This is a genomic window from Halorubrum sp. SP3 (assembly GCF_005435195.1).
In the GTDB taxonomy this organism is placed as follows: Archaea; Halobacteriota; Halobacteria; order Halobacteriales; family Haloferacaceae; genus Halorubrum; species Halorubrum sodomense.
On sequence record NZ_SGTU01000011.1, the window covers coordinates 1 to 100541 of the forward strand.

Here is a 100541-nt window from a genome sequence, read left to right on the forward strand (position 1 = left end):
TCAACGTAGTGTTGACACACCATTGCATTGGTCTGTGTGGTGTCCGGGCCAGCCAGCGACTTGGATGACACCGAACGACCACGGCTCACATCAGATCACCGCTTACGCCGGGGCGCAGGGGGCGTGATCCTCATCTCTCGCGGACCTGAACGTACCGGTCGACGGGTCATAAACCCATCGGAACGGTACGGGTCCAGCGAAACCGGGCCGGGTTGAACGGCCCGAGTCCGCGATGCGTTCTTCGCATTTCTTCGAATGCCTGGGTTGTACTTAACCCCGTCGAACTACCGGCGCCACGTCATGCGATTTCATGCCGGAAGAGGCGGGATAACTGACCGGATCGATCCGGAACGGAGAGGGATCTGTCGGAGACGGCGTCTGTGGGTCGACACGGTGATCATGTCCGGGGCGTTCCGGTCACTCGGCGTCGAAAACGAGAGATCGGGATCGGAGCGCCCGGAGAGCTACTCCTCGTCGATGTACTCGATACCCTGCTTCGAGACGTTGGCCTTGGTGATGTCGTCGAGGTCGTTGAGCCAGAACTCGTCGTCCGCCTCGTCGACTTCGGGGGCGCTGTCCTTCCAGGCCCACCCCTCGTACTCGTGGACCTTCTGGGTCCCCTTCTCTCGGAGGCGGAGCGTCGTTCGCTGCGCCTCCTCCTCAGAGGGCGCCGGTTCGAGGGTTCGAGCCGCTTTGAGCGCCGCCTGACGCGGCATGTTTCCCGAGAACTCGCTCGGTTCCGATCCGTCTTCCTCTCGAAGGGCAAAGTTTCGCTTACCGTCTTCACGTACCATGGTTTTGCCTCCGTGTGACACCAGCACACAGTGTGTAATAAATATATCGGGGAAATGAAAGCTGTGAGCCACAATTTTTATATACTACCTCGGCGGCGGCTGGCGGTTTGGGGCCCAGCGCGGGAGGGAGACGGTCGATCGACGGCGATTCGCAGGAGCGTTCGGCGCGCGCGACAGGCCAGTTCGGGGTTCGGGGGGGGATTTTCGAGGCACGCGCGCGACTCGCCGGAGCCCGAGTACGCGTAAACAACACTTATGTGTCTGCTATGGCGAAGGGCGACAAGCACACCCGCGATGGTCCGCAAAAAGAAGCTCAGCCCCAGTGGCGCCAAGGACGACGACGGGGAGTACCACAACGTCCACGTGAACCTCCACGAAGACGAACTCGCCGTCGCCGGCATGGAGATCGGCGACGAGGTGTTCGTCCGGGTCCGAGACGGGAAGATAATCATTCAGAAGGCGGACGCCAACCCCGACCAGCTCGAACACGACTTCTGACGCGGACCGCGGGAGTTCGATACGGTTTTACCGCCGAGCGACCGCCACGCGGACCGCTGTCGGCGGATTAATTGTCGCTCGTGACGAGGGTCAGACGATGGGCGCGTACGACCTGTTGAAACCGGCGCTGTTCCGGCTTCCGCCGGAGACCGCACACGGACTGATTCATCGACTGCTCGGCGGCGTTCAGGGGACGCCCGTCGGCTCCGCGCTCGCTGATCGATACGTCGTCGACGACGAGCGGCTCACGGTCGACGCGGTCGGGTCGTCCTTCCCGAATCCGGTCGGTATCGCCGCCGGGTTCGACAAGAACGCGCGCGTCCCGCGGGCGCTGGCGTCGCTCGGCTTCGGCCACGTCGAGGTGGGCGGCGTCACCGCCGAGCGACAGCCCGGAAACCCGCGCCCGCGACTGTTCCGACTGCCCGAAGACGAGGCGCTCGTCAACCGGATGGGGTTCAACAACGAGGGGGCCGACAGGGTCGGTGAGCGCCTCGACCGCGACCCCCTCCCGGAGGTGCCCGTCGGGATCAACATCGGGAAGTCGAAGTCGACGCCCCTCGACGAGGCCCCGGACGACTACCTGTACACGTACGAGCGCGTCGCGGACGCGGGCGACTACTTCGTCGTCAACGTCTCCAGCCCGAACACCCCGGGGCTCCGCGAGCTACAGAACCGCGAGGCCTTGGAGCGAATCCTCGGGACGCTCGACGACGCCGGCGCGGATCCGCTGCTCGTGAAACTCTCCCCCGACCTCCCGGAGCCGGCCGTCGAGGACGCGCTGGGAGTCGTCGACGACCTCGGCCTCGACGGAGTCATCGCCACCAACACGACGACGTCGCGGCCGGACTCGCTTCGGAGCCACAATCGGGCCGAACGCGGCGGCCTCTCGGGGAAGCCGATCGAGTCGCTCGCCACGGAGCGGGTCCGGTTCGTGGCGGAGCGCACCGACGTGCCGGTGATCGGCGTGGGCGGGGTCTCCGACGCCGCGGGCGCCTACGAGAAGATACGGGCGGGCGCCTCGCTGGTCCAGGTGTACACCGGACTCGTCTACGAGGGGCCGGGACTCGCGCGCGACGTCAACGAGGGACTCGTCGAACTGCTCGAACGCGACGGGTTCGACTCCGTCGAGGACGCCGTCGGCGCGGACCTGTGACCGAGGGAGAAACCGAAGAGAAGGGAGGGGGATCCTACGCGTCGTTGCGGACGATGACGACGACGTCGTCCGCCTGAAGCAGCTCGCCCTCGCCCCGGTACTGCCGCTCTTCCTCGACCGCGAACTCGTCGTCGACGAGCGTGACGCCCGCGACGTGAAGCTCGTCGCCGTCGATCTCGTACTCCCCCTGCGCTAAGGCGGCCTCGATGTCACCGACCTGGTCGCCGTACTTCGGCCCCACGGTGGCGTAGTCGAGGTCGATGCCCGTGATCACCGTCTCGACGGGCGCGTCGCCGTCGGGGTGGACCGCGAGGTCGTCGACGTGCATCACGCCGGTGATGTCGTCCTCGAAGCCGCGCACGTCGGCGTACACCTCCACCGCGTCGAGCGCGGCGGTGAGCGGGAGCTGGTTCTCGCTCTTGTACTTCCGGAGCGCGCCCACGACGGCCGTGGCGGCAGTCCCCGCGTCGCGGTCGGCCTCGATCCCCAGCGGCTCGGGCCAGTCGGCGAGGTGGATCGAGTCGCCCGCGCCGTCTGCGAGGGCGGTCCCGGCGGTCGCGTCGGCGTCCGCGGCGGTCGCATCGGAACCCGCGGCGGCCACGTCCGCGACGGCGTCCGCGTACATGTCGTGCCACAGCTCCTCGGTGACGTGCGCGAGGAGGGGCGCGAACAGCTTCAGGAACCGGCGGTGCGCGGTCCGGAGCGCGTACGCCGCGGCGTCGTCCTCGCGCTGTTTCGCGATCTCGAGGTAGTCGTCGCAGAACGTGTTCCAGAAGAAGCTCCGGAGCTCGTCGCGCGCCTTCGAGAACGCGCGGTCGTCGAGCAGCTCGGTGAGCCGCTCGACCTCGGCGTCGAGCTCGGCGAGCAGCCAGCGGTCGAGCTCGCGGAGCCCGTCGTCGGGCTCCTCGGGGAACGGCTCCGGCGCGAGCGACTCGACGAGCTTCGAGGCGTTCCACAGCTTCCGGATCAGCTTCTCGCCCGCGCGGAGGTCCTTCTCCTTGAACGGGAAGTCGTCGCCGACGGCGGTGCCGGCCGCCCAGTAGCGCGTGGCGTCGACCGGGAACTCATCGAGGACTTCCTCCGGCTCGACGACGTTGCCGACGGACTTCGACATCTTCTCGCGGTTCTCGTCGAGGACGTGCCCGTTGATCATCGTCTCCTCGAACGGGACCTCCCCGGTGTGCTCGTAGCACTTGACGAGGGTGTGGAACAGCCAGAAGCTGATGATGTCGTGGCCCTGCGGCCGGAGGTCGAACCGGTACAGCTCGGGGCGCTCCATCGCGAACTCCTCCGCTTCCTCGTCCCAGTCCCAGCCGGCGTTGATGAGCGGGGTGAGACTGGAGGTGGCCCACGTGTCGAGCACGTCGTCCTCCGGCTCGAACGCCTCGTGTCCGCACTCGGGACACGCGTCGACCGGCGGGTCGTCCGAGAGCGGGTCGACCGGCAGGTCCGCCTTCTCCGCGATGATCTCCTCGCCGCAGTCCTCGCAGTACCACACGGGGAACGGGATGCCCGAGGAGCGCTGGCGGGAGATGAGCCAGTCCCACTGGAGCCCCTCGACCCAGTGTTCGTACCGGGTGAACATCTTCTCGGGGGACCACTCCATCTCCCGGCCGACCTCGAGGTACTCGTCCGTCTTGTCGAGCATCTCGACGTACCACTGCTCGGTGACGAGGAACTCGACGCTCGTCCCGCAGCGCTCGTGGACGTTGACGGTGTGGGTGATGTCGCGGCGGTCTAACAGCGCGCCCGCCTCGTCGAGGTCCTCGACGATCGCCTCGCCGGCCTCCGAGGAGTGTAGTCCCTCGTACCCCTCGGCGACGTCGGTCATGTGCCCGGACTCGTCGATGGCGACCCGGAGGTCTAAGTCGTGGACCTGGTACCACTCGATGTCGTTCTGGTCGCCGAACGTACAGCACATCACGACCCCGGAGCCCGTCTCCATGTCGACGCGTTCGTCGGCGATGATCGGGACTTCGTGGCCGAACAGCGGGACCTCGGCGGACTCCCCGACGAGGCCCTGATTCTCGTCGTCGTCCGGGTGGACGAACACGGCGACGCAGGCCGGGAGGAGCTCGGGGCGCGTCGTCGAGATGGTGAACTCCTCGTCGCTGCCGGACACGCCGAAGGCGATGTCGTTGAAGTGGCTGCCCTGCTCGTCGTCCTCGGTCTCGACCTGCGAGATGGCGGTCTCGCACTCGGGACACCAGATCGCGGGGGCCTTCTCGCGGTACTCGCGGCCCTGATCGTAGAGGTCGACGAACGACAGCTGGGAGACGCGCTGGACGCGCGGCTCGATGGTCTGGTACGTGTGGTTCCAGTCGACGGAGACCCCGAGCGACTGGACGTTCTCGGTGAACTGCTCCTCGTACCCCGCGCAGACCTCCCGGCACTTCGCCTGGAACTCGCGCCGCTCGAACTCCTGGTGGCGAATGTCGAGTTCGTCCTCGGTGAGCCGTTCGGAGGCGATGCCGTTGTCGTCGTAGCCGAACGGGAAGAACGTCGAGCCGCCGTTCATCCGCTCGAAGCGGGCGACGAAGTCCTGGAGGGTGAACCCGTACAGGTGGCCCATGTGGAGGCTCCCCGATACCGTCGGCGGCGGGGTGTCGATGGAGAAGACGGTGTTCGGATCGGTCGGATCGTCGTCGTCGTAGGCGTACGTCTCCTCGTCGACCCACCGCCGCTGCCAGCGCGGCTCGACGGCGTCGGGGTCGTACTCACCACTGGGCATTTCACGCACACGTTCCGCCGGTTCCCCCTTAACGGACTCGGTTGTGTGGGGCGGCTTTGCGCGGTCAGGCGCGGCGAGGTGCGGTGAGGTGCGTGGAAAGCCGGTCAGACCGTGTCGTCGAGGTCGTGTTCGGCCGCCATCTTCGACGCCTCGGACGCGAACCGCTCGACCTCGTCCGCCGGGCTCTCGCCCAGCGCGCTCTCCTCGACCTCGCGGCCCGCGGTGATCCCGTCGCCCGTGACGAGCCGCTGCTCGGCCAGCTCCTTCGTGTGCATCCGCTCGCCGTCCTCCGTGGCGTAGGTGAGCCGCACGAGCCCCTTCGAGTCGAACTGCCGGTCGACGAGCCAGACGGTGGGCATGGGCGAGGATCGGTCCCTGCGAGATTTAAAAAGGGCGGTCGACGCGCGCGAGACCGGTAGTACGTCTCGCGATTGACTGACAAACCGAATGCGGTGGCGCGTGCCTGCGAGCGGCCGGAGCGAAGCGGAGGCCGTGAGTCGCACGCGCGAGGGACGCGGTGAGTGAGGGGCGACCGGAGGGAGCCCCGAGCGAGCCGCGAGGCTGGGGAGGCGTGAGGTGCGGTGTGGGGCGGGACTCAAAGGGGCGGTTCTCCGGTGGCCTGTCAGCGAATCCAAATCGACCGGACTTTCGCCCCTCTCGTCGCCACCGCTTTGTATCGGCTCGCCGAACCGGTGGTCATGTACGTCGAGTTCGACCGCGACACCTGCGTCGGGATGTTCCAGTGCGTCGCCGAGTGGGACGCCTTCGAGAAGGACCTGAACGACGGGAAGGCCGACCTGAAGGGGAGCACCGAGGAGGAGGAGGACCTGTTCGTCGTCGAGGTGCCCGACGGCGAGGAGTTCGACGCGAAGTTCGCGGCGCGCGTCTGCCCGGTCGACGCCATCGAAGTGTACGACGACGACGGCGAACAGGTGGTGTAGAGGGTTCGAGATCCGAGAGGTTGCTGTGTGTCGAGGGAGAACACTTCCAAAGCCCCAGCCACGACGGCTCGCGCGGCTCGGTGTCGTTCGAAAGGCGCTCCGCGCCTTTCGTGATGTCGTCAGAACGCGGAGCGTTCTGACTGCTAGCCAGAAATCTCCGATTTCTGGCGATGACGAGACGCCTTCGGCGTCTCGAACCACGCTCCTCGGTCGCTCGGTCGCTGACGCTCCCTCGCTGCGGTGCTTCCGTCGCCGTGCTTCGCCCTCGCGGCTGCCCCTTTGAGTCCCGCCCCGCGCCGCTCCGCACAGCACCTCACCCCTCCCCAGCCTCGCGGCTCACGCTTCGCGGCTTCGCCGCTCGCGTTCGCCGCGTCCCTCGCACGCGCTGCTTCGCGGCCTCCGCTTCGCTCCGGCCGCTCGCAGGCGCGCGCCGGGGTGAATGATTGAGGAAGCGTGTCGCCCTTACTCGGCTCTATTTACAAGTGATCGCCCACGTCCTCGGCGAAGTACGTGACGATCAGGTCCGCGCCCGCGCGCTTGAGCGCGGTGAGCGACTCAAGCGCGGTCGCCTCCAAGTCGAGCCACCCCTTCTCCGCGGCGGCGTGGAGCATCGCGTACTCGCCCGAGACGTTGTACGCGGCGATGGGGCGGTCGAACTCCCGCCGGAGGTCGCCGACGACGTCGAGGTACGGCAGCCCGGGCTTCACCATCAACACGTCGGCCCCCTGCTCGGCGTCGAGCCGCGCCTCCCGGAGCGCCTCGCGGCGGTTCGCGGGATCCATCTGGTAGTGTCGGCGGTCACCGAACGCGGGCGCGCCGTCGGCCGCGTCGCGGAACGGGCCGTAGAAGGCGGACTCGTACTTCGCGGCGTAGCTCAGGACGGCGACGTCCTCGTGGCCCGCGGCGTCGAGCGCCTCGCGGATCGCTCTCACCTGTCCGTCGGTCATCGACGAGGGAGCGACCACGTCCGCGCCCGCGTCGGCCTGCGAGACGGCGGTGCGCGCGAGGAGGTCGAGCGTCTCGTCGTTCTTGACGGTGAGCGTCGGGTCCGACTCGGCGGTCTCCTCGATCACGCCGCAGTGACCGTGGTCGGTGTACTCGCAGAGGCAGACGTCGCCGATCACGGTGACGTCCGTCTCGGCGGAGAGACGGCGTGTCGCGCGCTGGACGACGCCGTCGTCGGCGTACGCGCGGCTCCCGGACGCGTCCTTCGACTCCGGGACGCCGAAGAGGATCACGGCCTCGACGCCGGTCTCGCGGATCTCCGCGACGCGGTCGACCGCCTCGTCGACCGGGACGCGCTCGTGGCCGGGCATCGTCTCGATGGGCACGCGCTCGTCGGTCGTCGCGTCGACGAAGACGGGCGCGACCAGGTCCGACGCCGAGAGGTCGGTCTCGGCGACGAGCGGGCGAACGCCGTCGGTTCGAAGGCGGCGCGGCCGGTCCGTGAGGTCCATACCGACCGGTTGGTCCCGCGCGGCCTTTTAGCGTTCGTCTCGGCTCCGGTCGGCTCGGACTCGGCCGGCTCGGCGGTTGCTCGACGGTGAGAGGGGTCGCTCGACGGGGAGGGGATCCGGGCGCCGCGGCTACTCGGACGACTCGATGTCGATCCGGTCGCGGAGCGCCGCGAGCTCGTCCGACTCCGCGAGCTCCTCGACGCGCTGTTTGAAGTGGGACTCGCAGAGGCCGACGACCACGCCGCGCTGCTCCGCTTCGTACGTGGCCTCCCGGTCGCAGTAGTGACACCGCATACGCGCCACTCCGTTCGGGGCGGGCTTAATCCTGTTCGTCGGAGGCGGCCGGGGCGGGAGGGTCTCCGGCCGCGAGCTCCTCGACCGAGACCGGCTCGGGCAGTCGCTCGCGGACGGGGTCGAACGCAGAGACCGTCAGGCCGGCGACGCCGAGCGTCCGCTCGTGCGCGTCGGTCCCGCCGGTTCTGAGCAGATCGTTCTCAGCGGCGAGGCGGTCGATCCGCGCGTCGTCGACCGCGCGGTCGTACGGGTAGAAGCGCTCGACCGCCTCGACCGCGTCGCGGTCGCGGGCGACGCCGAGCGCCTCGTCGACGCGGTCGTACCGGAACGGGTGCGCGAGCCCGACGAGGGCGCAGGCGTCCGCGAGCAGGTCGAGCCCCTCGTCGAGCGGCGTCACGTCGCGGGCGACGTAGCAGGGACCGTCGTTCCCGATCAGCTCGTCGAACGCCTCGGCGTAGTCGTAGGGCGCGTCGGACGCGTCGATGGCCCGGGCGATGTGCGGTCGTCCCAGTCCGGCGCGGGGCTCGACGTCGAGGTCGACGCCGAGACGGTCCTCGACCGACTCGAGGATCGCGGCGCCGCGCTCCCGGCGGTCGCGCTGGAGGCGGTCGATCTCCGCGTCGAGCGCGTCGGTGTGCTCGACGCCGTACCCGAGGAGGTCCAGGCGCTCGAAGCCGGCGTCGACGCGGAGTTCGATCCCGCGGGCGATCCGGACGCCGTCGCGCTCGACGACCGGCGCGTCGAGACCGGGGTGGATCCGGTCGTGGTCGGTGACGGCGACCCAGTCCACGCCCGCCTCGCGGGCGGCCGCGGGCACCTCGTCGAGGGTCAGGGTCCCGTCCGAGACGGTCGTGTGCGCGTGAAGGTCGGCGACGACGGGATCGCCGGGGGCGTCGGAATCGACGGAATCGACGGAATCGACGGGCATGAAGGCGAATAGCCGCGCCCGACACTAAGCGGCGGCGGTCCCGACCGCGGCCGGGAAAGATCGAATATAAGGCAGTATAAGGTATTCCCTCCGACTAAGGTCGTACATGGACAATCATTAAGAACCGTCGGCGGTTTCCGTCCGTTGATGCGCTTGAACGGCGTCGACGACCGACTCGAACGGCACCAGTACCCGACCACCTCTGAGGAAATCATCGCGGCTCACGGCAACGCGACCGTAGAGCTCGCGAACGGGTCCGAGCGGCTCGGCGACGTCTTGGAGCGGTTCGGCGATCAGACGTTCGAGGACGCGGAGGACGTGTTCACCACGATCCGCGCCGGCGTCTGTCACCGCGGCGTCGGTCGCCGGTTCTACTCGGACCGCGACCCGACCACCGACGCGGAGGAGGGGCCCTCGCCGGTCTCGTTCTGACGCGCCGAACCGACCGGAGTCCGTACCCCCGTTTTCGAAGGCCGATCGCGGAGCGTCCCGTCCCGCAGAGCGACGCGGCTACGGGTCGAGGTCGACGGCCCCGGAGAGGTCGAGCGGGACCGACCCCTGCTGATACCCTTCTATCGAGCCGCCGGGGTCGGCGCGGTAGACGACCGCTGGCTTGTGACGGACCGCGGGCTCGGCCTCGCGCACGGCCGCCCACTCGTCGGCCGGGAACGACGAGCAGTCGACGAACAGCGTGACGCCGCCCGCGTGGGCCGCGAGCTGCCCGCTCGTCTTCGTCTCGACGGTGTCGCGGACGGCGGCGACGGGGTCGCTCGCGGAGCGCCCGGCGGTCGGCTGCGGGCGCGTCACCTCGACGAGCCGGCCGGCGCCCGTCTCGGGGTCCGTCGCGCGGAAGTCGAGCGAGTGGCCCGTCGTCACCTCGATCTCCGGGGTGACTTCGTAGCTCGCCTCGGTGAGGATCCGGGCCGCGGTGAACTCGGCTATCGCCGCGCTCATCCGGACGAGGTCCCGCGAGGCGGAGGTGCCGAGCTTCCCGGCCATGACCTCGCGGTAGTCGTCGAGCGTCCCCGGCCGGAGGGTCTCCTCGACGAATCCGGTCCCCGACTCGCGGGTCGCGTCCGGGAACCCTGCCGCGTGCTCGCGGAAGAACGCACGGCTCGTCTCCGCGCCGTCCTTCGAGCAGAACACGGGCAGGAAGTACCACGAGACGTGCGGGTAGTCGGCAAGCCACGGCTCGTCGTCGTGGAGCCCGGCGAGCAGCTCCCGCTGGGCCCACCGCGAGACCGGGTACGGGACCTCGTCGAAGCCGTACTTGTCCGTCCGCCAGAGTTCGCTCGGCGTCTCCGTGTTACCGAGCCAGTACCCCGTCGGCCCTCCGTCGGCGTCGGGCGGGGGGTCCGCGTCGTCGCCGGTCCAGCAGAACAGCGCGAACGACCCGTCGTCCATGTCGAACCGGCGCGCCTCGTAATCGGGGGGCGGCGCGAACCACGGGGCGCCGGCGGTCGCTCCGAGGCTCTCGTCGAGCGGTCGGCCGATCTGCGAACGGACTCGGTCCGGACCCCACCGACCGGGCGAACGCCTGAAACGGAGCGGTTGTGCCACGGACGTGTGGTATCACGCCCCGAGGTTAATCGATTCCGGTGGGCGGACCCGGACGTTCACGGTTTATGATGCTTTTGGCGACAGGTATATTACAGGAAACGGCCAAGTGTGACTGTACCATGTCAATGGGTGCCTATGATGAGGCGGAACACGAGCGTCGCGAGAAGAAGACCAGCGAAGTCGACGCCGACTTCGACGCGGAGCGGCCCGAGTACTCCGGGTCCCTGACCTACGATTCGGGCGACTCGACGGAGGCACTCCTCAACAAGTTCGAAGAGCTTCAAGAGAAGTGACGCGGCCGCTGGGGCGCCGCGCCTTCTGATTCCGTTCTCGAACGCCGCTAGCGACGACTCGACTCTCGATAGCGATCGATAGCGATCGGTCGAACGCCGCCGGTCCCGACGCTCGCGAGCGACGTCGTGACGCTCACGAGAGGAGGATGGCCGCCGTACAGACGACCGCGACCGCGACGACGTGACCCACCACCGCGCCGAGCAGCACCGGTTCGGTGAGCAGGAACGGCACGAGCGCGAGTTGGACGGCCGAGAAGCCGATATTCTCGGCGTCGAGTCGACGGACCGTCGACCGCTCGTCGGCCGGGAGGTCGACGTGGACCGCGCGCCACAGCGCGACGACGGCGCTCCACCACGAGGTGCCGATACGGTACGTGAGATCCCAGAGGACGAGCAGCGTGAGGTAGACGACCGGAATCGGCGGATCCGGGCCGAAGAGCCGATCGATGAGTGTGCCGTCCCACGCGAACAGGTACGTCACCAGCGCGATGAACGCCAGCACGCCCAACACGATCTCGATGCTCGACCCGAACAGCAGCCGCTTGTGTTCGGGGGGCGTCCCGAGCAGCCGGTTTTTCGCGCCCAGTCGGTGCATCTCGACGCTCCCGACGGCGGCGACGACGACGGCGACCGTCCCGGCGGCGACGGCGTTCCAGGTCCCGTAGTACCAGCCGAGCGTCACCACCCCCAGTTCGAAGAGGGCAAACTGGATCGCGACCGCCAGCGTCCGGGAGATCCCCAGGCCGGGGATCCCGCCGACGAGGCTCTCGTACACCCACGTCTCGCCGTAGTTGCGGCTCACGAGGAGACCCCGGGGAGCGCGCTCAGTCGGGATCGCTCGGAACCTCGCGACTCGGTCAGCGCCCGCGCGACCGCGAGTTCGAAGGGGGTCCGCTCCACGGCGACGAACTCGCGGATCCGATCGTCTTCGACGATCACGGTGTTGCGGAGCCCCTCGACCAGCGAGCGGGCGAGGTACGGGTTCACGTCGGTGACGAGTCGAAGCCACCGGGCGGACAGCCCCGGGCTCAACACCGGCACCCTGACGATCCGGAGCCCGCCCCCGAGCTGTCGCCTGGCCCGGCGGAGGATCTCGGCGTACGTCAACACCTCCGGCCCGCCGATCTCGAAGGTCTCGCCCGCGGTCTCGGGGACGTCGAGGACGCCGGCGAGGTACGCTATCACGTCCGCGACCGCGATCGGCTGACACAGCGTGTCGACCCACTTCGGGGTGACCATTACCGGGAGCCGTCGCGCGAGCCCGGCGATCACCTCGAAGCTGGCGCTGCCGGCGCCGATGATGATCGCGGCCCGGAGCGTCGTGAGCGCCGGGTCGCCCTCGGCGAGGATCCGCTCCACCTCGCGGCGCGACCGGAGGTGCTCGGAGAGCTCCTCGCGGTCCTCCCCGAGCCCGCCGAGGTAGACGATCCGGTCGATCCCCGCCTCGGACGCGGCCGCGGCGAAGTTGGTCGCGCAGTTCCGGTCGCGCTCCTCGTACCCCGGGCCGCCGTCCATCGAGTGGACGAGGTAGTACGCGGCGTCGACCGCCTCGCCGTCGAGTTCGAAGGCGGGCGGGAGCGTCTCCGGTTCCAGGAGGTCGCCCTCGACGACCGAGACGCCCTCGGGCGCGTCGTAGCCGTCGGCGTCGCGGACGAGCGCGACCACGTCGTGGCCGCGCGCCAGAAGCGTCGGGACCAGTCGGCTCCCGACGAATCCGGTCGCGCCGGTGACGAGCACTCGCATACCGTCTCGTGGGGCGGAACGACCATAAGCCCCGGCCCGCGCGGAGGGCGGTCGGAGCCACACGCGTCGGGAGGCGAGACGCGAGGCGGAACCCCCTGTGGACCGGACCGCGGACCGATCGCTAGAAGTGCCCCCGGGTTCCTCGTCCGGTATGCGCGCAGGAGAGTTCGAACCGGTCCGGGGCGTCGAGGACCTGTACGTCCACGACACCGGCATGTTCGACACCGACGAGTACGGCGCCGTCTACGTGTACGACGCCGAGCGACCGATCGTGATAGACACCGGGACGGGGGCGAACCGGGAGGTCCTCTTCGAGAGCATCGAGGCGATCGGGATCGACCGCGAGGAGCTCGCGTGGATCCTGCCGACTCACGCCCACCTCGACCACGCCGGGGGGGCGGGTTACCTCGCGGCGCGGTACCCGAACGCGGCGGTCCGGGTGCCCGAGAAGGGCGTCCGGCACCTCGTCGACCCGGGGGCGCTCGTCGCCGGCACCAAGTCGGCGGTCGGAGACCAGTGGGAGTACTACGCGGAGCCGAAACCGATCCCCGACGATCGGATCGAAGGGGTGAGCGGGGGCGACCGGATCGACCTCGGCGACCGCGAGCTCGTCGTTCACGACGCGCCCGGTCACGCGCCCCACCACGCGATCTATCACGACCCCGACGCCGGCGTCGTGTTCGCCGCCGACGCCGCGGGCATCTACGTCCCCGAGGTCGACGCGGTGACCCCGACGACGCCGCCGCCGCAGTTCGACTTCGAGGAGTGCCTCGACGACATCCGACTGATCGAGGAGCTCGACCCCGACACGCTCTGTTTCGGCCACTTCGGCCCGCGGGACTGCGACGCGGACCTGATCGGCGAGGCGAAGCGGGCGTACGTCGAGTGGGTCGAGCGCGTCCGCGAGAAGCGCGCCGAACTCGGTGACGACGAGGCGGTCGTCGACCACTTCGAGGCGGCGAGCCGCGACGTCGACTACTGGAACCCCGAGCGCGCCAGGGCGAACACGAGCCTGAATGCGCGCGGCGTGTTGACGTATCTCGATCGGATCGACGGCGAGGAGTGACTCGCCGGGGAGACGCGGCGAGACGTGACTCGCCGGGGAGACGCGACGGAGATTCGACTACCGGCGAGACGCGACGCGGACCCGCCGAGAGAAACGCCCTAAACCCCGCCGTCCGTAGGCCAGACCAGATGGGCATCTTCGACACGATCCGGGCCGTGCTCGGGACGAGCGCCGAGACCGACGCGACCCGCGACGCGGACCCCGAGGACCTCTTCGGGATGTCGACCGCGTACATGACGATGGAGGCTGACCTCCGGTACGACCACTGCGGGGAGGCCGCGCTCTGCTTCTCCGGGATGGACAGCACCCGCTTCGACGAGGCGGTCGAGACCGTCGAGGCCATTCTGGACGCCGGCGAGATAGAGACCGGAACCGGCTTTCACCGCCACGAGGACGACCACGGCTACCAGTGGTTCGTCTTAGAGGACGACGACCCGGAAGACCTGGTGACGAGCGTCCACTTCGCCGCCGACCAGTTCATCGAGGAGGGGTTCGGGTCGCGGCTGCTCGCGGCCGTGTTCGGCTTCGAGAACGACGACGGTCCGGCCTACTGGATCTACTCGTTCCGGCGCGGCGCGTACTACCCGTTCGCGCCGCGGGGGACGAACGACCGGAACCAGCGGATAGAGTTCAAACTCCAGTCGGTCCTCGACGGGGAACTCGGCTTAGAGGACGACGAGTCCTACTGGTACCCCCTCTGGCCCGACGCGCCCGGGAACCACCCGTGGGAGTGAGCGCCGATTCGACGGCGGTGACCAGATGAGCGACGAGCGCGACCCGAGCCCCGAGCCGGACCCCGTGGGCGGAACTGACGCAAGAGGGCGAAACACCCCGAAGAAGCGACTGCTGCGCGGGATCGCCGTCCAGGCCACGGTCGTCGCCGCGGCGGTCCACCTGCTGTGGGCGTGGCCGCGGCTGGGATCGCCGCCGGACGCGCGTCCCTACTTCTTCCTCGCGGGGAGCGCGCTCGCGGCCGCGGTCGCCGTCGCGACCCTCCGGGGCGGGGAGTACCGGCGGCTGTACGCGCTCGGCGCGGGGACGCTCGGGGCGTTCCTCGGCGGGTTCCTCGCGTGGCACGGGGGCGACGCGGCCGCGGCGCTGGCGGCGGAGCCGCTGGCGGTCGTCGCGGTGATCGTCGAGGTCGTCGGCGTCGGCGCCTACCTCGCGCTCTACCGCCTCGCGCCGCCGACGAGCGTCGCCGTCGAGCGGCGGCGAGGGGAGGAGCCGGACGAGAGGGAAAAGAAGGAAGCCGAGGAGGGGAAACGGAAGGAAGCCGAGGAGGAGCCGTCGTGACCGGCGCGTATCGGACGGTGGCCGAGCGCGCGACCGCGCGGTTCGAGGTCCGCGGCTCGGAGTTCCTCGGGCACGTCGCCCCCGTCGACACGGTCGACGCGGCGGAGTCGTTCGTCGCGGACGTCCGCGAGGAGTACGGCGACGCGACCCACAACGTGCCCGCGTACCGGGTGCCCGCGGGCGAGCCCTCGGAGCGCGCACCGGGCTCGGAGCCGATGCTCAGGGAGTACTCGTCGGACGACGGCGAGCCGACCGGCTCCGCGGGCAAGCCCGCGCTGAACGTCCTCCAGCAGCGCGAGGTCCGGAACGTCGCCGCGGTGGTGACGCGGTACTACGGCGGGACGAATCTCGGGGTCGGCGGGCTCGCGCGCGCCTACTCGCGAGCGGTGAAGGAAGGGGTCGACGGCGCCGGCGTGATCGAGGAGCGGCCCCACCGCACTCTCGTCGTCGAGACCGAGTACGACGACTCCGGGACGGTCAGGGGCGTGATCGAGTCGACCGGCGTCGAGTTCGACGCCGACTACGGCGAGCGCGTCCGGTTCGACCTTCGGGTGCCGGTCGCGGAGGTCGACCCGCTTCGCGAGCGCCTCAACGACGCGACGAGCGGGCGGGTAGAGATCGACCGGTAGCGGTCGCGGGCGGCTCGGAACGCGGCCCGGCGGACGCGCCGCCCTACGAGAACTTACGGACCGTCATGTCGAGGGTGTCGAGGTCGAGGATGGGCGCGTAGCCGGCGTCGGGGTCGATGTTGACGGACTTCTGGAAGTCGGTCTGTGCCTGCCAGCAGCCGGAGTTGACCGCGAGGACGTTGTGGTACTTCCCCCAGCCGAGCTTGTGGACGTGGCCGGTGTGGAACACGTCGGGCACGTCCTCCATGACGAGGTAGTCGCGCTCCTCGGGCGCGACCCGCGTGTGGCCCCCGAACTGCGGCGCGACGTGGCGCTTCTTCAACAGCTGGTACATCGCCTTGTGCGGCTCGTCGTAGCTCGCCTTCTCCTCGGGAAGCTCCGCGATCACCTCGTCGAGCGAGACGCCGTGGTACATTAACACCTCGACGCCCTCGACCGAGACGGTGGCCGGGTTCGAGACGATCTGCGCGTCGTGGACGTCCAAGATCTCTCGGATCTCGTCGTCGAACCCGGGCTGCGGCTCCGCGAGGCGGACCGCGTCGTGGTTGCCCGGGATCATCACGATATCGGTGTCGGCCGGCACCTCCTTGAGGTGTTCCGCGAAGACCTCGTACTGCTCGTAGATGTCGACGATCTCGAGCTCCTCGTCCTGGTCGGGATAGACGCCGACGCCCTCGACCATGTCGCCCGCGAGCAGCAGGTACTCGACCGGGTCGGCCTCGGGCGTGTGGAGCCAGTCGGTGAAGCTGTGCCACGCGTCGGCCAGGAACTCGTCGCTGCCGACGTGGACGTCGGATATCAGCGCGGCCTGGACGTGGCGGTCGGCCCCGCCCGGGCGGTGAGTGCGGGGAACGTCAGGGAAGTGGAGCGAGTCCGCGAAGAGGATGCCGGCGTCGTCCGCGAGCGTCCCCTCGACCGCGACGCACTCGTCTAACAGGATCTCGTCGACGACGTCGGCCAGGCCCTTGTCCTTCATCACGAGGGCGGGGAACGTCCCGGTCGTGTCCTCTAACTCGATCAGCCAGTGGCCGGACTTCGTAGAGCGCACGTCGTTGACGAGGCCGATCATCGCGGCGTCGCTGCCGCCCGGCATGTCCGCGATCGCCTCCGCGGGCCGGTGGTTGACGCGGCCGCGGAGGATCTTCGAGAGCCGCTCGTAGCGGTCGCGGAACGTCGTGACGAAGTCGGCGTACTCGCCGGTCCCCGTGCTCCGGCCGGTCATGTCGTTGCCGACCTCCAGGTCGCGCAGGTCGGGGTCGCGGGAGCGCTCGGAATCGTCGGTTACGGGATCGGCGGGCGGGGAGTCGGCGGCCGCGGCGTCGGCGGGCGGGGAGTCGGCGGCCGCGGCGTCGATAGCGTTGTTCGTCGCGCCCCCCGGGGCGGCCTCGGTCTCCGGGGATTCGGTGTCCGCAGACCCCCTTGTTTCAACTGGAGATCTTCCGTTTCTGTCGGTGGACGCGGTCGATTCGCCGGTCCCGTCGATCGCATCGCGGACGTGGTCGGCGGTGATCCGGAGAGCGTCGTCCGGGGCGCGGTCGACGGCGGCCGCGACGGCGGCGCTCGGGTCGGCCGCGCCCGCGAGGAGGGTGACCGCCTCGCGCTCGGCGTTGTAGCCGCGCTCGGCGAGGGCTTTCGCGATCCGCGCGTTCGACTCCAGCGGCACGATACCCGAAAGGAGGGTCGCGGGCAAAACCGTTCCGGAGGCGTCGGAGGGGCGAACGCGCGGGGCCGCGAGCGAGGGCGAATCCGCGCGACCCGGAAGCTTATGAACGGAACCCTCCAAAGGCGACGTAATGGACGAAGGGGATCGGCCGACAGACACCGACGGGTCGGCCGGTCGAGACGAGCGGACCGAAGATCACTCGGGGGCGACATCCGATGGGTCGGATGACGGGGTTCCCGACGAATCCGACCGCGCGGTCTCCGGTGGCTCGGGCGACGGTCCCGAGACCGGGCGCGAAGTCGACCTCGGGGACGAGCCCGAATCATCCGGGGGAGCCGTTGTTTCCGGCGAATCCGACATCGGGAGCGAAGCGCAGGGCGCACCGGAATCGGTGGGAGGTCCCGCGTTCGAGACGGAAGAGACGACGACCGCCGACGAGTCGCTTCTACACCGGTTCCGTCACGACCGGGAGGGCGCGCTGATGTGGATCCGGGAGATGTTAGCGAGCGTCGGTGTCGTCCTCCTGATCGGACTGTTGCTGTTCGGCGTCAGCGGCGTGTGGCCGCCAATGGTCGCCGTCGAGTCGGGGAGCATGGAGCCGAACATGCGGGTCGGCGACCTGGTGTTCGTCACCGAGCCCGGCAGGCTCGCGCCGGATGCGGCCGAAAACGGCGTCGGCGTCGTCACCTACCAGGTGGGCCAGGAGGTCGACTACCGCACGTTCGGCTCCTACGGGTCGGTGATGATATACGCGCCTCCGGGGCGGACCGGGTCCCCGATCATCCACCGATCCATGTTCCACGTTACCGAGGGCGAGAACTGGTACGACCGCGCCGACGAGCGCTACCACGACGCCATCGGCTGCGGATCGCTCGCTAACTGTCCGGCGCCGCACGACGGGTACATCACGCTCGGGGACAACAACGGGGCCTACGACCAGGCCAGCGGTCTCTCGCCGCCGGTCAAAGCGGAATGGATCAAGGGGGTGGCCCGCCTCCGGGTCCCGTATCTCGGATACATCCGGCTGATCGCGACGGGGCAGGTAGAGCTGAACGAGGCGATAACGCGGACGGTCGGGAGCGCCCTCCCGGCGGTGAGACCTGGCCTCACGTCGTCGAGCCCCGCGGCGTAGCGCTCGGTGCGTCGACCGGTGTCAGTTGTCGAACCGGGCCTGAACGAACGGCTGCGCGTTCTCGATGTCGCCGAGCCGCGAGTCCGACAGGAGCACCGCCTCGGTCTCTTCGACCGGCACGGAGAGGCCCATCTCCTTCGTCCGACCGTAGCGTCCCTTCGAGACGACGACGGCGTTGACGATGCCGAGCATGTCGAGTTCGCTGATGAGATCGGTGACGCGCCGCTGGGTCAGGACGTCGGCGTCGATCTCCTCGCAGAGCCGCTTGTAGATGTTGAACACCTCTCCGGTGTTGATGTTGTGGACGCCGTTCTTTTCGAGGAGGATGACGGCGAACAGGACGATCTTGCTCTGGGTGGGGAGGGTGCGGACGACCTCGACGACGCGGTCGAGTTCGATCTTGTCCTGGGCCTGTCGGACGTGTTTCTCCGCGACGATCTCGGCCTGCGAGCGCTCCGCGAGCTCGCCCGCGGTGCGGAGGAGGTCGAGCGCGCGTCGCGCGTCGCCGTGTTCCTGCGCGGCGAAGGCGGCGCAGAGCGGGATCACGTCGTCGGTGAGCGCGTCGGGTTTGAACGCGGTGTCGGCGCGGTGCTGGAGGATGTCGCGGAGCTGGTTCGCGTCGTACGGCGGGAAGACGATCTCCTCCTCGCCGAGGCTCGATTTGACGCGGGGGTCGAGGAAGTCGGTGAACTTCAGGTCGTTGGAGATCCCCATGATCGAGATCCGAGAGCGGTCGAGCTCGGAGTTCATCCGCGAGAGGTTATACAGCGTGTCGTCGCCGCTCTTCTCGACGAGCTTGTCGATCTCGTCGAGCATGATCACGACCACGCGCTCGTGGTAGTCGACCGCCTCGAAGAACGTGGAGTAAACGCGGTCGGTGGGCCACCCGGTCATCGGGACCTCCTCCATCTCGTCGGCGTCGTCTTCGAGGGTTTCGATCCGGTCGTCGAGCTCGTCGACAGAGTCGAACTCCGTGGCGGCGAGGGCGGCGGTGGCGTCGCCGATCGGATTTCCTTCGGCGTCCGTCGCGTCCTCGCGGAGGCCTTCGAGCCGCTCTAAGCGGTCGGCGATCACCGCCTGGTTCTCCTCGATGAACGTGTTCGCGAGCTGGGCGAGGACGCGGTACTGGGTGTCGGTCACCTCGCAGTTGATGTACTCGACCTCGCAGGGAACGTCGTACTTCTGGGAGGTGGACTCGAGCTCTTGGGAAACGAACTTCGCCGAGGCGGTCTTGCCGGTCCCCGTCTTCCCGTAGATGAGGATGTTCGACGGGGTCTCGCCGCGGAGCGCGGAGACGAGGATGGTCGCCATCCGGTTGATCTGGTCGTTGCGGTGCGGGAGCTCGTGCGGGGTGTACGAGGGACGGAGGACCTCCTTGTTCTCGAAGATCGGTTCACCGGAGAGGAGGTCGTCGAACAGGCCCTGACTGTCCTCGTCGTCGTCGAGGACGACGCCGTCGAAGTCGACGTCGGGCGACGACCGGTCGCGACCGCCGTTGTCGAGCCCCGCCGTTTCGGGTCGAGCGTCGCTCGAGGAGTCCGATTGGTCCAGATTGTCGTCTGATTGGTTCAGGTCGGTGCCCGATTGACCGAGTTCCGATCCCGCGTCGGTGTTGCGGTCACCGAGGTCGCGGTCGGATCCCGTCGGATCGTCGGGGTGGAAATCTTCGAGGTCAGGGTCGTCGGTGTCGGAGTTACCGACACCGGAGTCGCCTGGGTCGGAGTCGCTGCTGTGATCCGTCTCGTCGTCGTCCGGATCGGTGCCGCCGTCGGCCCGCGGTGTGTGATCTCCTTCGTCCATGTGAACCCCTCTGTTTCAGGTGGAGACGGTCGAGCAGGACGCTTGAGAGGCCGTCTCCGGTCGGAAATACGCGTTCGCGGTCAGATTCGAGACCGACCACGTCCAGTTGATACAGTCGAACCAGATGAAGAGACGGTACAAAAGTGTTCCTCTCTGGAGTTGAAACGTCCCTCTCTCACGAGATGTCGAGGCAGTCGAGAGGCGGTTCGGGTCTACCGAGGGGGCGGTCGAACGGGTCGAGAGGGCGTAGAACTAGAAACGACGAGCGACGAGATCCCGTTCCTCTTTGACTAAGATCACTTGATATAGCGACTTTTAACCCCTGACACGGCTGATTCGAAGATCTTGCGATCGCGTCGTGACCGTTGGTATCCCGACTGCGAGGTCCGCCGATCGGTTTCGACTCCCCGGCTCGGGCCCACAGTCTCCGAGTCCGGCGAGGCGGTTCGATCGGGTACACCCCCACACCCCTTCGTTTCGGGTGGAACGGCAGACGGGTGGGTGGGGGTCCTGAGCTGTGAGTTGTATACCGGTGGTTTTATTACAAATACAATATAATAGTACCCTCGACAAACCCTCTAATATTATATTCGTTGTGGCATAATTATTTTATTACTAATCTTTCCTTGAATTATCTGGGGGCGCCTAGATCCACCGCGAATACCTATCGACCACCCCGTCGCTCTTCGCGGTTCCACTCGAAACGAAGGGGTGGGGGGAGGGCTCCCGATCGGCTTTCGGGAGATCGACGGCCGATCCCTCCTGGCTTCCTGACAACGTCTGACTACTGCGCCTCCGTCCATCGAAGTGGGTCCAACGAATATCACGGTCGACGCCGATAGTTTTACCAATCGGTAAACAAACCGTACACACACCTATGAGACGATTCCGTATCTCGGACGAGGTGGCTCGATGACCGATACCGGCGACACCGACACTGGCGACACCAACACTAGCGACACCGGAGCCGACGACACTGGGGCCAACGACACTGGCGACACCGGAGCCGACAACACTAGGGCCGACGGTCCCACCGGCGGCGGACGGATCCTCGACGGCGTCACCGTTCTCGACCTCTCGACGTTCGTCACCGGTGGCTTCTGCTCGGCGATGCTCGCGAATCAGGGGGCGGAGGTCGTCAAGATCGAACAGCCCGGCTACGGCGACGCCGTCCGCCACTCCGGCCCGCCGTTCATCAAGGGGGAGTCGCCGTACTACTGGACCCTGAGCTACGGGAAGAAGAGCCTCGAACTCGACCTGAAGAACGACGACGCGAAGGAGGCGCTGTACGAACTCGTCGAGGAGGCGGACATCTTCATCCAGAACTTCCGCCCGGGCACCGCAGAGCGACTCGACGTCGACTACGACACGCTCACCGAGCACAACGAGGACCTGATCTACCTCGCGATCTCGGCGTTCGGACAGACCGGACCGTGGCGCGAGCGGTCCGGGTACGACCTCCTCATCCAGGGGATGAGCGGGATCATGAGCGTCACCGGCGAGGCGGACCGCCAGCCGGTGAAGGTCGGCCTCCCGATGACGGACCTGATCACGGCGATGTGGGCGGCCTTCGGCGCGACGACGGCCCTCTACCGCAGAGAGCGGACCGGCGAGGGCGAGTACATCGACCTCGGGATGCTCGAGGCCACCCTCCCGTGGCTCACGAAGCAGGCCGGGATGGTGTTCGCCGGCGAGGAGACGAAGCGGATGGGGACGAAAGACCCCGTCCTCGCGCCGTACCAGACGTTCGAGACGAAAGACGGGTTCATCAACATCTGTATCCTCAACGAGAAGCTCTGGGGCGAGCTCTGCGAGGCGCTCGACCGGCCGGACCTCCCCGAGGACGACCGCTTCGAGCAGAACGCGGACCGCGTGGAACACCTCGACGAGCTCGAAGCCGAGATCGAGGCCACCCTCGCGGACAAGACGACCGACGAGTGGATCGAGGTCATCGCCGAGGACGCGGGCGTCCCCGCCGGCCCGGTATACAGCGTCGAGGAGGCGCTGAACAGTCCCCAGATCGAGGCCCGCGGCACCATCACCGAGATCGAACACCCCGAACTCGGCGACGTGCCCGTGATCGAACACCCGCTCAAGTTCCGCAACGCCGAGAGCGGCTTCGAACTCCCCCCGCCGCTTTTAGGCGAACACAACCGCGAGGTGTTCCGCGAACGCGGCTACTCCGAGGCCGAGATCGACCGCCTCGCGGAGCTGGGCGTGTTCGGCGACGACGCGGACGACGGCGAGACTCCCGACGACGCAGACAGCGGCGAGACTCCCGACGACGCGGACAGCGGCGAGACTCCCGACGACGCGGACGAGCATGACGACTGAGGTCCGCGTCGGCGGCGTCGGCATGACGCCCTTCGAGAGCGACTCGGGGCGTTCGCTCACCGACCTGGCGGCAACGGCCGCCGAGCGCGCCCTCGACGACGCCGCGGTCGACCTCAACGACGTCGACGCGCTCCACTTCGGCAACGCGCTCGCCGAGGCGCTCGACGAGAGCGCGGGGCTCGCGAACGCGCTCGCGGCCGCCCTCGGCCTCGACGGCGCGTCCGCGGACCGGATCGAGAACACGAGCGCGACCGGCGCGAGCGCCTTCCACCGGGGCGTCGACCGCATTGAAAGGGGCGAGGCCGACGCCGCGCTCGTCGTCGGCGCCGAGAAGATGTCCGCGGGCGACACGCGGAGCGTCACCGAAGCGATCAGCCGCCTCGTCCACCGCCGCGAGTACGCGCAGGGGATCACGCTCCCCTCCTTCGGCGGGCTCGCCGCCGGCGCCTACCTGGACCGCCACGACGCGCCCCGCGAGGCGCTCGCCGCGGTCGCCGCGAAGAACCACGCCAACGCGGTCGACAACCCCGTCGCGCAGTTCCGCAAGTCGATCGACGTCGAGGACGCCCTCGACTCCCCGGTCGTCGCCGCACCGCTCCGGCTGTACGACTGCTGTCCGATGTCGGACGGCGCCGCCGCGGTCGTCCTGACCCGAGCGGGCGACGCCGACGCTGACGCCGCCACCGCCGACACCGGTCACCCGCCCGCGCCCCGCGTCGCCGGCGTCGCAAGCGCGACGGGCACCCACGCCGTCGCCGAGCGACCGGACCCGCTCTCGATCGACTCCGTTCGGACCGCCGGCGAGCGCGTCTTCGACCGCGCCGGGATCCGTCCCGACGACGTCGACGTCGCCTGTATCCACGACGCGTTCACCGTCCTCGAACTGATCGAACTGGAGGAGCTGGGCTTCTACGACGCCGGCACCGCGTGGGAGGCGACGCTCGACGGCGACACCGCCCTCGACGGCGACCTCCCTGTCAACCCCGGCGGCGGGCTCAAGGCCCGCGGCCATCCGCTCGGGGCGACGGGCCTCTCGCAGATCGTCGAACTCGTGTGGCAGCTGCGGGGCGACCTCCCCGCGGGCCGCCGCGTCGACGGCGCGGAGACGGCGTTCGCGATCAACGTCGCCGGGTTCGGGAACAACAGCGTCTGTACGGTGTTGCGCGCGTGACGGATCCGGACAGCGAAGTCCCGGAGAACGGCGCCCCCGCGGACCGCGACCTCCCCGCGGACGACCTCCTCGCGGACCGGGAGCTCCCCGCGGACCGCGCCTTCGTCTGCGACGACTGCGGTCGCCGCTGGTACTACGACCGGCGCCGCTGCCCGGACTGCGGCCGCTCGTCGGCGGACGCCTCGACGGTTCGACTCGAAACCGGGGCGGTCATGGCGACGACGACCGTCGAGACCACGCCGTCCGACGTCCGCGCGCCGAACCACCTCGCGCTGGCCCGGTTCGACGAGGTTCAGCTGATCGCACAGGCCGCCGACGGCGACCTGGCCCCCGGGGACACCGTTCGGTTCGACGGTTCCCACCGACTTCGCGACGGACGCGAGCGAACCGATCCGCGGCTCGTCGCGGTCGACGACTCCTGACGCCGGGTCAGACTTCGGCGGGAAACGCCGGGTCAGACTTCGGCGGGAAACGCCGGCGGAAAAAGGCGACCCCTCGGCTACTCCGTCCGTTCCAGCGACTCGAAGATGAACTCGTCCATCGCCTTCCGGGCCTCCTCGGGCGCGTCCTCGTGACCGAGCGAGATCCGGCGCCCGCGCGCGGCGTGGATGACGTCGGTCACCAGCTGGCCCATCCGCTCCGCGTCGACGTCGCGGAAGACGCCCTCCTCGATCCCCTCCTCGACGACCTCGACGATGCTGCCGCGGATGCGCTCGTAGTGCTCGTTAAACACCTCGCGGTGGTCGCCGTCGTTTTGCGCCTGCGTGTACAGCTCGTGGTACACCTTCATCCGGTCCCAGTGGCTGAACTCCTCGAACTCGGGGCCGAACAGGCACTGGTCGACGCGGGCGCGGAGCTCGGTCCGCGGGTCCGCGTCCCCGTCGACGACCACGCTCCCCTCGTACTGGTCGATGATGTGTTCGAGGAACGAGGACATCAGGTCGTACTTCCCGTCGAAGTGATAGTGGATCACCTGCCGCGTGAGGTCCATCTCCTCCCCGATGTCGCGCATCCGGAGGTCCTTGTACCCGTGCTTGCTCAGCGCGCGGAACGTCGCCTCCATGATGACCTCCTTCGTGTCCTTCGAGGACACCGTCTCCCCGCCGGACTCGTCGGCGGGGTCCTCTCCGGGAGGGCTCCCCTCGGAGGGCCGCTCCCGGGAGGCGTCGTCGCCGCCGTCGGTCGGGGACTCGACGGATTCGCCCGCCGATCCGCCCTGTGATTCGCTCATACCCACACTCTACGGGTGAGGTACATAATACGATTGGCTCTCACTGCGTTTACCGTCCGGTAAAGTTTTAACCTCTTGGTCAAACCCTATTATCGAACATGACACAGACGATCGTTCGAAACGGGACCGTGGTCTCGCTCGACCCGGACGTGGGGGAGTTCGAGGAGGCCGACGTCCTGATCGAGGACGGCGAAATCGTCGAGGTAGGCACCGGACTTGCGGCGTCGAACGCGGAGGAGATCGACGCTTCCGGGAAGATCGTCGTCCCCGGCTTCGTCGACTCGCACATCCACCTCGCGCAGACGCAGGTACGCGGTATCGCCGGCGACTGGTCGCTCATGGGCGAGTACTTCGACCATATGCTCGGTAACATCACCGGGCTCTATCAGCCCGAGGACATGTACCTCGGCGGTCTCTACGGCGCCTTCGAGAAGCTCTACACCGGGACGACGACGGCGCTCGACTGGTCGTACCCCAACACGCTCGAACACGGCGAACGCGCCGTCGACGCGCTGAAGGACACCGGACTGCGCGCGGTGTACACCTACGGTCCGCCGGGCGACGACGCGGCGAAGTGGTGGTACGAGAGCGACGTGGGCCTCCCCGAGGAGAACATCCGTAGCCTCCACGAGGAGAAGATCCGCGACGACGACCTGCTCACCCTCGCGCTCGGGCTCCGCGGCCCCGACTTCTGCGTCCCCGAGACCGCTCGCGCGGACCTGGAGCTGGCGCGCGACCTCGGCGTCCTCTCGACGATCCACATGGGCGCCGCGCTGTGGCCGTCCTCCGAGTACGGCGACGACTACCAGGGCTTCGGCGCCATCGAGGACATGCTCGGCCCCGACGTCAACGTCGCCCACGGGAACCACTTCACCCAGGAGGACATCGACCACGCCGTCGAGCAGGGGGTCTCCTTCTCGTCGACGCCGGAGGTCGAGATGCAGATGGGCCACGGCATCCCCGTCACCGGAAAGGTGCTCGAGGCCGGCGGCCGCCCGGCGTGGGGCGTCGACGTCTGCTCGAACGTCAGCGGCGACATGGGGAGCCAGATGCGCATCGGGATGCAGCTCCAGCGCATGTTCGACAACCAGGCGGTGTTAGAGGGCGACGAGGAGGTCACCGAGGTGAGCATCTCCGCGCGCGATACCCTCGAAATGGCCACCATCGAGGGCGCGAAGGCGCTCGGCCTCGACGACGAGATCGGGACGATCACGCCCGGCAAGCGCGCCGACCTCGTCCTGTTCGACGCCGACGACTTCATGACCGCCCCCAGCCACAACCCGGTCCAGACCGTCGTGTTCCAGACCGATCCCTCGCACATCGACACCGTCCTCGTCGACGGCGAGGTCGTCAAGCGCGACGGCGAGCTGACGAACCCGAAGGTTGACGAGGAGTTCGACCGGTTCGTCGCCTCCGGCGAGCGCCTCCTCGACGAGGCCGGGATCGACCTGTAACACCGGCCGACGCGCCCCCTTCACCGACCGAACTAACCTCTCGACTCACTACTCACCTCACATGCGAATCGGACAATACCGAACGACGGACGAACAGACACCGTGGCCCGGCGTCGCGACCGACGACGGCGTCGTCGACCTCGCCGAGGCCGGCGCCGCCGCCGGCGTCCACGTGCCCGACCGAACCAGCGACCTCCTCGCCGACTGGGAGTGGCGCCGCAAGGCCGACCTCGCGGTCGAACACGCCGCGGAGACGGGCGTCGGCGTCCGCGACCCTACCGACCTCGAGCGCGCCGCCCCCGTCGACGACCCGCGGAAGGTCGTCTGCGTCGGACTGAACTACCGCGACCACGCCGAGGAGGGCGACAACGAGATCCCGGACGAGCCCGTCCTCTTCTCGAAGTTCCCCACCTCGGTCGTCGGCCCAGACGACGCGGTCCGATGGGACCCCGAGTACACCGAGAAGGTGGACTACGAGGCCGAGCTCGTCGCCGTCATCGGCGAGCGCGCCCGCCGCGTCGACCCCGAGGACGCCCTCGACCACGTCGCCGGCTTCACCGTCGGCAACGACGTCTCCGCGCGCGACCTCCAGCACGGCGACGGCCAGTGGGTCCGCGGGAAGAGCCTCGACACCTTCGCCCCGACCGGCCCCGACCTCGTCACGACCGACGAGATCGACGACCCGCACGACCTCGAGATATTCGCCGAGGTCAACGGCGAACGGCTTCAGGAGTCGTCGACCGAGAACCTGATCTTCGGCGTCGACGAGCTGATAGCCTTCTGTAGCCGGGCGTTCACGCTCGAACCCGGCGACCTGGTGTTCACCGGCACGCCCCCCGGCGTCGGCGTCTACCGCGAGCCCCCGGTGCTGCTCGGCGACGGCGATTCGGTCACTATCGGCGTCGAGGGCGTCGGCGAACTGACGAACGAGTTCGAGACGGAGTAGGACCGCCCTGTTGTCGAATATTTATAAGAGATTACCAGCGTCGCGACTTCCGTTGAAATACTACACTCTAGACGCATTCTCGCCGGAAACGGTTGGTCACCAAACGCTGATTTTTGATCCAGTGCGGGAGTACGTGTAGTACGTCGTGAGTGGGATCATTTATAAACCAGAGTGCGGTATTGCTGTCGGCTGTTTATAAATGACTAACGCTGCTGAGATGGCGGTCTCCAAAGCCCCAGTCGCGACGGCTCGCGCGCCTTGCTGCGCTCCTCAGTCGCTCGTTTCACTCGCTCCTTGCGGTGCTTGCTGCGGCGTGCTTCGCCCTCGCGACTGTCCCTTTGAGTCCCGGCCCGCACCGCTCAGTACCGCAGCCTCACGCCTCCCCAGCCTCGCGGTTCGCGCTCTCCGAGCGCTCACCGCGTCCCTCGCGGGCTGGCTCGCGGCCTCCGCTTCGCTCCGGCCGCTCGCAGGCGCGCCACCGCCGGCTATTTCTAAGTGTTTGTCGCCGCCGATAGCGTCTTTTTAAATATCGAATCGCTGCTACCGATCTGCGATACCCACTCCCGTTCTCGCTCGTCGCTGTGTTCGTACAGACCGGAACGACTCGCAATATACCACTTTTTGAGGATAATATGCCTGAAAAATCGGACTCTAACCGTGGCAGTCCGTCCTAATCGACTCATTTCATCGGCAGAGTTTTCAGACCGTTTCTTAATAAGAATAGTATGCCTAATAAGAAAGAAACAATCTCGATCGAACTGCGATATCCGTTTCCGGAGGATCGGGTGTTTCGATACCAAGCGATGGAGGACGTTCTTGCGGTCCTCATCGATCAGCCATACGCGGCGTACTCGATGAGCGAACTCGCGAGTCTCACGGGAGCGAATCAGGGGACGATCTCGAAGGCGGTGAAGCTGCTTTCCGGGCTTGATGTCGTCGAAACGGCACAGGACGGTCGGACCCGGCAGGTCCGGATCAACCGCGAGCGGCTCACGAAACCGGATCCGATTCTCTCGATCCCGCAGAGCGAGTTTCACCACCCGGTCCGGGCCTTCCTCCAACGAGCTCAAGAGGAGCTGGACGAGGTAGTCGGTGTCGTCCTATTCGGCAGCGTCGCTCGGGGGGAAGCGGATAGGACCAGCGACATCGACCTACTGGTGGTCGTCGACGGGGACCGAACGGCCGCTCGTCGGACCATCCAGTCGATCGTCAGCGACCTCGAGGACCGACGGTTCGAAGGGAACCGCTACACCTACCAGCCGCTCGTCGAATCGACGGACAGCGTCAGCCGAATCGGCGACGAGCTTCGTCCCCAGTTCGACGACGGCATCACGTTGGTCGATTCCGACCGCCTCTCAGAGCTCCGAACTGAGGTGTACAGCGATGAATGACGATATCCGGGATCGATTGGCGGAGGCCGAGCGGAGCTTCGAGGGCAGTCCCGGAACGATCGAAGAGGGTCTGGACGTCGACGACGCGGAGCTGGTCCAACTTCGCCGTGCCTGCCGGCTGTTGGAGGTCGGATCGAACCTCCTCGACCGAGGGTACTACACGGTCGTAATCGAGTCGGCGTTCGTCGCCATCGAGCGCACGATTCAGTTCCGGCTGATCCACGACGGAGCGATGTCGCCCTCGGAGGTCATCAGCAGCCACCGGCGGCTCTACCAACGCGGGGCCGAGATCGGTCTCTACGACGACGCCTTCGGGGACGACCTCGCCGAGCTGTGGAACCGGAACCGAACGGAGACCTACTACAGGCTTGGAATAGCAACGAAGGAACAGGCCGAGGCAATGCCCGGGCTGGCCGGGGGTATCCACCGACACCTCGTCGACGTGACTCGGGTGTCACACGAGTGTCTCTGTCGGGGGTAGCTCCCTCGAACCGCAGTCCTCGTCGCTCTCTTCGTTCGCGACCCGCTCGCACGGTCGTCTCACGGCCGGCTCCCGGGCACACACGGAGGCGTGTCGCGCCTCTTAAAGACGACTCAGAGCCGCCGGCGATGCCACCATACCGTGAACTCATTTAAATAGCCTACTCCGCCAGCCCGAACACGTCTCGCGGGTTCTCGTACACGACGGTCCGGATGTCCTCGACGTCGATACCGTACCGGTACAGCTCGAATATCGCCCGTTTCACCGCGTACGGGTCCGTGCGCAGCACGTTCGCGGTGTCGGTGTCGATCATAATTCGCTCCGGCCCGTACTCGTCGATCGCGTTCGCCACGTCGGCGGCGTCGACGCCCACGAGCCACGAGTGGCCGATGGTGTAGCTCAGGTAGCAGTCCGTCTCGGTCATCAGGTACTCGGTGTTGTTCGCGTCCGCGTGCGAGGCGACCACGCGCTCCTCGTCGAGGCCGGCGTCGGCGGCCGCCCCCACGTCGCGCTTCACGGCCTCCAGCGCCGGGTTCTCGCCGTCGAGGACCGGGTCGGTGCCGAGGCCCGCGTTCTTCTCGTACCCGGGGGTCACGCCGAGGTCGTCGCGGTACTCCCGCTTCGCGTCGGGCGTCGTGTTCGGTGTGTGGAGCAGGACGGGGAGGTCGTGGTCGGCGGCCAGCTCCATCTGCGCCCCGACGACCGCCTGCTGCTCGTCGACGTCCCAGCGCTCGACGTGCTGGCTCGGGACGACGCCGGTCTCCCCGACTGCGACGACCTCGTCGAGCGCGCAGTAGTCGTCCATCGCCGCGAGCAGCTCGTCGGGGTTCTCGATCCGGACGCCGGTGTGGACGCCGAGCCCCAGCTTCGCCTCGAAGAAGTGGTTGCGCTCGATCGCCCGCCGGCGGTTGATCGCGTCGTCCCAGAGGAAGCGGATGTCGCTCGCCTCCACGGGCTTGTAGGGGGTCCAGTGGTATCCCGACGACACCATCACCATCGACCGGCAGCCCGAGAGGGCGTACCGCTCGCGGTCCTCCCACGAGAGCGTGTGCGCGTGGTTGTGCGGGTCGATCCACGGAATGTTCAGCAGTTCGGTCGGGAGGTCCGGGTCCGAGCCGTCGAGGAACGCGGCGTCCGTCGGGCGAACGGTGGCGTGTGGCGCGGTCATGCCTCCACCGTCGTCCCCCGGCCACTTAGCGTTTTACAGATTGGTAAAACTTTATTATGCGTCCGACTGACTTCCGAATATGACACTGTTGATCGGGACAGACTCGGGGCTGTACCGAACGGACGACGTCCCCTTCGAGCGCGACGAGCTCGACCCCGTCCTCGACTGCGGGGTCGTCACCGCGGTGAAGTCGTGGGACCACACCGAGGGCGTGTTCGTCGCCTCCTCGACGGGCGCGTACCGCTCGCTCGACGGCGGGGAGACGTGGACCGACCTGGAGGTCCCCCTCGGCGACCGCTTCTGGCACGCCGGACAGAGCGAGGTGTGGTCGATCCTCGCGACCGCGGACGGCGCGCTGTACGCCGGCACGAACGACCCCTACGTCTTCCGCTCGGTCGACGGCGGCGAGACGTGGACCGAGCAGAAGGGGTTCCGCGAGCTCCCCTCCCGCGGCCACTGGGAGTCGCCGATCGACCCGCACTACGCCCGGCTCCGCGCGCTGGAGGCGGTCCCCGGCCGCCCGGAGCACCTGGTCGCCGGGGTCGAAGCGGGCGGGATCCACGTCAGCCGCGACGGCGGCCGCACGTGGTCCGACCACCGGGACGCCATCGTCGACGACGTCCACCAGGTTCTCCCCATCTCGGAGGACGTCTGGCTGGCGGCGACCGGCTACCTCGACCACGACTTAGAGAACCTCGGCCTCGGCCACGCGGTCGGCGAGGGCGGGCTGTGGCGGACGACCGACGCGGGCGAGTCGTGGGACCGGCTCGACGTCGGCAGCGACTTCTCGTACATCCGCCGGGTGTTCGTCCACGACGGTCGGGTGATCTTCTGCGGCGGCGAGGAGGCGCCCCCGGCGTGGGTGAACGACGACCACGAGGTCGCGCTGTTCGAGTCGACGAACTTCGGCCGCGACTTCGAGCGCGTCGACTTCCCCGGCGAGCCCCACGAGATAATCGAGACGTGGGCGGTCCACGACGGCGACGTGGTCTGCGGCTCCGGCCTCTTCGACGTGCCCGACGAGCGCGACGACGTGGCGGGCCGGATCATGCGGCGTCTCGACGGCGAGGGCGACGAGGGGCCGACCTACGAGACGGTCGGTCGCGTCGACGCGAACGTCAGCCGGATCGAGGTGGTCTGAATGGCGGACGAAGCGGAATCGCCGGCCGGACCCGACGACGCCGACCGCGACGCGCCGTCGCTGCTCGGCCGCTCGCTGTACGGCGGCGTCCTCGCGTACATGGCCGTCGACGGCTTCAAGAACAACGACAAGCGGGTCTCGGTCGCCGAGGAGAAGGGCGTCCCGATGCCGGACGTCCTCGTCCCGTTCGTCACCGGGATGCTGCTGGTCGCCGACCTCGGGATCGTCCTCTGGCGCCTCCCGCGGGCGGCCGCGGGCGCGCTCGTCGTCTTCTTCCTCGGGACGACGCCCGCCATCCACGACTTCTGGACGATGGAGGGGAAAGAGCGCCACGGCAACAAGATCAACTTCCTGAAGAACCTCGCGCTTCTCGGCGGGGCTATCGTCTTCCTCGACGCCGCGAGCGAGAGCGACGAGGGAGTCCGAGAGGGCGACGGGGAGTAGTCCCGGTCCCCGAATTTCCGGTTCCTCCGGCGCCGACGCTCCGGATCGGAGATGTCTGACGCAGTTGTTAAGTGAGAGCGGCGAGGAGCCTACCGTAATTCCCCGAACGGGCGTCGAGCGCTCGGATCGAACGGCGCCGCGAAACGACCGCGGTGTTCGGGAAAACCACACGGATTGGAGGTCAGGATGGGACTGCTCACGAACCTCAGAGACAGCATATCGCGGGTCACGGACGGCCTGTTCGCGGCCGACGAGCCCAAGCGGATCGGGATCTACGGACCGCCGAACGCCGGTAAAACGACCCTCGCAAACCGGATCGCACGCGACTGGACGGGTGACGCCGTCGGCCCCGAGAGCCACATCCCCCACGAGACTCGCCGGGCCCGCCGGAAGGAGGGCGTGGAGATCGAACGCAACGGGCGCAAGGTCACCATCGACATCGTCGACACCCCCGGGGTGACGACGAAGGTCGACTACAAGGAGTTCTTGGACCACGACATGGAGAAGGACGACGCCGTCCGCCGGTCGCGCGAGGCGACCGAGGGCGTCGCGGAGGCGATGCATTGGCTCCGCGAGGACGTCGACGGCGTCATCTACGTGCTCGACTCGACGACGGATCCCTTCACCCAGGTGAACACGATGCTGATCGGGATCATCGAGTCGCAGGACCTCCCGGCGCTGATCCTCGCGAACAAGACGGACCTGGAGGGGTCGGACGTCCAGCAGATCGCGAACGCCTTCCCGCAACACGAGACGATCCCGCTGTCCGCGCTGGAGGGCGACAACATGGACGAAGTGTACACCAAAATCGCGGAGTACTTCGGCTGATGCCCGGCCCGAAAGCCAACGTCGACGCCGCGGACGACCCCGACGATCCCGACGACTCCGGCGACGGCGTCCGGATCGACATGATAAGCGGCGCTCGGATGCAGGGGCTCACGACCATGGAGAAGATCCGGCTCATCCTCGACGGCGTCCGCGACGGCAATATCGTCATCCTCGAGGAGGGGCTCTCCCCGGACGAGGAGTCGCGCCTCATCGAGGTGACGATGACCGAGATCAGTCCGGACGACTTCACCGGCATCGAGATCGAGACGTACCCGAAGGCCGAGGCGGGCGACCAGAGCTTCCTCGACAAGCTGATGGGCCGCGAGTCGACGCAGAAGCTCACGGTGATCGGCCCGGCGAACCGCATCGAGACGCTACACAAAGACGAGAACCTCATCAGCACGCTCGTCTCCCGCAAGTAGATGCCCCACCAGTGTACCTCCTGCGGGCGGACGTTCCCCGACGGCTCCAAGGAGATGCTGTCGGGGTGTCCCGACTGCGGCGGGAACAAGTTCCAGTTCAAGCCCGCCGGCGCGACGGACGAGACCGCGTCCGCCGGAAACGACGCCGGCTCCGGCGGCGACGAGGGAGGTCCGGTCGCCGGCAACGAACCCGACCGGTCGCCCTCGACCTCGGACGATCGGCCGACGCCGGACGACGGCGCCGCAGACCCGAACTCGAGCGACCCCGCGGACGCGACGCCGTCCGAGGCGGCAGCGGCCGACGCGTCGGGGCGGGTCGACCCGTCGTCCGCGAGCGAGGCGTCCGAGAGCGTCGACCCGCCGTCTCCGAGCGACGGCACGGAGCAGATCGCTGACCGGAGCGACGAGGACACCGCGCAGGCGAGCGCGCGTTCCGAGGTGGTCTCGTCGGACGAACTCGACCGCGCGAGCCGCGAGGTCGACCCGGCCGACACCGCGGAGCCGCCGGCGGAGGGGGAACCCCAACCCGGCATCGACGCCCTCCGAGACGAGCTCAACGAGCAGTTCGAGAGCATTCGGATCGTCAGCCCGGGGCAGTACGAGCTCAACCTGATGGAGCTGTACGACAGACAGGAGTACATCATCTCCCTCCAGGAGGACGGCCGGTACGTAATCGAGATGCCCGACGCGTGGGGCATCGAGGACGAGTAGTCCGTCCCCTCGTCCCGACCGACCACGGCGTCCCGCGCTCCTCGCCACCCGGCCCTGTTGTCGGTGATCGATAGTCCGGTTTTCGTGGCCGCTCGGCGGCCGTTTCGGGCGATCCGGCGCTTCGGGCGACCCTTGTCGAAGAAGATACTGTTATCCGGCTTCCTCCGCTACGGGGTCGCATGTTTACCGATCGCTTCCCCCGATCCGGCCGGCGTTCCGGCCTCGATCCGGACCGCGCTGTCCCGACCGCCCCGCGTCGACCTGATGGTGACCGCTCTGATGGAGACCGATCTGAGGGGGACCGACCCGCCGGAGACCGACTCTCACGGGCTCCTGACGAGGTAGCCATATGCGCGTAGTCGCGAAGTTCGGCGGCACGAGCCTCGGCAGCGGCGACCGGATCGAGCGCGCGGCCGACTCGGTGGCGAGCGCGGTCGCGGCCGGCCACGAGATCGCGGTCGTCGCGAGCGCGATGGGGTCGACCACCGACGACCTCCTCGACGACATCACCTTCGAGACGGACGACGCCGACCGCGCCGAGATCGTCTCGATGGGCGAGCGGACCAGCGTCCGAATGCTGAAGGCCGCGCTCTCGGTTCGCGACGTCGACGCCGTCTTCCTCGAGCCCGGGCATCCCGACTGGCCCGTGGTCACGGACGAACTGGGCGAGGTCGACGTCGAGGAGACGAAGAAGCGCGCGCGGAAGATCGCCGCCGAGATGGACGGCGTCGTCCCGATCATCACCGGGTTCCTCGCCGAGGACCACGACGGAAACGTCACCACGCTCGGGCGCGGCGGGTCGGACACGACCGCGGTCATGCTCGGCAACTACATGGACGCCGACGAGGTCGTGATCGTCACTGACGTGGAGGGCGTGATGACCGGCGACCCGCGGGTGGTCGAGGGCGCGCGTAACGTCGGCCAGATAACCGTCGACGAGCTGCGGAACCTCTCCTTCCGCGGTGCCGAGGTGGTCGCGCCCTCCGCGCTCTCGTACAAGCACGAGGGGCTCGCGGTTCGGGTCGTCCACTACCAGCACGGCGACCTCCTCCGCGGCGGCACCCGGATCGAAGGCCAGTTCGAGAGCCTGATCGACATGCGCGAGGAGCCGCTGGCGTGTCTCACCATCGCGGGCCGAGCGATCCGGAACCGCCCCGGGATCCTCTCCGAGCTGTCGAACGCGCTCCGCGCCGAGGAGATCAACATCGACGCGGTCGCCTCGGGGATGGACTCGGTCACCTTCTACGTCGACGTCGACGTCGCCGAGACCGCCGAGGCGCTGCTCCACGAGGCGGTCGTCACCGACGAGGCGCTCTCCTCCGTCACCGTCGCCGATCCCATCGCCGTGATCCGCGTCACGGGCGGCGAACTCCCCAACCAGTCGGGCGTCATCCAGGACATCATCGCGCCCATCGCCGAGGCCGGCATCAACATCATCGACCTGATCACGAGCGCGACCTCCGTCGCGGTGTTCGTCGACTGGAACGACCGCGAGGAGGCGCTCGAAATCGTTCAACAGCGGTTCGACTGATCCGAACGGCCTCGTCCGACGCTCGGACCCCCGGATTCGCCGTCGTCGAAACCTTCCAGCTCCCGTGACAAAAGGCCGCTCAGGACGGCCGTCGTCGCCGCCGAGTCGGGGTTACCGCCTCGCTGTCCTCAGCCCAACGGACGGAGTTCGCTCCGGGACTCACCACCGGTGGCCGCCGATGTCCACGATCGAATGACACCGGGCGCACTCGGAGACGACGAGGGGGTCCGACGAGGACTGGTTCGTCACGTCGTCGTCCGGACCGGTCGGGCCGCCGCACCGCTTACAGACCATCGTACGATTCGCTTCCATCAGGGTCGCTCAGACGCGCCCGGCGGAGATAACTCATGCCATTTGGCATCAACCGGCTCGCCAGTCGAGCGGTCCGTCCGGATTCGACTCCGGCGCCGACGCTGTGAGAGGCGCACGCGCCATATCCGATATATCCGCGAAACACAGCCCTAACGGCGCATTTCGACGAACCCATGAACCGGATTTTCAGGCCGCTCCGGGCCTCAGCCTTCCGGCTCGAACCGGTACCGCGTCGTCGACGCGCCGTCGATCCGCGGCCCCGAGCCGACCGCCTCGAACCCGATCGACTCGGACGCGTCGGCCGCGGTCCCGTCGGTCGGCAGGACGGCCTCGACGGTCATTCCCTCCCGGGTCGCGAACCGCACCGGCTCCTCGAACAGGCGGCGGACCGCGTCCGGGTCGCCCTCGACGTTCGTCACGTGAACGGCCCCGTCGCGCACGTCGAACGAGACGAACCCGCTGACCGCGTCGACGGGAGTGTCTTCGCCGTCGTCGTCCGAATCGCCTTCGGGCGCGACTCCGCCCGTCGTCGCGACGCGCACCGATCGGTCGTGGATCATGTTCCGGACGACGCCTTCCGGGCGACCCGTCATCGACGCTAGGGCCGCGGCGTCGGCCTCGACCGCGTCACGGACTCGCATACCGTTGGACTCTCGCCCGCCGATATAAAATCGCCGCACGCTCGCCGCGGACCGGATGATTTTAACGACCGGCGGACGCAGGAACTCGCATGAACAAATCGACCCAGATCGTCGTCGGCACGGTCGGCGTCTCGGCCGTCCTCTCGGTCCTCATCATCCTCTCGTACGTCTTCGCCTGATGTTCTCGCCCCGGCCGCTCGACGACGACCTCGCGGCGGTCCGCGACCGGTACGCACCGGAGTCGCCCGTCCTCGACGTGGACTCCGACTTCGAGACGCTCCCGCCGGCCGCCGCGGAGGACCTAGGTCTCTTCGTCGACGGGCTCGACCCCGCCTCGTACCCCGCCGAGTGGCTCCCCGAGGCGGTGCCGGACCTGCTCCGGAAGCACGCCGGACCCGCGTTCACCGTCGGGCTCCCGGGCGACGGGACGGTCGTCCGGACGACGCAGACCGACCCGCCCGCCGTGCTCGTCAAGCGGCGCGCGGAGGGGACGCCCGACGACTTCCTCGCCTTCCTCGTCGCGGAACGGCTGGTTCAGATCGGCCGCGAGCCGGGGCCCGGCACCGTGGGCGGCGAGAACTCGGGCGGGAGTGACGCGCCCGGCCTCCCGGAGTCGTTCCTCCCGTTCTTCGGCGATCGCTACCGCGACCTCGACGCGGCGATCCGCCGCCCGGACCCGGAGACGGGAGCCTCGACCACGGGCTTCGGCCCGACCGACGCCTTCCAGGTCGCGAACGCGCTGTTCGACGCGTGGGTCGGCCTCCGCGTCCGCGACGCGTTCGCGTCGTGGGAGGGCGAGTACCCCCGGCTGTTTGACGCGTGGATCGACGCGGGCGAGCGGCTCTCCGGCCGGCTCGGCGACCTCTCCGGCGAGGTCGCCCGCGGGGAGACCGACTTCGCGGCCGCGACGGAGTACGCCTGCTCGGCGGTGAAACACGACCTCGACCTCCCGGCGCCGTACGGCGCGCTCGACACGACCGCCTACCGGGATCGCGGGGCGGACTACGCCGTCGCGTGGGCGGAGAAGACGTTCGCAGCGCTCGTCGACGACGAGGAGTGAAACGGCGACCGCGGTCGAAATCGCGCTTCTCAGCCGTCGAAGGTGACGTTCCCCTCCCCGTCGAGCCCGATGACGCCGTCGAACAGCTCGCGGAACCGGTCGAGCGTCGCGACCTCGTGGACCTCCTCCGAGAGGTGGAAGATGCCGACCGCGTCGTGCTCGTCGAGGAGGGAGAGGATCTCGGCGGCGGCCTCGTACACCGCGTCGTCGTCGGCGTAGTAGGCCATCTCGGTGAGCGAGTCGACCGAGACGCGGCGCTTCCCCTCGTTTTCGGTGAGGAACCGCTCGACGCGGTCGACGACGCCGTCGAGGTCGTCGGGCGCGGAGACGTAGTACACGTCGTCGCTGGAGCGCCGCGAGTACCCGCGCTCGACGGAGAGCGTGTCGAGGATGGTCGCCTTCGTCTCGTCGACGTCGTAGTACTCCAGCTTCTGTTCGACCTCTCGGGCGGTGGTTCGCGTCGAGACGACGAGGAACGCGTCGGTGTCGGTCTTGAGGAAGTCGGTGTCGATCCGGTCCGTCTCGCCGATGCTCGGGTGGACGAGCAGGAGTCCGGTCCCGCCCGGTATCGTCTCCGGCCCGTTCTCGACGGCGAGGGAGTAGTCCATGGGATCGGAACTCGCCCGACTGACTTAACGGTACGGTCGACGGGGTCCAGACCGGCGGACGCGAACGGCTCCCTCGCCCCGCGTCGGGTCGCGGGCGCACTCCGCCCCGTCGCTACTCCCCCACCGTTTCATCTGGAGATCGCGACACGTACGCGCCCGGACTCGGTGAATCGACGCCGCCCGCGGACGCGGCGGTCGGTTTTTTTGCCCCGCCCGCCGTCGGTGCGTTCGATGCCCGGGCACGACACCGCGCGCGACATCTACCGGCAGGCGCTCCCGGTGATCGCGGTCAGCCTGATCGCGGGGCTGTTCGCGGGGACGATACTCGGCTCGGAGACCATGCGCGCGAACATCGAACAGGTCCCCGGACTGCTCCTGTTGCTGCCGGCGTTCCTCGCCACCCGCGGCGGGGTGTACGGCTCGCTCGGCGCCCGGCTCTCGACCGGGCTCCACCAAGGGATCATCGAACCCCGGTTCCGGCCGGACCGCCGGCTCACGAACGCGGTCGTCGCCTCCTTTATCAACGGGATGAGCGTCTCCGTGTTCATCGCGGTCGTCACCTACCTCACGCTCGTCCTGTTCGGTGACGGCGGGAGCCTCTTCCAGTTGGTCGGCGTGATGGTCGTCGCCGGCTTCCTCTCGGCGGTGCTCATGATCACGGTGTTGATCTCGGTCATCTTCGTCGGCTACCGGCGCGGGCTCGACCCCGACAACGTCATCGGCCCGGTCGTCACGACGCTCGGCGACGTGTTCGGGGTGTTCTTCCTCCTGGTCGGAGTGGCCGTCGTGGGGGCGGTGTCGTGACCGATCCCGCGCCGACCGGGATCGACGAGTGGTCGGTCCGGCGGATCGTCCGGACGATGATCCCGCTTCTGGCCGCGCTGTCGGTGCTCCAGCTCGTCTCCGGGACGGTGTTGGAGAGTTACGAGGAGATTCTGCTGCGGTATCCGGCGCTCCTGGTCCTCGTCCCCGTCCAGATCGGGACGGCCGGCAACCTCGCGTCGATAACCTGCTCGCGGCTCACGACCCAGCTCTACCTCGGGACCTACGAGCTCAGCCCGTCGAACCCCGCCCTCCGGGCGAACGCGGGCGCGGTGTTCGGACTCGCGGCGACCGTCTTCGGCGCGGTGGGGATCGCCGCGTGGGGCATCGGGCTCGCGCTCGGCGGGTCGCTCGCGCTCGGCCGGGTGCTGCTGATCTCGCTGGTCTCCGGCATGGCGCTCGCCGCGCTCGTCGTCGTCGCCAGCGTCGCCGCCGTCGAGGTGTCCTACCGCGTCGGGCTCAACCCCGACGACACGACGATCCCCGTGGTGACGAACCTCTGTGACGTCGCCGGCGTGTTGATCCTCTTCGCGGTCGTCTCGGTGGTGTTGTGAATCGATTTCCGGGAGCGTGGGCGCGCCGACCTCAGAACACGCTGTCGGCGGTCGCGGCGCCGACGACGCTGAACACGGCGCCGACCGCGACGGCCTTCGCGGTCGTCGCCACTACCGCGCCGTCGCCGATCCCGCCCTCGACGAGGAACGTGTGGGGCGCGTCGAAGATCAGCGCCAGCAGGAGCACGGAGCCGAACGCCACCGTCATCAGCGAGACGAAGCGGGTCGGGACCCCGACGAGGTCCGGCTCCTCGTCGACGTCGCGGCCGGTGTCGGCCCGGTACAGCGCGGCGTACCCGATCAGCGCCACGAGCCCGGCGGTCACGGCGGCCTGGACCCAGTTCATCCCCGCGGCGAGTTCCCACACCTCCGCGGTGACGACGAACGGCCCCGCGAGCAGGAAGCCGCCGACCGACTGCTGGGCCATGTCGGCCACCCGGAAGTTCGGGCGGCGGAGCGCTCGCGGGCGTTTCATGTCCCCCGTGGGGGGCGGAGCCGGTAAAACACCGCCGTTTTTCACCGCTCTCCCCGTCCGGCCGGTATGAGCGTTCGCGAGGAGTTCGACGAGTGGGCGGCGAGCGGGAAGGACCGCGGGATGGAGGACCGCCACTGGCACACCGCGAAACACGTCTTGGCGCGGATGCCGGTCGAGGACGGCGACGCCGTCCTCGATCTGGGCACCGGCTCGGGCTACGTGCTCCGCGCGCTCCGCGAGCGCGGCATCGGCCGCGGCTACGGCCTCGACGGCGCGCCCGAGATGGCGAACAACGCCCGCGGGTACACCGACGACGGCGCGGTCGGGTTCCTGGTCGGCGACTTCGACGAACTCCCCTTCGCCGACGACGCCCTCGACCACGTCTTCTCGATGGAGGCGTTCTACTACGCGAGCGATCCCGTCCACACGCTCGAAGAGGTTCGTCGGGTGCTGCGCCCGGGCGGCACCTTCTACTGCGCCGTCAACTACTTCGCGGAGAGCGAGACGACCCACGCGTGGCAGGAGAACATCTCCGTCGACATGACGCTGTGGTCGCGCGAGGCGTATCGGGCGGCGTTCCGCGAGGCCGGCCTGTACGTCGCCGAGCAGGACGCGATCCCGGACCGCGAGACCGAGATTCCCGACGCCTCGGAGTTCCCGACCGACGGCTACGAGACGCGCGAGGCGATGATCGATCGGTATCGGACGTGGGGGACGCTGTTGACGGTCGGCGTCGCTCCCTGATCTGGATTAAAAATACCCGTTGGCTGCGCGGTGATCTCTTATAAAAACTGAGCTGCTTGGTTGTAAATCGTCGAGAGGGGATCGGCGGAGGGAATCTTCAAAGCCCCAGCCGTGAGGAGGGCGCACGCTCGTTGCGCGCTTCAGTCGCTCACTTCGTTCGCTCCTTCCAGTGCTTACGTCGCCTGCGCCCTCCTCACGGCTGCCCCTTTGAGTCCCACCCCCACCGCTCCGCACAGCACCTCACGCCTCCCCAGCCTCGTCAGTCGCCCTCGCTTCGCTTCGGGCGACTGACTCCCTCGCGCGTGCTGCTCGCGGCCTGCGGCCGCTCGCAGGCACGCGCCACCGCAGTACGATTTATAACCATGTGTCGCCTCGGCGGTCGCGGGCGCGCTCGTTGTCTCCCCCTCATCGCGGTCTTCCGACGGTTTAAATCGCGTGGGGACCCCACGGATGTGTAATGGAACCGAGTTCGCTCTCCGGGCTCCCCGCGGGCGTCGGCGAGGCGCTCGAAGCGGAGGGCGTCGCGGAGCTGTACCCGCCTCAGGAGGCGGCCGTCGAGGCGGGCGTCGTCGACGGCGAGAGCCTCGTCGCGGCCGTGCCGACCGCGTCGGGGAAGACGCTGATCGCGGAACTGGCGATGCTGTCGTCGATCGAGCGCGGCGGGAAGGCGCTGTACATCGTCCCGCTGCGCGCGCTCGCCAGCGAGAAGAAGGCCGAGTTCGAGCGCTGGGAGGAGTTCGGCGTCACGGTCGGCGTCTCCACGGGCAACTACGACTCCGACGGCGAGTGGCTCGCGAGCCGCGATATCATCGTCGCCACCTCGGAGAAGGTGGACTCGCTGATCCGCAACGGCGCGCCGTGGATCGACGACCTCACCTGCGTCGTCAGCGACGAGGTCCACCTCGTCGACGACTCCCACCGCGGCCCCACCCTCGAAGTGACGCTCGCGAAGCTCCGGAGGGTGAACCCGGGGCTCCAGACGGTCGCGCTCTCCGCGACCGTCGGCAACGCCGACGTCATCGCCGACTGGCTCGACGCCGAGCTCGTCGAGTCCGACTGGCGCCCCATCGAGCTGCGGACGGGGGTCCACTTCGGCAACGCGATCGAGTTCGACGACGGCAGCCGGCGCGAGGTGCCCGTCGAGCGCGGCGCAGACCAGACCGCGGAACTCGTCGCGGACGCCCTCGACACCGAGGAGGACGGGCAGGGCGGCTCCTCGCTCGTCTTCGTCAACTCCCGGCGCAACGCGGAGTCGTCGGCCCGCAAGCTCACGGACGTGACCGGCCCGCGGCTCACCGGCGACGAGCGCGACCGCCTCCGCGAGCTGGCCGAGGAGATCCGCGGCGTCTCCGACACCGACACCTCCGAGGACCTCGCGGACGCGGTCGAGGAGGGCTCGGCGTTCCACCACGCCGGGCTCGCGAGCGAGCACCGGAGCCTGGTCGAGGACGCGTTCCGCGACCGCCTGATCAAGTGCGTCTCCGCGACCCCGACGCTCGCCGCCGGCGTCAACACCCCCGCCCGCCGGGTGATCGTCCGCGACTGGCGCCGCTACGACGGCGAGTTCGGCGGGATGCAACCCCTCGACGTCCTCGAAGTCCACCAGATGTGCGGCCGCGCGGGCCGTCCCGGACTCGATCCGTACGGCGAGGCGGTGCTGCTCGCGAGCGACGCCGACACCCGCGAGGAGCTGTTCGACCGGTACGTCTGGGCCGAGGCCGAGCCGGTCCGCTCGAAGCTGGCGGCCGAGCCCGCTCTCCGGACCCACGTCCTCGCGACGGTCGCGTCCGGCTTCGCCGCCACCCGCGAGGGGTTGCTCTCGTTCCTCGATAACACCCTCTACGCGACCCAGACCGACGACGAGGGGCGCCTGGCAGCGGTCACCGACACCGTCCTCGACTACCTCGACGTCAACGGGTTCGTCGAGCGCGACCGCGACGGCGGGAGCGAGGGCCTCGCGGCGACGGGGATCGGCCACACCGTCTCCCGGCTCTACCTCGACCCGATGAGCGCGGCCGAGATACTCGACGGGCTCCGGACCGTGGCGGACGGCGCGGACGACGAGGGCGCCGCCGGCGACTTCGTCCCCGCCGACGGCGCCGGTCCCGCCCCCGACGCGGGCGCCGAGGCCGACGCGGACGACTCCGGGTTCACGACGTACACGCGAGCGGACGAGGAGGGAGGCGACCCCGCCGCCGAGGCGGGGGAGCCGGACGCCGCCGCCGCCCCCGCCGTCACCCCCCTCGGCCTCTATCACCTCGTCAGCCGGACGCCCGACACCTACGAGCTGTACCTCAAGTCCGGCGACCGCGAGGAGTACACCGAGGTCTGCTACGAGCGCGAGACGGAGTTCCTCGGGGACGTCCCCTCCGAGTACGAGGACGTGCGGTTCGAGGACTGGCTCGCCGCGCTGAAGACGGCCCGCCTGCTGGAGGACTGGGCGAACGAGGTCGACGAGGACCGGATCGCGGAGCGCTACGGCGTCGGACCGGGCGACATCCGCGGGAAGGTCGACACCGCCGAGTGGCTCCTCCGCGCCGCCGAGACGCTCGCGCGCGACGTCGAGGGGGTCGACGGCGACACGGTCGTTCGGGTGCGCGAGGCCCGCAAGCGGCTGGAGTACGGCGTCCGCGAGGAGCTGCTCGACCTCGCGGGCGTCCGCAACGTCGGCCGCAAGCGCGCCCGCCGCCTCTACGAGGCCGGCATCGAGAGCCGCGCCGACCTCCGCGAGGCGGACAAGGCGGTGGTGCTCGGCGCGCTCCGCGGCCGCGAGCGCACCGCCGAGCGGATCCTGGAGAACGCCGGCCGGGAGGACCCCTCGCTCGACGGCGTCGACCCGGACCGGTCGGCCTCCGCGGCGGCGACCGCGGGGGCGGACGCCGACGGCGACGGCGACGGACAGGCCAGCCTGGGTGATTTCGGATGACGGAGCCGTCGGGGGGCTCGTCCCGCGGGCCGTCAGCGACCTCGCCCCGACCGCCGGCGCCAGATCCCGCCGTCAGGCTCGTCGCCGGAACCTTCGCGATCGACGACCTCGACGCGTTCCTCAGCGACCTCGACGACGTCGGCCGGGAGACCGGCGCGGTCGTTCAGGCGTTCGACGCCGACCTCGTCGTCTCGACCGCTCACCTCCGGGAAGCGGTCCGGCTCGCCGCGCGAGCGATCGCCCGCGGCGAGGCGGTCGCGCGCGACCCCGGCGTCGAGGTCCTGCTGTACGCGGCCGGGCGGCGACAGATCGACCGCGCCCTCGAACTCGGCGTCTCCGAGGGAAGGCGGCCCGCGGTCGTCCTCCTCGCGGACTTCGGCGGCGTCCCCGGCGTCGACCGTCCGACCGCTGATCTGGACCGGGCCGTCGAGTCGATCCGAGCGCTCGCGGTCGATTCGATCGCGAGTCCGGACGGCGACGGGCTCCCCGTCGCCTTCGACGAGAATCGCGTCCGGGAGTTCTACGGCGTTACCGATCGCGAACTCGCCGCGACGAACGGCGACCTCGTCGACGTGGTTCGCGAGCGCGTCGCGCTGCTCGACGTCGAGAAGTGACGGCAGGTCGAGAACCGCCGGATCGTACCCCTTCGTTTCCACTGGAAACCGCTGGACGTGGATCCCTCTGGGTTCCAGTTGAAACGGCACGGAGCAGAAGTAGTCCATCCTGGATTCGAACCAGGGTCGAAGCCCCCAGAAGGCTTCAGGATTGGCCACTACCCCAATGGACTGCGCACTTATCGGTAGCCAGTACGTCTTTGTAAGCGTTGCGCGTTGCGGTCGCCGTGCGATCGGTTGACGCTCCCCGTCCGCGTCGGCGCCCCTCGCCGGCGTCGCGGTCGCGACGGCGGCGATCGCTTCCCGCTGTCGGATCGCGTTCGTGGACATATCGACGCGTTTTACACGACCGAATCCGCACGAAGCTGTATGTACGTCGGACGATTCGTCGTCGTCGCGCCGGGAGTCGGCGGCTACCGCGTCTCCTCGCGCTCGTTCCCGAACCGTCGCGTCCGCGACCGGGGCCGGACGCTCACCGTCGGTCCGACGCCGGACGCGCCGGAGACCGACAACCCATACGTCTCGTACAACTGCGCGCGCGCCGTCGAGGCCCCGACCGGGGCGCCGCTGGCGGCCCTCGGAAACGGCTCGCACGTCGACCCGATCGCGGAGAAACTGGAGCGCGGCTACCCGCCCCGCGACGCGCTCGCGTCGGCGCTGCTCGCGCTCGACTACGAGAGGGACGACTACGACACGCCCCGCGTCGCCGGGATCGTCGGCGCTGCGTCCGCGACCATCGGGGTCGTCCGCCGCGACGCGCTCCTCGTCGAGGCCGTCGACGAGCCGACGGTCGTCGCGACCTACGAGACGGACTCCCCCGAGCCGTACGACCTGACCGCGACCGACGCGGGGTCGGTCGCGACCGAACTGCTGGAGTCCGACCTCGAACACCCGGTCTGTGCCGCGGGCGCGACCGTCGACGACGGCGGCGTCTCGCTGGCGTTCGACAACGGCGACGACTGACCGCTGAGGGACTCGGAGCGCGGAGGCGATCGTCCGCCTTTCCGGCTCCCGACGGCTTTTGAGCCCCCCGTCCGAGTGACTTCCATGGAGCGCGTCACCGCGGCCGACTACCACGACATCGCGGTCCCGTCCGATCCCCGGATCTCGCCGGACGGCGACCGCGTCGCCTTCGTGCGCCGACAGCCGAACGACGACGACAGCTACGAGGCGACGGTGTACCTCGTCGACGTCGCGGGCGACGACGACCCCCGACGGCTCACCCTTCCCGAGGGATCCGACGCCGAACCGCGCTGGAGCCCCTCCGGCGACCGGATCGCGTTCACCTCCACTCGCGGCGCCGACGACGACCGCCAGCAGCTGTGGGTCCTCCCGGTCGGCGGGGGCGAGGCCCGCCGCGTCACCGACGTCGTCGGCGGCGTCTCGTCCATCGCGTGGTCGCCAGACGGGGAGCGGATCGCGTTCGTCCAGTCGGTGACCGCCGACGACCGCGAGGCCGACCGCGACCTCGCCGTGCCGGACGACTACGAACCGGACGAGCATCCCGACCCGCGCGTCATCGACCGGACCGTCTACCGGGCGGCCGAGCGCTACTTCGACGGGCGGCGCCCCGGCGTCTACGTCGTCGACGCCGACGCGACCGTCGGGGGCGTCACGGATCCGGACCCGGCCGAGTCCCGATCGATCGAACGGGTCACCGACGGGGACGCCGACTTCGCCGCCCCGTCGTGGGGCGACGCCGACACGCTGTACTACACCGAGGCGATCGGAGACGACCCCGACGACTCGGTCGAGATCGCGATCCGCGCCCACGACTTCGCGGCCGGCGAGGCCGAGCGCGTCCACACCACGACCGGGTGGGGCGCCGACCTCGCGGCGACCGCCGACGGCCGCGTCGCCTTCACGCACGCCGAGCCGGAGCGGGTGTCGATGCAGCCGACGGACCTCCGCGTCCTCGACGCCGAGTCGGGGGCCGTCACCGACCTGACCGGCGGCCTCGACCGCGGGCTCGGCCGGGGGACGACGCCGCAGTGGGGCCCGGACGAGGCGACGCTGTACTTCGCGACGCCCGACGAGGGGAAGACGGCGCTGTGGCACGTCCCCGCCGACGGGAGCGCCGACCCCGAGCGCCTGCTCCGGCCGGGAACCGTCTCGGCCGCGACGGTCGGCGGCGAGGCCGGTACCGGACCCGAGTCGGTCACCGTCGCGTACGCCGCCAGCGAGTGGGACCACCCGGGCGACGCGTTCGCCTACGACGCCGACTCCGACGCGCCGACCCGCCTGACCGAACTGAACGCCGACTACCTCGCCGGGCGGGCGATCGGGGAGCCGGAGGAGCTCCGGTTCGAGTCCGACGGGGTGGAGATCCAGGGGTGGCTGTTGACGCCGCCGGCAGGTTCGGGCGACGGGGACGCGGCCGCCGGCGACGGCGCCGACGAGCCGTACCCGCTCGCGGTCGAGATCCACGGCGGGCCGCACGCGATGTGGTCGACCGCGGGGACGATGTGGCACGAGTTCCAGACGCTCGCGGCCCGCGGCTACGCCGTCTTCTGGTCGAACCCGCGGGGCTCGACCGGCTACGGCGAGGCGTTCATGAAAGCGATCGAGCGGGACTGGGGCGCGGTCACCCTCCGCGACGTGATGGCCGGCGTGGAGACGGTCGCCGACCGCCCGGAGATCGACGCGTCGAACGCCTTCGTCACCGGCGGCTCGTTCGGCGGCTTCATGACCGCGTGGGCGGTCGGACAGACCGACTACTTCCGCGCGGCGGTCTCCCAGCGCGGCGTCTACGACCTCACCGGCTTCTACGGCTCGACCGACGCCGCCTACAAGCTCGTCGAGGGCGACTTCGACGCGGTCCCCTCCGAGGAGCCCGAGTGGCTCTGGGAGCAGTCCCCGACCGGCCACGCCGACGCGGTCGACACGCCGACCCTCCTCGTCCACTCCGAGGACGACACGCGCACCCCGATCTGTACGGCGGAGCTGTACCACCGGATCCTCCGGAAGAACGGCGTCGACACGCGGTTCGTCAGGTACCCCCGCGAGGGCCACGAGCTCTCGCGGTCCGGCGAGCCCGCGCACGTCGTCGACCGCATCGAGCGGATCGCCCGCTGGTTCGACGGCTACTCCGCGCACCACGACGCGGACCGCGCGCTCGACCGCCCCGAGGACGACGGGCTGACCGCGGGCGAGGGAGACGACGAGGCCGAGGAGTAGGCCCCTCGCCCCGCGAAACGCTCAGCGCTCGTCGGGCTCGAACGCGTCGATGGCGTCGTGGACGTCCGTCACCCACTCGTCGAGGGCGTCGTGGAGGCGCCGCTTGGCCTCCGGGACCGGGATCGCGGTGTACTGGTAGACGTAGCCGCCGGAGTCGAGCAGCCGCCGCCGGCGCTCGACGAGCCCCTTCTCGCGCAGCGTCGACAGCGACCGGTTCACGTTCGATCGGTCCCGGTCGAGGGCGTCGGCGAGCTCCGAGACGGTGCTGCCCGGATGCTCGAGCAGCGCGAGGTACGCGCGGCTCTCGTGGTCGCGTACGCCGAAGACGCAGGAGAGGACGTGTTCGAAGGACGGGGAGGCGTCGCCGACGAGGTCCTCGATCTCGGGGTCGCTCATACGACCCGATTCACGCGCGGCGACGTTAAATGTCGGTTTCGCCGCTCGGCGGTCTCACTCCTCGGCCGCGTAGCCCATCTGGTCGATACAGCCTCGCATCCCCGACTCGTCCGCGTGTCGATGGAGGTTCGTCGGCGTGTCGCAGTGGTACGTCTCGCCGTCGTAGCGGAGGGCGACCTCGTGGGTGGCGCCCGCGACCTCGACGTCGACGAGGATCCGCCGCCCGTCGTTGAGCGCGTCGATCAGTTCGTCGACGGCCAACTCGCCCGCCTCGACCCGGAGTACCTCGCTCATGGGTTCGATTCGGCCGTCGGTGAGTTAAAAGCGACCGATGCGTCTCGGCCCGCGGTGCCCGCGTGTCCGGTGCGGCCGCGGTCGGCGGCCTCGGCGGTCGCGTCGCGCCCGCTCACGTCTTGGTCGAATCCGGTCCGCCCTCCTCGGCGGGCGGCTCGACGCCCTCGGCGGCCGCGACGTCCTCGGTCCGCTTCTCCGCCTCGACGTGCCAGCGGTCTATCTCGGACTCGTAGTCGTCGAGGACCGCCGACACCTCGGCCTTCAGTTCGTCGTCGTTGACGTTCACCTCGAAGACGAACGTCTCGTCGTCCTCGGCGCGGGCGACCTCCTGGATGTTGGCGCTGACGAGCTCGTTGTCGAAGTAGTACGGCGCCATCTGGGTCATCACGTTCCGGTAGACCGCGTCTTCCACCTTCCGGAGCGCCTTCCGGCTGGCCGAGTCGGCCGCGCGGGCGACGTGTCCGATCGACTCGCCCCAGCTCTCGCGGGCGCTCTCGGTGTCGTTCTCCTCGACCTTCTCGTAGGACTCGGTGAGCTTCTCGCCGGCCGTCTGAAGGTCGTCGCCCGGCGACTTCCCGGCGCGCTCGCCTTTCCCCTCGTCGACGGAGGCCTGCGCCGCGGTCTTCTCCGAGACGTCCTCGTCGATGCGCTCGTGGGTCTTCGGGCGCCACTCGTCGAACTCGTAGTAGGCGTCGCCGTCGACCCCCACCTCCCGGAGCGCCAAGGCGATCCGCTCGCCGTGCTCGACGACGTCGCCCCAGTCGCCGCGCATCTTGAAGCCGGAGATGCTCTCTTCCATCGGTTGCCCCCGTTACGGAGCGAACGCGTATAAGTCTCTCCGCATTGGCGCGACTCGCCGGGGGCGGCTCGGCCGTCGGGCCCGCGGTGGGGGACTACTTCCCGTACGCGACTCGGCGCGCGAACGCGTCGAGCCGCTCCTTGAGGTCGCCGAGGTAGCCGGCGGGGGAAACGCGCCGGACCGACGACTCGTCGACCTCGATCCGATCGCCCCGGAACGGGTCGCGCTCGGCCCGCTCCTCCGGCGTCTGGTCTTTCGCCACCGCTCCCACGACGGTCGACATCGAACAGCGCCCGCACGCCTCCGCCTCGACGGGCTCGTCGGCGTCCGTCCGGTCGGCCTCTTCTGTCATGGTCGTTCACCGTGGGATACGGCGTCGCGGGACTTAAATCCGCGCCTCACGCGCGTGCGACGCGGGTTCGCCCCGACAGCCCGAAAATCCACGCCCCGAGCGGCGTCGCGGTGTGGTCCCTCGAGCCGGTCGCCGACGCCCTTTTTACCCGCTCCGTGGAATGTGCTCGCATGGGATATCGCGTCGTGGACGTCGACGCCGTCGAACCGGAACCGGACCGCCCCTGCGAGTGTCGAAAGCTGTCCGAACCGGGAGGGCTCGACGCCGCGGCGATCAACCGGTTCCGGGCGGCGCCCGGCGAGCAGCTGCCGCTCGCGTACCACCACCACGAGACCCAACAGGAGGCGTTCTACGTGCTCGATGGAACGCTCGCCGTCGAGACGCCGGAGCGAACCTACGAGGTCCCGGCGGACGACCTGTTCGTCGTCGACCCCGAGAGCCCGCAGCGCGCGTACAACCCCGCCGACGCCGACGGCCCGGTGACGGTGCTGGCCGTCGGTGCGCCGCCCGCCTCGGGAGACGCCGTGCCGTACGACCCGGACGACGCCGGAGCCGACGACGATGAGTGAGAACGCGACCCCCGGCGAGGCACCTCGCCGCGACCCCGAGGAGCTGCCGGCGGCGATCCGCGAGGCGGTGCCCGACTACGACGACGAGTACCTCGACCGCGTCTCCGACCGGCTGATGTACAGCTACGACCTCGACCGCGACGTCGTCGTCGACGGCGAGCGGTTCGAGATGACCGCGGAGATGCGGGTGCGCAACCAGAAGCAGTTCCTCCACCCGGCGCTGAGCTACGCGGACCACGACCTGATGGAGTACGTCTTCGCCCGTCGCGTGTCGACGCCGAGCGTCGCGGCGGTGGAGCGGCTCGTCGAGTTCGCTCACGACGTCGCCGACGAGCGGGTCGACGCCCACGAGGAGCACTACGGCACCGACGTCACCGTCGTCCTCGTCGCCGACCGGATCCCGGACGACGTCGCCGCGTTCGTCGACGGGTTCCGCGACCGCACCCTGTTGAAGTTCGGCTACTACGGCCACTACGAGGTGAACCTCGTCGTCGTCGCCCCGGAGCGAGAGGCGCTCGTCGCCAGCGAGAGCGCCGACACCGCCGCCGCCTTCCGCCTGTGGGAGCGGGTCGAGCAGCCGGACGAGGGGTTCTTCTCGCGGTTCGCGAAGCGCTTCTGGCGGTGAGGAGTCACCCGGGCAGCGGCGCTCTCGGATCGAGCGCGGTCGAAAAAAGCGGAACGCGGAGTCAGTCGTCGCTCGGTTCGGCCGCCGGCTCGCCGCCGCTCCGCACGCTCGTGATGTTGCCGTAACCGATCCACACGAGCGACAGCGCGAGGTAGATGAGGACGAACGCGAGCCCCATCTGAACGACGGCGGATATCTGTCCGCCGAGTCCCGTGACGCCGCCCTGGATGAGCTTCTGATAGAGGTTGTCCCACAGCGCGACCCACGACAGCCCGAGCACGGTGATCGTCACCATGATCGTCATCGGCACGCCGGTCGAGACGAGCTGCTTGGACTCGTCCCAGTTGGCGAGCCAGACGGTCGCGGCGAGCAGCGCCAGCGCCGCGAGCAGCTGGTTCGCGCCGCCGAACAGCGCCCACAGCGTCACCCACTCGCCGGAGATGACGAGCAGGTACGCGACGAGCGACTGGACGATCGGGTTCGTGTACCGCCCCTTCGCGAGGCTGCTGAGGTCGGTCGAGAAGCCGGTCGTCGTCCCGCTTCCTCGGGTCCCGACGATCTCCTCCATCATGTACCGCCCGAGCCGCGCGGCGGTGTCGGTCGAGGTGAGCAGGAAGCTCACCAAGACGAGCGCCATGAACGGCGCACCGAAGCTCTGCGGGATCCCGAGGCTGGTGAGGATGATCCCGCCGCCGGTCGCGAAGTTGGGCAGCGCGCCGCCGATGCCGCCGCCGGCCGCCGCCGTGGTCGCGCCGGCCACCGCGAGCGTCGAGATCGCGACGGACGCGAGCAGGCCCTCACCGAGCATGCCGCCATAGCCGATGAGGCGGGCGTCGCTCTCCTTGTTCAGCTGCTTGGCCGTCGTCCCCGACGACACCAGCGAGTGGAAGCCGCTGATCGTCCCGCAGGCGATCGTGACGAACAACAGGGGGAACAGCGGCGTTATCCCTCTGGTCTCGATCGCGAGGTCGCTGCCGAAAAAGCCCATGTACGCCCCGATCGAGGGGTCGATGGTCAGCGGCTGGGCCGAGGTGCCCAGCAGCGTCCCGACGATGATCGCCAGCAGCGCCCCGCCGACGCCCGAGTACAGCAGGAACGACGACAGGTAGTCCCGCGGCTGGAGCAGGACCCACACCGGGAGCGCGCTCGCGAGCGTCGCGTACACGAGGATCACCGGCACCCACGCGGCGACGTTCGGCTGGAGGATGGCGCTGGTGCTCACCACCGCGCCGGGCAGCCAGGCGCCGTTCCCGAGGAACTCGAAGAGGACGATGGTCCCGGCGGGGTAGACCCCGGTCTCGACCGCCGGGAACAGCGCGAGCGGGTACTGGATCCCGAGCCAGACGCCCGCGAACACCCCGGCGACGAACACGACCGTCCCCGGGAGGAACGGGCCGTCGAGCTGGTAGAGGTAGACGCCGAACGCGAACGCCAGCGCGATGTACACCAGGCTCGCGGTCGCGGCCGACGGGAACGCGTTCAACACGATCCCGACGACCAGGGCGAACACCGCCACCACGAGGATGATGGTGAGGAACGCGAACCACAGCAGCATGTTCTTGCCGCGCTCACCGACGTACTCGCCGATGATGTAGCCGATCGACTTCCCCTCGTGTCGCATCGAGCCCGAAAGCGAGATGAAGTCGTGAACGGCCCCCATCAGCGGGTTGCCGATGGCGACCCACAGAAGCGCCGGAACCCAGCCCCAGATGGCTCCGGCGGTGATCGGGCCGACGATCGGCGCGCCGCCCGCGATGCTTGAGAAGTGATGCCCCAGTAACACCGGCTTCTTCGCCGGTACGTACTCCTGGCCGTCCTCGTACTTGTGTGCCGGCGTCTCCCGGTCGTCGTCTATCTCGACGAACCGAGAGAGGTACCGCGAGTACCCCACGTATCCCACGGTGAACGTACTGAGCACGGCGACGACGATCCAAATTACACTTGTCATAAGTCCCTGCCTCGTGGTATCGATTCACCATGTCAGACTTAAACGTTACTTTCGTTCATGATATTTGAGGTGTATACGGGGAGACCGACCGAACTCACCGCCGGAACACAGTTTTTTTCTCCACACTCCCCGGTAAAATTCGCACTAATCGGTCGCCGATACCCCTCGCGCGCGCTCATGACGGGGCGCGCTCCGGATTCGAGCCCCTACGGCTCCACGTCCAGCGACGCGGCGACGTCGGCTAGCACGTCCCCGCGGACCTCGGTGGTGCGCGACTCTATCTCGGCGACGAGCGGTGGGTCGAACCCCTCGCGGACCTGCGAGAGGCGGTCGCGCTCGGTCTCGACCTTCTCGCGGAGGTAGCGCGCGCCGCGTCCCGTCTCGTCGTCGTCGGGCGACGGCGTGAGCTTGTTCGCCACGAGCCCGCGGACGCGCAGGTCGCGGTCGGTGAACTCCTCGATCGCTCGCGCCGTCTCGTTGACGGAGAGCTGGTCGGGGTTGAACACGAGGAAGAAGGCGGCGTCCGACCGCATCGTCTCGCCGGCGAACTCGAAGAACTCCTTGCGCTCCCGGAGCCGCTCGATCACGGGGTCGCCCTCCAACAGGCGCCGCGGCTCCGCGTCGCCGATCGCGGCCTTCTCGAACAGGTCTATCGACTGCTTCCGCTTGTACAGCAGGCGGTCGATCCAATCGCCGAGGAACTCGGGCAGCCCGAGCAGCCGCAGCGTCGACCCCGTGGGAGCGGTGTCGAACACGACGCGGTCGTACGGCTCGCTCTCCGTGCGCATCACGTCGACGAACGCGTCGAACAGCGCCGACTCGTACGCGCCCGGCGTCCCGTGGGACATCTCCAGCTGGCGGTTGATCTCGGAGACCATCGCCGCCGACACCTGCTCGGAGAGCGACTCGCGGATCTCGTCGAGGTGCCGCTGCATCTCGTCTTCCGGGTCGATCTCCATCGCGTCCAGCCCGTCGACGCCGTCGACCGACTCGGGCTCGTCGCCGAACCGCTGGTCGAACACGTCCGACACCGAGTGGGCCGGGTCGGTGGAGACGACGAGCGTCCGGGCGCCGTCGCGCGCGCAGCGGTAGGCGTACGCACACGAGACGGTGGTCTTCCCGACCCCGCCCTTCCCGCCGAAGAAGACGAACTGCTCCCCGTCGGCGGAGGCGTGAAGCTCCGTCATCAGAAGTGGTACTGCTGGCCCTTCCGCTCGATGAGGCTGTCGCGGTCCCACAGCCGCCGCTCCCACGCCTCGAACTCGTCTTCGAGGTACGGCAGCAGCTCGGCGGTGTAGTACGACACCGGCGACGGGACCCCGAACGCGTCCGGGAAACACGCCAGCATGAACTCGTCTTCGGTGTCCTCGGCCTCCTTCTCGATCTTCTCGTAGGCCGGGTGCGTGATCATCCCGTGGTACAGGCCTCGGAGCCACTCCTCGAGCGCGGCTCGGAACGCCTCGATCCGGTCGGCTACTGTCATTATTCCTCATGACGACGCTCCGGCGTTAAAAGCTATCGCGGCCGGGTCGTCGAGACGCCGATCCGCTGTCAGTCGCCGGGGCGCCGATCCGCGGGCAGGTCGCGCGCGGAGCGCGGGGCGTCAGGCGAAGCTCGCTCCGAGTTGGGCGTCAGGCGAAGCTCGCTCCGAGTTGGGCGTCAGGCGGAGCTCCCTTCGGTGAGCTCCCCCGACGCGTCGTCGGTCTCGGCCTCCTCGGCGTCGCCCAGCTCCGGTCGGTCTCCGTCGTCGGGACTCGGGCTGTGGACGTCGCTGCCGAGCGCTCCCCAGACCAGGTACAGCATCGCGGCGACCATCAGCACCGTCATCGTGACGCTGACCAGCGACACGGCGGAGGCGGACAGAACCATGTCCCGAGTTCGACGACCGCAGCCTATCAACGTATCGGCTCGGGCCGGCCCGGGGCGGGTCCGAGGAGTCGCTCGCTCCGGCGCGCCGCCCGGGGGTTGAATAGCGTCGTGTCCGATCCGGCCGTATGGACGACCGCATCCCGGTGACCGTGCTCTCGGGGGGCCTCGGCGCGGGCAAGACGACGCTCCTGAACCACCTCCTGCGGAACGCCGGCGACCGCGACCTCGCGGTCCTCGTCAACGACATGGGCGACGTCAACGTCGACGCGGAGCTGATCGCCGAGGAGTCCGAGGTCGGCGTCGGCGGCGTCACGGAGCTGTCGAACGGCTGTATCTGCTGCGAGCTACAGGACGACCTGGAGTCCGCCGTGGTCCGTCTCGCCGAGAACCGGTCGTTCGACGCGCTCGTCGTCGAGTCGTCCGGCATCTCCGAGCCGGCGCCGGTCGCGCGGCTGTTCACCGCCGAGTCGCGCGCGGCGGCCCGCTACCGGGTCGACGCGCTGGTGACCGTGATCGACACGCGGCAGTTCCTCGACGCGTTCGCTGGCGACGGGGCTCCGGAGCGGCGCGTCGACCCGGACGCCGGCGACGCGAACGGCGGGGACGCCGACCGCCCGCTCTCGGACCTCCTCGTCGAGCAGGTCGAGGTGTCGAACCTCGTGGTGTGTAACAAGGCGGACCTCTGCACCGACGCGGAGGTCGACGAGGCGGTCGAGCTCGTGGGGGCGCTCCAGCCCGGCGCGGAGACTGTCGTCACGGAGTTCTCCGCGGTCGATCCCGACCGGCTCCTCGACGTCGGGCTGTTCGACGAGGGCGAACTCGGCGACCTCCCGGGCTGGAAGCGCGCGCTCGCGGACGACCACCACGGGGACGGAGAAGACGACCACCACGGGGACGGAGAAGACGACCACGCCGACCACCGCCACCCCGACGAGGTGTACGGCGTCACCTCCTTCACCTACCGCCGCCGCCGCCCGTTCCACCCCGACCGGATCGCCGCCGTCCTCCGCGACCTCCCGTCGGGCGTGGTCCGCTCGAAGGGGACGCTGTGGGTCGCCGGTACGGAGCAGCGCCAGCAGGTCGGGCAGGCGGGCCGGTCGGTCCGGGTCACCGCGCTCGGTCCGTGGATCGCCGGCGTCCCGTCGGTCGAGCGCGACATGCTCCGCTCGAACCGCCCCGGCCTCGACTGGGACGACGAGCGCGGCGACCGCCGGACGGAGTACGTCGTCATCGGCACCGAGGTCGACGAGGACGCCCTCGTCTCGCGGCTCGACGACGCGCTGTTGACCGACGCCGAACTCGCGGAGCTCGGCGACCCGGGCGTCGGGGACGACCCGGCCGACGCCGACCCCGCGCCGTTCCCGACCGAACAGGGGAGCGAGGTCGCGCTCCGGGAGCCGTAGGGCCGTTGCGAAAAGGAATCGGTCCGCCGCTCAGCAGGCGCAGCCGCTCCCGGCCGCGCGCTCGAAGCGCATCGCGTCGCCGCAGTCGGGGCAGGTCGGCGTCCCCTCGGCGTCGCGATCGAGCCCCTCGTCGTCGACGTCGACGTCGCGGACGCGGACGCCGCAGTCGTCGCACCAGTACGCCCCCTCGGAGCCGTCGTTCCCCGCGGTGCCGGGCGCCTTCTGCGTCGAGCTCGCCAGCGCGTCGGTCACCGTGTCGAAGATGCCCATACCGTAATTATCCGCATCGATCATCTTAGTCTCTCGGTGTCGTGCGATCGATTCGCACAGCCGCCTCGCGGCCCCGAGTCGCCCGCGCCGCTCGGCTCCTCACAGCAGCGGGAGCGTGAGCGCGACGAAGACGATCCCCAGCCCGACACCGGCGTACAGCAGCCGCTCGAACCGGAGGCCGACCGGGAGCGTCCCGGCGTCGGCGGGCGGCGCCGACCGGACGAGCTGTCGGTACGCGAGCCACGCGACGCCCGCGAACCCGCCCGCCGACGCCGCGAGCGCGACGGGCAGCGACAGCCCGTACGCGAGCCCGTAGAGCGGCCCGAACGAGAAGACGAGCGTGAACGTCAGCCCCGCGGTCACGAGGAAGGGGACCGGGTCGATCGGCTCGCCGCGGCGGTTGCGGAGGCGGGGCGCTCCGACCATGACCGCCGTACGTCCCGAACGGACAAGAGCTAAGTGGCGCACACCCGCCAGTCGGCGTATGAGCGCCGAGGGGAGCGGTGAGGAGAGCGGCGAGGGGGACGGCCCGGGAGTCCGCGAGGGCGTCGAGCGCTCCTCCGGGGACCCCAAGGTGTTGCTCGCGATGAACGCCGTGCTCTCGACGTGGTTCGCCTGGATGGTCGTCTGGGGACTCGACTTCCTCGGCGCGGCGTCGCTCACCGCGGTCAACGTCGCGACGCTGGCGATAATTCTCTTCGGCGTGACGTACGTGGTCGCGCTCCGGTAACGGTCCACCCGCGTCGCGTCGGTCTCTCGCCCGCCGACCGTGCGATTCGCCACATTTTAAGCCCGTTCCGGTCGGGATTCCGGACAATGACGATCGAAGACCGAGACGACGCGTACCTCATCACGCACGCGCTGGCGACGGACACCCTCTCGCGGCTGCGCGACGTCGAGACCGAGCAGGTCGCGTTCCGAAAGGGCCTGGTGAAGCTCGGCCGCATCTGCGGCTACGAGATCATCGACGGCGCCATGGAGACCGAGTACGTCCCGGTTCAGACCCCGCTCGAGGAGACGACGGGCGAGCGCGTGAAGGGGCTCGACGACGTGGTGATCATCAACGTCCTCCGCGCCGCGACCCCGTTCGTCGAGGGGCTGTTGAAGGCGTTCCCCCGCGCGAAGCAGGGCGTCATCTCCGCCGGGCGCGACGAGGCGGCCGGGATGACCGCGGACGGCGAGTTCCCGATCAGCATCGACTACGTGAAGCTCCCCGAAATCCGACCCCGAGACACCGTGATCGTCGCGGACCCGATGCTCGCGACGGGGTCGACGATGGTCGCCGTCCTCGACCACGTCCTCGACGAGGCCGACGACTTCGAGGACCTGTTCGTGCTCTCCGCGGTCTCGGCGCCCGCCGGCCTCGTCCGCGTGAGCGAGGCGGTCCCCGAGGCGGACCTGCTGACCGTCGCCATCGACGACCACCTCGACGACGACGGGTTCATCGTCCCCGGCCTCGGCGACGCCGGCGACCGGGCGTTCCGGACGGTCTAAGCGGCCGCGTCCCCGCCCGGGCGCCCCGACTCCGTCGACGTACTTTTAAGAGCCGTCGCCGCGACCGGTACGACATGAGCGACGCGCCGACGACCGAGCCGTGCGACGCCTGCGGCGACGCCACGACGGACGCGCTCGCGCGCACCGTCCGGCTGAGCGTCGACCGGGCGAACATCGACACCCAGCGCCTCTGCCCCGACTGCTTCGCCGACTGGATCCAGCGCTACCAGGACCGCCTCGGCTCCGGCGGCGACGAGGGCGACGAGAGCTCGGAGATCATCGTCGACTGAGGCCCCCGGCCGGACCGGGGAGATCCCGCGACCGGCCGAACACCTTCGTTTCGGGCGGCAACGTCCGTTCCGACCGCCCGTCTTAAGCCGCGGCGGAACGGAGTTCGACGTAATGGACCTCGCCATCGACGCCGCGGCCCCGGCGGCGCCAGACTGCGCCGCCGACGGGACGTGGCTCGCGTGTATCGAGTGCGACGAGACGTTCGCCCCGTTCGACGATGTCCGGTACACCTGCGACGACTGCGGCGGCCTGCTGGAAGTCCGGTACGCCGACCCGCCGACGTTCGACGAGTTCGGCGCGGGCGCGCCCTCCGACGGCCCCGACCGCGGCGTCTGGCGCTACCGCGAGGCGCTCCCCTTCGACCTCGGGGTCACCCTCCCCGAGGGCGACACCCCGCTCCACCGCGTCCCGCGCATCGAGGAGGCGGTCGGCGTCGACGCGCTCCGGATCAAACACGAGGGGATGAACCCCACCGGCTCGTTCAAGGACCGCGGGATGACCGTCGGCGTCCGCGTCGCGAAGGAGCTCGGCGTCGGCGCGCTCGCGTGCGCCTCGACCGGCAACACGTCGGCCGCGCTCGCCGCGTACGGCGGGCGCGGCGACATGCAGACGCTCGTCCTCCTCCCGGCGGGGAAGGTCGCCGCCGGGAAGGTCGCGCAGGCGAGCCTCCACGGCGCGCGCATCCTGGAGGTCGACGGCAACTTCGACGCCTGTCTCGACATCGTCCAGGAGCTCGCCGCGCGCGGCGAGGCGTACCTGCTCAACTCGCTGAACCCGTTCCGCCTGGAGGGCCAGAAGACGATCGGCTTCGAGGTCTTAGAGGAGTTCTACGCCGATTACGGCGCGTTCCCGGACCGGATCGTCCTCCCCGTCGGCAACGCGGGCAACACCTCGGCGCTGTACAAGGGGTTCCGCGAGCTCGTCCAGTCGGGCGCGCTCGCCGTCGACGAGGTCCCCAAGCTCACCGGGGTCCAGGCCGAGGGCGCCGCGCCGATGGTCGAGGCGATCGAGGAGGGCAACGACGAGATCCGGCGCTGGGAGGACGTCGAGACGCGCGCGACCGCGATCCGCATCGGCAACCCGGTCAACGCTCCGAAGGCGATCCCCGGCATCCGCAACACGAACGGCACCGCCGTCGCCGTGAGCGACGACGAGATAACCGCCGCGCAGCGCCACCTCGCCAGCGAGGGCGTCGGCGTCGAGCCCGCGTCCGCGGCGAGCCTCGCCGGCCTGAAGAAGCTCCGGCGCTCCGGCGTCGTCGACGACGACGAGCGGGTCGTCTGCCTCACCACCGGCCACCTCCTCAAGGACCCCGACGCCGCCTACGAGGCCGGCGGCGATCCCGAGCCCGTCCCGAACGACGCCGACGCGGTCCTCGACCACATCAGAGGGTAACCGCCGACTGCGGCTTCGGATTCGGATCCGGACTCCGATTCGTGCTCGGCGCCCACGCTTGACGCTCGACGTTCGACCCTTAACCCTCGACGCTCGGGCGTCCCACCGCGCCGGGCCAGCTATCATATACACAAGCACATACACAAACACGAGATGCCAACGAAAACGATCGGCGTCCGCGAGGAGGTGTACGAGCGGCTTCGCGCCCGGAAGCGCGACGACGAGAGCGAGGGGGACTGGCGCGACGGGTTCGGGTCGCTGTCGACCGCGGAGACCGACTCGCTCCGCGAGGCCGCGAGGCGGTCGCGGGAGCGGTTCGACGAGTCGGCGGGCACCCGACAGGCCGCGGCGATCGATCGGATGGCGGACGCGGGCGACGACGAGCCTCCGGACGGCGGCGCTGCCGCCGACACGAGCGACGACGGCACCGACGCGAACGACGTCGATTCCGATGAGACGAACGACGCCGACGGAGGATCGGCATGACCCGGTACCTGCTCGACACCACGTTCCTGATCGACTACCTCGCCGGTACCGACGCCGTTCGGGAGTTCCTCGAAGCCCACGAGGACGGCGAGTTCGCGACGACCGCGATGAACTACAAGGAGGTCGCGGTCGGGCGGCGCCTCGACGGCGACTTCGACCCCGAGCGGCTCGCAGCCGCGTTCGCGTGGCTTGACGTGGTGCCGATCACGGGCGAGCACGCCCTCGCGGCGAGCGCGTTCGAGGCGGACCCGTACCGCTCCGACGACCACACGAGGCGGGCCGTCGACGCGGCGACCGCGGACCTGCTCATCGCCGGAGTCGCCGACGCGGAGGGAATGACCGTCGTCGCGCGGACCGTCGACGACTTCGAGCCGTTCGTCCCGGTCGCCGCGTACTGACCCCGACTACTCGTCGGGCCGCTCGTCGGCGCCGTCCAGCGTGATCTCGGTGATCTCCACGATCCGGTCGTCCGCGAGCAGCGTCTCGATCGCGGCGTCGGGGACCGCCGAGTCGAGGTTGTAGACGGTGAGCGCCTCGCCGCCCTGCGTCTCGCGGCCGTTGAACATCCCGGCGATGTTCACGTCGTGGTCGCCGAGGACGGTCCCGATCAGCCCGATGACGCCCGGCTCGTCGGTGTTGCGCGCGACGAGCATGTGGCCGTAGGGGACCGCGTCGACGCGGAACCCGTCGATCCGGACGATGCGGGCGTCCTCGCCCGCGAACAGCGTCCCCTCGACCGCGATCTCGTCGTCGCCGTTGCGGACGGTGACGCGGACGAGGCTCTGGAAGTCCTCGGTCTGTCGGGTCTTCGACTCGGTCACCTCGATGCCGCGCTCCTCGGCGAGCCGCGGCGCGTTGACGGCGTTCACCTGCCACTCCAACGGCTCGAAGACGCCCTTCAGGGCGCTCGCGGTGACGAGGTCGACGTCCTCCGCGGCGATGTCGCCCTCGTAGGTCGCCTCGACCTCGGTGATCCGGCCGTCGAGCAGCTGCGCGGCGACCTTCCCGGCGGTCTCGGCCACGTCGATGTACGGCTCGATCCGCGGGAACGCGCTCTCGTCGACGGAGGGGGCGTTGAGCGCCGTCAGGACCGGCTCGTCGTTGAACGCTGCCAGCACCGCCTCCGCGGTGTCGACCGAGACGTTCTCCTGGGCGGCCTCCGTCGAGGCGCCGAGGTGCGGGGTCAAGACGATGTCATCGACGTCGAGCAGCGGTGAGTCCTCGGGGAGCGGCTCCTCCGCGAAGGAGTCGAGCGCGGCGCCCGCGAGGACGCCGTCGTCGACCGCCGCGGCGAGCGCGTCCTCTTCGACGATGCCGCCGCGGGCGCAGTTGATCAGGTAGCCGCCTTCGAGTTGAGCCAGCTCGGCCTCGCCGATCATCCCCTCCGTCTCGGGGAGGAGCGGGGTGTGGATCGTCGCGAAGTCGCCGGCCGCGAGCGCGTCGTGGAGGTCCTCGACAAGCTCGGCGCCCATGCGGTCGGCGCGCTCCTCGGAGATGTACGGGTCGTAGACGACGAGGTCCATCCCGAGCGAGTCGAGCCGCTTCGCGACCTCCTGGCCGACGCGGCCGAGGCCGACGATGGTGAGCGTCTTGTTGTTCACCTCGGTGCCGAGGAACTCGCCTTTCGCCCACTCGCCGTCGACGAGTCGCCCGTGCGCCTGCGGGATCGAGCGCGCGACGGCGAACGTCATCGCGACGGTGTGTTCGGCGGCGGCCCTGACGTTGCCGTCGGGCGCGTTCGCGACGATGACGCCGTGGTCGGTGGCGGCCTCGATGTCGATGTTGTCGACGCCGATGCCGGCGCGGCCGACGATGACGAGGTCGGAAGCCGCCTCGAAGACGGCCTCGTTCACGTCGGTTCCGGACCGCACGATCAGCGCGTTGGCGTCGGCAACGGCGTCGAGCAGCGCGTCGCCCTCGGCCTCGTAGTCGGTAACGACCTCGTGGCCGGCGTCTCGGAGTCGGTCCAACCCCGGATCCGCGATGGGGTCGGTCACGAGTACCTTCATGTGGAAACGGACCCGCGGCGCGGGGTTAACGCTTTCCGAATCGCGCCGTTTTGCCGCCCGGTCGGATCCGCGCTCGTGAGTATCGATCCCCCTTTCGTCGACGGAGAATGCGCGTTCGTGGGTACCCTCGCCGGTGGTGGCCCTTTTATACCCGCCGCACGTGACGGCACGGAGTTCACGATCGCGGTCGCCGGCGCCGAGAGGCACGCGCTCCGCGGCTCCCGGATCGGCGTCCCGACCGACGCCCGCGGTGACCGCACACACATAACCCAACATACATGAGCCTCGGACGGGTCCCACGAGGTACGTTTCCGATCATGATGAGCCGTTGGACGTGTGGCCGGTGTGGGTTCGTCGCGTGGACGCGGGACCGCTCCGAGATGCGCGAGGTGACGGGATCACACCTGATCGCGCACCACTCGGACGCGCTCTCCACGTCCGACTTCCGCGTCAGCTGGGACTGCCCGTACTGCGCCACCGCCAAGACCGCCTACGACACGGACGGCGCGGTGGCCGAGTTCGAGGCGCACCTCCACGACCACGTGACCGACCGCGTCGCGGACGGCGTTCACGTCGCCGATCACGTCGACTGGAACGGCGTCGTCCGGGTCGACGCCTCGGCCGTCGGCGACGAGGCCGACGCGCTCAGGGCGCACTTCCACGGCGCCGCCGGGCTCGTCGTCGCCGTGACGCCCACGCCGGAGCGGCTGGTCCGCGCGCTCGACGAGCGACTCTCCGCGTGGCCCCGCCGGACGGTGATCGTCAGCACCGGCGAGTACGACTTCGAGGCGACGCCGGACGTCGACTTCGCGGGCGTCGACGTCGAAATCGTCGAACTCGATCCCCGGCTCTCTCCCGACGACGTCGGTGAGACCGTCTCGCGCATCCTCGACGCCAACCACGAGCCGGGCGAGCGCGTCTCGCTGGAGGTGAGCGTCTTCGGCCAGATCGTCGCCGCCTTCGACGTCGAGCGCGCGGTCGCGTTCGTCCGCATGCTCGCCGCACGCCTCGTCGACGCGGGAGGCGTGTTACAGCTGTACGTCGACGCCGACGCGGACCGGAACGTCGCCACGGTCCTCAACTTCCTCGACGAGACGATCGACCTGACGGTCGCGGTCGACGACGACCGGTTCGTCCGTCGGTCGTAGTCGCGGCGCCCGACGCCCCCCGCTGACCCGTCTCCGCTACCCCTCGTTACGCTCCGTGTAGTCCGCCGGCCAGCGGACGTACACGTACTCGACGTGCCGGTCCGCGGCCGTCTCGACGACCGCGCGCTTGAACCGTCGCAGCACCGCTCGAGCGCGCTCGCGGGCGTCCTCGGCGGCGGTCTCGTCGCTCGCGAGCTCCCGGAGCCTCCGCTCGACGTCGACGCCGAGGGCCGATCGGTTGTCGTCCGTCGCGTCGCTCTCCGCCCCGACTCCCTCGTCTGACTCGTTCGCGACGATCCGCGGCAGGTACGCCGCCGCGAGGTCCGCCACCAGCCGGTCGCGGTGGTCGAGCGCGTCGATCAGCCACTCGACCGAGGCCGACCGGTCGGTCGCGGTCGGGTCCGCGGCCTCGATCAGTTCGCAGCACAGCCACGCCGCGTACCGCCGCGTTTCGGCGTCGATGCTCGCTCCCGCCTCGGCCGATGCGCTTCCGCCCGCCCCGCTCCGGTCCGCTCCGCTCTCCTCGGCCCCGATCTCGTCCGGTCCGGGTCGCTCGCTCGCCGTTCGCTCGGCGGCGACCGCGCGGAACGCGGCGAGCGGGCCGTCGCCATCGAAGGGGCGCTCCGTCAGGAGCCGGTCGCGCACGTCGCCCGCCGACACCGCGCCCGCCCTCGCGATCACCGTCGTAATCGACGCCGCGGCGGCCCGACGAATCCGCTCCGCGGGGTCCCGCAGCGACCCGATCAACACGCCGGCGGCGTCCCGCCGGTCGAGCGCTCCGAGCCGGCGGACGACCGTGAGCCGGAGCCGCTCGTTCCCTCGCCGCGCCGCGAGCGCGAGCAGCTCCGTCGCGTCGTCGCTGTCCATCGCGACGAGCGCGTCGGCCGCGGCGCCGCGAACGAGGTCGTTCGGCGCGTCCACCAGCGGGCGGACGGCGTCGACCCGCTCGCCGCCGACGCGGGCGTATCCCCTGACGGCTCGGGCTCGGACCCGCGCGTCGCCGTCGTCGAACGCCTCTCGAAATCGGGGCGCGTCGCCCTCGTCCCCGACGACGGCCAGCCCGGTCGCCCCGACCATCCGGTACGCGGCCCGGTCGTGCTCTACCCACCGGGCGAACGCCTCGGCGACCCGCCCCCGCGTCGCCCGTCTGCCGTCCCCCGTGCCGCCGGCGCTCCGCCGTTCGGCGATCCGCCGCGCCAGCCGGTCGACGTGGTCGTCATCGTGGAAGTACAGCGACTCGATCGCCGCCGCACGGACCGCCTCGTCGGGGTCGTCGAGGGCGGCCCCGAACAGCGCCTCGACGATCCGATCCTGCTCGGCGCTCATCGAGCCGGAGGGGTTGCCGAGCGCCTCGGCCGCCTCGCGACGCGTCGACGCGTCGAACCGCCGGCCGAGTCGCGCCAGCATCGGGGGGCCGTCGCCGCGGTCGCTCCGCTCGGCGGCGCTGGCGCTGCGATCGCCGCGTTCGGCGCCGCCGGCGCTCCCCGCCGACTCCGCGGTCTCCTCGGTTCCCGGCCCGTCGTCCATCTGTGAATCGCTCACCGATCCGGTACGTTAAACGTACGCCCGCGGCTATCACCGGTGAGAATTCGCCCCGTCCCGCGAGCCGGAGCCCGTCACTCGAGTTCGAACTCCCGCACGGTCTCGTACTCCGGGCCGGACGCGGTCAGCGTCGATTTCATCAGTCGGACCTCGTCGACCGAGCACGACCCGACCTCGACCTCCCCGTCGTCGAGCGCGTCCCGGACCGCCTCCGCCCCGGCCGCGTTCTCCACTCTGGCCAGCGTGACGTGCGGCGTGAACGCGTGGTCGGCGGGATCGACGCCGAGCGCGGTCGTCTCCGCCTCGAGGGCGCGGTGAAGCGCGGTGAGGTCGTCGCCGCCGCGCTCGATCCCCGCCCAGACGACGGACACGTAATCTCGGTTCGGGAAGACGCCGAGACCGCCGACCGCGCAGTCGAACGGCGCGACGCCCGCGCGGTCGACCGCCCGCTCGCCGGCGGCGATCACGTCGTCGAGGGCGGAGTCGTTCGGGCTGTCGTCCTCGTCGCCCCTCGCGACGTCGCCGAGGAACTTCAGCGTCACGTGCGCCTGCTCGGGATCGACCGGGTTCACGCCGTGGGCGTCCGCGAACGGGGCCTGTGCCGCCGCGACGCCGGCCGCGAGGGACTCCGGGAGGTCGACGGCGAAGAACGCGCGCATCTCGATTGCGGGGTCGGCCCAGCGACGGATACGGCTTGGGGTGGCCGAGCCGGCAAGCCATACGTAAATACTCCCGTATCAGTCCGGCACCAAACCCACCACGGGCGCGGTCGTAGTCACCGTCGATGGCCCCCACCGACTCCGCGCGGCCGGAATCGACTCCGGAGCGTCGGACCCCGGAGCGTCGAGCACCGAGCGTCGTCCGCCTGGACGACGGCCGCCGGATCGCGTACGCGACGTACGGCCCTCCGACCGGCGATCCGCTCGTCTTCTTCCACGGGACACCCGGGTCCCGCCGACTGGGGGCGCTCCTCGAACCGGCGGCGCAAGCGAACGACGTCCGCGTCATCGCGCCCGACAGGCCCGGCTACGGTCGGTCCTCGCCGCACCCGGGCCGGACCGTCGCCGACGCCGCCGCGTCCGTGCGGCCCGTCTTGGACGACGCGGGCGTCGAGAGTGCGCCTCTCGTCGCGTTCTCCGGCGGGGCTCCCTACGCCCTCTCGACGGCGGCGACGGCGGGCGAGCGGGTCACCGGCGTCGACCTCGTCGCCGGGGCGACGCCGCCATCTTTCACCGACGACACGCCGGCGGTACAGCGGTTGCTGACCGGCCTCGCGTCCGCGACGCCCTCGGTCCTCGGGGCGCTGTTCCGCGGACAGGCGTGGGTCGCGGACCGGGCGGACCCGTCGTTCGTGGTCGGGCAGTACGCCGCGGACGCGGACGCCGTCCCCGACGACGTCGCGGCGACGGTGAAAGCGGACTTCCTCGCGGCGTTCGAGCGTCACCGGAGCGGCGCGGTCACCGAGTTCCGCGACGCGGGGGCCGACTGGGGGATCGATCTCGACGCGGTCGACATCCCGGTGCGCCTGTGGCACGGGACGGCCGACGCCAACGTCCCGATAGCCGGGGCGGAACGACTGGCCGAGGCGCTCCCGACCGCCGACCTCCGCGCCCTCGACGGCGCGGACCACCTCGGGACGCTCCTCCGGGCTGCTCCCGAGGCGCTGGCGCGTCCCGGTTGACCGCTCCGGCCCGCTCCCCCTCCCTGTCCCCGCTGACCGCTCCGGCCCGCTCTCCCTCCCCGTCCCCGCTGACCGCTCCGGCCCGCCCCACGTCTCGAACCCGTGCCGAACCCGCGCCGAACCATGCGGATTGATGTGTGGGAGGGTCGAACGGCGAGCGACCGCCGAATGAAACGGATCAGGTTCTCGGCCGCCTACCCGGAGCGGCTCCGCCACCCCCTCCACCGATCGATCGTCGGCGAGTCCCCGATTTCGCGCGCGGAGCTGCTGATGTGGAGTCCGACGGCGGACGCGACGACGCTGCTCTGGTTCGACGGCGACCGCGACGCGACGACCGCCGCCGTCGAGGCGCTCGACTCGCTGGTCGCGAGCAGCCTCGTGAGCGACGCGGACGGGACCTACGCCTTCCTCCGACAGGACGAGTACGAGTTCCCGGCGGCCCTCCTCGACACCGTCGCGGCGTCGCGGGTGATCTTCCTCCCGCCGGTCGTCTTCCGCAAGTCGGGCGACGTGCGGTTCGAGGCGGCGGGCGCGACCGCGGCGCTCAGCGCGTTCCACGACGACCTCGCGGCCCTCGCGGACCTCACCATCGAGCGGGTCCACGAGTTCGAGCGCCGGCGGACGCCGTCGCGGCTGACCGACCGACAGCGCGCGGCGCTTGAGACGGCGGTCTCGGTGGGGTACTACGAGGTGCCCCGCGAGGGGACCGTCGCGGACGTCGCGGCCGCGCTCGACTGCGCGACGAGCACCGCCGGCGAACTGCTCCGCAAGGCGGAGGCGGCGGTCGTCGAACGCGCCGTCGAGTCGGCGTGACGGCGTCCGCCGCGAGGGAGCAAACCGCGGCTACAGCCGTTCCCGAAGCGTGTCGGCGGTCGCGTCGCCCACGCCGTCGACGTCGGTGAGGTCGTCCCGGGAGGCCTCGCGAACGCTCTCGACCGACCCGAACCGCCGGAGGAGCCGGCGGCGAGTCTCGGGGCCGACGCCGGGCACGTCGTCGAGGACCGTCGCCACCTCGTCGCGGACGGTCTGGTGGTAGGAGACCGCGAAGCGGTGCGCCTCGTCGCGCACGCGCTGGAGCAGGTGGAGCTCGGGGGCGTCGTCGTCCCAGCGGCGGGTGCCCGTCGGGGTGACGACCAGCTCCTCGGCCTTCGCGAGCGCGACGACGGGGGGGTCCCACCCGGTCTCCGCGAGCGCGTCGCGGGCGGCCCCCAGCTGCCCTTCGCCCCCGTCGATCAGGAGGAGGTCGGGGTCGGGTCGGTCGTCCTCGCCGGCGAGCGCGCGCTCCGCGCGCCAGCGGATCAGCTCGCGCATGTTGGCGTAGTCGTCGTTGCGCTCGGTGAGCTTCTTCCGGCGGTAGTCCGCGGTCTCGGCGCTCCCGTCGACGAAACAGACGTCGGAACCGACCACGGCGGTCCCCTGCGCGTGGCTCACGTCGAACCCCTCGATCCGCTCGGGGCGGGCGATCCCGAGCCGGTCCCCGAGCGCGCCCACCGGGTCGTCGCGGCCGCCGCGCTTCCGGGCGTTCTTCAGCGCGAGCTCGACGAGTTTCGCCTCGCGGCCGGCGCCCGGGACCCGGACCGCGACGCCCTCGGCCTCCAGCCAGTCGACCACGTCCGAGTCGGACGGGCGCTCCGCCAAGAGGACCGCGTCGGGGAACTCGCGCTCGGCGTAGTACTGCGCGAGGAACGCGGCGAGGACGGCGGCGGGGGTGTTGGCGTCGGCGGAGTCGCCGCGGCCGTCGTCGCCGGTCGATCCCCCGTCCACCGCCGCCGCGTCGAGCCGGTGTCGGCTCCGGTCGACGAGCTGGCCGCGCTCGCTGTGGAGCCGGGCCACGCGGGCGGTGTCGCCCTCGACCGCGGCCGCCAGCACGTCGACGGTGCGGTCGTCGGTGCGGTCGCTGACGGCCTCGCCGCCCTCGCCGTGGAACGCCTCGACGGCTTCGAGCCGGTCGCGGAGGTTCGCGGCGCGCTCGAACTCGTTCGCCTCGGCCGCCGCCTCCATCCGCCGCCGCAGCGGGTCCGCGAGCCCGCCCGTCTCCCCCTCGAAGAAGCGGCGCGCGGCGGCGACGTCCTCGGCGTAGTCCTCGGGCGATATCTCGCCGGTGCACGGCGCCGAGCAGATGCCCATCTCGTAGTCGAGGCAGGGGCGGTCGCGCCCGTCGTACTTGTGGTCCGAGCAGCCGCGGAGGCCGTACACCTCCCGCACCGCCTTCACCACGGTCTCGACGCGCCCCACGTCGGTGAACGGACCGTACGCGACCGCGCCCGCCTCCGGATCTCGAGTCACCTCGATCCGGGGCACCTCGTGGTCGGAGAAGGCGACCAAGGGGTACGACTTGTCATCCTTCAGCCGGACGTTGTACCGGGGACGGAGCCGCTTGATGAGGTTCGCCTCCAGCAGCAGCGCCTGCGTCTCCGTGTCGGTGACCGCGAACTCGATCCGGTCGGCGCGCTCGACCATCCCGCGGATCCGCCCCGAGCGGGGGTCCGCGTACGACCGCACCCGGTCCCGGAGGTCGAGCGCCTTCCCGACGTACAGCGTCGTCTCGCCCGCCCGGAACTGGTAGACCCCCGGCTCGGTCGGGAGGTCTCGGGCCCGCTCGCGCACCGCGTCGGCGTCCATCGCTCTCGGACCGACGTAACCGCCGAACGCGTTTGAACGCTGCGGGCCGCGGCCTCCCTCTGGCTCACCGTCCCCCGAGACCCGCCGTCACCCCCGATTATCAGTTGCGAACACTGGGGCGCGCCGTTTATAATCCAGGTTCAGAGAGTTAAAGTAGACTATGACGGGACTTCGCGAGCGTCTGCGGAGCGTGTTCGGGCGGGGGGGCGACTCCCGGTCGGTTCCCGACGGCGGCGTCGTCGTCGAGGACTCGCCGGGAGCGGACGCCGTGACGGCCGCGGCCGACGAGTCCGGCGCCCCGGCCGACGGGGCGCACAGCGTCACGGAGGCGGACGGCGCGGACCGGAGCGGCACCCTGGCCGGCGCCGGCTTCGCCGAGGCGTTCAACGCCACGGGGGTCCCGACGTTCATCCTCGACACCGAGGGGAACGTCGCCGAGTGGAACGAGTCGATCGCGGCGCTCACGGGCGTCGACCGCGGGGACGCCCTCGGTCACGGCTACGCCTCGGAGCTGTTCTACCCCGACGGTCGGCGCGCCGACACCCTCGCGGACAAGGTGCTCGACGCGCCCGAGACCGCCGACGAGGCCTACGACCTCGAACGGTGCGGGAGCGCCCGGACCCGCTACCGCGACACGAGCACGATGGTCGACCGACACGGCGACGAGAAGCACATCGAGTTCACCGCGACGCCGATGTACGACGGCGACGAGCTCGTCGGCGTGACGGAGGTCGTTATCGACCGGACCGAGAACGTCAACGAGCGGGAGGCGACGGCGGAGCTGGTCGCCGAGATCCGCACCACGGCCGAGGCGATCGGGGAGGGGGACTTGGAGGCCCGCGCCGTCTGCCGCGAGGAGTGCGAGATCCTCGACGAGGAGCTGTTGAGCGTCATCGATGTCGTCAACCGGATGGCCGAGAACCTCGAGGACCTCTCCGAGAGCGTTCACGAGAAGGCGCGCGACCTCGACGCGACGGTCGAGGAGGCGAGCGCCGCGGCCGCCGACATCGCCGAGAACGTCGACGAGCAGAACGAGCTCTTAGAGGAGAGCGTCTCGGAGATGCAGTCCTTCTCCGCCGGGATGGAGGAGGTGGCCGCGACGGCCGACGAGGTGGACACCGCCGCGGTCGCGGCCGCCGACGCCGCCGACGAGGGGCTCGACGCCAGCGAGGACGCCCGCGAGGCGACCGAGGACGTCGTCGAGATCGGCGACGAGCTCGTCGAGAGCGTCGGCGCGCTCTCCGAGCGCATGGACGACATCGAGGAGGTGATCGAGGTCATCTCCGACGTGGCCGAGCAGACGAACCTGCTCGCGCTCAACGCCAACATCGAGGCCGCCCGCGCCGGCGAGGGCGGCGACGGCTTCGCGGTCGTCGCCGAGGAGGTGAAGAAGCTCGCGGACGAGACCCGCGGCTACACCGAGGAGATCACGGAGAGCCTCGACAAGCTACAGGCGCAGTCCGCGGAGACCACGACCGCCGTCGAGCGCTCTCACGAGCGGATCGAGGACGCGGGCACCGAGATCGAGACGGTTCTCGACTCGCTCGAGGAGATCGCCGACGCGGTCGACGAGGCGGCCGCGGGCGTCGCGGAGGTCGCGCGCACTACCGACGACCAGGCCGCGACCGTCGAGGAGCTCACCTCCTCGCTGGAGGCGGTCCGCGAGCGCTCCGACCGCACGGAGGACGCGACCGATCGCATCGTTGACGCCACCGACGACCAGGAGGCGGCCGTCGACGAGCTGATCGCCCGCGTCGAACGGCTCGACGCGCGGTAACTCCGTCCCGTTCTGGTCCGTCCCGTCCCGTTCTGGTCCGTCCCGTCCCGTCCCGTCCCGAACCCCGACGCGTTTCGCCCCTGTTCTCCCGTCCTCGGCCGTCCGCTTCTCCTGTCCCGCCGAACGTTTAACCCCGCTCAACCCCCAGAAATCGTATGTCCGTTACGCCGCCAGGACCGCTCGGCGACCCCCTGTTCGGGAACGGTCGCCAGTTCGCGGACGACCCGTTCGGCTTCCTGCGCGCCTGCGCCAACAGCTACGGCGACGTGGTGCGACTGAACCTCGGCCCGAGAGAGACCTACCTGCTCACGAACCCCGCCGACGTCGAGCGCGTCCTCGTCGCGGACGCCGAACGCTACCGCAAGCCGCAGTTCGACGACGCGATGGACACGCTGCTCGGCGACGGTCTCCTCATGAGCGAGGGGGAGACGTGGAAACGCCAGCGGAAGCTGGCGAACCCCGCCTTCCACAACCGCCGGATCGGCGCGCTCGCCGGCGTGATGGCCGACCACGCCGAGTCGCACGTCGCCGACTGGGACGGCGGCGACGTCGTCGACCTCCAACTGGAGCTGGCCCGGCTCACCGTGCGGATCATCGTCACGGCGATGTTCGGCGCCGACATCTCCGACGAGGAGGTGAAGACGGTCCAGGAGAACCTCGAACCCCTCGGCGCGCGCTTCGAGCCCGACCCCCGCCGGTACCTGATCCCGGACTGGCTGCCGACCCGCGAGAACCGCGAGTTCGACGCCGCCATCGACACGCTCGAATCGGTGATCGACGACATCGTCGCCCGCCGCCGTGGCACGGAGCGCGACCCGAGCGTCGACCCCGCCGGCCCCGACGGGACCGGCGTCCGCGGGCCGCCCGGCGACCCCGACGCCGACCTCCCGATGGACCTGCTCTCCGTCCTGCTCCGCGCCCGCGACCGCGGCGAGCAGACCGACGAGAACCTCCGCGACGAGCTGGTGACGATGCTCCTGGCCGGCCACGACACCACCGCGCTCGCGCTCACCTACGCCTTCTACCTCCTCTCGAACCACCCGGCGGCCCGCGAGCGGGTCGCCGGCGAGGCCGATGCGGTCGTGAGCAGCGGCCCCCTGACCGCGGGCGCCGTCCGCGACATGGAGTACACCGAGCGCGTCCTCAACGAGTCGATGCGGCTCTACCCGCCCGTCTACACGCTGTTCCGCGAGCCGAAGCTCGACGTGAAGCTCGGGGGATACCGGGTCCCCGAGGGCTCCGCGCTGATGGTCTCTCAGTGGGTGATCCACCGGTCCGACCGCTGGTACGACGACCCCGAGGCGTTCGACCCGGACCGCTGGACCCCGGAGCGCCGGAGCGAGCGACCGCGGTTCGCCTTCTTCCCGTTCGGCGGCGGCCCGCGCCACTGTATCGGGAAGGCGTTCTCGCTACTGGAGGCGAAGATCATCCTCGCGACGGTCTGCTCGCGGTTCGACCTGGACTACGAGGGGCCGAGCCTCGCCCTGCGCGGGTCGCTGACGATGCACCCGGACCACCCGGTGCCGATGCGGATCCGCGAGCGCTGAGGGATGACCGACGACGAGGCGGCGTCGTACTGCGCTCGCTGCGGCGAGCCCCTCTCGCGTGGGCTCGTCGCGGGCCAGCAGCGCGCCTGCTGTCTCAACGCGACTCCCATCGCCGGCGTTTGTCCGACGCACGGCCCGGTGGGGCCGCACCACGCGGTCGACGAGCTGAGTGAGAGCGACGGGACGTAGGCGGCCTCGACCGTCGCTCATTTATAAACTACCACCCTTGTGGTCGGCGCGTGCCTCCGAGCGCCCCACGGGCGCGAGGAGCACGCGCGAGGGAGTCAGCCGGCCGGAGCGAAGCGGAGGCCGGCTGACGAGGCTGGGGAGGTGTGAGGCTGTAGTGGCGTGCGGTCGGGCGGGATCCAAAGGGGCAGCCTCCCGGCTGGGGCTTTGGAGATGTTCACCGCCGATCTACGATTTCTCATTTATAAATAAGCGGCTGGCGTTTTGAAACACGCACCGTCGATCGGCCGTCTGCCGGTTATCTGTCGCCCCCGATATCGAAAACGAGTGAGATGCGGTCGTCGGCGTAACTGTTATTCGTACACAATTTCAACACAGACGTATGTCAGAAGCGGGTTCGTCGCCGGAGAAGACGACGGTCAACATCCGAATGACGGAGTCGTTCCTCGCCGACGTCGACGCGACGTGGAAGGACCTCGGATACAATAGTCGGAGCGAGTTCGTGCGCGACGTGCTCCGCGACGCGGTGAAACACCCGGAGTTCGATCGCGCCGACCTCAAGGCGGTCGCCGCGAGCGAAGTCGACATCCAGCAGGGCCGCACCCGCGACAGCGACGCGATCAAAGCCGAGTACGGTAGCGACGGCGACGGCGATCGATGAGCGACGGGTGGGACTGGCGGTTCACCGACCGGTCGGAGCGACAGCTTGCGGCGCTCGACGACCACGCCCGCGACCGGATCCTCTCGAAGCTCGACGAGGTCGTCACCGACCAGTGGCGGGACCCGACCGATCACCTCGAACCGCTCGCCGGCGCTCCGCACCAGAAACTCCGGATCGGTCAGTTTCGGCTCGCGTGTCGGGCAGACCGCGACCGAGAGATACTGTTCGTTGTCGCCATCCGGAAGCGCGGCGGCGACGCGTACCGAGACGACGATTGAACGTCCGGCGCGATCGCCACGAGCGAGGCATCTAGATTTATAACTTTACGCTCGCCGCGACCTCCCGGAACTCCGGGTCCCAGGCGTCGAGCGCGTGGACGCGCCACCGGATCGGGTCGAACTCGGCGCCGACGAGGCCGGCGACCGCGCCCGGCTCGGGATTCCCGCCGCGAGCCAGCGTGATGTGGGGTACGTACTCGTCGCCCTCGATCCCCTCGACCGCGCCGAACGCGTCACAGAGCCGCCGGTGAACCCGGACCAACTCGTCGCTCTCGACGGCCAGGTACACGACCGGCCGCGACCCCGACCGCGGCGCGTCGAAGACGTCGACGCCGGTGACGGCGACCTCGAAGGGGTCGACCCCGGCGAGCGGCCGGCGAAGCCGCTCGCGCAGGCGGTCGACGGCGGCCTCTCTGTCCGGGACCTCTGGCCTCTCCGCTCCCTCACCCTCCTCGCTCCGCACGTCCGCGACGCCGAACCGCTTACAGACGAGCGTGCGGCGCTCGCGCACGCGGTCGAACCCCGACAGTTTCGGGTGGAGATCGGCCGCCAGCCGCTCCACCGCGGTCGGGAGCGGGACGTTGAGGCTGAACACGTCGACCGTCGCCTCAGATCCGGTCAGTCAGGTGTAACGCGATCAGGACGACGAGCGCGATCCCGATCAGCGTCGGCAGCGCGTCGAGCAGCCAGAAGGCGACCTCGAGGACGGCCCCGACGATCTCCACCAGAAGCCACACGACGACGAGCAGCAACACGACTTTCAGGAGGTCGTCGGTGTCGATCTCGGCGCGGTTCATGCTCGGACGAGGGCGCGGCAGCGGTAAAAAGTCGGTGGGTAGCGAAGCGTCCGTTACGCGATCTTCTCGTACTGCTCGGAGAGCTTCTCGGCGGCCTCGTCGAGCAGCTCGGTCTCGTACTCGTCGAGGTCCCACTCGACGACCTCCTCGACGCCGTCCGAGCCCAGCTTCGCGGGCACGCCGAGCGCGGTGTCCTCGTAGCCGTACTCGCCGTCGAGCACGACCGAACAGGGGAGCACCTCGCCGGTGTCGTTCAGGATCGCTTCGACGGTGTGCGCGACGCCGGTGGCGGGCCCCCACTGCGTGGCGCCCTTCCGGCTGATGACGTCCATCGCGGACTCCTGAAGATCCGCGAGGATCTGCTCTTTCTCGTCGGCGTCGAACGACGGGTCGCGGCCGTTCACGCGGACCTTCGAGAAGACGGGCGCCTGCGCGTCGCCGTGTTCGCCCAGGATCGTCGCCTCGACGTTCTTCACGGGCGCGTCGAAGCGTTCGGAGAGGACGTAGCGGAAGCGCGCGGAGTCGAGCCGCCCGCCGAAGCCGACCACCTCGTGCCGGTCGCGGTCGCCCGCCTCGTAGAGGTGGCGGTTCAGTAGGTCGACCGGGTTGGAGGTGGTGACGGTGACGAAGTCGTCGTTGTGCTCGGCCAGCGACGAGCCGATGTCCTCCATGATGGGGGCGTTGTCGCCGGCCAGGTCGATGCGGGTCTGGCCCTCCTGTCGCGGGATGCCGGCGGTGATGACGACGACGTCCGAGCCGGCGGTGTCCTCGTACTCGCCCTGCCGGACGGTCGTGTTCGAGTCGTAGGCGACGCCGTGGTTCGCGTCGGCGGCCTGTCCGATCGTCGTCTCGCGCTGGTCCGGAATGTCGACGAAGACGAGCTCGTCGACCACGTCGCGCAGCGCGAGGTTGTAGCCGGCCGCGGCCCCGACGGTCCCCGCCGCACCGATAACGCTGACCTTTGTCATACCGTGTACACTCGCGTCCGGGCGGCGAGTAAACGTTTCGGAACCTCAGCAACGTCCGTGGCGGTCGTCGCGAAACCCCTAACTCCCGCCGCGCCGAAGCGTCGCCTCGTGCCGACGTTCCGCTACCCGTGTCCGGGCTGTCGGACGACGAACAGCCTCCACGACGCCGACTGCGAGTTCGAGGGCGTGAGCTGGCCCACCGTCGAGAAGGCGTACACGGACCTCCTCTCGGTCCTCACGGCGGAGCCCGAGGGCCTCTCGGAGGCGGCGCTGCGAGACGCGATTCCGGCGGACTGGGGCGGGCTCCACAAGGCGGCGCTCGGCGCGCTCCGTCGCGACCAGCGCGTCGTCGAGGACGGCGACCGCCTCCGACTCCTCACCGCCGCCGAGTTCAAGGAGCGCGTCTCCGAGCCCACCCGCGACCCGATGCGGACCGTCTACGAGCACGGCTCCGTCCCCGGCTGTCACGACAACGCCGTCTTCGCGATGGTGGCGTGGTACGAGATGGTCGGCCTTTCGTGGCCCGAGACCCGCGAGAACGTGATCGAGTGGCTCCGCGAGTCGGGCGCGTGGGACCGCGGCGGCTTCGAGGAGTCGACGCCGGGAGAGCTCGTCGACGCCAAGCGCCACGTGTACGACGAGGGGTACGGCTGGAAGGAGAAGGGCCAGGCCGCGAAGCGCGTCATCGAACGGCACCTGTAGCGCGGTCCGCTTCGGATTTCCTCTCAGGTCGGCGGTCCGTCCTCACGACCGCGGCGTTCGGACGCCGAACCGGACGACGGACCGGCGGACCGCGTGAGCAACTGGCGGCCCGTCGCCGCGCGACAGTTTTACGCCCGCCGTCGCCGTCGTTCCCACGTATGGCTCTCGACCTCGTCCCGGCGTGGCCCGCCGTCGGCTCGCTCGCGGGCGGGGCGGGAGCGCTCGCGCTCGCGTGGGCGATCCGCGAACACCGCGGCCGTCCCGGGGTCGACTGGTTCCTCGGGGTGTTCGCCGCACAGGCGACGTGGTGTTGCTCCTACGGGGTCGGGCTGCTCGTCACCGACCCGACGCTCCGCGCCGCACTGGAGGCGACGATGTGGCTGGGCGTGATCTGGACCGGGATCGCCTTCCTCGGCTTCGCGTTGGAGTACACCGGTCGGAGCGACGTGGTCCGGAGCCGCCTGTTCGGCGCGATCGTCGGGTTCGGCCTCCTCTCGTCCGCGCTCGTCGCCACGAACCCGCTCCACGGCGCCTTCTGGACCGGCCTCGCGCCCGACCCCGCCTTCGGCGTCGAGACCGTCTCGTACGCGTTCGGGCCGTGGGCGTACCTCACCGTCGCCGCGGAGACGGTCCTCGTCGCCAGCGCCGTCTTCCTCCTCGTCGACACGCTCCTCAGCTACGGGCCGCTGTACCGCCGCGAGAGCGCCGCGGTCGCCCTGAGCTCGCTGCCGCCGGGGTTCGCCTTGGTCGCGTGGACGCTCCAGATCGGCCCGGTCCCGCAGCTCCAGCTCGCGCCGCTGATGTTCGTTCCGCACATGATCCTCGACGCGTACGCGTTCGACCGCGCGGAGATGTTCGACCGGAACCCGACGACCAGCCGCGCCGCCGAGCGCACCGCGATCGACGACCTCCGGGACCCCATTCTCGCGCTCGCGCTCGACCGCCGCGTCGTCCGGCTCAACCCCGCCGCCGAGACGGTGCTCGGCGTCGACGCCGAGACCGCTCGCGACCGCCCGCTCGCCGAGTTCCTGGAGCTGCCGGTCGCCGTCGGTGACGGCGCCGACGCCGCCCTCGTGACCGGTGGGAGCGATCCGGACGACGGCCCCGGCGACGAGACCGATTCCGCCGGTTCCGAGCCCGGGGACGGCGGCTCCCGCGAGACGGTCGAGATCGACTCCGCGGCCGGAACGGGGCGGCGAACCTACGCGGTGTCGGTCTCCCGACTGACCGACCCGAACGGGACCCACGTCGGCTACACGGTCGTCCTCTCCGACGTCACCGAACGCGAGCGCCGCCGCCAGCAGCTGGAGGTTCTCAACCGAATCCTCCGCCACAACCTCCGCAATGACGCCGGCGTCGTCCACGGCTACGGCGAGATCCTCCGCGACCGCCTAGAGGACCCGGAACTGGTCCGGATGGCCGACGCCGTCGAGCGCCGTGCGGGCGCGCTGGCCGCGCTCGGCGAGAAGGCGGGCACCGTCGAGCGCCTCCTCGCTGACAACGATCCCGTCGCTACCGACGTCCGCGAGCTCGTCGACTCGGTCGTCGCCGACGCCCGCGAGCGCGACGACGCGGCGCCCGTCGAACTCGCCGTCGAGGGCGACGACGCCGCGGAGAGCGACGACGCCGGAGACGGCGACTGGACCACGCGGGTCAGGCCGGACGCGCTCCGCGCGGTCGTCGAGAACACCGTGGAAAACGCGATCGACCACCACGACGGCGAGGGGGCCGAGCGCGAGGACGGCGAGGCGTGGGTGCGGGTCGCGCTCCGCCGGGAGGGGGGCGACGGCGAGGGAACGACCGCGGGCGACGCCCGCTTCGTCCTCACCGTCGAGGACGACGGCCCCGGAATCCCGGACCACGAGGTCGAGGCGGTCGAGTCGGGCCGCGAGACGGCCCTCGAACACGGGTCGGGGCTGGGGCTGTGGGTCGTCGCATGGGGCGCCGCCGCGGTCGGCGCCGATGTCGAGTACGCCGACCGGGAGCCGCGCGGGACGCGGGTGACGGTGTCGATTCCGGTCGTAGACGATTTATAAAGCGTGTGCCTCGCCGTACGCCTGTGCCTTCAGGCGATCGTAGCGCTCTCGCGAGTCGAGCACCCACTTGTACTCGAACCCGGGCGGCGGGTTGCCCATCCAGTCGAGGAACGAGCGGGTCTCTTCGACTCCAAAGCGGATCGTTTCGCGGTTGTACGTTGGAGAGAGATCGACCTCCTCAAACAGATTCAAAAGGAATTCCTGACGCTCGTCTCGGTTCCGTATCCGTATCGCGGCTCTAGGCTCACCGTTCTCTTGAACGTCGAGACACCCGTCACAGACGTACCACATCTTCGCGATCCGTGGCGTGAGCGATAGGCTCTCTGGGAACCGCTTCTCGCCGGATCGGTACCATTGACGAAGTGACCGCATGAACGGGTGGGAGCGCGATATGACGGTGTACATATCGTGATAGTTCTCAGCCCTCGCATTTGGGCTGAACCCCGATTCACGGTTATTCTGCGCCAGTTCCGCTGCCGTCTTTTTAAGCGAGACACCGGTACTCAATATCCCTATCTCGTGGTCGAACCACTCCAAGAATTGCTTGTTAACCATCGGGAGACGGAACAGGCCGTGAGAACCGTCGTTCGTCTTCGGGACGGATCCGTCACCCATGAGACAGCCGATGAGGATCTCGCGAAGGTACGTGGGAATCTCGGGGTAGTAACAGCTTCCGCGTGCCCAGTGACTACCGACCCGCTTGAACGACTTTCCGCATCCTAGACACGTTTCCCTCGGCAATTTACTCGCTCTGAATGCGGGGGGCTAGCATATACGTTGCGTTCCCCAGCCCCTCCGCGAAGCCGTAGTGGAGCTTGACGGGGAACTCCTCGCCGAGCTCGACGGTGACCTCTGCGTCGGAGGGGATCGCCTTGTTCATGTCCTTCAGGTAGTCGAGGCTGAACAGCGAGTCGGCGGGGCCGGCGGTGAGCGCGATGAGGTCCTCGCGGTCGAGCTTGAGGTTCACGTCGTCGGTGTCGCCCTCGGCCTCGATGAAGAACGCCTCGTCGGTCTCGTCGACGCGGAGGCGGATGTGGTCGGAGACCATGTCGGCGGCCTTGATCCCGCGGTCGAGCTGGGCGCCCTCGACGACGATCTCGGAGGCGAGGTCGAGGTCCGGGATGTCCGGCTCCTGGCGGATCGAGTCGGGGTCGATGAGCGCGAGGGTGTAGGATAGGCCGTCGATCTCGATGTGGAGCTTGCGGGTCTCCTCGTCGAGTTCGAGGTGGATCAGGTCGCCCGAGTTGGCCATGCCGGCGATGTCCTCCAGTCGGGCGAGGTTGACGCCGATGACGCCGCCGTCGGCGTCGTAGGATTCGAACGCGGCCGCCTCCAGCGTGAGGTCGACCATGCCGACGTTGGCGGGGTCGACGGCCCGGATGGAGAGCTCCTCCTCGTTCAGGCGGATCTTACACTCGTCGACCAACACGCTCACCGAATCGAGCGCGTCCTGAAACGTCGACGCGCCCACGATGGCCTTGAACATATACGTTCAACTTGGGCGGTATCACCTAAAAAGGCACCCGATCGGAACGGCGACCGACCGCTCAGAGCGACCGGACGAGGCGGGCGACGACGACCGCGAGCGTGACGACGGTCCGCCACAGTCGGAGCCGTTCGAGCCGGTATTCGCCCGCGTCGGATCCGTCCGCCTCGTCGCCTTCGTCGTCCGGTCCGCGGTCGCGTTCACAGGTCGCGTCGCCGTCGGGCCGGTCGGGCGGCGGGTCGGTGGCTCGGTCCGGTTCCTCCCGCGGGTCCCGGCCGGACGCCGCCGGCTCACGGGACGGATCAGCCGCGTCGCGGTCGGGTGCCTTTCGATCGGTCGCGTCGTGACCGCCCGCGTCACCGCTCGCGATCTCGTCGGCTGAGTTCGATTCCGCGTCGATGCCCTCGGCCGCTGGCAGTGGCTCGTCGATCATGTGGGCTCTCGGCCGGGGTAGGCCGTACGTGACGATACGAGGTTAATTTATAAATAAACGAGCCGAACGCAAGGCGAAACTGAAACTCGTCCGGGCGGACGGTCCCGGCCGGTCACCGCCCGCCGTTCGGGTCCGGCCTCAGATGAGCGGTTCGACGAGGTCGCGCCCCTCGGCGAGCAGGTCGTCGACGGCGCCCTCGGAGTCGGCCTCCGCGTACACGCGCAGCTTCGGCTCGGTGCCGGAGGGGCGGACGAGCAGCCACGAGCCGTTCTCCAAGAGGAGCTTGAACCCGTCGAGGGTGACGACCTTCGCGACGGGGGAGCCGCGGACGGACTCCGGGATGTGGTCTTCGAGCTCGTCTAAGACGCCTTCCTTCCGGTCGTCGGGGCAGTCGAGCGACACCTTCCCGGCCGCGATGCGGCCGTGCTCGTCGAGCAGGCGGTCGACGCGCGCGTCGAACGGCTCGGCGGCGTGGGTCGCGGCCGCGAGCAGCGCCATCAGCACGCCGTCCTTCTCGCGGACGTGGCCGCGGAGGGTGAACCCGCCCGACTCCTCGCCGCCGAACAGCGCGTCGTGCTCGCCCATCGCCTCGGCGACCCACTTGAAGCCGACCGGCGTCTCGTACACGTCCTCGCCGTGCGCCTCCGCGATGCGGTCGACGAGGAACGTCGTCGAGACGGTGCGGACCGCTGGCCCCGAGTCGGTCTCTAGGAGGCGGTCGTAGCAGGCCGAATAGAAGAGGTTGGCGTCGAGGACGCCGCGCTCGGGCGTGACGACCGCGATCCGGTCGGCGTCGCCGTCGTTGGCGACCCCGAGGTCGACGTCGCTTTGGGGGTCGGTCACGCGCTCGGCCAGTTCTCCGAGGTGTTCGGCCGACGGCTCGGGGGAGTCGCCGCCGAAGGTCACGTCGCGCTCGCAGCGCAGGCGGACGACCTCCGCGCCGGCCGATTCGAGGAGGGCGTCCGTGACGCCGCGTCCGCTCCCGTGCATCGCGTCGTACGCGACCGTGAGCCCGGAGAGGTCGACCGCGTCGCCCCCGTTCCCGCTCCCGGCGACGCGCCCGACGACCTCGCGGGCGGCGTCGGCGTGATCGCTCACGAGGTCGACGTGCTCGATCGCCCCGCGTTCGCTTTCGGGGAGCAGGTCCGGCTCCGCGAGCCGCTCGACGACGTCCTCGGTCACGTCGGGGAGCGCGGGCGCGCCGTCGTGCGGGATGAACTTCACGCCGTTGTACTCGGGCGGGTTGTGCGAGGCCGTGACCATACACGCGCCGGCCAGGCCGCGGGAGACGATCGCGTGAGCGATGACGGGCGTCGGCGCGTCGCGCTCTGGGAGCAGTACGTCGAAGCCGTTGCCGGCGAGCACCTCGGCGAGGCTCTCGGCGAACCCCTCCGAGGTCTCGCGGGCGTCGTACCCCACGGCGACCGGCTCGTCGCGCCCCGCCGCGTCGAGGTGGTCCGCGACCGCCTGCCCGACGATCCGCACGCGCTCGTCGGTGAAGGTGTCGAGCGTCGCGCGCCAGCCGTCCGTGCCGAAGGCAATCTGGTCCATGTCGCCCACGTCGGCGGCGGGGACAATAATGCCCGGTGTCGGTCGCGAGGCTTGCGCGAGTGAGCCGCCACTCGCTATTTATAAACGAACGGCGGTGGCGCGTGCCGACGAGCGCCCACAGGGCGCGAGTCGCACGCGCGAGGTCGTCGGGCTTCGCCCGACTGCCAGAGGCGCGTCGCGCCTCGCTGTCGCCGGCGCTACGCGCCGGCTGCCAGAGGGACCTTCGGTCCCTCGCTGGAGTCAGTCGCCGGAGCGAAGCGGAGGCGACTGACGAGGCTGGGGAGGCGTGAGGCGCGGTCGCGTGAGCGACCGGAGGGAGCGAACGGGAGCACGGAAGTCGTAGCCCGCGCAGCGAACGCAGTGAGCGAGCAGGACCGTCTTCCGGCGGTCGCTGTGCGAGGCGGGACTCAAAGCCCCAGCCGTGAGGACGACGCACGCTCGTTGCGCTCCTCACTCGGTCGCTACCGCTCCCTCACTGCGGTGCTTACGTCGCCTGCGTCGTCCTCACGGCTGGGGCTTTGGAGATGTTCGCCGTCGGTCCGTAGTCGGTTAGTTATAAATAGCCGACTGGGTTTAAAAAAGCGAAACGCTCCCCCCCAGAGCCGTGGACGAACCGTCGGCAACTGTGATCTCGTTTCTGGACCGCTTCGATCGCCTCCGTTTTTTATTACTCGCCCCCGAACCCGGATTATGACCCGAATCGCGGCCGTCTCCGGCAGTCGGAGTGCGGACAGCACCACGCGGGCCGCGCTCCGCGTCGCGCTCGACGCCGCGGCCGACGCCGGTGCTGACACTGACCTGATCGATCTGGCCGCCGTCGACCTCCCGCTGTACCACCCTGAGGAGGACGCGCAGGGGGACAGCGAGGAACTGAAGCGCCGCGTTCGCGAGGCCGACGGCGTCCTCGCCGGCACGCCCGTCTACCGCGGCTCCTACTCGTCGACGTTCAAGAACTTCCACGACTTCTGCGGCTCCGACGAGTACGCGAACACGGCCGTGGGGCTGCTCGCGACCGCGGGCGGTGGGTCGTACGGCGGCACGCTCGAACACCTCCGGTCGACGTTCCGCAACGTCCACGCGTGGACGGTGCCCCACGAGGTCGGGATTCAGGGCGCCTCCTCGAAGGTCGAGACGGTCGCGGCCAGCCCCGACGGCGAGCCGCGGATCACCGACGAGGACCTCCGCGGCCGCACCGAGCGACTCGGGCGAGTCGTCGTCGAACACGCCGAGCGGATGCGGGAGTGACGCGCCCGCGGTCGCGCCCGCTCCCGGCGCCCCGCGAGCCGTCGGGCTTTTGCCCCGCTCGCCGCTACGACGCACATGACCGAACCGGGTGACGACGACCGTGTCCGCTAACCGGAAGGGGGACCGCCGCGAGCGCGAACTGGTGAACGCCCTAGACGAGGCCGGGTTCGCCGTGATGCGCGCGCCGGCCAGCGGCTCCGCCACGGAGCGGGAGCTGCCCGACGTGCTCGCGGGCGACGGCGAGACGTTCTACGCCATCGAGGCGAAGTCGAGCGCGGGCGACCCCATCTATCTCACCGGCGAGGAGGTGGAGGCGCTGCTGTTCTTCGCGCGGAACTTCGGCGCGAAGGCCCGGATCGCGGTGCGGTTCGACCGCGAGGACTGGTTCTTCTTCCACCCGGGCGACCTCTACACCACCGACGCCGGCTCGTATCGGGTGAAGAAGGAGAAAGCGCTCGCGGACGGCACCGACTTCCCGGAGTTCGTCGGCGAGACGGAGAAAGTGACGCTCTCGGAGGTCGGCGAGGGCGACGAGGGCGGCGACGACGCGACCGACCCGGAGACCGAGGAGCGCCGGACGATCCTGGAGGCCGTTCGGGACGGCCACATGCCGGTCGAGGACGCGCTCGACGTGTTGTAGCCGGACGGAGCGGCTCTCAGTCGGACTCCTCCCTCGCGTCCGCGGCGTATTCGTTCAGGTCGTCGGCCAGCGTCTCCGCCTGCTCGGGGGTCAACCGAACCCGGTCGGCGTGCGGCGGCACCGCGTCGACGCCGACGGTGTCCAGTTCGACGCTCAGTACGACGCGGTCCGGCGACTCGTCACCCACGGCGACGTCCACGACCCCGTCGAGCGACAGGGCGGTCTCGTGGGTCTCGACCTCCGCGGCGACGAGGTCGAGCGTCGTGTACGCGTTCACGGTCGTGATTCTGTTTGACATAGGGTTGGTGCTGTGGCGGCTCCGTCCTCAGTCGTCGGCGGTCGGCTTGGTCCGGTTCGGCTCCTCGGCGCCGACCTCGTCGGCGACCGGCGCAAGCGCGACCGCGCACTGCTTGTAGTTCGGTTCGTTCGACCGCGGGTCGGTGGCCGAAAGCGTCAGCTCGTTCGTCTCGGCGCGGTGGATCGGCAGCCAGACCGTCCCGGTCGGGACGGCCGCGTCGGCGGTCACGCGGACGCGGATCGATCCGCGCCGCGAGGAGAGGCGCGCGGTCTCGTCGGGTTCGATTTCCGCCTCGTCGGCCGACGCCCTCCCGTCGTTCACCGCCGCGACCGTGTCCGGGTTGACTCGCGCGACGATCGGCGAGTCCGCGTCCCCGTCCCGCGACCGGATCCCGGTGTTGTACCCGTCGGGCTCGCGGCCGGTCGTCAGCGTGAGCGGATACGACTCGTCGACCGGCTCCGGCACCTCGGCGTGGGTCCCGGTCGAGAACCGCGCGCGGCCGGAGGGCGTCCGAAACGACCAGTCGCCGTCGTCGCGGTAGCGGTAGCCGCCCTCCGACTTCGCCGACGGAGCAGGCCAGCGGACCGCGCGCTCCTCTCGGAGTCGGTCGTAGGAGATCCCGGAGCAGTCGGCGTCCGTCCCGGCGGTCAGCGCGGCGAACTCGTCGAACACGGCCTCGGGCTCCGTCGCCGGGAACAGCCCGGGAACGAGCGCCTCGCCGACCGACGCGACGATGTCGAGGTCGGTCCGCACGGCCGGCGCGAGCTCCGAGGCGGGCCGGACGCGCGAGACCCGTCGCTCCATGTTCATCGCCGTGCCGTCGGACTCCCCCCACGTCGCGGCCGGGAGGACGACGTCCGCCAGCTCGGTGGTGTCGGTGTGGAAGGCGTCCTGGACGACGAGGAACGCGTCCCGGAGGCGTTCGCGGGCGGCCGACGCGTCCGGGAGCCCCGCGGCCGGGTTCGTCGCGACGGCCCAGACGGCCTCGACGGGCCCGTCGTCGACCGCGTCGACGATGTCGACCGGTCCCGGGCCGGCGTCGTCGGGGAGGCGCTCGACGGGCACGTCCCACGCCTCGGCGATCGTCCGCCGCTCGTCCGGGTCCTCGAACGAGCGCATCCCCGGCCACGACCCCTTCGACGAGCAGACGCGCGTCCCCATCGAGTTGGCCTGTCCGGTCAGCGAGAACGGGCCGCTTCCCGGGCCCATGTTGCCGGTCGCGAGGCAGAGGTCGATCAGCGCGCCGGCGGTGGCGGTCCCCTGCGCGCTCTGGTTGACCCCCATGCCCCAGTAGACGAGCGTCGGGTCCCGGAGCGCGTCGGCGAGCGCGTCCACGGCCGCGAGCGGCACCTCAGCGGTCGCCGCGGCCTCCACCGGGTCGGGGAGCTCGGCGCGGAGCGCATCGAAGCCGGTCGTCGCTCTCTCGACGAACGCCCCGTCCACCTCGTCGCGCTCGACGACGCGGGCGAGGACGGCCCGAGCCAGCGCGAGGTCTGTGCCAGGCTCGGGCGCGACGTGTCGATCGCCCTCCGCCGCGGTCTGCGTCTCGACGGGGTCGACGACGATCAGGCGGCTCCCGTCCTCCGTCGCGCTCTCGACTATCCAGCGGAACAGCACGGGGTGGGCCACCGCCGGGTTCGCGCCCCAGACGACGTGGGTCGTCGCGCCCTCGATATCGTCGTACGTCGGCGGGGGCGCGTCGCTCCCGAACGCGTCGTCGTACGCGGTCACGGCGCTCGCCATACAGAGGGTGGTGTTCGCGTCGTAGTGACGCGTCCCGAAGCCGCCCCGGGCCAGCTTCCCGAGCGCGTAGGCGGCCTCGTTCGTCTGTTGCCCGCTCCCGAGCACCGCGAGGCCGTCGCGGTCCCGGTCCAGTACGCCGCGGAACTCGTCGACGATCCGCGAGAGCGCGACGTCCCACGTGGTGCGGCGGAGCTCGCCGCCGGCCCGGACGTACGGCCTCGTCAGCCACTCGCCGTCGGGGTTCTGCGTCTCGTCGATGCCGCGGGCGCAGGCGAGGCCGCGGTTCGTCGGGTGGGCCACGTCGCCCCGGACGCCGTCGATCCCGTACCCCGAGTCGACCCGCCCCGTGAGGTGGCCGCAGCCGACCGCGCAGCGCATACAGGTGGTCGGGACGGGGTCGTTCACTCCGCACCCCGCTCCGTCTCGTCGCCGGTCGGCTCCGCGGGGAACAGCTCCGGCGCGACGTCCATCGACGCCACCGGGACGGTCGCGTCGCCGCGACCGCGCGACCGCTCCGGCGTCGCCTCGCCGGCGCGGTCGCGGGCGCGCTCGGCGGGCCTCTCGGCGCTCCGGTCAGTCATCGCTCTCCGTCGCCGTCGGCGTCCCGTCGGCGTCGGTCGGCGCGGGCCCCTCCCCGTCGGCGAACGGGTACCACGACCGCTTCGCATCGTGGAGGCAGGGGTCCTCGTAGTCGGTCTCCTCGGGCTCGGCCAGCTCGACGAGCGCCGCCTCGCCGGTCGCCTCGACCCACTCCCGGAACGTCTGCCCCGCCTCGCGGTCGGCCGCGAACGCGTTCAGGAGGTTCCGCAGCAGGCCCGGCACCTCGTCGGCCGGGACGCGCTGCCTGATCCACTCGACGAAGGAGGGCTCGGGGCCGATCCCGCCGCCGACGCCGACGTCGATGGCCTCCACCATCTCGCCGTCCTTCCGCGCCCGCATCCCCTGGAAGCCGATATCGGCGGTCATCGCCTGCCCGCAGTCGGCCGTGCAGCCGGAGTAGTGGATCTTGATCTGCTCGATGTCGTCCGGGAGCTCCACGTTGGCGCGCAGCCACCGGAGCATCGCCGCCGTCCGGGCCTTCGTCTCCGTCAGCGCCAGCGAGCAGAACTCCGTGCCCGTACACGCCATCGCCCCGCGGGTGAACACGCTCGGTTCGGGGCTGTGGGTGTCGAGCAGCTCGGCGTCGAGCAGGTCGTCGAGCTCCGACTCGGGCACGTCCAAGATCAGCGGGTTCTGCCGCCGCGTCAGCCGCATCTCGCCCGAGCCGTGCGCCGCCGCGAGGTCGGCCAACCGGACCGTCTCTTCTGCGGTCAGGCGTCCGATCGGGACCGTGAGACCCACGTAGTAGCGTCCGTCCGTCTGCTCGTGGACGCCGACGTGGTCGTGTTTCCCCTCGGACGGCGCCTTCCCCGCGTTGTACGTGTACTCGTCGCGGAGGTCATCGCCCGCGCGCCGGAGGTCGAAGTCGACGTACGACGCCTGGAGGCGCTCGCGGATCGCGTCCGTGCCCCGCTCGTCGACGAAGAAGCGGCTCCGGTTCTTCTGGCGGTTCTCCCGGTCGCCGTGCTCGAAGTACAGCTCGACGAACCCCCTGACGACGTCGTACGCGTGCTCGGGCGTCACGAACACGTCGAGGCTCCGCGCCCGCCGGGGCTCGCGGCCGCCGAGGCCGCCGCCGACGCGGACGTTGAACCCCCGCACCGCCTCGCCGTCGACCGTCTTCTCGGCCGGTTCGAGGCCGATCCCGTTGATCGAGTCCTGCGCGCACCCCTCCCGGCAGCCGGTGACGCTGATGTTGAACTTCCGGGGCATGTTCGCGAGGTCGTCGTCGGCGCGGAGCTTCGCCGTGATCTCGTCGAGCACCGGCTGCGCGTCGACGAACTCGTGTTCGTCGCGACCGGCCACCGGACAGCCCGAGATGTTCCGCATCGTGTCGCCCCCCGACGAGCGCGACGAGAGGCCGACGCCTTCGAGCTTCTCCCAGATCGCCGGGACGTCCTCCAGCTTGAGCCAGTGGAGCTGGATCGACTGGCGGGTGGTGAGGTCGATCCACGCGTCGCCGAACTCCGGGTTCGAGGCCGGCCCCCGCGCGTACTCCGCGGCGACCTCGCCGACGGCGCGCAGCTGTTCGGCGGTGAGCTGGCCGTTCGCGTTCGCCAGCCGCAGCATGAAGTAGCTCTCCTGGCCGGAGCGCTGGTGGAAGACGCCCCAGAACTTGAACCGGGAGAACCACATGTCGCGCTCGTCCTCCGGGATCGACTCCCACCCGGCCTCGGCGAACCCCAGGATCTTCTCCCGGACCTCGTCCCCGTACATCCCCTCCTTCCACGTCTCCTTCTTGTTCGTCACGCGGTCCCACCCGAGTTACCGGTCCGAGCTATTGACGACGAATTTCCAATTATCTTCGTCATTTGTCTGAATATCGCATAAGTATCGCCGCATAAAGTGTTGTCTCTTTAATAAAAACGAAAAATACGCGCGCTCTCTTCAGAGTGCGGCACTTCGTCCGTTCGCGACGGATAATTGCGGAGTAAGAGGTACGAATTTATAATTCTTGGAATTATTTGGGCTAGAAGAACTCGGATCGGAAATCCGAGATCGAACGCCGATATTGGGTAAGGACATCTAATCGATAGGGAGACCTTCCATCTTTGTCGCGTAGAACCCACCAGAAACGCGATACAACGCGGTCTTTGATGACAGACAACAGTTATCCGTCGCACAGGCCATCGTGTATCCAGTCGAAATGATTCCCGACGACGACGCCAATGGAAACGACGATCGATCAGTTCCGCCGCCCGCATTATGACCGAGCGGCGACCGACCACCTGTATGCGCTGCGCGGTCGGCTGCGGCTACCGCCAGGAGGCGGCGGACGACGACCGGCGCGTCGTCGACGTCTCCGGGGACCCGGCCCACCCGGCCACCGGCGGCCGCACCTGCCAGCGCGGGGTCAGCGAGACCGTCGACCCCGGCGCGGACCGGCTGACGCGGCCGCTGATCCGTCGCGGCGGGTCGCTCCGACCGACGGACTGGGACACCGCCCTCGGCGTCGTCGCGACCCGGCTCATCGAGGCGATCCGGGGGAGCCCGGACAACGTCGCCGTGCTGGGGAGCGGGCAGCAGACGAACGAGGCCGCCTACGCGCTGGGGAAGGTCACCCGCGGCGCGTTCGGGACGCGGTACTACGACGCGAACACGACGCTGTGCATGGCCTCGGCGGTCATGGCGTACCACCAGGCGTTCGGCAGCGACGGGCCGCCGCCGACGTACGACGACGTCCCGGCGGCGGACACCCACGTCGTCTGGGGCGCGAACCCCGCCGTCGCCCACCCGGTCCTCCACTCGTGGATCGAGAACAGCGCCGCCGCGGGCGACGGCGACCTGATCGTCGTCGACCCGGTGGAGACGCGGACGGCGGCGGCCGCCGACCGCCACGTCGCGCCCGAGCCGGGCACCGATCTCGCGCTGGCTCGGGCCGTCCTCGCCCGCGTCGTCGAGCGCGGTGCGGTCGACGAGCGGTTCGTCGAGCGACACACCGAGGGGTACGCCGAGGCCGTCGAGTCGCTCCCGGCCGCCGCCGACGCCGCGGCGACCGCGGACGTCCCGCTCGAACGGATCGACGAGATTGCCGGCGCGCTGGCCGCGGACTCGCTGATCTACTGGGGGATGGGCGTCAACCAGAGCATCCAGGGCACGGGGACGGCGCGGGCGATCATCGACCTCTGTCTCGCGACGGGCAACATGGGGCCGGGGAGCGGCCCGTTCTCGCTCACGGGACAGGCCAACTCGATGGGGAACCGCGTCTGCGCCTCGAAGCGGACGTGGCCGGGCCACCGGCCGTTCGACGACCCGGACGCCCGACGCGACGTCGCGGACGCGTGGGACGTGCCGCTCGGGCGCCTCCCCGACGATCCCGGGCCGGGGTTCGTGCGCATCGTCGACGAGCTCGCCCGCGGCAACGTCGACGTCTGCTGGACGGTCGCGACGAACCCGGCCGCCGGGATGCCCGACGCCGGCCACGTCGAGCGCGCGCTCGACGAGGCGTTCCTGATCGTCCAGGACGCGTTCCGGTCGGACACCGTCGCCCACGCCGACGTGGTGTTGCCCGCGGCCACGTGGGGGGAGTCCGAGGGGACGACGACGAACATGGAGCGCCGCGTCTCGCGGGTCACCGCGGCCGCCGATCCTCCGGGGAAGGCCAGACAGGACCTCGACGTCATCGCGGCGATCGGCAACCGGATCCACCCCGGCCTGTTCGACGACCCGCCGCTTGACCCGGGCGCGGTGTTCGACGAGATGCGCGCCCTCACCGCCGGCACGACGGCCGACCTGTCCGGGATCTCCTACGATCGGCTCGCCGACGAACTGGCGGTCCGCTGGCCCGCCCCGAGCGCGGACGCCGAGGGCGGCTACCGGTACCGCGACGGCGGCGACTGGTCGTTCGAGACGCCGTCGGGCCGCGCCCGGTTCTCGACGGCCGCGCACGCCGAGGTGCCGGAGCCGGTCGACGGCGAGTACCCGCTCACGCTGACGACGGGCCGGGCCGACGGCGTCTACAACACCGGCGTCCGGACGCGCGACGGCGCGGACGGGGCCCCCACGGCCCGGATCCACCCCGAGACGATCGCTCGCCACTTGGAGGCGTTCGACCGGGGGGAGACGGTGATCGCGTCCCGGCGGGGCGACGTGCGCGTCGCGGTGAGCGCGAACGACGACGTGCCGCCCGGAATGATCTGGCTGCCGATCCACAACGGGGCGATCAACGAACTCACGCTGTCAGCGGTCGACCCGGACTCCGCCGAACCGAATCTCAAGCAGTGCGCGGTGCGGATCGCGGCGCCGGAGCGACGCGGGCGCCGGGACCCCGAACCGGTCGCCTCCGAGTGATCTCCGGGCGCGCCGTTCCGGTAGTACGCGCCTCGTTGCCGGAGACGCGCTCCGCCGTTCTCGCTATTCTGTCCATGTAATGAACGATCATACGGTAAATAAATTTAAATCATGGCTTTTGACGGCGCTTATTTCTCACTAAGAAAAATTCTCTTTCTAAAATAAAGAATAAAATGGGCTCGAAGCGTGGGAGTTTGCTATTACTCATTCTATCAACTATCGACGTACATATGTCCATCAGTTATCTTATTAACGTCGGGTTCATGCCCTTTCAACGTGAATTACCGTACGTTCGAATGCGTCGAGGCGCAGACGGATGAGAAACCGACAGTCAGCGAGGGCGATCCGCACGGGCGGGCGCCGACCGGCGAGGGGTGGTGCGCGTGAACAGCCCGATCGAGATGACGAAGTACCGGACGCTGCTGCTCGCGACGGTCGGGTTCAACTTCTCCTTTTTAATCTGGTTCTCGTTCGCGCCGTTCACGGGGCCGATGGCCGAGGAGTTCGGGCTGTCGCTGGCCGAGATCGGGGTCTTGGCGAGCGCGGCGATCTGGCTGGCGCCGTTCGGACGGGTCCTCACGGGGTGGCTCTCGGACCGGTTCGGGGCGCCGACGATCTTCGCCATCGTGCTGGCGTACGTCGGGGTCTTCTCGATCTGGAGCGCGTTCGCCGAGTCGTACGCGACGTTCTTCGCCGCGCGGCTGATCGTGGCCACGGCGGGGATCACGTTCGTAATCGGGATCCAGCACGTCTCCGAGTGGTTCGAAGCCGAGGAGCTCGGCACCGCTGAGGGGATCTACGCGGGGATCGGCAACGCCGGCGCGGCGGGCGGGGCGCTCGTGCTCCCTCGGGTGTTCTCGACCGGGTGGGAGGGACCGATCTTCGCCACGAACTGGCGCGCCGCGTTCTTCTACACCGGCGTGGTGTCGATCCTGCTCGCGGGCGTCTACTACGCGTTCGGCGAGGCCGCGAAGAGCAGCGAGAAGCGCGCGGCGACGAGAGAGAGCGCGGGACTTCGAGAGTGGCTCTTCACCGCGACCCGGTACGGCACGGTCGTGTTGGCGCTCGCGTACGTAATGACGTTCGGGCTCGAACTGTCGATGAACGGGTGGCTCGCCACCTACTACCGCGAGGGATTCGGCACGCGGAACCTCGTGCTCGCGTCGACGTTCGCCGCGACGTTCTCCGTCGCCGCCGGACTGCTGCGCCCGATCGGCGGCTACGTCAGCGACCGGCTGGCGCGGGCCGAGCGGAACATCATCCCGCTGTTCCCGGGCCGCTACCGCGAGCAGTGGACGTTCGTCTCGCTGTGTTTCGTCGTGCTCGCGATGTTCGGGATGACGCTCGCGGGGCTCTCCGGCCGGGTGCTCGTCGCCGTCGGCGCCGGGTTCCTCGTCGGCATGGGCTGTGCGTTCTCCGAAGGGGCGATCTTCGCGCAGGTGCCCGCCATGTTCCCGGACAGCTCCGGCGCCGTGGCCGGCGTCGTCGGCGGCGTCGGCACCGTCGGCGGGATCGTCTACCCCCTCGTGTACGCCGCCCCGCTGCTTCCGAACCTCCACGTCGGATACGCGGTCGTCGGCGCGTCGATGATCCCGATCGTGGCGCTGGCGGCGTGGGTGTTCCAGCCCCGGATCGCCGAGCGGGCGACGGACGACGGGTTCGTGAGCGAGGGCGAGGCGGCGCCCGTCGCCGACGACTGACGGCGCGCGGGGGGACGCCGCCGCCGACCCCCTCGCTTATCCCTCGCGGCGCCGAACCCTGCCACGAATGAGCGAGGACTTCGGCCTGCTCGAACCCGCGGACCAGCCCGGCGACGAGTGGGAGCAGCTCGACGTCTCCGACACCGAGGCCGACCGGATCGCCCGGCGGCAGGACCGCGAGTTCGACGAGTTCCGCAAGCGGATCAAGGACACGGAGCAGTTCAAGCTCCAGGAGTCGGTGTTCGACGACGCCACGCTGGCCGCGGTGTACAAGCTGGTCCAGGACGGCTACGTCGACGCGTTCGGCGGGCCGGTGTCGACCGGGAAGGAGGCGAGCGTCTTCGAGGCGCTCGGCGGACAGGCCGGCGAGCGTCCCGAGCCGGGTTCGGAGGCGGCGGGCGGCGGGCCGGAGGGCGTCACCCCCGAGCGCGAGGTCGCGGTGAAGGTGTACCGGATCAACTCCTCGAACTTCCGACAGATGCGCGACTACCTGGAGGGCGACCCGCGGTTCGAAGGGATCGCGAGCGACAAGAAGGCGGTCGTGCTGGCGTGGACCCGCAAGGAGTTCGCGAACCTCGAACGCGCGCGCAAGGCCGGCGTCCGGGTGCCAGAGCCGATCGCGGTCCAGCGCAACGTCCTCGTGATGGAGCTGGTCGGCCACGCCGAGGACCGCGCCCGGCGGCTGAGCGAGGTCGACGTGGAGAACCCCGAGACCGCCTACGAGGTCGTCCGCGAGTACATGCGTCGGCTGTACGGCGCCGGGCTGATCCACGGCGACCTCTCCGAGTACAACATGATCATCCACGAGGGCGAGCTGGTGATCATCGATCTGGGACAGGCCGTGACGGTTCACCATCCCAACGCCGGGGAGTTCCTGAGGCGCGACTGCGAGAACGTGTCGGCCTTTTTCACCCGGCAGGGGATCGACGTCGACCCCGACGACCTCCGCGCGTACGTGACGGAGCCGGAGCCGGACCCGACCGGGGAGCCGGGAGAAGACCGAGGGCCGGGGTCGGGCGGACGGGACGACTCCGGAGAGGGGTCCGACGAGTAGATCGCGGCGACACGGCCCTCAAGAGGCTGGAGACCACCGTCACGCGGCCACACACCGCCCGCGGCGGAACACTCTTAAAAGGCTCCGCCGGGTACTCCGTGATATGCAACACGTGACGGTTCCGCAGGACCGGATCGGCGTCGTCATCGGCGCCGGCGGCGAGACGATGCGGGAGATCGAAGAGCGGGCGAACGTGCGGCTCGACATCGACTCGGAGTCGGGGAGCGTCGCCATCGAGGAGCGCGACGACCCCGTCGCGGCGATGGTGGCTCCCGACATCATCAAGGCGATCGGCCGCGGCTTCAAGCCGGAGACGGCGCTGTCGATCCTCGACCACGACCTCCGGACGCTCGACCTGATCGACCTGTCGGAGCACACCCGCAACGACAACGACCTCCAGCGCAAGAAGGGCCGGATCATCGGCGAGAACGGTCGCACGCGAGAGCTGTTAGAGGAGCTGTCGGGCGCCAACGTCGTCGTCTACGGGTCGACCGTGGGCGCGGTGGGCCAGCCCGAGGAGCTCGAAGTGGTCCGGCGGGCGGTCGGGATGCTGCTCGACGGCGCGCCCCACGGCGCGGTGTACTCGTACTTGGAGCGCATGTCGAACGAACTCGACGACGACGTGAGCTTCAACGCGCCGCAATAATCGGCAGAATTTCTCGGAGTCGCGGGCGGCGTCGCTGTTTGTCTATAAACTGCTGTTATTGGTGATGTGGAGAACTCCTCCAAAGCCCCAGTCGCTCGCTTATAAGCACCTGACCACAGATCGACGGCGAACATCTCCAAAGCCCCAGCCGGGAGGCGGGCGCACGCTCGCTGTCGTTCGAGACGCCGACGGCGTCTCGTGATGACGAGAGAGCTTCGCTCTCTCGAACCACGCTCCTCGGTCACTCACTTCGTTCGCTCCCTGTGGTGCTTGCGTCGTCATCAGAACGCTTCGCGTTCTGATTGGCTCGCGAGAGCGGAGCTCTCGTGAACGCCTGCGCCCGCCTCTCGGCAGCGTGGCGGTACGCGCCACGGGCAACCGGCGGCGGAGCCGCCGGTGACTGCCCCTTTGCGTCCCACCCCCACAGCAACCGCACCGCACCGCGACCGCAGCCTCACACCTCCCCAGCCTCGTCGCTGGCACCCTCCGCTTCGCTCCGGGAGCCAGCGACTCCCTCGCGCGTGCGGTTCGCGCCGCGGTGCGGCGCTCACCGGCACGCGCCACCGCAGTCCGTTTATAACCTATTTGCGTCCAGCAGTTGATCTGGAGTTCTATAAAAAGGGCCGTGTGAACGCACCGCATACCGGTCGATACTCCCCCACCGTGTTGCGGTTTCGCACGATACGAGCGAAGGATTTATATAGAATCACAAACAATCAATGGTCGTAATGTCACAGCGTCAGCGGATGGGCAATCAGCCCATGATCGTACTTTCTGAAGAGTCGCAGCGTACCTCCGGAAAGGACGCGCAGAACATGAACATCACGGCCGGCAAAGCGGTCGCGGAGTCGGTCCGCACCACGCTCGGCCCGAAAGGGATGGACAAGATGCTCGTCGACTCCGGCGGGTCCGTCGTCGTCACGAACGACGGCGTCACCATCCTGAAGGAGATGGACATCGACCACCCGGCGGCCAACATGATCGTCGAGGTAAGCGAGACGCAGGAGGAGGAGGTCGGCGACGGCACTACCTCCGCGGTCGTGGTCGCCGGTGAGCTCCTCGATCAGGCCGAGGAGCTCCTCGATCAGGACATCCACGCGACGACCCTCGCACAGGGGTACCGCCAGGCCGCCGAGGAGGCCAAGTCGATCCTCGAAGACGAGGCCATCGACGTCTCCGCGGACGACCGCGACACGCTCGTCGAGATCGCCGAGACGGCGATGACGGGCAAGGGCGCGGAGAACTCCAAGGACCTCCTCGCCGAGCTCGTCGTCGACGCCGTCCTCGCGGTTCAGGACGACGACGGCATCGACACGGAGAACGTCTCCGTCGAGAAGGTCGTCGGCAGCTCCATCGACGAGTCCGAGCTCGTCGAGGGCGTCATCGTCGACAAGGAGCGCGTCGACGAGAACATGCCCTTCGCGGTCGAGGACGCCGACGTGGCGCTGTTCGACGGCGCCATCGAGGTGAAGGAGACCGAGATCGACGCCGAGGTCAACGTCACCGACCCCGACCAGCTCCAGCAGTTCCTCGACCAGGAGGAGGCCCAGCTCCGCGAGATGGTCGACCACCTCGTCGACATCGGCGCCGACGTCGTCTTCGTCGGTGACGGCATCGACGACATGGCCCAGCACTACCTCGCGCAGGAGGGCATCCTCGCCGTCCGCCGCGCGAAGTCCGACGACCTCAAGCGCCTCGCCCGCGCGACCGGCGGCCGCGTCGTCTCCAACCTCGACGACATCGAGACGGACGACCTCGGCTTCGCCGGCTCCGTCGCCCAGAAGGACATCGGCGGCGACGAGCGCATCTTCGTCGAGGATGTCGAGGAGGCGAAGTCCGTCACGCTCATCCTCCGCGGCGGCACCGAACACGTCGTCGACGAGGTCGAGCGCGCCATCGACGACTCGCTCGGCGTCGTCCGCACGACGCTGCTCGACGGGAAGGTGCTGCCCGGCGGCGGCGCCCCCGAGGCCGAGCTCGCCCTCCAGCTCCGCGACTTCGCCGACTCCGTCGGCGGTCGCGAGCAGCTCGCTGTCGAGGCGTTCGCCGACGCCTTGGAAGTCGTCCCGCGCACCCTCGCGGAGAACGCGGGCCTCGACCCCATCGACTCGCTGGTCGACCTCCGCTCCCGCCACGACGGCGGCGAGTTCGGCGCCGGTCTCGACGCCTACACGGGCGACGTGATCGACATGGAGGCTGAGGGCGTCGTGGAGCCGCTCCGCGTCAAGACCCAGGCCATCGAGTCCGCCACCGAGGCGGCCGTCATGATCCTCCGCATCGACGACGTCATCGCGGCCGGCGACCTCAAGGGCGGCGGCACCGACGACGGCGGCGACGAGGGCGGCCCCGGCGGCGCGCCCGGCGGAATGGGCGGCGGCATGGGCGGCATGGGCGGTATGGGCGGCGCGATGTGAGCTTCGCGTAGGCCACACCACCCACACCGACCGCAGCCGCTTCGCCGAACCGTCCGCAGACCGACCGTCGCGCGCCCCCTACGGGCCCCGACGACACGCGACTTTTATCGACGACCGACCGCGTAGCGGTCCGCTCGTCGCTCGCCCGCGTCTCCCTTCGCCTCACCGCGCACCGCGCTACCGACCCTCACATTCGGCTCGTGAGACACGAGGGTAACACCGGCGTAACCACCGGACGGCGGTGTCCGCGAGCGATTAAGTGACTCCCGGCCCTCCGATCTATCGACGAGGTTCTCACGTTCACCATGCCACAGCAGAAAGCCGACTACGCAGACGAGACGGAGATCGACGCGGAACTGGACGGGCTTCCCGACGACGAGACCGTCGAGGAGACGGTCGCCAATCTGGAGGAACGCGGCTTCGACGTGATCGTCGTCGACGACGCCGACGAGGCGCTGGCAACCGTGAAATCTCAGATCCCCGCCGGCGTCTCCGTGATGAACGGGCACTCGACGACGCTCGAAGAGATCGGGTTCGACGAGTTCCTGAGCGAGGGCGACCACGAGTGGGAGAGCCTCCCGGACCAGATCTGGGGCATCGACGACGACGCGGAGCGACAGACCGCGCGGCGCGAGTCGCAGACAGCCGACTACTTCCTCGGCGGTATCAACGCCATCGCCCAGACGGGCGAGCTCGTCGCCGCCGACCTCTCCGGCAGCCGGATCGGCGCGTACCCGTTCGCGGCGGGGAACGTCGTCATCGTCACCGGGATCAACAAGATCGTCCCGACGCTCGACGACGCGTTCGACCGGCTGGAGTCGGTCGCGTACCCGCTGGAGAACGAGCGCGCGCAGGAGGCGTACGGCGTCGAGTCCGCCGTCGCCAAGCAGCTGATCTACCGCCGCGAGACCGAGGAGGGTCGGACGACGGTCGTCCTCGTGCGCGAGCAGCTCGGGTACTGAGCGGTTCGATTCGACGCGTCACACTCTCTCCCCCTTTTGACGTTCGTGAGCGCGGGTCAGTCGCACCCGTTGGGTGCGACGAGATTCGAATCAAGGAACGGAGCGAAGCGGAGTGACTGTGGTTCGAATCCCTCCCTTTTCGACGGCCTCGCGGCTCGCGGAGTGCTCGCCGCGAGGAGTACGGGCCGGGAGGGATTCGAACCCCCGACCGTCCGGTTAAAAGCCGGACGCTCTCCCTAACTGAGCTACCGGCCCAGATGAATCGCTGTACGGCCAGCCGACGGATAAACGTTTAGAACCGCGATAGCGGGACGATCGACACCCGAAACGGTTTCCGACCCCCCGCCCTCGCCGCGAACATGGAGTTCGACATGCGCGCGTTCGCCGCCGACTGCTGCCGGCACCGCTCGACCGCCGGCGAGGAGGCGCCCGCGGCCGCGTTCGTCGCGGAGCGACTCGCTGACCTCGGCTTCGAGACGCACGCCTGGGACGCCGATCCCGCCCTCCTCGCGGACCACCCCTCCTTTCCGGACGACCTCGACGCGACGGCCGTCGAGGGACGGCGCAGCGTCGCGGGCGTCCTCGAACTCGGCGGCGCGAGCGACGCGGGTAACGGTGACGGCGCGGGCGGCGCGGTCGGCGAAGACGACGACGATCCGGTCCCCACCCTCGTCCTGAACGGCCACCTCGACGTCGTCCCCGCAGAGCCGTCCGAGTGGTCGAGCGACCCCTTCGAGCCGGTTTGGCGCGACGCCGAGGGACGACTTATCGATGACGCCGCCGGCGGGGACGGGGTCGGAGAGACCCTCACCGCCCGCGGCGCGGCCGACATGAAGTCCGGACTCGCCGCCTGCGTCGGCGCCGCGGTGGACGTGCGGGCGGGCGTCGCGGACGGGTCGATCGACCTCCCGCCGTCCGGGCTTCGGCTCGTGGTCGAGGCCGTCGCGGGCGAGGAGGACGGCGGCTACGGCGCGGCGACGGCCGCGCTCGCGACCCCGTACCCCTTCGAGCGCGACGCGGCGATCGTCGCGGAGCCGACGGAGCTCCGACCCGTCGTCGCCTGCGAAGGGTCGCTCATGGCTCGGCTGGAGATCGACGGGCGCAGCGCCCACGCGGCCACTCGCTGGCGGGGCGAGGACGTGCTGCCGCGGTTCGAGGCGATCCGGGAGGCGTTCATGGAGCTGGAGGCGGAGCGCGGCGAGTCGGTCGACCATCCCCTGTACGAGCGGTTCCCGGTCCCCTGGCCCGTCGTCTGCGGCCGGGTCGAGGCGGGCTCGTGGGCGTCGACGGTCCCGGCGACGCTCGGCGCGGAGTTCCGGATCGGCGTTGCGCCGGGCGAGACGGTGAGCGAGGTCGAGGCCGCGTTCCGCGATCGACTGGAGCGCGTCGCGGCCGACGACCCCTGGCTGCGCGAGCGCCCGCCTCGGTTCGAGCGGTTCTCCGTCCAGTTCGAACCGGCCGAGATCGCGGTCGACGAGCCCGTCGTCGAGGCGGTCCGCGCCGGACTCGTCGCGACCGGGCTCCCGGACGTCGAACCGCGGGGCGCGACGTACGGCGCCGATTCGCGCCACTTCGTCGCGGCCGGGATCCCGGCGGTGCTGTTCGGTCCCGGCACCATCGACGAGGCGCACTACCCGGACGAGACGATCGCGTGGGGGCAGGTCGTCCGGGCGAGAGAGGCGATCGCGGCCGCCGCGGAGCGGTTCGCGAACGACGCCGCGGCGTAGCCGTCGGCGGGTCGAGAGCGACCCGCCGGAGTCGGTCGGGGCCCGCCGTTCGCTACTCCGAGAGGTACTCGTCGAGCGCGTCCGCGACGAGCGCCCCCGGCTCGACGTTCTCCATCGAGGCGCGGCGGCGCAGTTCGACGTACGTCTCGGGCGGAAGTCGGAGCTGGAGGCGACCGAGCTCGACGCCGGCGTCCCGGACCGCGGTCTCGATGTCGGCGCCGTCGTTGACCGCGGACGCGACCGCGCGCACCTCCCGGACCGTGAGGTCCCCGTCGATCGCCGCCCACGCGAGCAGGTAGCGGTCTCGACCGCCGAGCCGCGCGACGTGCTTCGCGGCGCTCGGCGCGATCCGCCCGTTCGCGACCTGTCGCCGGACCGCCTGCGGGAGGTCGTGAACCCTCGCCCACTTGCGGATGAACGCGACGGAGACGCCCTCGCCGGCCCGCTCGGCCGCCTCCTTGTACGACCCCACGCCGCGGACGAGCGCCGCGCAGGCGGCGGCGCCGCGCAGCATCAACACGTTGTCGTCGTCGCCGACGTCGCCGGCCGCGAAGCGGGCCACCGTCTCCGCGGCCTCGGCGACGCTGTCCGGATCGCTCGGGTCGAACCCCACCGCGTCTGCGGCCCGGTCGCCCGTCACCGCCGGGTCGGCCCGGACCACCGGCTCGCCGACGGGGGAGCGTCGGTCCGCGCGTGACTCCTCGGTCATACACGTCTCTTCGGGGCCGCGGGTATAAACGCCGGGCACCGGGGCGGAACTCGCCAGCGCGTCGGAGTGCCGACGCGTCGACGGGCCGTCGGCGCCCGACCTACTTCGCGGTCCGGGCCGCCGCGTCGTCGTCCCCCTCGCTCGCCCCTCTCGCGTACAGGACGTACGAGTACCCGACGGTGATCGCGGCGGTCGCGAGCGCCGGCCCGACGAGGAAGTACACCGCGTACTCGCCGGAGAAGAGGCCCACGACCGCGACCGCGGCCGAGAGCTTGAACAGTCGGGCGCCGAGCGCGTGGGTGCGGTCCCAAACCGCGTCGTCGCTGAGCGTCCACGGCGTTCGGATCCCGACGAACCAGTTCGGCTCGACGTGGGGGAGCAGCGTTCCGACGTAGTAGAACAGCGCGGCCGCGCCGGCCACCGCGATCGTCGTCACGTCGACCGCGTAGCCGAGGTTGACGGCGAGCACCGCGAGGTGGACGGCGACGAGGAACGCGGTGATCACGACGACGAACCGGTCGTAGTGGACCCGGAACGCGGCGACGTTCTCGCGGAGGGGATCGATCCGCGGGAGCAGCGCGAAGAGGCCGATCAGCCCGGCGGCGAGGCCCGGAACGAGCCACATCCCGGCGGTCCGCGGGAGCGTTCCGGTCGGGTCGCCGGCGGCGTTCCACCGCGTCACCATCCGTTCGGGGAGGCTCGGTGCGACCGCGAGGCTGGCGAGGGCGCCGACGGCGACGAGGAGGGCCGCGACGCCAAATCGAAGCCGCGTGGACAGTCGGGACTCGGAGGGCATACGCGTCGAGACGACGCCCGCGGCAATAAAAGACTCCCGGCCGTGGGAATCGCCCTCGAAGCGCCCGGTGCGACGCAACCCTTAGGCGTCGCGGCAGCCAATCAGGGGGTATGACCGACGAACGCGACGACGACGGCCACGAGTTCTCCTCGGGGCAGGGCGTCGACGCCGACTACGACGCGTTCACGCTGGACCCGCCGGAGCTCGGCGAGGACCCGAGCCGCGTCGACCCGGTCGACTCCCGCGTGTTGACCGAGGAGCTCGACCGCCGGAACATCGGCAGCGAGGATGTCGACGTCGAGCAGCTGATCGATGTCGGCCTCTCGTACATGGGGATCAACCGCTTCGAGGAGGCGACGGAGACGTTCGAGCGCGCCGCCCGTTTCGCCGAGGAGGACTCCCTGGAGGCCCAGGAGGCGTGGGTGAACAAGGGCGCCGCCCACGCACAGCTGGAGGAGTTCGACCAGGCGATCGGCGCGTACCAGGAGGCGCTGCGGATCGACGAGGAGTCCGAGCACGCCGCGACCGCCGAGACGAACCTCGCGTACGCCCTCTGGGAGTCCGGCCGGAGCGAGCAGGCGCTCGAGCACGCCGAGCGCGCCGTCGAGACCGACCCGCGCTTCGCCGAAGCGTGGTACAACCGCGGGTTCCTCCTGGTCGAGCGCGGGCTCGCAGAGGACGCGGTCAAGTGCTTCGACAACGCGATCCGCCTCGGCTACCGCGACGCGGGCGTCTTAGAGGAGAAGGCGCGGGCGCTCGAGGAGGCCGGCGAACACGAGCAGGCCGAGGAGGTCGCGGACCAGGCCGAGGAGCTCCGCCGCGAGACCGAAGAACAGCTGATCGAAGAGCAGACCGGCCAGGCCCCGGGTCCGGGCGGTCGCGGCGGGCAGGGCGGTCAGCCCGGTTCGGGCGGTCGCGGCGGGCAGGGCGGTCAGCCCGGT

At 69.8% G+C, this 100541-nt stretch carries 104 protein-coding genes and 1 tRNA gene; 60 read left to right on the forward strand and 45 right to left on the reverse strand.

Annotated features, from left to right (window positions below):
• Positions 1-464: 464 nt before the first annotated feature.
• The gene (locus tag EXE42_RS09635; RefSeq protein WP_092919197.1) at positions 465-794 is read right to left on the reverse strand and encodes a non-histone chromosomal MC1 family protein; all 330 of its coding nucleotides are present in this window, start codon (positions 792-794) and stop codon (positions 465-467) included.
• 294 nt (positions 795-1088) lie between these two features.
• On the opposite strand from EXE42_RS09635, the gene EXE42_RS09640 reads away from it, so the two are divergent.
• Positions 1089-1292 carry a hypothetical protein gene (locus EXE42_RS09640; protein WP_092919199.1) on the forward strand — a complete coding sequence of 68 codons (204 nt, stop codon included), beginning with the start codon at positions 1089-1091 and terminating at the stop codon, positions 1290-1292.
• A 97-nt stretch (positions 1293-1389) separates the two neighbouring features.
• The gene (locus EXE42_RS09645; protein ID WP_137706413.1) at positions 1390-2445 is read left to right on the forward strand and encodes a quinone-dependent dihydroorotate dehydrogenase; all 1056 of its coding nucleotides are present in this window, start codon (positions 1390-1392) and stop codon (positions 2443-2445) included.
• A gap of 34 nt (positions 2446-2479) precedes the next feature.
• Here the strand turns inward: EXE42_RS09645 and EXE42_RS09650 are convergent, their stop codons facing one another.
• Positions 2480-5176 carry a valine--tRNA ligase gene (locus EXE42_RS09650; protein ID WP_137706414.1) on the reverse strand — a complete coding sequence of 899 codons (2697 nt, stop codon included), beginning with the start codon at positions 5174-5176 and terminating at the stop codon, positions 2480-2482.
• A 104-nt stretch (positions 5177-5280) separates the two neighbouring features.
• The gene (locus EXE42_RS09655; protein WP_092919205.1) at positions 5281-5535 is read right to left on the reverse strand and encodes a hypothetical protein; all 255 of its coding nucleotides are present in this window, start codon (positions 5533-5535) and stop codon (positions 5281-5283) included.
• 339 nt (positions 5536-5874) lie between these two features.
• Here EXE42_RS09655 and EXE42_RS09660 point away from each other — a divergent pair, with 339 nt between their 5' ends.
• Positions 5875-6117, forward strand: a complete 243-nt coding sequence (locus EXE42_RS09660; RefSeq protein ID WP_092919208.1) for a ferredoxin — start codon at positions 5875-5877, stop codon at positions 6115-6117.
• A 476-nt stretch (positions 6118-6593) separates the two neighbouring features.
• On the opposite strand, the gene hemB is transcribed toward EXE42_RS09660, so the two are convergent.
• The 3 genes from hemB to EXE42_RS09670 all read right to left on the reverse strand — a co-directional run bounded on the left by hemB (position 6594) and on the right by EXE42_RS09670 (position 8796).
• Positions 6594-7574 (reverse strand): porphobilinogen synthase, encoded by a 981-nt coding sequence (gene hemB, locus EXE42_RS09665; RefSeq protein WP_137706415.1) that lies wholly within the window; start codon positions 7572-7574, stop codon positions 6594-6596.
• Positions 7575-7703: 129 nt separating this feature from the next.
• Positions 7704-7868, reverse strand: a complete 165-nt coding sequence (locus EXE42_RS19320) for a DUF6757 family protein (protein WP_199233636.1) — start codon at positions 7866-7868, stop codon at positions 7704-7706.
• Between the two features lie 25 nt (positions 7869-7893).
• Positions 7894-8796: a PHP domain-containing protein gene (locus EXE42_RS09670; RefSeq protein ID WP_137694639.1), complete on the reverse strand. Its 903-nt coding sequence runs from the start codon at positions 8794-8796 to the stop codon at positions 7894-7896.
• Positions 8797-8943: 147 nt separating this feature from the next.
• On the opposite strand from EXE42_RS09670, the gene EXE42_RS09675 reads away from it, so the two are divergent.
• Entirely contained in the window at positions 8944-9228 is a 285-nt protein-coding gene (locus tag EXE42_RS09675; RefSeq protein ID WP_137706416.1) for a DUF2795 domain-containing protein, read from the forward strand.
• Between the two features lie 78 nt (positions 9229-9306).
• Here EXE42_RS09675 and EXE42_RS09680 read toward each other — a convergent pair whose 3' ends face one another.
• On the reverse strand, positions 9307-10356 hold the full coding sequence (locus tag EXE42_RS09680; RefSeq protein ID WP_092919216.1) for a DUF5784 family protein: 1050 nt from the start codon (positions 10354-10356) through the stop codon (positions 9307-9309).
• Positions 10357-10481: 125 nt separating this feature from the next.
• Between EXE42_RS09680 and EXE42_RS18565 the strand changes: the two genes are divergently transcribed.
• The gene (locus tag EXE42_RS18565) at positions 10482-10649 is read left to right on the forward strand and encodes a DUF5786 family protein (protein WP_241988368.1); all 168 of its coding nucleotides are present in this window, start codon (positions 10482-10484) and stop codon (positions 10647-10649) included.
• 133 nt (positions 10650-10782) lie between these two features.
• On the opposite strand, the gene EXE42_RS09685 is transcribed toward EXE42_RS18565, so the two are convergent.
• Both EXE42_RS09685 and EXE42_RS09690 read right to left on the reverse strand, forming a co-directional pair.
• Positions 10783-11451 (reverse strand): hypothetical protein, encoded by a 669-nt coding sequence (locus tag EXE42_RS09685; protein WP_092919218.1) that lies wholly within the window; start codon positions 11449-11451, stop codon positions 10783-10785.
• Positions 11448-12392: an NAD(P)H-binding protein gene (locus tag EXE42_RS09690; RefSeq protein WP_137706417.1), complete on the reverse strand. Its 945-nt coding sequence runs from the start codon at positions 12390-12392 to the stop codon at positions 11448-11450. The genes EXE42_RS09685 and EXE42_RS09690 overlap by 4 nt, the downstream gene beginning before the upstream one ends.
• A gap of 151 nt (positions 12393-12543) precedes the next feature.
• Between EXE42_RS09690 and EXE42_RS09695 the strand changes: the two genes are divergently transcribed.
• The 4 genes from EXE42_RS09695 (at position 12544) to EXE42_RS09710 (ending at position 15380) form a co-directional block, all read left to right on the forward strand.
• Positions 12544-13458 (forward strand): MBL fold metallo-hydrolase, encoded by a 915-nt coding sequence (locus EXE42_RS09695; protein WP_137706418.1) that lies wholly within the window; start codon positions 12544-12546, stop codon positions 13456-13458.
• Positions 13459-13586: 128 nt separating this feature from the next.
• Positions 13587-14192, forward strand: coding sequence for a hypothetical protein (locus EXE42_RS09700; RefSeq protein WP_092919224.1), 606 nt, complete (start codon positions 13587-13589; stop codon positions 14190-14192).
• A gap of 25 nt (positions 14193-14217) precedes the next feature.
• Entirely contained in the window at positions 14218-14751 is a 534-nt protein-coding gene (locus EXE42_RS09705) for a hypothetical protein (RefSeq protein ID WP_137694645.1), read from the forward strand.
• Positions 14748-15380, forward strand: a complete 633-nt coding sequence (locus tag EXE42_RS09710) for a YigZ family protein (RefSeq protein WP_137706419.1) — start codon at positions 14748-14750, stop codon at positions 15378-15380. Before EXE42_RS09705 ends, EXE42_RS09710 begins: the two co-directional genes overlap by 4 nt.
• Positions 15381-15423: 43 nt before the next feature.
• Here the strand turns inward: EXE42_RS09710 and EXE42_RS09715 are convergent, their stop codons facing one another.
• Complete coding sequence (locus EXE42_RS09715; protein WP_137706420.1) at positions 15424-17043, reverse strand: DNA-directed DNA polymerase II small subunit; 1620 nt, start codon at positions 17041-17043, stop codon at positions 15424-15426.
• A gap of 130 nt (positions 17044-17173) precedes the next feature.
• On the opposite strand from EXE42_RS09715, the gene EXE42_RS09720 reads away from it, so the two are divergent.
• A complete protein-coding gene (locus EXE42_RS09720) occupies positions 17174-18175 on the forward strand; it encodes a S26 family signal peptidase (protein WP_137706421.1) in 1002 nt (333 codons plus the stop codon).
• A 21-nt stretch (positions 18176-18196) separates the two neighbouring features.
• Here EXE42_RS09720 and EXE42_RS09725 read toward each other — a convergent pair whose 3' ends face one another.
• Positions 18197-19975, reverse strand: coding sequence for a Cdc6/Cdc18 family protein (locus tag EXE42_RS09725; RefSeq protein ID WP_092919234.1), 1779 nt, complete (start codon positions 19973-19975; stop codon positions 18197-18199).
• A 912-nt stretch (positions 19976-20887) separates the two neighbouring features.
• On the opposite strand from EXE42_RS09725, the gene EXE42_RS09730 reads away from it, so the two are divergent.
• Genes EXE42_RS09730 through EXE42_RS09740 form a run of 3 tightly spaced genes read left to right on the forward strand, consistent with a single transcriptional unit; the run spans position 20888 to position 23902 of the window.
• Positions 20888-22309 carry a CaiB/BaiF CoA-transferase family protein gene (locus tag EXE42_RS09730; protein ID WP_199240747.1) on the forward strand — a complete coding sequence of 474 codons (1422 nt, stop codon included), beginning with the start codon at positions 20888-20890 and terminating at the stop codon, positions 22307-22309.
• Positions 22299-23480 (forward strand): beta-ketoacyl synthase N-terminal-like domain-containing protein, encoded by a 1182-nt coding sequence (locus EXE42_RS09735; protein WP_137694650.1) that lies wholly within the window; start codon positions 22299-22301, stop codon positions 23478-23480. The genes EXE42_RS09730 and EXE42_RS09735 overlap by 11 nt, the downstream gene beginning before the upstream one ends.
• A complete protein-coding gene (locus EXE42_RS09740; protein ID WP_137694651.1) occupies positions 23477-23902 on the forward strand; it encodes a Zn-ribbon domain-containing OB-fold protein in 426 nt (141 codons plus the stop codon). The genes EXE42_RS09735 and EXE42_RS09740 overlap by 4 nt, the downstream gene beginning before the upstream one ends.
• A gap of 77 nt (positions 23903-23979) precedes the next feature.
• Here the strand turns inward: EXE42_RS09740 and EXE42_RS09745 are convergent, their stop codons facing one another.
• Complete coding sequence (locus EXE42_RS09745) at positions 23980-24711, reverse strand: TetR/AcrR family transcriptional regulator (protein ID WP_137694652.1); 732 nt, start codon at positions 24709-24711, stop codon at positions 23980-23982.
• A 98-nt stretch (positions 24712-24809) separates the two neighbouring features.
• Between EXE42_RS09745 and EXE42_RS09750 the strand changes: the two genes are divergently transcribed.
• The 4 genes from EXE42_RS09750 (at position 24810) to EXE42_RS09765 (ending at position 28983) form a co-directional block, all read left to right on the forward strand.
• A complete protein-coding gene (locus tag EXE42_RS09750; RefSeq protein WP_092919242.1) occupies positions 24810-26165 on the forward strand; it encodes an amidohydrolase family protein in 1356 nt (451 codons plus the stop codon).
• Positions 26166-26226: 61 nt separating this feature from the next.
• Positions 26227-27111 carry a fumarylacetoacetate hydrolase family protein gene (locus EXE42_RS09755; RefSeq protein ID WP_137706422.1) on the forward strand — a complete coding sequence of 295 codons (885 nt, stop codon included), beginning with the start codon at positions 26227-26229 and terminating at the stop codon, positions 27109-27111.
• A gap of 803 nt (positions 27112-27914) precedes the next feature.
• A complete protein-coding gene (locus EXE42_RS09760; RefSeq protein WP_137706423.1) occupies positions 27915-28502 on the forward strand; it encodes a nucleotidyltransferase domain-containing protein in 588 nt (195 codons plus the stop codon).
• Complete coding sequence (locus tag EXE42_RS09765; RefSeq protein ID WP_137706424.1) at positions 28495-28983, forward strand: hypothetical protein; 489 nt, start codon at positions 28495-28497, stop codon at positions 28981-28983. The genes EXE42_RS09760 and EXE42_RS09765 overlap by 8 nt, the downstream gene beginning before the upstream one ends.
• Positions 28984-29143: 160 nt before the next feature.
• Here the strand turns inward: EXE42_RS09765 and EXE42_RS09770 are convergent, their stop codons facing one another.
• A complete protein-coding gene (locus tag EXE42_RS09770; RefSeq protein WP_137706425.1) occupies positions 29144-30151 on the reverse strand; it encodes a TatD family hydrolase in 1008 nt (335 codons plus the stop codon).
• A 79-nt stretch (positions 30152-30230) separates the two neighbouring features.
• Here EXE42_RS09770 and EXE42_RS09775 point away from each other — a divergent pair, with 79 nt between their 5' ends.
• The 6 genes from EXE42_RS09775 to EXE42_RS09800 all read left to right on the forward strand — a co-directional run bounded on the left by EXE42_RS09775 (position 30231) and on the right by EXE42_RS09800 (position 35228).
• Positions 30231-31292: a sialidase family protein gene (locus EXE42_RS09775; protein WP_137706426.1), complete on the forward strand. Its 1062-nt coding sequence runs from the start codon at positions 30231-30233 to the stop codon at positions 31290-31292.
• Positions 31293-31736, forward strand: coding sequence for a DoxX family protein (locus tag EXE42_RS09780; RefSeq protein WP_137706427.1), 444 nt, complete (start codon positions 31293-31295; stop codon positions 31734-31736).
• Between the two features lie 186 nt (positions 31737-31922).
• Positions 31923-32564, forward strand: coding sequence for an Era-like GTP-binding protein (locus EXE42_RS09785; protein WP_092919257.1), 642 nt, complete (start codon positions 31923-31925; stop codon positions 32562-32564).
• Entirely contained in the window at positions 32564-32986 is a 423-nt protein-coding gene (locus EXE42_RS09790; RefSeq protein ID WP_137706428.1) for a DUF2073 domain-containing protein, read from the forward strand. Before EXE42_RS09785 ends, EXE42_RS09790 begins: the two co-directional genes overlap by 1 nt.
• Positions 32987-33697: a Zn-ribbon containing protein gene (locus EXE42_RS09795; protein ID WP_137694881.1), complete on the forward strand. Its 711-nt coding sequence runs from the start codon at positions 32987-32989 to the stop codon at positions 33695-33697.
• Between the two features lie 349 nt (positions 33698-34046).
• A complete protein-coding gene (locus EXE42_RS09800; protein ID WP_092919264.1) occupies positions 34047-35228 on the forward strand; it encodes an aspartate kinase in 1182 nt (393 codons plus the stop codon).
• Positions 35229-35387: 159 nt separating this feature from the next.
• On the opposite strand, the gene EXE42_RS18570 is transcribed toward EXE42_RS09800, so the two are convergent.
• Together EXE42_RS18570 and EXE42_RS09805 are read right to left on the reverse strand one after the other, a co-directional pair.
• A complete protein-coding gene (locus EXE42_RS18570) occupies positions 35388-35540 on the reverse strand; it encodes a hypothetical protein (RefSeq protein ID WP_158293703.1) in 153 nt (50 codons plus the stop codon).
• A 203-nt stretch (positions 35541-35743) separates the two neighbouring features.
• Positions 35744-36181 (reverse strand): hypothetical protein, encoded by a 438-nt coding sequence (locus EXE42_RS09805; protein WP_137706429.1) that lies wholly within the window; start codon positions 36179-36181, stop codon positions 35744-35746.
• A 178-nt stretch (positions 36182-36359) separates the two neighbouring features.
• Here EXE42_RS09805 and EXE42_RS09810 point away from each other — a divergent pair, with 178 nt between their 5' ends.
• Positions 36360-37241 (forward strand): hypothetical protein, encoded by an 882-nt coding sequence (locus EXE42_RS09810; protein ID WP_137706430.1) that lies wholly within the window; start codon positions 36360-36362, stop codon positions 37239-37241.
• Positions 37242-37270: 29 nt separating this feature from the next.
• On the opposite strand, the gene EXE42_RS09815 is transcribed toward EXE42_RS09810, so the two are convergent.
• Positions 37271-37849, reverse strand: a complete 579-nt coding sequence (locus tag EXE42_RS09815; protein ID WP_092919268.1) for a hypothetical protein — start codon at positions 37847-37849, stop codon at positions 37271-37273.
• A gap of 231 nt (positions 37850-38080) precedes the next feature.
• Here EXE42_RS09815 and EXE42_RS09820 point away from each other — a divergent pair, with 231 nt between their 5' ends.
• On the forward strand, positions 38081-38653 hold the full coding sequence (locus tag EXE42_RS09820) for a magnesium transporter (RefSeq protein ID WP_092919271.1): 573 nt from the start codon (positions 38081-38083) through the stop codon (positions 38651-38653).
• A gap of 56 nt (positions 38654-38709) precedes the next feature.
• Entirely contained in the window at positions 38710-39225 is a 516-nt protein-coding gene (locus EXE42_RS09825) for a magnesium transporter (protein ID WP_394327271.1), read from the forward strand.
• 31 nt (positions 39226-39256) lie between these two features.
• On the opposite strand, the gene EXE42_RS09830 is transcribed toward EXE42_RS09825, so the two are convergent.
• Positions 39257-39700, reverse strand: coding sequence for a DUF2391 domain-containing protein (locus tag EXE42_RS09830; protein WP_092919276.1), 444 nt, complete (start codon positions 39698-39700; stop codon positions 39257-39259).
• A gap of 66 nt (positions 39701-39766) precedes the next feature.
• On the opposite strand from EXE42_RS09830, the gene EXE42_RS09835 reads away from it, so the two are divergent.
• From EXE42_RS09835 to EXE42_RS09860, 5 genes are all read left to right on the forward strand, one after another.
• Entirely contained in the window at positions 39767-40444 is a 678-nt protein-coding gene (locus EXE42_RS09835) for a class I SAM-dependent methyltransferase (RefSeq protein ID WP_092919278.1), read from the forward strand.
• A 457-nt stretch (positions 40445-40901) separates the two neighbouring features.
• Complete coding sequence (locus EXE42_RS09840; RefSeq protein ID WP_092919280.1) at positions 40902-43370, forward strand: ATP-dependent DNA helicase; 2469 nt, start codon at positions 40902-40904, stop codon at positions 43368-43370.
• Positions 43367-43984: a KEOPS complex subunit Cgi121 gene (gene cgi121, locus EXE42_RS09845; RefSeq protein ID WP_137694255.1), complete on the forward strand. Its 618-nt coding sequence runs from the start codon at positions 43367-43369 to the stop codon at positions 43982-43984. The genes EXE42_RS09840 and cgi121 overlap by 4 nt, the downstream gene beginning before the upstream one ends.
• 369 nt (positions 43985-44353) lie before the next feature.
• Positions 44354-44947, forward strand: coding sequence for an IMP cyclohydrolase (locus EXE42_RS09855; protein ID WP_092919284.1), 594 nt, complete (start codon positions 44354-44356; stop codon positions 44945-44947).
• An 84-nt stretch (positions 44948-45031) separates the two neighbouring features.
• Positions 45032-47161, forward strand: a complete 2130-nt coding sequence (locus tag EXE42_RS09860; RefSeq protein ID WP_137694254.1) for a S9 family peptidase — start codon at positions 45032-45034, stop codon at positions 47159-47161.
• Between the two features lie 21 nt (positions 47162-47182).
• Here the strand turns inward: EXE42_RS09860 and EXE42_RS09865 are convergent, their stop codons facing one another.
• The 4 genes from EXE42_RS09865 to EXE42_RS09880 all read right to left on the reverse strand — a co-directional run bounded on the left by EXE42_RS09865 (position 47183) and on the right by EXE42_RS09880 (position 49002).
• Positions 47183-47557, reverse strand: a complete 375-nt coding sequence (locus EXE42_RS09865) for a helix-turn-helix domain-containing protein (protein WP_092919288.1) — start codon at positions 47555-47557, stop codon at positions 47183-47185.
• Positions 47558-47611: 54 nt separating this feature from the next.
• Complete coding sequence (locus tag EXE42_RS09870) at positions 47612-47851, reverse strand: hypothetical protein (RefSeq protein WP_092919290.1); 240 nt, start codon at positions 47849-47851, stop codon at positions 47612-47614.
• Between the two features lie 112 nt (positions 47852-47963).
• A complete protein-coding gene (locus EXE42_RS09875; RefSeq protein ID WP_137706431.1) occupies positions 47964-48650 on the reverse strand; it encodes a DUF5828 family protein in 687 nt (228 codons plus the stop codon).
• A 94-nt stretch (positions 48651-48744) separates the two neighbouring features.
• On the reverse strand, positions 48745-49002 hold the full coding sequence (locus tag EXE42_RS09880) for a hypothetical protein (protein ID WP_092919294.1): 258 nt from the start codon (positions 49000-49002) through the stop codon (positions 48745-48747).
• Between the two features lie 170 nt (positions 49003-49172).
• On the opposite strand from EXE42_RS09880, the gene EXE42_RS09885 reads away from it, so the two are divergent.
• Together EXE42_RS09885 and EXE42_RS09890 are read left to right on the forward strand one after the other, a co-directional pair.
• On the forward strand, positions 49173-49571 hold the full coding sequence (locus tag EXE42_RS09885) for a cupin domain-containing protein (RefSeq protein ID WP_137694252.1): 399 nt from the start codon (positions 49173-49175) through the stop codon (positions 49569-49571).
• Entirely contained in the window at positions 49564-50196 is a 633-nt protein-coding gene (locus EXE42_RS09890; protein ID WP_092919298.1) for a hypothetical protein, read from the forward strand. Before EXE42_RS09885 ends, EXE42_RS09890 begins: the two co-directional genes overlap by 8 nt.
• Positions 50197-50257: 61 nt before the next feature.
• Here EXE42_RS09890 and EXE42_RS09895 read toward each other — a convergent pair whose 3' ends face one another.
• The 4 genes from EXE42_RS09895 to EXE42_RS09910 form a co-directional block, all read right to left on the reverse strand.
• Positions 50258-52144 (reverse strand): carbon starvation protein A, encoded by a 1887-nt coding sequence (locus EXE42_RS09895; protein ID WP_092919300.1) that lies wholly within the window; start codon positions 52142-52144, stop codon positions 50258-50260.
• 206 nt (positions 52145-52350) lie between these two features.
• Complete coding sequence (locus EXE42_RS09900; protein ID WP_092919302.1) at positions 52351-53331, reverse strand: TRC40/GET3/ArsA family transport-energizing ATPase; 981 nt, start codon at positions 53329-53331, stop codon at positions 52351-52353.
• Positions 53331-53627, reverse strand: a complete 297-nt coding sequence (locus EXE42_RS09905) for a hypothetical protein (RefSeq protein ID WP_092919304.1) — start codon at positions 53625-53627, stop codon at positions 53331-53333. The genes EXE42_RS09900 and EXE42_RS09905 overlap by 1 nt, the downstream gene beginning before the upstream one ends.
• A gap of 176 nt (positions 53628-53803) precedes the next feature.
• Positions 53804-54013, reverse strand: a complete 210-nt coding sequence (locus EXE42_RS09910; RefSeq protein WP_092919306.1) for a hypothetical protein — start codon at positions 54011-54013, stop codon at positions 53804-53806.
• A gap of 125 nt (positions 54014-54138) precedes the next feature.
• Here EXE42_RS09910 and EXE42_RS09915 point away from each other — a divergent pair, with 125 nt between their 5' ends.
• Positions 54139-55416, forward strand: a complete 1278-nt coding sequence (locus tag EXE42_RS09915; RefSeq protein ID WP_092919308.1) for a GTP-binding protein — start codon at positions 54139-54141, stop codon at positions 55414-55416.
• Positions 55417-55446: 30 nt separating this feature from the next.
• Here EXE42_RS09915 and EXE42_RS09920 read toward each other — a convergent pair whose 3' ends face one another.
• Positions 55447-55686 (reverse strand): hypothetical protein, encoded by a 240-nt coding sequence (locus tag EXE42_RS09920; RefSeq protein WP_137694250.1) that lies wholly within the window; start codon positions 55684-55686, stop codon positions 55447-55449.
• 99 nt (positions 55687-55785) lie between these two features.
• Positions 55786-56112 carry a hypothetical protein gene (locus EXE42_RS09925; protein WP_137706432.1) on the reverse strand — a complete coding sequence of 109 codons (327 nt, stop codon included), beginning with the start codon at positions 56110-56112 and terminating at the stop codon, positions 55786-55788.
• Between the two features lie 58 nt (positions 56113-56170).
• Between EXE42_RS09925 and EXE42_RS09930 the strand changes: the two genes are divergently transcribed.
• The 6 genes from EXE42_RS09930 (at position 56171) to EXE42_RS09955 (ending at position 59750) form a co-directional block, all read left to right on the forward strand.
• Positions 56171-56416 (forward strand): hypothetical protein, encoded by a 246-nt coding sequence (locus EXE42_RS09930; RefSeq protein WP_092919314.1) that lies wholly within the window; start codon positions 56171-56173, stop codon positions 56414-56416.
• 86 nt (positions 56417-56502) lie between these two features.
• Positions 56503-57180: a uracil phosphoribosyltransferase gene (gene upp / locus EXE42_RS09935; protein ID WP_092919316.1), complete on the forward strand. Its 678-nt coding sequence runs from the start codon at positions 56503-56505 to the stop codon at positions 57178-57180.
• 74 nt (positions 57181-57254) lie between these two features.
• Positions 57255-57470: a hypothetical protein gene (locus EXE42_RS09940; protein ID WP_092919318.1), complete on the forward strand. Its 216-nt coding sequence runs from the start codon at positions 57255-57257 to the stop codon at positions 57468-57470.
• A gap of 112 nt (positions 57471-57582) precedes the next feature.
• The gene (gene thrC, locus EXE42_RS09945) at positions 57583-58866 is read left to right on the forward strand and encodes a threonine synthase (RefSeq protein WP_092919320.1); all 1284 of its coding nucleotides are present in this window, start codon (positions 57583-57585) and stop codon (positions 58864-58866) included.
• Positions 58867-59019: 153 nt separating this feature from the next.
• Positions 59020-59352 carry an antitoxin VapB family protein gene (locus EXE42_RS09950; protein WP_092919322.1) on the forward strand — a complete coding sequence of 111 codons (333 nt, stop codon included), beginning with the start codon at positions 59020-59022 and terminating at the stop codon, positions 59350-59352.
• Entirely contained in the window at positions 59349-59750 is a 402-nt protein-coding gene (locus EXE42_RS09955) for a type II toxin-antitoxin system VapC family toxin (protein WP_092919324.1), read from the forward strand. The genes EXE42_RS09950 and EXE42_RS09955 overlap by 4 nt, the downstream gene beginning before the upstream one ends.
• Positions 59751-59756: 6 nt before the next feature.
• Here the strand turns inward: EXE42_RS09955 and serA are convergent, their stop codons facing one another.
• Positions 59757-61361: a phosphoglycerate dehydrogenase gene (gene serA / locus EXE42_RS09960; RefSeq protein WP_092919326.1), complete on the reverse strand. Its 1605-nt coding sequence runs from the start codon at positions 61359-61361 to the stop codon at positions 59757-59759.
• Positions 61362-61678: 317 nt separating this feature from the next.
• On the opposite strand from serA, the gene EXE42_RS09965 reads away from it, so the two are divergent.
• On the forward strand, positions 61679-62509 hold the full coding sequence (locus EXE42_RS09965; RefSeq protein WP_092919330.1) for a hypothetical protein: 831 nt from the start codon (positions 61679-61681) through the stop codon (positions 62507-62509).
• Positions 62510-62545: 36 nt separating this feature from the next.
• On the opposite strand, the gene EXE42_RS09970 is transcribed toward EXE42_RS09965, so the two are convergent.
• Both EXE42_RS09970 and thpR read right to left on the reverse strand, forming a co-directional pair.
• Positions 62546-64036 carry a HEAT repeat domain-containing protein gene (locus tag EXE42_RS09970; RefSeq protein WP_137706433.1) on the reverse strand — a complete coding sequence of 497 codons (1491 nt, stop codon included), beginning with the start codon at positions 64034-64036 and terminating at the stop codon, positions 62546-62548.
• Between the two features lie 89 nt (positions 64037-64125).
• Positions 64126-64710, reverse strand: coding sequence for an RNA 2',3'-cyclic phosphodiesterase (gene thpR, locus EXE42_RS09975; RefSeq protein WP_137694242.1), 585 nt, complete (start codon positions 64708-64710; stop codon positions 64126-64128).
• A 125-nt stretch (positions 64711-64835) separates the two neighbouring features.
• On the opposite strand from thpR, the gene EXE42_RS09980 reads away from it, so the two are divergent.
• Entirely contained in the window at positions 64836-65732 is an 897-nt protein-coding gene (locus EXE42_RS09980) for an alpha/beta fold hydrolase (protein ID WP_092919336.1), read from the forward strand.
• 168 nt (positions 65733-65900) lie between these two features.
• Positions 65901-66545: a helix-turn-helix domain-containing protein gene (locus EXE42_RS09985; RefSeq protein WP_137706434.1), complete on the forward strand. Its 645-nt coding sequence runs from the start codon at positions 65901-65903 to the stop codon at positions 66543-66545.
• A 30-nt stretch (positions 66546-66575) separates the two neighbouring features.
• Here the strand turns inward: EXE42_RS09985 and EXE42_RS09990 are convergent, their stop codons facing one another.
• Positions 66576-68354: an excinuclease ABC subunit C gene (locus EXE42_RS09990; RefSeq protein ID WP_137706435.1), complete on the reverse strand. Its 1779-nt coding sequence runs from the start codon at positions 68352-68354 to the stop codon at positions 66576-66578.
• Positions 68355-68514: 160 nt separating this feature from the next.
• Here EXE42_RS09990 and EXE42_RS09995 point away from each other — a divergent pair, with 160 nt between their 5' ends.
• The 5 genes from EXE42_RS09995 to EXE42_RS10015 all read left to right on the forward strand — a co-directional run bounded on the left by EXE42_RS09995 (position 68515) and on the right by EXE42_RS10015 (position 72803).
• Positions 68515-70131, forward strand: coding sequence for a methyl-accepting chemotaxis protein (locus tag EXE42_RS09995; RefSeq protein ID WP_092919342.1), 1617 nt, complete (start codon positions 68515-68517; stop codon positions 70129-70131).
• 155 nt (positions 70132-70286) lie between these two features.
• A complete protein-coding gene (locus tag EXE42_RS10000) occupies positions 70287-71678 on the forward strand; it encodes a cytochrome P450 (RefSeq protein WP_137706436.1) in 1392 nt (463 codons plus the stop codon).
• A gap of 3 nt (positions 71679-71681) precedes the next feature.
• On the forward strand, positions 71682-71867 hold the full coding sequence (locus tag EXE42_RS10005; protein WP_137694239.1) for a hypothetical protein: 186 nt from the start codon (positions 71682-71684) through the stop codon (positions 71865-71867).
• A gap of 379 nt (positions 71868-72246) precedes the next feature.
• A complete protein-coding gene (locus tag EXE42_RS10010) occupies positions 72247-72525 on the forward strand; it encodes a ribbon-helix-helix domain-containing protein (RefSeq protein WP_137706437.1) in 279 nt (92 codons plus the stop codon).
• The gene (locus EXE42_RS10015; protein ID WP_092919350.1) at positions 72522-72803 is read left to right on the forward strand and encodes a type II toxin-antitoxin system RelE/ParE family toxin; all 282 of its coding nucleotides are present in this window, start codon (positions 72522-72524) and stop codon (positions 72801-72803) included. Before EXE42_RS10010 ends, EXE42_RS10015 begins: the two co-directional genes overlap by 4 nt.
• Positions 72804-72840: 37 nt before the next feature.
• Here EXE42_RS10015 and EXE42_RS10020 read toward each other — a convergent pair whose 3' ends face one another.
• From EXE42_RS10020 to mdh, 3 genes are read right to left on the reverse strand one after another with little or no spacing between them, the layout of a single operon-like run.
• Positions 72841-73398, reverse strand: coding sequence for a 2'-5' RNA ligase family protein (locus EXE42_RS10020; RefSeq protein WP_137694238.1), 558 nt, complete (start codon positions 73396-73398; stop codon positions 72841-72843).
• 13 nt (positions 73399-73411) lie between these two features.
• The gene (locus tag EXE42_RS10025) at positions 73412-73600 is read right to left on the reverse strand and encodes a hypothetical protein (protein ID WP_092919354.1); all 189 of its coding nucleotides are present in this window, start codon (positions 73598-73600) and stop codon (positions 73412-73414) included.
• Positions 73601-73653: 53 nt separating this feature from the next.
• Positions 73654-74568 (reverse strand): malate dehydrogenase, encoded by a 915-nt coding sequence (mdh, locus tag EXE42_RS10030; protein WP_092919356.1) that lies wholly within the window; start codon positions 74566-74568, stop codon positions 73654-73656.
• A 108-nt stretch (positions 74569-74676) separates the two neighbouring features.
• Here mdh and EXE42_RS10035 point away from each other — a divergent pair, with 108 nt between their 5' ends.
• Both EXE42_RS10035 and EXE42_RS10040 read left to right on the forward strand, forming a co-directional pair.
• Positions 74677-75270: a hypothetical protein gene (locus tag EXE42_RS10035; RefSeq protein ID WP_137706438.1), complete on the forward strand. Its 594-nt coding sequence runs from the start codon at positions 74677-74679 to the stop codon at positions 75268-75270.
• 158 nt (positions 75271-75428) lie between these two features.
• Positions 75429-77306 (forward strand): histidine kinase N-terminal 7TM domain-containing protein, encoded by a 1878-nt coding sequence (locus tag EXE42_RS10040; RefSeq protein ID WP_092919358.1) that lies wholly within the window; start codon positions 75429-75431, stop codon positions 77304-77306.
• On the opposite strand, the gene EXE42_RS10045 is transcribed toward EXE42_RS10040, so the two are convergent.
• From EXE42_RS10045 to EXE42_RS10060, 4 genes are all read right to left on the reverse strand, one after another.
• Positions 77301-78047, reverse strand: a complete 747-nt coding sequence (locus EXE42_RS10045) for a hypothetical protein (RefSeq protein WP_137717991.1) — start codon at positions 78045-78047, stop codon at positions 77301-77303. The two genes, EXE42_RS10040 and EXE42_RS10045, sit on opposite strands and share 6 nt — an antisense overlap.
• 1 nt (position 78048) lies before the next feature.
• The gene (locus EXE42_RS10050; protein WP_092919362.1) at positions 78049-78792 is read right to left on the reverse strand and encodes a DNA polymerase sliding clamp; all 744 of its coding nucleotides are present in this window, start codon (positions 78790-78792) and stop codon (positions 78049-78051) included.
• Between the two features lie 61 nt (positions 78793-78853).
• Positions 78854-79225: a hypothetical protein gene (locus EXE42_RS10055; protein WP_092919364.1), complete on the reverse strand. Its 372-nt coding sequence runs from the start codon at positions 79223-79225 to the stop codon at positions 78854-78856.
• A gap of 138 nt (positions 79226-79363) precedes the next feature.
• On the reverse strand, positions 79364-80776 hold the full coding sequence (locus EXE42_RS10060; protein ID WP_137706439.1) for a phosphoglucomutase/phosphomannomutase family protein: 1413 nt from the start codon (positions 80774-80776) through the stop codon (positions 79364-79366).
• Positions 80777-81466: 690 nt separating this feature from the next.
• On the opposite strand from EXE42_RS10060, the gene EXE42_RS10065 reads away from it, so the two are divergent.
• A complete protein-coding gene (locus tag EXE42_RS10065) occupies positions 81467-82021 on the forward strand; it encodes an NADPH-dependent FMN reductase (protein ID WP_137694236.1) in 555 nt (184 codons plus the stop codon).
• A gap of 88 nt (positions 82022-82109) precedes the next feature.
• Positions 82110-82661, forward strand: a complete 552-nt coding sequence (gene hjc / locus EXE42_RS10070) for a Holliday junction resolvase Hjc (protein WP_092919370.1) — start codon at positions 82110-82112, stop codon at positions 82659-82661.
• A gap of 16 nt (positions 82662-82677) precedes the next feature.
• Here hjc and EXE42_RS10075 read toward each other — a convergent pair whose 3' ends face one another.
• The 4 genes from EXE42_RS10075 to EXE42_RS10090 are packed head-to-tail and all read right to left on the reverse strand — an operon-like array spanning position 82678 to position 87051.
• Positions 82678-82959, reverse strand: coding sequence for a DUF6360 family protein (locus tag EXE42_RS10075; RefSeq protein WP_092919372.1), 282 nt, complete (start codon positions 82957-82959; stop codon positions 82678-82680).
• 27 nt (positions 82960-82986) lie between these two features.
• The gene (nasA, locus tag EXE42_RS10080) at positions 82987-85107 is read right to left on the reverse strand and encodes an assimilatory nitrate reductase NasA (protein WP_137706440.1); all 2121 of its coding nucleotides are present in this window, start codon (positions 85105-85107) and stop codon (positions 82987-82989) included.
• Positions 85104-85283, reverse strand: coding sequence for a hypothetical protein (locus EXE42_RS10085; RefSeq protein ID WP_092919376.1), 180 nt, complete (start codon positions 85281-85283; stop codon positions 85104-85106). Before EXE42_RS10085 ends, nasA (EXE42_RS10080) begins: the two co-directional genes overlap by 4 nt.
• Positions 85276-87051 carry a nitrite/sulfite reductase gene (locus EXE42_RS10090; RefSeq protein WP_137706441.1) on the reverse strand — a complete coding sequence of 592 codons (1776 nt, stop codon included), beginning with the start codon at positions 87049-87051 and terminating at the stop codon, positions 85276-85278. Before EXE42_RS10090 ends, EXE42_RS10085 begins: the two co-directional genes overlap by 8 nt.
• Before the next feature lie 456 nt (positions 87052-87507).
• Here EXE42_RS10090 and nasA (EXE42_RS10095) point away from each other — a divergent pair, with 456 nt between their 5' ends.
• The 6 genes from nasA (EXE42_RS10095) (at position 87508) to EXE42_RS10120 (ending at position 96368) form a co-directional block, all read left to right on the forward strand.
• The gene (gene nasA, locus EXE42_RS10095; protein WP_137706442.1) at positions 87508-89592 is read left to right on the forward strand and encodes an assimilatory nitrate reductase NasA; all 2085 of its coding nucleotides are present in this window, start codon (positions 87508-87510) and stop codon (positions 89590-89592) included.
• A 401-nt stretch (positions 89593-89993) separates the two neighbouring features.
• On the forward strand, positions 89994-91292 hold the full coding sequence (locus EXE42_RS10100; RefSeq protein WP_137706446.1) for an MFS transporter: 1299 nt from the start codon (positions 89994-89996) through the stop codon (positions 91290-91292).
• A 67-nt stretch (positions 91293-91359) separates the two neighbouring features.
• The gene (gene rio1, locus EXE42_RS10105) at positions 91360-92346 is read left to right on the forward strand and encodes a serine/threonine-protein kinase Rio1 (RefSeq protein WP_137694231.1); all 987 of its coding nucleotides are present in this window, start codon (positions 91360-91362) and stop codon (positions 92344-92346) included.
• 103 nt (positions 92347-92449) lie between these two features.
• Positions 92450-92992: a KH domain-containing protein gene (locus tag EXE42_RS10110; protein ID WP_008444741.1), complete on the forward strand. Its 543-nt coding sequence runs from the start codon at positions 92450-92452 to the stop codon at positions 92990-92992.
• 761 nt (positions 92993-93753) lie between these two features.
• On the forward strand, positions 93754-95406 hold the full coding sequence (gene thsA / locus EXE42_RS10115; RefSeq protein ID WP_092919384.1) for a thermosome subunit alpha: 1653 nt from the start codon (positions 93754-93756) through the stop codon (positions 95404-95406).
• Between the two features lie 305 nt (positions 95407-95711).
• Complete coding sequence (locus tag EXE42_RS10120) at positions 95712-96368, forward strand: lactate utilization protein (RefSeq protein ID WP_092919386.1); 657 nt, start codon at positions 95712-95714, stop codon at positions 96366-96368.
• 181 nt (positions 96369-96549) lie between these two features.
• Here the strand turns inward: EXE42_RS10120 and EXE42_RS10125 are convergent.
• Positions 96550-96623, reverse strand: a tRNA-Lys gene (locus tag EXE42_RS10125).
• A 104-nt stretch (positions 96624-96727) separates the two neighbouring features.
• Here EXE42_RS10125 and EXE42_RS10130 point away from each other — a divergent pair.
• The gene (locus EXE42_RS10130; protein ID WP_092919388.1) at positions 96728-98095 is read left to right on the forward strand and encodes a M20/M25/M40 family metallo-hydrolase; all 1368 of its coding nucleotides are present in this window, start codon (positions 96728-96730) and stop codon (positions 98093-98095) included.
• Between the two features lie 52 nt (positions 98096-98147).
• On the opposite strand, the gene EXE42_RS10135 is transcribed toward EXE42_RS10130, so the two are convergent.
• Positions 98148-98804, reverse strand: coding sequence for a hypothetical protein (locus EXE42_RS10135; RefSeq protein ID WP_137694223.1), 657 nt, complete (start codon positions 98802-98804; stop codon positions 98148-98150).
• 100 nt (positions 98805-98904) lie between these two features.
• Positions 98905-99600 (reverse strand): SdpI family protein, encoded by a 696-nt coding sequence (locus tag EXE42_RS10140; protein WP_092919392.1) that lies wholly within the window; start codon positions 99598-99600, stop codon positions 98905-98907.
• Positions 99601-99710: 110 nt separating this feature from the next.
• Between EXE42_RS10140 and EXE42_RS10145 the strand changes: the two genes are divergently transcribed.
• Positions 99711-100541 (forward strand): tetratricopeptide repeat protein (locus EXE42_RS10145; protein ID WP_137706447.1); only part of this gene is annotated, 831 nt, incomplete at its 3' end.

Coding starts and splice junctions, on each gene's coding strand:
- EXE42_RS10100 (WP_137706446.1), top strand. CDS start 89,994: ATGACGAAGTACCGGACGCTGCTGCTCGCGACGGTCGGGTTCAACTTC.
- EXE42_RS09660 (WP_092919208.1), top strand. CDS start 5,875: ATGTACGTCGAGTTCGACCGCGACACCTGCGTCGGGATGTTCCAGTGC.
- serA (WP_092919326.1), bottom strand. CDS start 61,361: ATGAAGGTACTCGTGACCGACCCCATCGCGGATCCGGGGTTGGACCGA.
- thsA (WP_092919384.1), top strand. CDS start 93,754: ATGATCGTACTTTCTGAAGAGTCGCAGCGTACCTCCGGAAAGGACGCG.
- EXE42_RS19320 (WP_199233636.1), bottom strand. CDS start 7,868: ATGCGGTGTCACTACTGCGACCGGGAGGCCACGTACGAAGCGGAGCAG.
- EXE42_RS10055 (WP_092919364.1), bottom strand. CDS start 79,225: ATGATCGACGAGCCACTGCCAGCGGCCGAGGGCATCGACGCGGAATCG.
- EXE42_RS09920 (WP_137694250.1), bottom strand. CDS start 55,686: ATGGGCATCTTCGACACGGTGACCGACGCGCTGGCGAGCTCGACGCAG.
- EXE42_RS09805 (WP_137706429.1), bottom strand. CDS start 36,181: ATGCGAGTCCGTGACGCGGTCGAGGCCGACGCCGCGGCCCTAGCGTCG.
- EXE42_RS18565 (WP_241988368.1), top strand. CDS start 10,482: ATGGGTGCCTATGATGAGGCGGAACACGAGCGTCGCGAGAAGAAGACC.
- EXE42_RS09765 (WP_137706424.1), top strand. CDS start 28,495: ATGAATGACGATATCCGGGATCGATTGGCGGAGGCCGAGCGGAGCTTC.
- EXE42_RS09875 (WP_137706431.1), bottom strand. CDS start 48,650: ATGGAAGAGAGCATCTCCGGCTTCAAGATGCGCGGCGACTGGGGCGAC.
- EXE42_RS09785 (WP_092919257.1), top strand. CDS start 31,923: ATGGGACTGCTCACGAACCTCAGAGACAGCATATCGCGGGTCACGGAC.
- mdh (WP_092919356.1), bottom strand. CDS start 74,568: ATGACAAAGGTCAGCGTTATCGGTGCGGCGGGGACCGTCGGGGCCGCG.
- EXE42_RS09880 (WP_092919294.1), bottom strand. CDS start 49,002: ATGACAGAAGAGGCCGACCGGACGGACGCCGACGAGCCCGTCGAGGCG.
- EXE42_RS09830 (WP_092919276.1), bottom strand. CDS start 39,700: ATGAAACGCCCGCGAGCGCTCCGCCGCCCGAACTTCCGGGTGGCCGAC.
- EXE42_RS09940 (WP_092919318.1), top strand. CDS start 57,255: ATGAGCGACGCGCCGACGACCGAGCCGTGCGACGCCTGCGGCGACGCC.
- EXE42_RS09670 (WP_137694639.1), bottom strand. CDS start 8,796: ATGCCCGTCGATTCCGTCGATTCCGTCGATTCCGACGCCCCCGGCGAT.
- EXE42_RS09855 (WP_092919284.1), top strand. CDS start 44,354: ATGTACGTCGGACGATTCGTCGTCGTCGCGCCGGGAGTCGGCGGCTAC.
- EXE42_RS09970 (WP_137706433.1), bottom strand. CDS start 64,036: ATGGACGACGGGCCGGGAACCGAGGAGACCGCGGAGTCGGCGGGGAGC.
- thpR (WP_137694242.1), bottom strand. CDS start 64,710: ATGCGCGCGTTCTTCGCCGTCGACCTCCCGGAGTCCCTCGCGGCCGGC.
- EXE42_RS10040 (WP_092919358.1), top strand. CDS start 75,429: ATGGCTCTCGACCTCGTCCCGGCGTGGCCCGCCGTCGGCTCGCTCGCG.
- EXE42_RS10085 (WP_092919376.1), bottom strand. CDS start 85,283: ATGACTGACCGGAGCGCCGAGAGGCCCGCCGAGCGCGCCCGCGACCGC.
- EXE42_RS09965 (WP_092919330.1), top strand. CDS start 61,679: ATGATGAGCCGTTGGACGTGTGGCCGGTGTGGGTTCGTCGCGTGGACG.
- EXE42_RS09885 (WP_137694252.1), top strand. CDS start 49,173: ATGGGATATCGCGTCGTGGACGTCGACGCCGTCGAACCGGAACCGGAC.
- EXE42_RS09985 (WP_137706434.1), top strand. CDS start 65,901: ATGAAACGGATCAGGTTCTCGGCCGCCTACCCGGAGCGGCTCCGCCAC.
- EXE42_RS10015 (WP_092919350.1), top strand. CDS start 72,522: ATGAGCGACGGGTGGGACTGGCGGTTCACCGACCGGTCGGAGCGACAG.
- EXE42_RS09995 (WP_092919342.1), top strand. CDS start 68,515: ATGACGGGACTTCGCGAGCGTCTGCGGAGCGTGTTCGGGCGGGGGGGC.
- EXE42_RS09635 (WP_092919197.1), bottom strand. CDS start 794: ATGGTACGTGAAGACGGTAAGCGAAACTTTGCCCTTCGAGAGGAAGAC.
- EXE42_RS09890 (WP_092919298.1), top strand. CDS start 49,564: ATGAGTGAGAACGCGACCCCCGGCGAGGCACCTCGCCGCGACCCCGAG.
- EXE42_RS09745 (WP_137694652.1), bottom strand. CDS start 24,711: ATGAGCGAATCACAGGGCGGATCGGCGGGCGAATCCGTCGAGTCCCCG.
- EXE42_RS09825 (WP_394327271.1), top strand. CDS start 38,710: ATGATCCCGCTTCTGGCCGCGCTGTCGGTGCTCCAGCTCGTCTCCGGG.
- EXE42_RS09815 (WP_092919268.1), bottom strand. CDS start 37,849: ATGGACTACTCCCTCGCCGTCGAGAACGGGCCGGAGACGATACCGGGC.
- EXE42_RS09735 (WP_137694650.1), top strand. CDS start 22,299: ATGACGACTGAGGTCCGCGTCGGCGGCGTCGGCATGACGCCCTTCGAG.
- EXE42_RS10000 (WP_137706436.1), top strand. CDS start 70,287: ATGTCCGTTACGCCGCCAGGACCGCTCGGCGACCCCCTGTTCGGGAAC.
- EXE42_RS09820 (WP_092919271.1), top strand. CDS start 38,081: ATGCCCGGGCACGACACCGCGCGCGACATCTACCGGCAGGCGCTCCCG.
- EXE42_RS10075 (WP_092919372.1), bottom strand. CDS start 82,959: ATGTCAAACAGAATCACGACCGTGAACGCGTACACGACGCTCGACCTC.
- EXE42_RS09870 (WP_092919290.1), bottom strand. CDS start 47,851: ATGAGCGAGGTACTCCGGGTCGAGGCGGGCGAGTTGGCCGTCGACGAA.
- EXE42_RS09690 (WP_137706417.1), bottom strand. CDS start 12,392: ATGCGAGTGCTCGTCACCGGCGCGACCGGATTCGTCGGGAGCCGACTG.
- rio1 (WP_137694231.1), top strand. CDS start 91,360: ATGAGCGAGGACTTCGGCCTGCTCGAACCCGCGGACCAGCCCGGCGAC.
- EXE42_RS09760 (WP_137706423.1), top strand. CDS start 27,915: ATGGAGGACGTTCTTGCGGTCCTCATCGATCAGCCATACGCGGCGTAC.
- EXE42_RS09950 (WP_092919322.1), top strand. CDS start 59,020: ATGCCAACGAAAACGATCGGCGTCCGCGAGGAGGTGTACGAGCGGCTT.
- EXE42_RS09790 (WP_137706428.1), top strand. CDS start 32,564: ATGCCCGGCCCGAAAGCCAACGTCGACGCCGCGGACGACCCCGACGAT.
- cgi121 (WP_137694255.1), top strand. CDS start 43,367: ATGACGGAGCCGTCGGGGGGCTCGTCCCGCGGGCCGTCAGCGACCTCG.
- EXE42_RS09905 (WP_092919304.1), bottom strand. CDS start 53,627: ATGACAGTAGCCGACCGGATCGAGGCGTTCCGAGCCGCGCTCGAGGAG.
- EXE42_RS09725 (WP_092919234.1), bottom strand. CDS start 19,975: ATGGACGAAGGAGATCACACACCGCGGGCCGACGGCGGCACCGATCCG.
- EXE42_RS09955 (WP_092919324.1), top strand. CDS start 59,349: ATGACCCGGTACCTGCTCGACACCACGTTCCTGATCGACTACCTCGCC.
- EXE42_RS09980 (WP_092919336.1), top strand. CDS start 64,836: ATGGCCCCCACCGACTCCGCGCGGCCGGAATCGACTCCGGAGCGTCGG.
- EXE42_RS09750 (WP_092919242.1), top strand. CDS start 24,810: ATGACACAGACGATCGTTCGAAACGGGACCGTGGTCTCGCTCGACCCG.
- EXE42_RS09675 (WP_137706416.1), top strand. CDS start 8,944: ATGCGCTTGAACGGCGTCGACGACCGACTCGAACGGCACCAGTACCCG.
- EXE42_RS10130 (WP_092919388.1), top strand. CDS start 96,728: ATGGAGTTCGACATGCGCGCGTTCGCCGCCGACTGCTGCCGGCACCGC.
- EXE42_RS09770 (WP_137706425.1), bottom strand. CDS start 30,151: ATGACCGCGCCACACGCCACCGTTCGCCCGACGGACGCCGCGTTCCTC.
- thrC (WP_092919320.1), top strand. CDS start 57,583: ATGGACCTCGCCATCGACGCCGCGGCCCCGGCGGCGCCAGACTGCGCC.
- EXE42_RS09840 (WP_092919280.1), top strand. CDS start 40,902: ATGGAACCGAGTTCGCTCTCCGGGCTCCCCGCGGGCGTCGGCGAGGCG.
- nasA (WP_137706442.1), top strand. CDS start 87,508: ATGACCGAGCGGCGACCGACCACCTGTATGCGCTGCGCGGTCGGCTGC.
- EXE42_RS09860 (WP_137694254.1), top strand. CDS start 45,032: ATGGAGCGCGTCACCGCGGCCGACTACCACGACATCGCGGTCCCGTCC.
- EXE42_RS10050 (WP_092919362.1), bottom strand. CDS start 78,792: ATGTTCAAGGCCATCGTGGGCGCGTCGACGTTTCAGGACGCGCTCGAT.
- EXE42_RS09755 (WP_137706422.1), top strand. CDS start 26,227: ATGCGAATCGGACAATACCGAACGACGGACGAACAGACACCGTGGCCC.
- EXE42_RS09835 (WP_092919278.1), top strand. CDS start 39,767: ATGAGCGTTCGCGAGGAGTTCGACGAGTGGGCGGCGAGCGGGAAGGAC.
- EXE42_RS10120 (WP_092919386.1), top strand. CDS start 95,712: ATGCCACAGCAGAAAGCCGACTACGCAGACGAGACGGAGATCGACGCG.
- EXE42_RS09775 (WP_137706426.1), top strand. CDS start 30,231: ATGACACTGTTGATCGGGACAGACTCGGGGCTGTACCGAACGGACGAC.
- EXE42_RS09655 (WP_092919205.1), bottom strand. CDS start 5,535: ATGCCCACCGTCTGGCTCGTCGACCGGCAGTTCGACTCGAAGGGGCTC.
- EXE42_RS09930 (WP_092919314.1), top strand. CDS start 56,171: ATGAGCGCCGAGGGGAGCGGTGAGGAGAGCGGCGAGGGGGACGGCCCG.
- EXE42_RS09640 (WP_092919199.1), top strand. CDS start 1,089: ATGGTCCGCAAAAAGAAGCTCAGCCCCAGTGGCGCCAAGGACGACGAC.
- EXE42_RS18570 (WP_158293703.1), bottom strand. CDS start 35,540: ATGGAAGCGAATCGTACGATGGTCTGTAAGCGGTGCGGCGGCCCGACC.
- EXE42_RS10060 (WP_137706439.1), bottom strand. CDS start 80,776: ATGGACCAGATTGCCTTCGGCACGGACGGCTGGCGCGCGACGCTCGAC.
- EXE42_RS09865 (WP_092919288.1), bottom strand. CDS start 47,557: ATGAGCGACCCCGAGATCGAGGACCTCGTCGGCGACGCCTCCCCGTCC.
- EXE42_RS09795 (WP_137694881.1), top strand. CDS start 32,987: ATGCCCCACCAGTGTACCTCCTGCGGGCGGACGTTCCCCGACGGCTCC.
- hemB (WP_137706415.1), bottom strand. CDS start 7,574: ATGGACCTCACGGACCGGCCGCGCCGCCTTCGAACCGACGGCGTTCGC.
- EXE42_RS09800 (WP_092919264.1), top strand. CDS start 34,047: ATGCGCGTAGTCGCGAAGTTCGGCGGCACGAGCCTCGGCAGCGGCGAC.
- EXE42_RS10065 (WP_137694236.1), top strand. CDS start 81,467: ATGACCCGAATCGCGGCCGTCTCCGGCAGTCGGAGTGCGGACAGCACC.
- EXE42_RS09645 (WP_137706413.1), top strand. CDS start 1,390: ATGGGCGCGTACGACCTGTTGAAACCGGCGCTGTTCCGGCTTCCGCCG.
- EXE42_RS09895 (WP_092919300.1), bottom strand. CDS start 52,144: ATGACAAGTGTAATTTGGATCGTCGTCGCCGTGCTCAGTACGTTCACC.
- EXE42_RS09910 (WP_092919306.1), bottom strand. CDS start 54,013: ATGGTTCTGTCCGCCTCCGCCGTGTCGCTGGTCAGCGTCACGATGACG.
- EXE42_RS09705 (WP_137694645.1), top strand. CDS start 14,218: ATGAGCGACGAGCGCGACCCGAGCCCCGAGCCGGACCCCGTGGGCGGA.
- EXE42_RS09730 (WP_199240747.1), top strand. CDS start 20,888: ATGACCGATACCGGCGACACCGACACTGGCGACACCAACACTAGCGAC.
- EXE42_RS10005 (WP_137694239.1), top strand. CDS start 71,682: ATGACCGACGACGAGGCGGCGTCGTACTGCGCTCGCTGCGGCGAGCCC.
- EXE42_RS10140 (WP_092919392.1), bottom strand. CDS start 99,600: ATGCCCTCCGAGTCCCGACTGTCCACGCGGCTTCGATTTGGCGTCGCG.
- EXE42_RS09700 (WP_092919224.1), top strand. CDS start 13,587: ATGGGCATCTTCGACACGATCCGGGCCGTGCTCGGGACGAGCGCCGAG.
- upp (WP_092919316.1), top strand. CDS start 56,503: ATGACGATCGAAGACCGAGACGACGCGTACCTCATCACGCACGCGCTG.
- EXE42_RS10135 (WP_137694223.1), bottom strand. CDS start 98,804: ATGACCGAGGAGTCACGCGCGGACCGACGCTCCCCCGTCGGCGAGCCG.
- EXE42_RS09650 (WP_137706414.1), bottom strand. CDS start 5,176: ATGCCCAGTGGTGAGTACGACCCCGACGCCGTCGAGCCGCGCTGGCAG.
- EXE42_RS09990 (WP_137706435.1), bottom strand. CDS start 68,354: ATGGACGCCGACGCGGTGCGCGAGCGGGCCCGAGACCTCCCGACCGAG.
- EXE42_RS09810 (WP_137706430.1), top strand. CDS start 36,360: ATGTTCTCGCCCCGGCCGCTCGACGACGACCTCGCGGCGGTCCGCGAC.
- EXE42_RS10025 (WP_092919354.1), bottom strand. CDS start 73,600: ATGAACCGCGCCGAGATCGACACCGACGACCTCCTGAAAGTCGTGTTG.
- EXE42_RS10010 (WP_137706437.1), top strand. CDS start 72,247: ATGTCAGAAGCGGGTTCGTCGCCGGAGAAGACGACGGTCAACATCCGA.
- EXE42_RS09720 (WP_137706421.1), top strand. CDS start 17,174: ATGGACGAAGGGGATCGGCCGACAGACACCGACGGGTCGGCCGGTCGA.
- EXE42_RS09695 (WP_137706418.1), top strand. CDS start 12,544: ATGCGCGCAGGAGAGTTCGAACCGGTCCGGGGCGTCGAGGACCTGTAC.
- EXE42_RS09900 (WP_092919302.1), bottom strand. CDS start 53,331: ATGACGGAGCTTCACGCCTCCGCCGACGGGGAGCAGTTCGTCTTCTTC.
- EXE42_RS10110 (WP_008444741.1), top strand. CDS start 92,450: ATGCAACACGTGACGGTTCCGCAGGACCGGATCGGCGTCGTCATCGGC.
- EXE42_RS09925 (WP_137706432.1), bottom strand. CDS start 56,112: ATGGTCGGAGCGCCCCGCCTCCGCAACCGCCGCGGCGAGCCGATCGAC.
- EXE42_RS09915 (WP_092919308.1), top strand. CDS start 54,139: ATGGACGACCGCATCCCGGTGACCGTGCTCTCGGGGGGCCTCGGCGCG.
- EXE42_RS09780 (WP_137706427.1), top strand. CDS start 31,293: ATGGCGGACGAAGCGGAATCGCCGGCCGGACCCGACGACGCCGACCGC.